Origin of the sequence: Methylocystis echinoides (assembly GCF_040687965.1) — a bacterium.
Taxonomy (GTDB): Bacteria; Pseudomonadota; Alphaproteobacteria; order Rhizobiales; family Beijerinckiaceae; genus Methylocystis; species Methylocystis echinoides_A.
Genome location: NZ_CP156084.1, coordinates 3436715 through 3546569, shown reverse-complemented (window position 1 = coordinate 3546569; position 109855 = coordinate 3436715). Strand labels below are relative to the sequence as shown.

Here is a 109855-nt window from a genome sequence, read left to right as displayed (position 1 = left end):
GCGCTCTCCCATCTGAGCTACAGCCCCGAGCCGTGGGCGGGTGAGTATACGCCGCGTCTTTCCCTGTCAATCGCCCATCGGCGTTTTGCGCGTTTTTTCCCCTTTGCGCCTGCGGCGCCGGGGGGAGGTTGCCGGGCGGGGGCAGGGAGGCTAGACAGGCCACGGCCCTTCATTTGCGGGACAATCTCATGTCTTATGCGGTCCTTAATCTCCTGCTCACGATCCTCGACCTTTACTGGTGGATCGTGATCGTTTCGGTGATCCTCTCCTGGCTCGTCGCCTTCGACGTGCTCAATACCCGCTCCCAGGCGGCGCAGACCATCTGGCGCGCGGTCGACGCCTTGACCGAACCGCTTTTGCGCCCGATCCGCTCGGTGCTGCCGGCGATCGGCGGGCTCGACCTGTCGCCGCTGATCCTGCTTCTCGGCATCCAATTCCTGCAAAATCTTCTGACCCACAGCGTGGGCTGATTTGGCGGAGCCCGAGCCGCCCTGGACAGCGGAGGCCTGCGGCGTCACGCTCTGGCTGCGTCTGACGCCCAAGGGCGGGCGGGACGCGATCGAGGGCGTCGAGACCCTCGCCGACGGCAGGTCCGTGCTCAAGGCGCGGGTGCGCGCCGCGCCGGAGGACGGCCGCGCCAATACGGCGCTGATCGAGCTGGTCGCCAAAGCGCTCTCGGCTCCAAAAAAGGCGGTGACGATTCGCTCCGGCGAGACGAGCCGTGTGAAGAAGCTTTTCGTCGCGGGCGACCCCGCGCCTTACCTCGACGCGCTGGCCCGGCTGGCGCCCACAAAAGGCTAAAGAGCGAAAGAGATGAGCAAGTCGAAGATCAACGTCGGCAATTTTTTCGAGGACTTCAGGCTCGGGCAGATTCTGCGCCACGCAGCTCCGCGCACCGTCACCGTCGGCGAAGTCGCGCTCTACACTGCGCTCTATCTGCCGCGCTTCGCCGTGCAATCCTCCAAGGCTTTCGCCGAGGCGATCGGCTATAGGGATGCGCCGATCGACGACATGCTCGTCTTTCATCTCGTGCTCGGCAAGACCGTGCCCGACGTCTCGCTGAATGCGCTCGCCAATCTCGGCTACGCCGACTTCAAATTCCTGGCGCCGGTCTATCCGGGCGATACGCTCGACGCCGTCTCCGAGGTCATCGGCCTGAAGGAGAACTCCAACAAGGAGACGGGCGTCGTCTACGTCCGCACGACGGGGAAGAATCAGCGCGGCGAGACCGTGCTCTCCTATGCGCGCTGGGTGATGGTGAAGAAGCGCGACAAGGACACTCCTGTCGGCCCGACGGTCGTGCCCGACCTGCCCAAGGCGGTCGATCCGTCCCAGTTGGGACAAGCCGTGCCGCCGATCAAGGTCGCGGCCTATGACAAGGCGCTCGCCGGCTCGCCTTTCTTCTGGGGCGACTACGAGAAAGGCGAGATGATTGACCATATCGACGGCATGACCGTCGAAGAGGCGGAGCACATGCTGGCGACGCGCCTCTATCAGAACAATTCGAAGGTGCACTTCAACCAGTACTATGAATCCCAAGGCCGTTTCGGAAAACGCATCATTTACGGCGGCCATGTGATTTCCATGGCGCGCGCGCTGTCCTTCAACGGGCTGGAGAATGTCTTCCATATTTCGGCGGTGAACGGCGGCAAGCACGTCAATCCGCTGTTTGCGGGCGGCACCATCTTCGCCTGGAGCGAAGTGCTGGATAAGGCGGAGATCCCTGGCCGCAGCGACATCGGCGCGCTGCGTCTCCGCCTGGTGGCGACAAAGGACAAGCCTTGCGCGGCGTTCCCGCTCAACGGGCCCGACGGCAAGCCGGATGCGGCCGTGCTGCTCGATCTCGACTACTGGGCGGTGTTGCCAAAGTAGGGGCCGCTCCCCGTCACGCTAGGAACAACGCCGGAGCCCGTCTGTTGTTAGGGCGCGTGAATATCACGTGCACGCTTAGTCTAAAGGCGCGGTTTCTTCGAACGGGCGCATGGCTTACATGCGCCCGTCAATCGCGCTGGCGACGACGGAGTAACAGACATGATCAAGGCGATTATGTTCGCGGCTACGCTGGCCACGGCAGGCGCAGGCGTTGTCTATGCGCAGCAGAGCGGAACGACCGGCGGATCGCCGGGCTCGACGATGGGAACCGGCGCCGAGCGCGGGACCGGGACGATGGGCACGGAGCGCGGAACCGGCGGCACGATGGGCAGGAGCGGCACGATGGGCGCCCGCGAAGGCGCGCAGACGGGCGCGACGGCGCAGATGATGACGACCTTGCCGCAGCACGCGACGGCCGTCTCCAACTGGTACGACCAGAACGTCTATGATCCGAACGATAACAAGATCGGCGAAGTGAAGGACATGCTGCTCGATCGCGAGGGCAAGGTCCAGGCGGTGATCGTGTCCGTCGGCGGCTTCCTCGGCATGGGGGAGAAGGACGTCGCGGTTCCCTTCGACGCTGTGTCAACGACGCAGCGTGAAAACAGGTGGTGGCTGAGCATGAACGCGAGCAAGGATCAGCTCCGCACGGCGCCCGGCTTCCGCTTCGACCGCTCGAAGCAGGCGTGGACGGTCGCCGTCCGCTGATCGGCGAAGACGCGCTCTACCTGGCCGAACATTGGCCCCGCCGCAGACAATGTGGCGGGGCTTCTCATGCCTCGAGACGCCGCCTTCGGCGGCTCCTCATGCTTCGAGACGCCGCCTTCGGCGGCTCCTCATGCTTCGAGACGCCACCTTCGGCGGCTCCTCATGCTTCGAGACGCCACCTTCGGCGGCTCCTCAGCATGAGGGGGTTCCAGTTATTGCTTAGGTTCGTGAGGAGCGCGCGCGTCTCGAAGGGCGATGTGCCTCGCAGCTTTGTCGACAAGCGCCGTCGGCGTTATAGCCGCGGGGGCAATTTCTCTTCGTCGGCGAGATTGGAGAAGCGCGTGACTTCAGCTTCGAAGGCGAGCGGCACGGTTCCCGTCGGGCCGTGGCGCTGCTTGCCGATAATGGCCTCGGCGCGGCCATGCGCGCGCTCCATCTCGGCCATCCAGTTGATGTGCTCTTCCGTGCCTTCGCGCGGCTCCTTGTTCTTCAGATAATATTCTTCGCGATAGACGAAGAGCACCACGTCGGCGTCCTGCTCGATCGAGCCAGATTCACGCAGATCGGAGAGCTGCGGGCGCTTGTCGTCGCGCGCTTCGACTTGGCGGGAAAGCTGCGAGAGCGCGATCACCGGCACATTCAGTTCTTTCGCCAGCGCCTTCAGGCCGGTCGTGATTTCGGTCAGCTCCTGCACGCGATTGTCGTTTCGCGACTTCGAGCCCGCCAGCAATTGCAGATAGTCGACGACGAGAAGATCGAGGCCTTTCTGCCGCTTCAGGCGACGCGCGCGCGCGACGAGCTGCGCGATGGAGATGCCGCCGCTCTGGTCGATATAGAAGGGGATGCTCTGCATCTCGCGCGAGGCCGCGACGATGCGCTCAAAATCGTCCTGGTTGAGATCGCCGCGGCGGATCTTGTAGCTCGGCACGCCGGACTGCTCGGCGATGACGCGCGTGGCCAATTGTTCGGCGGACATTTCGAGAGAGAAGAAGCCGACGATGCCGCCGTTGATTGTCTTATGCGAGCCGTCGGGCTCGACGTCGTACTGATAGGCCTTGGCGATGTTGAAGGCGATGTTCGTCGCGAGCGCCGTCTTGCCCATGCCGGGGCGGCCGGCGACGATGATCAGGTCGGATTTCTGCAGGCCGCCCATCTTCTCGTCGAGATCGATGAGCCCCGTCGAAATGCCGGAGAGATGGCCATCGCGCATATAGGCGCTCGAGGCCATGTCGATCGCGATCGCCAGCGCGTCAGAAAACCGCTGGAAGCCGCCCTCATAGCGGCCTGTCTCGGCGATCGAATAAAGCTTGCGCTCGGCCTCCTCGATTTGCGCGCGGGGGCTGGCGTCGACGGGCGAGTCAAAGGCCGTGTTGACGATTTCCTCGCCGATGTTGATGAGATCGCGTCGCACGGCGAGGTCGTGGACGATTCGCCCGTAGTCTTCGGCGTTGATGATGGTCGTCGCCTCGGCGGCGAGGCGCGCGAGATAGGCCTGGATCGTTACGCCGGCGGGCAGCTCGATGTCGGCCAGAAATGTTTTCAAGGTCACGACGGTCGCGAGCTTGCCGGCGCGAATGAGCTGCGCCGTCGTTTCGAAGATACGGCGATGCAGCTCTTCCGAAAAATGCTCTGGACGCAGGAAGTCGGAGACGCGGTCGAAGGCGTCATTGTTGACGAGAATCGCGCCGAGCAGCGCTTGTTCAGCCTCGAGATTATGCGGAGGCGCGCGATAGGCCGGCGGCTCGGGCTGCGCGACCGGATAGAGGCGCGCACCCGCCAATTGTTCGACTGGGGGCATTTGTTCTCGTCGACTTTGAATGAAACGCCGGGGCCTTCAGACGCGACGCGGAAGCCATCCGGATGCATGACGACATTCGCACGCGGTTGCTCCCCGCGCCAGCCTTGACTCTTACCCGCGCGTTTCGCGCGTCGATGTTGCGAGTCATATCCACAGCCACGCCATGGATTTTGCTCGGCGCAACGAAAAGCGCTTGCCTGTGCGGCGAATCATTCGCGTAGCGTACGCGGCCTATTGGCGCTCGGCCAGCGGCGTTTTTGGGCGCGCATCATGCCCCAGCAAAGAAAAAGCCTCCCACGGCAGGACCGTGGGAGGCTTTTTGAGATGACCCTTGCGGTCGACTGATTACATCTCGACGTCGCCAGCCTCGGCGAGCGCGGCGCCGACCTCGAGGCCGAGGTCGTCCATCGACGTCTCTTCGCGGGCGAAAACCGACTCGCCGCGGGCCTGACGCTCGGCCTCTTCTTCCGAACGGGCGACGTTGATCACGATCTTCACGTCCACCTCGGCGTGCAGATGCACCGGCACATTATGGAGGCCAAGCGTTTTGATCGGATGGGTGAGGACGATCTGGTTGCGATTGATCGAGAAGCCGCCGGCCGTCGCGGCCTCGGCAATGTCGCGCGTCGAGACCGAGCCATAGAGCTGGCCGCTCTCGCCCGCCTGACGGATAATGATGAAGATCTGCCCCTCGAGCTTCTCGGCGACGGCGGAAGCCTCGGTCTTCGCCTCGAGATTGCGCGCCTCGATCTGAGCGCGCTGGCTGTCGAAATGCTTCTTGTTCGATTCGGTCGCGCGCAGCGCCTTGCCGCGGGCGAGGAGGAAATTGCGGGCGTAGCCGTCGCGCACCTTGACCGTGTCGCCCATCTGGCCGAGCTTGGCCACGCGTTCGAGCAGAATAACTTCCATTTTCGTTTCTCCGAGAGTTGGCGCCTTTGTCAGGAAAATGCGGTCAAAGTCAATCCGACTCCGCCGTTTTTTGCGGCTGACCGGGCGCCGCGGCCGACTTGCGGTCGCGATAGTTGAAGACGGTGTCGGCGCCGCCGAGCACGGCGAGGGGCACGATCGGCCAACCGAGAAGGCCGAGCATGAAATAGATGATCGAGAGCACGAGCGCGCTCGACTTGGAGCCGCGCAGCAGCACATGCACGACCGCGAGCCCTTGCAGCATCAGCAGCATGCCCATGGTCGCGGCCAGCACCAGCCCGATGGCGGCCGAAGGCCCGCTGAACAGGGACAGGACGACGCCCGAGGCGAAGAGGCCGGTGACGGCGCGGGGCAGGCGGAAATCCATGGCGATGTCCGGCCAGGGACGGGTGAGCAGGCTGGAGGCCCGCGCAATGGTCCCGCCGAGCCAGAGATTGGCGACATGGATCAGCAGGCCGTAGCCCGCGAGAAAGGCCGGGACGGAGCGGGCGACGACGCCGGAGAGTTCCGTCGGATTGGCGCTCTCGGGCAGTTCCTTCTCGCGCAACATGGCGTCGAGCAGCAGGAAGGCGCGGGCGCGAATGGGGTTTAAGGCCTCGTCGAGCGAGCCGAAACTCAGCGTCGCGACAACCAGCCATAGAATAACGGCCGTCGCCAGCACGCTGGCGGCGGCGAGGCACGACCAACTCGCGACATTGCGGGTGACGAGATCGCGGCCGCCGCGCGGCGCGCCGGAGGCGGCATAGGCCCCAAGCCAGGCCGGCGCGGCGACGAGCAGGGCGTAGCCCATGCCGACGACAGGGTGCAGCGCGACCGAGAGAACGACGGTCGCGACCAGCGCCGAGGTCGCCCCGTGCACGATCCCAAAGCCGAGCGCCACGATGACGAGCGGCAGCGGCGCGAGATGGGCAAACAGCAGCCCGCCAAAGCCGCCCCGCGCGACAACGGCGCCAATCGCCGCCGCGGCGACGCCGCCGAGGACGGAAATGCCGATATTCTGCGGCGTAAACACGCTCTTGTCGGGCACGAGGTCACATTCCGGTCAGGGGCGGCCCGTCTGCGCAGACGCGCGGGCAAGCCAAAAAGCGCCGAAACGGCCTTTCGGCCGGCGGCGCGAGACGCGCTTCTACTCCGAAACCTTGCCAATGGGCAAGAGCAGGGCGCGGCCGCAGCCGGGTCGGCGTTCCTGAAAAATAACACCATGCGGCGAACAGCCCGCGACGCCGGGACGTTTCAACTGCGAAAAACGCGCCCCGCCTTCTCGCGCCGGGGATGCGAGGAGAAAGCAAGATGAAATCCGTTCTGACGGGCGCCCTTGCCGCGCTCGCCCTGACGGCGCTCGCCGTTCCCGTCTCGGCCCATGCCGTCCTCGTCGACTCTTATCCCGCCAACAAGCAACAGGTGCTCAAGCCGTTGCACACGATCCGGTTGGTCTTCTCCGGCAAGGCCGACGCGCTCTACTCCACCGTAAAGCTCAAGGACAACAAGGGCGCGGTCATCGCGGAGAAGACGCAGAAGGAGCCCTCCAGGGAGCTCACTTTGCCAACGCCCTCGCTGATGCCGGGCGACTATCACATCGTCTACCGGGTGCTTTCGGTCGACGGAGACGTCGTCGAAGGCAAGCTGGACTTCTCTATTTTTGGACTGGAGGCCTGAGCCTCACAGCTCGCGCAATTCGGGGCCCGGCCGGCGCGACAGCACGCGCCACGTTCCCGCAAGGCCAAGTCCGATGGTGACGGCGAGCGTCGCCGCCGTCGTCGCCAACGCCGCGGTGACGGAAAAGGCGAAGTCGATCTTCATCAGCAGCGTCACCATGGCGTAGGCGGCGCCCGTGCCGGCGGCGAGGGCGATGAGCGAGGCGACCAGGCCGACGACCCCGAACTCCAGTCCGTAAGCAGTGGCCAGCCACCTTCGCGTCGCGCCCAATGTCTTCAGCACGACGGCGTCATGTAGCCTGGCGCGCTGGCCGCTCGCGACGGCGCTGGCGAGCGCCAGGACGGCGGTGACGATGGCCAGGCCTGCCGCCGCGCGAGCGGCGAGCGCCAACTGTCCGGCGATCTTGTCGACAGCGGCCAGCGCCTCCTTCACGCGGACCGAGACGATCATGGGAAAACGCTTTGCGGCCTCACGCGCCAGTTTGGCGTCTGTCGCGTCCCGCGCGGCGACAGTCGGCGCGCCATAGGCGATGGTGAAAAGCTCCATGTAGGGGGCCTTGGCGAAAGTGTTGGGCGAGAACACCATCACGAAGTTGATGCCATAGCTGCGCCAGTCGACCTTGCGCAGGCTCGCGACCCGCGCGACGGTCTCGCGGCCCAGAACATTCACCTTGATCTCGTCGCCGAGCGACAGGCCGAGCCCTTCGGCGATGCGCTGCTCCAGAGAAACGAGCGGCGGCCCATCATAATCCGCCGCCCACCATTCGCCCGCAACGAGCTGGGAATTGGCTGGCACCGTGGCCGAGAAGGTGACGCCGCGGTCGCCTTCGAGCGCCCATTTGACGTCGTCGACCACGGTGATCCGTTCGACCGGGACGCCTTTAACCTCCACAATGCGGCCGCGCATCATCGGCACATGCTCGATCTTCGCGCCGGGGACCTGCTCGGCAAGAAAATCGTTGAAGGCTCGCGCCTGCGTCTTCGGCGCGTCGATAAAGAAGAAGTTCGGAATTTCGCCCGCGTCGGCGCGCTCCAGCTCGTTATGGATGGCGCCCTCGACCAGAGCGAGCGCGATCAGCAGCGTTTGCGTCAGGCCGATGGAGACGACGAGCGCGGGCGTGAGGCTCTTCGGCCGCCAGATATTGGCGAGCGCCAGCCGCAGTCTGGCGTCGCGCGGGCGGGGCAGGGCGCGGGCGACGCGCATGGTGATCCAGGCCGCGCCGCGCAGCAGGGCAAAGGCGGCGACCGACGTGGCGACATAATAGGCGCCGAGCTTCAAGTCGGAGGAGGAGAGCATCACCAGCGCGCCGAGCGCGATCGCGGCGAGAGCGGCCCCCGCCCGGTAGCGCCAGAGTCGCGCGGCGCGCGGATCGTCGCGCAGCAAGGCGGCGACGGGAATTTCATGCGCCCGGCCAAGCGGGGGGAGGGCGAAGATCAGTGTCACGAGCAGGCCGTAGAGGGCGCCGTAGAAGGCGCCGCGCGCGTCGAGCGCCGCCGAAACGGGGAGGTCCGCCGCCTGCCGCAGCGCTTCCGACGCCGCCCACGGGATGAGGGCGCCGACCGCGAGCCCGAGAAGGATCGCAAACGCCGCCGCCGCCATGACCTGAGCCAGCGCAATGGCGAAGACGCGCGAGCCCGTCGCCCCCAGCGCCTTCAATATCGCGAACTGCATGCGCTTGCGCTCGACGAAGCCTTGCACGGCGTTGGCGACGCCGGCGCCGCCGGCGACAAGCGCCGTCAGCGCCACGAGGGTCAGCAATTGCGTGAAGCGCTCCAGATTGCGCGAGAACTGCGGAGAGACGGCGTCGCGCCGGCGCGCCTCCCAGCCCGCTTGCGGGAAGGCTGCGTCGGCGGATTGGGCGAAGGCTTTTACGGCCTCGTCGCTGACATTGCCGTTGAGCGTCACGCGCGCCACATGGCGCACCACCGAGCCCGGCGTCACGAGGCCGGTGGCGGCAAGCGCCGCGCGGCTCATCATCACGCGCGGGCCGAAGCCGACCCCGCCGGCGAGCTTGTCGGGTTCGCTTTCGAGTTTGACCCGCGGCGTGACGCGCGCCGCGCCGATCATCAGCGGGTCGCCGAGCTTGATATCGAGCCGCGCCAGCAGGATCGGATCGACCGCGATTCCGAAGGCCCCATCCTTTTCCGCGAGCGCCTCGGGGAGGGGAAGGGCGGGATCGAGGGCGACGGCGCCGAAGGCGGGGTAGGTCGCAGGATCGACGGCCTTGATTTCGACCATCGCCGCCTCGCCGTCGTCACGCCGGGCCATGGCGCGCATCAGGGCGATTTCGGAGAGGCGCCCGCGCGCAGCGAAGAAGGCGCGCTGCTCCGGGCTCAATTCCCGGGCGACGAGGCTGAAGGAAGCGTCGCCGCCGAGGATCGTTCGGCCCTCGCGGGCGAGGCCCTGTTCGAGCGAGCGGGAGAGGCCCGAGACCCCGGAGATCGCCGCGACGCCGATGACGATACAGGCGATGAAGATGGCGAAGCCGCGCGGGTCTCCGAGGAGATCGCGCAGGGCGAAGCGCAGGCCGAAGGGAAGCGCGTTGAAACGAAACGCCCGCATCACGCCTCATCCGCCTCGATGCGCCCGGAGCGCAGCCGGACGCGCCGCCCGCAGCGCGCCGCGAGGCCGGGATCATGGGTCACGAGCACCAGCGTCGCGCCCCGGCGCTTCTGCTGGGCGAAGATGAGGTCGATGACCGCCGCGCCGGTCTCCGAGTCGAGATTGCCCGTCGGCTCGTCGGCTGCGAGGATCAGCGGATCGGGCGCGAGCGCGCGGGCCAGCGCCACGCGCTGCTGCTCGCCGCCCGAAAGCTGCGCGGGATAATGCGCAAGCCGGTCGGAGAGGCCTACGGCCGCAAGTTCGGCCTCAGCGATGGCGAAAGCGTCCGGCTTTCTGGCGAGCTCCAGCGGCACGGCGACGTTCTCCAGCGCCGTCATGGTTGGGATGAGCTGGAAAGACTGGAAGACCACGCCTATTTTCTCACCACGGAACCGCGCCAGCGCGTCTTCCGAGAGCGCGCCCATGTCACGGCCGTCTATCCTGACCGAGCCGGAATCGGGGCGCTCGAGGCCGGCGAGGGTCATGAGCAAGGTCGATTTCCCGGAACCCGACGGCCCCAGGAGACCAACCGTCTGGCCATGGTCTATGCTGAGGCTGACGCCCTTGAGAACATGGACCCGCGCGGCGCCGTCGCCCAGGGTAAGATCCACGTCGGCGAGTTCAATGACCGGTGGCACGGAGAAGCTTTCCTTGATTGGCGCGCCCATACAGACGCTTGTGACGACTTATCGCCTGTTCCGGGGCCGGCTCCAAATCGCCGCCTGCGCCCTCATTTTGGCGTCCCTGGGGGCCGGGGCCGAGGCGGCGGAAAAACGCATCATCGCGTTCGGAGACAGTTTGACGGCGGGGCCGGGGCTTTCCGCGGAGGATACGCTGCCCGTCCAACTGGGCAAACGGTTGGCGGCCAACGGCTTCAGCGTCAAGGTCGTCAATGCGGGCGTCTCCGGCGACACGACGGCGATGGGCCTCGCGAGGCTCGACTATGTGCTGTCCGACGGACCCGTCGATCTGGCGATTCTCGAGCTCGGGGCGAATGATATGCTGCAGGGCCTGCCCCCGGCGGAGGTCCGCGCCAATTTGGAGAAGATGCTCGAGATTTTCCGGTCGAAAGGCGTGAATGTCATACTGACGGCCATGGTCTCCAGCAACAATTGGGGGCAAGCTTATCGGCAGGAATTCGATTCGATCTATCCCGACCTCGCCACGAAATACGGAGTGACGATGGTTCCGTTCTTCATGGAAGGCGTGTGGGGCGACCCCGCTCTCCTGCTCGGAGACGGCCTGCATCCCAATCCCGCGGGCGTGCGCAAGATCGTCGAAAACATTGCCCCCTATGCGGAAAGAGCGCTCGCGCCCTCGGGCGCGGCGAGAGAATCGCGCGCCAAATAGGCGCGCTCCAACGGCGAGGAGGAACACATGCCAAGACTTTTTACGGCCCTTGAAGTTCCTCCCCATGTCGCGGAGAGCCTCGCGCGGCTGCGCGGCGGCGTCTCGGGCGCCCGCTGGATCGACGTCGAAAATTATCACATCACCGTGCGCTTCATCGGCGACGTCGACGACGCCTTCGCCCGCGACGCCGCCAATGCGCTTTCCTTCGTGCGTCGGCCGGAGCTGGAGGTGACGATCGACCAGCTCGATTCCTTTGGGGGCGGCAGGCCGCGCGCCATCGTCGCGCGCGTGAGGTCGACGCCGGCGCTTCTCGAGATGCAGGCGGAGCAGGAGCGCCTGATGCGCCGGCTCGGCGCCCCGCCGGAAGCGCGCAAATATGCGCCGCATGTGACGCTGGCGCGGCTGCGCGGATCGAATTCGGCTTCGGTCGCCGCCTATCTCGGCGCGCGCGGCTATTTCCCGCCGCTCAAATTCACCGCCGAGCGCTTCGTGCTCTATTCGTCCCGCGACTCGGTTGGCGGCGGGCCCTATATCGTCGAAGCCGAGTATCCGTTGCTCCCAGCGCCGGCGGCGTTGAATGGGGTGGTGGGGTTGTAGGATATTGCGCTTGAGCTCGAGGTCGCGCATTATTGACGCTCGAGTGAAAGTGAGTGCGCTGACGTGAGCGAACAACCCGACAACCTCGTCGTCCATATCCTGCGCGAGATCCGCGCCGAAATGGCCGGCATGCGCTCAGAGATGGTGACCATCCGCGAGACAATGGCGACGAAGGACGAAATCCAGTCTCTCCGCGCTGACGTGGCGTCGGACATCGCGACGCTCGACGCCAAGATCGACAGGACCCGGAAGGATTTGAGCGACCAGATCGTGGGTTTGCGCCGCGCCGTCGTCGAGTACCACACGACAGTCGTCGGCCATGGCGTCTTGATCAGCGAAATGGAAGGCCGGCTGCGTCGCGTCGAGCAGACGCTGGGGCTTGCGCCCGAGGCGCGCTAAGCCTTCTCGACCCGCTCCCGCGCCGCTTTGCGGCTGTCCCTGGCCAGCGCCTTGGCGCGGCCTTCCTCGACGACCGCCGCGAGGCTCGGGTCCCTCGCCACCGCCTCCGCGATCAGGCGGTCTGAGGCCGTCTCGATTTCTCTTTGCAGCTTCTCGAAGAATTCGCGCGCCGGCAGGCCCGGCGGAATCATCGGCAGAAATTCGATGACCGCCGTGCCGGGGCGGATCAGGAAGGAGCGGCGCGGCCAGAAGAGGCCGGCGTTCAGCGCCACCGGCAGCGCCGGAACGTCCGACGCCGCGTAGAGATGGGCGATGCCGAATTTATAGGCCGGCGCCGCCCCCGCCGGGCGGCGCGTGCCTTCCGGAAAGATGAACAGCTGGCGGCCTTGCGCGAAAATATGCTTCGCCTTTTCGATGAGCTGCGGCAGCAGCTTGCCGCCCTTGGCGCGATTGATGCCGATCTGCTCGGCCGACAACAGGTACCAGCCGAAGAAGGGAATCATCACCAGCTCGCGCTTCAGAATGTAGCTGAAGTCCGGAAAACGGATCGGCAGGACGAAGGTGTCCCAGATCGATTGATGCTTGCTGGCGACGATCATGGCGCCGCCCTTCGGGGGGATGTTCTCCAGGCCGCGCCACTCGATTTCGAGACCGCAGATCTTGTCCGCGAGCCACAGCGAGGTACGGCCCCATGTCCGGCCGAGCTCCATGGAGACGCGGCGGGGCATGAGCAGGCCCGGCAGCCAGATCACCATCAGCAGGATGGTGTTGGCCCAGAACAAAATCTGGAAAACAAGCGAGCGCAGGAAGAGCATTGAGGCACCGTTCGCGACAGACGCGCGCCTTTTACGTCAGCGTGGCCCGGCTCTACAAGGCGTTCATTCGGCCGACGCCTCGCTGCTGCGCAAGGGGCCCAGGTCGAGTTCGCCCGCGCTTTCCGGGCGCAGCGCCACGCGCGTCAGGGCGCCCAGGAATTTAACGTATTCGCTGCCGATGAGCCGCATGACGGCCGGGTCGCTCGCCCAGCCCGCGACATTCACGTGCTCGCTCACGACCGGGAAGGGATAGAGCTTGACCTCGGGAAGCGCGGCCGACAGTTCAACGAGCGCCCGCGGCATGTGGTAATTCGAGGTCACCACGATGAGGGAGCGGGAGATATTGTGCACCTGCGCCCATTGCCTGGTTTCCCGCGCATTGCCAAAGGTGTCGAGCGCCTCGTAGCCGAGATCGACGCAGCAGTTGAAGAGGTCGCGCGAGACCGGGAGGCGTTTTGCGAGCACCGAGCTGCGCGTCGCGCGGTTGACGCCGGTGATAAGCAGCCGGCGCGCCTGTCCGCGGGCCAGAAGTTCGGCCGCCTCCAGCACGCGGTCGGAGCCCCCGGTCAGCGCCACGACGCCCTCGGTCTTGACGGAAAGCTTCGGCTCGACTCGCGCCAGCGACAGCGCGAACCAGACGTAGCCGAGACCGAAAGCAAGCGCGCCGGCCCCGATCAGGCTTGCCGCCGTCAGGAGAATCACGCGCGCCAGGCTGGCCCGCGTCGCACGCCACCAGCGCGCCATCGCCCTCACCTTGCCGTTCCTCTCGCCCTTGAGCCGATCGCGCGCGGAGGCGCGATTCCTGGAGAGATATATGGTCATAAGCCGCCGCCCGGGGCGAGAGGGATCATCCGAGGCCCCGCAGGTGGCGGAAGACGATGCGGCGCGACAGCCAGCCGGTCAGAAATGCCACGCCGCCGGCGAGAAGCAGAATGACGACGAAGCCTGCGGCCCCGATCGCGAGGTCGCCGAAGATCGCCTGCATCTGCTCGCCGCCGGCGGTCGTGCGCCACTGGCGCAGAGCCGCCTGCGCGGCGAGAAGGAAGGCGATCGCCGCGCCGCCGCCGATCAGCGCCCCGCGCAGGCCGAGCGCGAGAAAGCGGCGCTGAAACTCTTGCGCGATGAACCCGTCTGCGGCCCCGACGACGTGCAGCACCTCGACAATCTCGCGGTTGGTGGACACGGCCGCGCGCGTCGCCGAGGCGACGGCGATGCCCAAGGCGCCGACGATCAGCACGAAGATCATCGCCGCGACGGCGACGACGGCCCGCGCCATGTCGCCGAGGCGGGCCGTGAAGATGCGATGGTCGTCGAAAGTGGCGTTGGGCGCGGCGCCGGCGAGCGCCTCGCGAAGTTCAGAGAGATCGGGGCGGCTCCTGGGGTCGAGCTTCGCGACGATCATGCGCGGCATGGGGAGCTGGGAAAGATCGAGACCCTGGCCGAGCCAGGGCGCCAAAAGGCTTTCCGACTCCGTCTTGGAGTAAATCTGCGCTTCGCGGACGCCCGGCGTATCGCGCAGGATGTCGGCCACGACGCGTAGATCCGACTCCATGTCGCGGCCCGGCGCGGGCCGAACCTGCACGGTCGCCTCGCTCGCCGCTTCGCTGCGCCATTCGCTGCTTGCGTCGGCGACCAGAATGGCGGCCGCGGCGGCGAGCGCGGCGAGGAAAGTCATGATCGCGATCACCATGACGAGCGAGCGCCCGGCGATGGAATCGGTCGGCACGAGCGGGGAGGGCTGGGCCGGATCGTCCTCGCCGACGTCCGCGCTCGCGCGGCGCGATTTGACGCGCGAGACCCAGCGGCTGGCGACTTCCCAGTCCATGAGCTTCACTCGAAAATATGCAGACGGCCTTCGGCGAGGACGAGGCGGCGCGCCTCCTCGTACTGGTCCATCAGGCTCAGATCATGGGTGGCGATGATGACGGCGGTCCCCGATTTGTGAAGCTCGACAAAGAGCCGCAGGATGCGTCGGGCGAGCGTTGGATCGACGTTCCCCGTGGGTTCGTCGGCGAGCAGAAGCCTGGGCTGGGAGATGAGGGCGCGCGCGATGGAGGCGCGCTGTTTCTCACCGCCCGAAAGGATGCTCGGCACGCAATGCTTGCGCTCGCCGAGGCCCACCCACTTGAGCAATTCGAGAACCTCCGCGCGATAACTCGATTCCTCCCGGCCAAGAACGCGCAGCGGCAGCGCGACATTCTCGTAAAGCGTCAAATGGTCGAGCAGGCGGAAGTCCTGAAAAACGACGCCGATCTGGCGGCGCATTTCGGTGACTTCGTCCTGGTCGAGCGTGGCCGTGTCGCGGTCGAAGATGCTGATGAGCCCCCGCGTCGGCTTGAGCGCCATGATGATCAGGCGCATCAGCGTCGTCTTGCCGGCGCCCGACGGGCCGGTAAGGAACTGAAACGATTGCGGCGCGATGTCGAAGCTGATGTCGCGGAGCGTTTCCGGCCCCACGCCATATCGCAATCCGACATTTTCGAAGCTCAACACGCTCGCTCCCCCATGGCCGCGCGGATGGACGCGCGAGGGCCGAGGAATCGCGCCGCGGAAGAATAGTCAGTTCACGCGCCCTTAACCATAACCGGCGTTAATGAAACGAGGCTTTTGTTCACTGCGCCGCAAAAATCTGGAGCGCGAAATGAGTGTTGCAGGCGATCGGGACGGACGACGGTTGTGGCGCGAAATCAGCGCGGAAGCCGAAAGCGCGGCGAACCGCGAGCCGAGCTTTGACGAAATGTGGCGCCGCGCGCCGCGGCCGCCGGTCCGCGAACTCCCGCCCGTCGAACGCGACCGCTGGCCCGTCATTGCGACGATTGTCGCGATCGTCCTCGGCGTCTCGGCGCTCATCGCCATGCGCGAGCGAATCGTCCGCATCCTACCGCCCATGGCGACCGCCTATCGGCTTCTGGGCGCGCCCGTGAATCTCGCGGGCCTGGAGCTGCGCGACATCCGCGCGAAAATCGTGATGGAGGGCGCACGCAGAGTGCTCGTGACGGAGGGGGAGATCGTCAACTTGAGGCGCGAGCCCAACCGGGCGCCGCCGCTCGCCCTGTCGGTTCGCGGAGCCAATGGCCTCGAGCGCTACGCCTGGACCGCCCCGACGCCGAAGTCCCGGCTCGAGGCCGCGGAAAAGATCGCCTTCCGCGCCCGCCTCGCCTCGCCGCCCGATGAAGGGACGGAGGTGCTGGTCCGCTTCGCCCGGGCGGACGAAGTCGGGCGTAGGACAAGGTAGGCTTTTCGCCCGTCTTGCGGCTGCGCCACCGAGCGCGTCGTGCGGCGTTTCCTGCCCGAAGACGCCTCGGATGAGGAGGTGGCCGTCCGCACGGTCTGGCTGGCGCGACAGCCGATCTTCTTCGTGCGGGAGGCGGATGCGCTGTCGCTCCCGCCGTTTTCGATCCGACTCGAACCTGACGCCGTGGAGCGGCTGGTTGAAACATTGGCCGCTTTGAGCCTGTCGGGCCTGACCGCAGACCGGCCGTGAAATTGAGTCGCAGCGGCCTCATCTTGACGGTAACGCGCGGTCAAGGTTATGACGTTGCTGATTAAATCTCCTCCAGCCGATACGGGGGCCAGAGGAGCCTCCCGGCGTGTCGCGCGACTTTCTGTCGCCCGCGCTGCCCCTTCAACTGGAGGCGCACATGTTTTCGGACGAGGAGTTCCGGCGAGTCCTGTTCGACGCCAGTCCGGACTGCATCCTGTTATTGGATGAAGACGGACGCGTGCTGAGCGTCAACGAGGCCTGCCTGCGTCTGATGCAGGCGATGAGTTCGACCGAAGTCGCTGGACTCGTCTGGCTCGACCGGTGGCCGCCCGCCGCGCGCGAGAACGTCTCCAAAGCGCTGAGCGCCGCCAGAGGCGGGGCGACGGTGCGCTTCGAGGAGAGCCGTCTAGCGACTGGCGAAGAGATACTGTGGAATGTCTGCGTCGCGCCGATCCGGGCGCGCCAGACTGGCGCCATTCGTCTTCTCTGCATCTGCCGCGACGTCACCGACGCCCGCCGCGCTGAGCGGCAATCGGAGGAGAGCGAGGCATGGCTGCAGGTCGGTTGCGCCGTCGCCGGGCTCACGCTCGCCAGGGTCGACTACAAAAAGGACGCCGTAAGTCTTTCGGCGGAGGCCGCGAGGCTTTTCGGCCTCGGCGAGGTCCCCGTAGCGGTCCCGCGCGATGTCCTTCACAGACTGTTTCATCCCGACGACGCCGGCGCGATCATGGATGCGATCAGCCATGCGCTCGACCCTTCTGGCCCCGGCTGGTTCGAGATGGACCACCGGATCATCCGCCCTTCAGGCGAGATGCGCTGGGTGCGGGTGCGTAAGCAGGTGGTTTTCGACGGAGAGGGCGGCGAGCGGCGCCCCTCTCATGCAACGCTCGCCGCCTTCGACGTGACGAAGGAGCAAGCGACGGAAGAGACGCTGCAGAAAAGCGAGGAGTTTCTGCGCGCCATCCTCGATTCCCTGCCGCATCACGTGGCCGTCATCGGCTCCGACGGAAAGATCGTCGCCGTCAACAAGCCCTGGGAGCGCTTCGCGCGAATGCAGGGCGGCGCTTATGCCCACGTCGCCCCGGGCGTCGATTATCTCGCAACGGCGCGGGCGGCCGCTTCGGATGGAGACCTATACGCCCGGGGCGCAATCGAAGGCATTTACGCCGTCATGAGCGGCAGATCGGAAGGGTTCGTGCTGGAATATCCCTGTCACGCGCCCGACCGCGAGCAATGGTTCGAGATGCACGTCGCGCGTCTGTCGGGGCCGCCCGCCGCGCTTGTCCTCAGCCACACCGACATCACCGACCGCAGACGCAACGAGCAGAAGCGGCGGGAGGCGGAGGAACGGCTGAGGAAAAGCGACCGCAACAAGGACGAGTTCATCGCCACGCTGGCGCACGAGTTGAGAAACCCGCTTTCGCCCTTGCGCTCGGGCCTTCAGTTCCTTCGCCGAGCCGAGCCCGGCGACCCGAGGGTCGCGCGCATGCAGGAGATCATGGAGCGGCAGGTCGTTCATCTGGTGCGGCTCGTCGACGACCTGATCGACGTTTCCCGCATCAGCCGCGGCAAGCTCGAGCTCAAGAAAGAGCTGGTCGATCTCGCCGACATTTTGAAGCAGGCGATTGGAGATGTGCGCGCGCTTACGGAGGCCAAGAATCTGACTGTTCAGGTCTCGGGCCTCGACGAAGCGCTGCCGGCGGAATGCGATCCCGTCCGAGTGTCGCAGATGTTCGTCAACCTGCTCGACAACGCCATCAAATATACCGATGCGGGCGGGACGGTTGGCGTCGCCGCCGAACGCGATGGGGGGCAAGTTTGCGTCGCCATCAGCGATTCAGGCGTGGGCATCTCTTCGCAAATGCTGCCGCAGATCTTCGATCTGTTCACGCAGGGCGAAGGGTCTCCGAAACATGGACGCGCGGGGCTCGGCATTGGTCTCTCCCTGGTGCGGAAGCTTGTCGAACTGCATGGCGGCTCCGTCGAGGCGCAGAGCGATGGCGAGGGGCGCGGCGCACGCTTCCTGGTTCGCTTGCCGTTGTCCCTGGGAGCGCCCGAGCGCGAGTCAAAGGGCGAAGCGGCGCCGCGCATGGGCGGAAAGGGTCGGCGCGCGCTCCTCATCGACGATAACCGGGATGCGGTCGACACGCTTGCGGTGGCGCTCAAGAGCCTGGGCTTCGAGGTTGACGTCGCCTACAGCGGCGCCGAGGGCCTGGCGCGGGCCGCGGCGCTCAGGCCCGGTCTGGTGCTCCTGGATTTGGGCATGCCGATCATGGACGGCTATCAGACCGCGCGCGCGCTGCGGGCGCAGCCGGGCGGCGCGGAGATCGAGATTGTCGCTCTCACCGGCTGGGGCGAGGAAGAGACGCGCCGCCGCGTGAAGGAGGCGGGTTTCGACGGCCATCTGATCAAGCCGGCGCGGATCGAGGACATTGCGGCGCTGTTCATGAAATGAGGAGCGTTAAGCGCGGAGGGCCGGCCCGGACGTTTCCAACCCCGGCAAAATGGCCTAATCAGGCGCCATGGCCACTGACCCCCTCGCGCCGACTCTTTTCGTCAACGCCCGTCTGATCGACCCCGCCACCGGCGTCGAGTCGCAGGGCGGGCTTCTGGTTTCGAACGGGCGCATCGCCGATCTGGGGCCGGGCCTTCGCCCCGACGCCGCGCCCGAGGGCGCGCGGGTCGTCGACTGCCGAGGCGACGTGCTCGCGCCCGGCCTCATCGACATGCAGGCCTTCGTTGGCGAGCCCGGCGCGGAGCACCGCGAGACCATCGCCAGCGCGACGCTCTCAGCCGCCGTCGGCGGCGTCACCACGCTGGTCTCCACGAGCGCCGCCTTTCCCGCGGTCGACGATCCGGCGGTCGTCGACTTTGTCCTGCGACGCGCGCGCGACACCGGAAAGGTGCGCGTGCTGCCCATGGCGGCGCTGACCAAGGGACGCGAGGGCAAGGAGATTGCCGAGATCGGCCTTCTCCAGCAGGCGGGCGCCGTCGCTTTTTTCGACGGCGCGCACTCGATCCGCAACGCGCTCGTCATGCGCCGGGCGATGAGCTACGCGCGCGACTTCGGCGCGCTGGTCGTGCATTTCACCCAGGACCCAGACCTTGCCGGCGGCGTGATGAACGAGGGCGAATTCGCGCTGCGCCTCGGCCTCTCGGGCATTCCGCGCGAGGCCGAGGCGGTCGTGCTCGACCGCGACCTGCGCCTCGTGGCCCTCACCGGCGCCCGCTACCACGCCGCGATCCTCACCTCGACGCTCTCGCTCGAGTCGCTCAGCGCGGCCAAGGCGGCGGGACTGCCCGTGACTGCCGGCGTGACGATCAACCATCTGACCCTCAATGAAAGCGACATCGGCGATTACCGCACCTTCCTGAAGCTGCGTCCGCCCCTGCGTCACGAGGAGGAGCGCAAGGCGCTGGTCGCCGCGCTGGCGGAGGGCCTCATCGACGTGATCGTCTCGGACCATGATCCGCAGGACGTGGAAACCAAGCGCCTGCCGTTCGCAGAGGCCGAATTCGGCGCGATCGGCGTCGAGACCATGCTCGCCGCGGGCATGCGTCTCGTCCATTCGGGCGACGTGAGCCTGCCGAGGCTGCTCGCAGCGATGTCGTCGCGTCCCGCAGAAATCCTCGGGCTGGAGCAGGGGCGCCTGCAAAAGGGCGCGCCCGCCGATCTGATCCGCTTCGACCCCGACGAGCCTTTCGTCGTCGACCCCGACCTGTTGCATTCGCGTTGCCGCAATACGCCCTTCGACGGCGCCTTGTTGCAGGGCGTCGTGAAGACCACCATGGTCGCCGGGCGCATCGTGCACGAGATCGCGCCATGACGCGGATCGCGCTTTATTCCGGCACCTTCGATCCGCTGACCAACGGCCATCTCGACGTGCTGCGCCAGGGCGTCGCGCTCTTCGACAAGGTCGTCGTGGCGATCGGCGTGCATCCCGGCAAATCTCCCTGGCTGACCTTCGAGGAGCGGGCCGAGACGATCGCCGACGTGAGCGCGGCCGAGGGCTTCGCGGGCGCCGTAGAGGCTGTGAGCTTCGACGGCCTCGTTGTCGAGGCGGCGCGCGCCGCCGGCGCCGGCGCGATCCTGCGCGGATTGCGCGACGGCTCCGACTTCGACTATGAAATGCAGATGGCGGGGATGAACGGGACGCTGGCGCCCGCTATTCGCACGGTTTTCCTGCCTGCTTCGCCGGGGCTGCGCCATATCAGCGGCACCCTCGTGCGCCAGATTGCGGCGCTTGGCGGCGACGTGTCGGCCTTCGCGCCGGCCGCTTCCGTCGAGGCCCTCAAACGCGCCATTGCAAGGCGCGGCAATTAAAGCCTTAAGGGAGGCTCAATGAAACTTACCCGTCGTGTTCTGCTCTCCGCCGTGGCCGTTTCGGCTGCGCTCGGGACCGCTTCTTTGGCCCGCGCCGAAGACAAGCTCCTTTATATCGACACCAAGGACGGCCGCATCGCCATCAAGCTGCGCCCCGATCTCGCGCCCAAGCATGTCGAGCGCATCGAGCGCCTCGCCAAGGAACATTTCTACGACAACATCGCCTTTCATCGCGTGATCGAGGGCTTCATGGCGCAGGGCGGCGATCCCGACGGCACCGGCATGGGCAGCTCGCGCTATCCCGACCTCAAGGCAGAATTCAGTAACGAACCCTTCAAGCGCGGCACGGTCGCCATGGCCCGCCAGCCGGGCGACAAGGACTCGGCCAATTCGCAGTTCTTCATCTGCTTCGCCGAGGCGCCGCAGCTCAACGGCAAATATACGATCTGGGGCGAGGTCGTCTCCGGCATGGACGTCGTCGACAAGATCAAGAAGGGCGACAAGGCCAATAACGGCGCGGTCGAGAACCCGGACCGCATGCTCAAGGTTCGGGTCGCCGGCGACGAGAGCTGACCCCTTTCAGCGTTGGCCGGGCTTGTCCCGGCCGCCCACGCCGAGACGCTTTCGTGGATAGCCGGGACAGGCCCGGCCATCTCGACGAGCGGGCGACAATACAAAGGACAGAAAATGACTGAAGCCGCCGACACTCTGACGCTCGAGACCACCAAGGGTCCCGTCGTTATCAAATTGCGACCCGATCTTGCGCCCAAGCATGTCGAGCGCATCAAGAAGCTCGTCTCCGAGGGCTTCTATGACGGCATTGTGTTTCACCGCGTCATCGAGGGCTTCATGGCGCAGACCGGCTGTCCGCGCGGCACCGGCACCGGCGGTTCGCAATATCCGAACCTCGAGCAGGAATTCAACGACGCGCCGCATGTGCGCGGGACCTGCTCCATGGCGCGCGCCTCGCATCCGGACACGGCCAATTCGCAGTTCTTCATCTGCTTCGACGACGCCCGCTTCCTCGACAAGCAATATACGGTCTGGGGCGAAGTGATTTCCGGCATGGAGAACGTCGACAAGATCAAGCGCGGCGAGCCGGTGAGAGATCCGGACAAGATCATCAAGGCGACGCTCAGCGCCTGATCCATTCCCTCTCCCCGCGCGCGGGGAGAGGGTTAGGGTGAGGGGCGAGCCCCCTCACCCCAGCCCTCTCCCCATTGCATCGGGAGAGGTGGCCGCGACCCCGACATGCGCGTCGATCTCTTCGACTTCGACCTTCCCCAGGACCGTATTGCGCTGCGCCCCGCCGAGCCGCGCGACAGCGCGCGCCTGCTCGTCGTGCCGCCGACGGGCGCTCTCGAAGATCGGATTGTGCGCGATCTGCCGTCCTTTCTGAAAGAAGGCGACGTCCTCGTCGTCAACGACACGCGCGTCATTCACGCGCGCCTTTCCGGCAAAAGACGCCGCGGCGCCTTGAGCGCGGGCGTCGAGGCGACGTTGATCGAACGACTCGACGGGTCGCGTTGGCGCGCGCTGATGCGGCCAGCGAAGAAACTCGCCATCGGCGACCTTGTCCGCTTCGGCCGCGAAAGCGAGGGGGCCTGCCTGTCCGGCGTGCTCGACGCGCATGTCGAGGCCAAGGGCGACGAGGGGGAGATTGCGCTTCGCTTCGAGCTCTCCGGCGCAGCACTCGACGAGGCGATCGAGGCTGCAGGCGAGATGCCGCTGCCGCCCTATATCGCCGGTAAGCGCGCCGCCGACGCCCGCGACGAAGCGGATTACCAGACGGTCTTCGCGCGCGAGGCCGGCGCCGTCGCCGCGCCGACGGCGGGTCTGCATTTCACGGCCCCGCTGCTTGCGGCGCTGACGGCGAAGGGCGTCTCGCTGCATCGCGTGACCCTGCATGTCGGCGCCGGCACCTTCTTGCCCGTAAAGGCGGAGGATACGGAGGCCCACAAAATGCACGAGGAGTTCGCGCGCATCGATGGCGAAACCGCTGAGGCCCTTAACGCGGCCCGCGCCAGGGGCGGCCGCATCGTCGCGGTCGGCACCACGGCGCTGCGCACGCTCGAAAGCGCCGCCGCGCCGGACGGACGCCTCGCCGCTTACGCCTCGCGTACGAGCATCTTCATCACGCCGGGCTATAAATTCCGTGCGACGGACATGCTGCTCACCAATTTCCATCTGCCGCGTTCGACGCTGTTCATGCTCGTCTCGGCCTTTTGCGGCCTCGACCGCATGAAGGCCGCCTATGCGCACGCCATCGCCGGCGGCTACCGCTTCTATTCCTATGGCGACGCCAGCCTGCTGTATCGCGCCGACGCATGACGCGCAGCGTTCGCCTGATCGCGCAGTGGCGCGATGATCCCACGGAGGCGCTGATGACGGTTGACCTGCGCGCGGACGGCCTTCGCTTCGCCGCGACCTGGGACGTCTTCGGCGCGGTCGATCTCGACGGCGCGCGGCCGCGTCCCTTCATCCTGCGCCGAGACGGACGCATCGACTTCGGCGAGAGCGACGATCGCTGGCGCACGGATTTACGCGACGCGGAACTGAAGGTCGGGACGCTCTTCACCGTCTGGTTCAACGAGACCGACCACGGGATCTACAAAATCGTCAAGATCGCCGAACCCGGCGCGAAGGAACGCAGATGAGCGCTGAATTCTCCTTTACCCTTCAGGCGACCGACGGAGCGGCGCGCAAGGGCGAAATCTTTACGCCGCGCGGAACCATCCGTACGCCGGCGTTCATGCCGGTCGGCACGGCCGCGACGGTGAAAGCCATGTTCCCCCAGGATGTGCGCGCGACCGGCGCCGACATTCTGCTGGGCAACGTTTACCATTTGATGCTGCGCCCCGGCGCCGAGCGCGTCGCGCGACTCGGCGGGCTGCATCGCTTCATGAATTGGCCCTTTCCGATCCTGACCGACTCGGGCGGCTTTCAAGTGATGTCGCTCGCCAAGCTCCGCAAGCTCGACGAAGAGGGCGTGACCTTCCAGTCTCACATCGACGGCTCGCGGCATCATCTCTCGCCCGAACGCTCCATGGAGATCCAGCACCTCCTCGGCTCTGACATTCAGATGCAATTCGACGAATGCGTGCGTCTGCCGTGTTCGGACGCGGAGGCCGAGCGGGCGATGCGGCTGTCGCTGCGCTGGGCCGAACGCTCTCGGAAGGCGTTTCGAGAACAGTCGGGCAGGGCGGTCTTCGGCATCGTGCAGGGCGGCGCCTCCAAACCCTTGCGAATCGAAAGCGCCCGGGCGTTGGCGCAAATGGATTTCCACGGCCTCGCAGTCGGCGGCCTCGCCGTCGGCGAACCGCAGGACGTGATGCTCGACATGCTGGAGACCACGCTGCCGCATCTGCCCGACGCGAAGCCCCGCTATCTGATGGGGGTGGGCACGCCGGACGACATCGTGCAGGCGGTGGCGCGCGGGATCGACATGTTCGACTGCGTCATGCCGACTCGCGCCGGTCGCCACGGCCTCGCCTATACGCGATTCGGCAAGATCAACATCAAGAATTCCCGCTACGCGGAGGATCTCTCGCCGCTCGATCCCGAATCGACGTCTCCCGCAGCCCGCGACTATTCGCGCGCCTATCTGCATCATCTCGTAAAAGCGGGGGAAATCCTCGGAATGATGCTGCTCACGCAGGCCAATGTCGCTTATTATCAGAGTTTGATGGCGGGGCTGCGGGCGGCGATCGCGGAAAGGCGGCTCGCCGATTTCATCGCCGAGACTCGCGCTCAATGGAACGCGGGGGAAGCGGCCCATCGTTCACAGTAGCGTGTTATGATGTGCGTCATGCAGAACCGCGCAGCGGTTGACCGGAGCCTGACATGGGCCGTCGCCATGGCCGTTATCATCATGCGTTGACGCAGCTCTTCCTCGCCGGGGGCTTCCCGGAACGCGTGGAGGGCGGCGGCGCCGCGGAGCGTCCGCCGGCCAAAGCCGCGGAGCGGGCGTCCCGGCCGGGGCCGCCCCAGCGGCCCCCGCCTGAGCCAGCGCCATCTCACGCCGCCCGCGCCCGGCGCGACCCCGTGCGCCGCGGCGGCCGGCCAAGCAAATTTTCTCCTGCATCAGTCGAGGGGCGCATCATGACGCCGCATCCGGGCCAGGTCCTGGCCCAGCATCTCGCCGACCTCGGATTAACCGCCTCGGACCTCGCCCGCGACATCGACGTGCCCGTCAACCGCGTGACGGCCATCCTCAACGGCCAACGCGGCGTGACGGCGGATACGGCGTTGCGGCTCGGCCATTGGTTCGGAGTCGATCCGGAGGACTGGCTTGGCCTGCAACTCGAATATGAACTGGCGCTGGCGCGGCACGAAGCCGGCGCCAGAGTGAAAAGACTGCCTCGCCTTGCCGACCGCGTCTTGTGACGCCGCGCGGGCGCCCGCCGAGGACGCCTTTCTTTCCGCCCTGCGCGCCTTCGACGCCTTCGGCGCGCCGACAGCGGTCGTGGAGGAGGGCGGTCTGACGTATTTCGTCAACGAGTATTGGACCTCGGCGCAGCGCGCCGCCCATTCGCTGCACGAGATCAGCTATCGCGCCTGTTTCAAGCCGCAGCTCCCGGCCTTTTTCATCGAGCGCCTGACGCAGCCCGGCGAGACCGTTTGCGATCCTTTCATGGGACGCGGCACGACGCCCCTTCAGGCTGCGCTGATGGGACGCCGCGCCGTCGGCTCCGACGCCAATCCGCTGGCGCTGATGTTGACGCGGCCCCGGCTGCGGCCGCCGGCGCTCGAGGACGTCGCGGCGCGACTCGCCGAGGCCCCGCTGTCGACGGGGGGCGTCGCGCCGGACGAACTGCTCGCCTTCTACCATCCCGAGACGCTGCGCCAGCTTTGCGCGTTGCGCGACTGGCTCGCCGCGCGCCTGTCCGAGGCGGCGCCCGATCCTGTCGACGACTGGATCAGAATGGTGGCGCTCAATCGGCTGACGGGCCATTCCGCGGGGTTTTTCTCTGTCTACACGCTGCCGCCCAATCAGGCGGTCAGCGTGAAGGCGCAATTGAAAATCAACGCCCGCCGCGAGCAGACGCCGCCGCTTCGCGACGTCGCCGCGCTCATATTCAAGAAATCCCGCGCGCTCCTCGCCGACGGCGCGCCGCCCCCGGCGCCGCCCGCCCATTTCGCCGTCGCCGACGCCGCCCGCCTTACGCATGTCGGCGACAACACTGTCGACCTCGTCGTCACCTCGCCGCCCTTTCTCGACATCGTCGACTATCGCGCCGACAATTGGCTGCGGAACTGGTTCGCGGGGATCGAGACGGAGGCCGTCACGATCTCGCAGTTGCGCAGCCTCGACGCCTGGTCGCGCATGACGCGCAGCGTCTTCCAGGAATTAGCCCGCGTGCTGCGGCCGGGGGGAGCTGTGGCCTATGAGGTTGGCGAAGTGCGCAACGGCGGCGTCCTGCTGGAGCGGCTGGTCTGGGAGGCGATGGCGGGGCTGCCCTTCGCGCGCCTCGGCGTCATGGTGAACCGACAGAGCTTCACCAAGACCAGCAATTGCTGGGGCGTCGCCAACAACGCCAAGGGCGTCAACAGCAACCGCATCGTCCTCGCGCGCCGGGTCTGAGACACCGCCTACTGGGGCCTCTCAAGCTTTCTCCCTGCTTGGCCTCAGCGAAGGCCGCAGGCTGGGTGATCGCAGCGGCTCTGGTGGGAGGAGGGGTCCATCGAGCCTCCCGCATGGGCGAGGCCGACGCCGACGGCAAAGAAGATGGACATGCCCAATAAGGCGCCGATGATTTTGGTGAAAGCGTTCGTCATTTCTCTCTCCATCAACTCGAGTGGTCGTTGGAGAGCAACCTAGAGGGAGTGGGGCCCGCGGTATGTGCGCCGTCGCACGCGAGCCGAGGCGCCGGCTTTGCCTGGCGACGTGTCACCCGGCCCGGAGCAGGCGGATCGCTTCGTCCCTTTCGAAGAGATACAGCAGGACGCGCAACGCCTCGCCGCGCGCGCTCGACAAAGACGGGTCGCGGCGCAGGACGAGCTCGGCGTCGTCGCGGGCGATGGCGAGGAGCCGGGCGTGGGCGGTCAGATCGGCGAGGCGGAAACCCGGCAGCCCGGCTTGGCGCGTGCCGAGCAGTTCGCCCTCGCCACGCAGCCGCAGGTCCTCTTCCGCGATACGAAATCCGTCTTCCGTCTGGCGTAAGGTGGTCAACCGCGCCTTGGCGGCCTCGCTCAACGGCCCCTTGTAAAGCAGCAGACAGCTCGATTTGCCCGTGCCGCGCCCGACGCGGCCGCGCAGCTGATGCAGCTGCGCGAGGCCGAAGCGCTCGGCGTGCTCGATCACCATGATCGTCGCCTCGGGCACGTCGACGCCCACTTCCACCACCGTGGTGGCGACAAGCACCTTCGTTTCGCCCCTCTGGAACGCCTCCATCGCCGCGTCCTTCTCAGGCCCCTTCATGCGCCCGTGCAGGAGACCGACCGCGTCGCCGAAATAATGGCGCAAATCGGCGGCGCGCGCCTCGGCGGCGGCGAGGTCGAGATCTTCATTCTCTTCGACGAGCGGGCAGACCCAATAGGCGCGCGCGCCCGACGCAACGGCGCGCATGAGGCCCGCGACGACCTCGCCGATACGGGAGGCCGGCAAAGCGCGGGTGGAAATGGGGGTGCGCCCCGGCGGCTTCTCGTCGAGGGCGGAGCAATCCATGTCGCCGAAGGCGGTGAGCGCCAGCGTGCGAGGAATGGGCGTCGCCGTCATCACGAGCACGTCGACCGCGTCCCCCTTGGCGCCGAGCGCCAGCCGCTGCTGCACCCCGAAGCGGTGCTGCTCGTCGACGACGGCGATCCCGAGATCGCGGAACGCGAGGTCGCCCTGGACGAGCGCATGGGTGCCGACGACGACCTCGATCTCGCCGGCTGCGACGGCCGCGTGAGTCGCTGCGCGTTCGCTCGCCTTGAGCCGGCCGGTCAGCAAGGCGACGCGCACGCCGGCCGGTTCGAGGAGCGGAGCGAGACGCTCGTAATGCTGGCGCGCAAGAATTTCAGTCGGCGCCATCAGAGCCGCCTGGCGGCCGCATTCGACGACGCTCGCCATGGCGAGCGCGGCGACGACCGTCTTGCCGGAGCCGACGTCGCCCTGCACCAGCCGCAGCATGCGCATGTCGGAGCCGAGGTCGGCGCGAATGTCGTCGAGCGCGCGCCGCTGCGCGCCGGTGAGGCGGAACGGCAAGGCGGCTTCGATGGTCGAAGCGATATGGCCGTCGCCCTTGTTCTCTCGGCCGGGCAGGCGGCGCATTTTGGCGCGGGTCAGTCTCAGCGCCAATTGGCTCGCCAGCAATTCGTCGAGCGCGAGGCGTTGTCGCGCCGGATGCTGCGGGGAGAGCGCCTTGACGCTGTCGGGCCGGTGCGCGGCGCGCAGCGCTTCTCCAAAACCCGGGAGTTTGTTCGCCGCCAGCACCGTCGGCTCCTGCCATTCCGGGAGGTCGGGCAGGCGCGCCAGCGCTTCTTCCGCCGCGCGTAAAACGAAGCGCGGCTGAAGCCCTTCGGTCAGCCCGTAAACGGGTTCGAAAGGCGCGAGCTTGGCGAGGCCGGCCTCGTCGAGCACGCGGTCGGGATGGACCATCTGCCGGCGGCCGTCATAAAGCTCGATGCGCCCGGAAATCCACCGCGTCGCGCCGAGCGGCAGGCTGCGTTCGATCCAGTCGGCGTTGGCGAGAAAGAAGACGAGCTCCACGTCGCCGGTCTCGTCCTCCACAAGCACGCGATAGGGCTGCTTGGCGTAGCGCCCCTGGGGACGGCGGTGATCGACGACTTGCGCCTTGATCACGACCTGCGTCTCGAGCGGCGCCTCGGCGATTGTGGGGCGCTGGCTGCGGTCGATGACATTGGTCGGCAGGTGAAACAGCAGATCGACGACGCGCGCCTGGCTTCCCGGCCTGGCGAGCAGGCGGTCGAAGAGCGGCGCGGTCTTGGGGCCGACGCCGGGCAGTGCGGCGGTCCGGCCAAATAGCGGGGCGAGAATGTCGGGGCGCATCGGAATCGCAGTTTAGCGCTTTTTCAGATCGATGGGGCGGGTCGCCGGCGCTTGTCATATTGCCGCCTCACGCCGCGGGTTATAACGTGTATACCAACGTTTAGCGTTGAAACGGATGTAAGAACCATGAGCGACCCGGATCCGATCGAAGCCTATGGCGCGCTCAAGGTCATTCGCATCGGCAATTCGCTGGGCGTGGTGTTGCCGCGCGAAATCATCGCCGATCTCGGGGTCGAGAAAGGCGACCGCCTCTATCTTACGCGCTCGCCCGAGGGCTATCGCGTCACCAAGACGGACCCGGAATTCGAGCGCCGGGTAGCCCTCGCGAAGCGCATCATCAGCAAGAGGCACAATGCGCTGCGCGCGCTGTCGAAGTGATCGAGGAAGGGGAACCGCAAATGGGAAAGCTGGCCTGCCTTTTCCTGGCCATGGCGTTGTCCGCCTGCGCCAGCGCCGCCAACCCGGAGCCGGGCGCAGGAACGCTTCAACTGCGCGGCGGGGCGTCGGGGTTCCTGCCAAAGCAGTGAAAGGATGCGCGCGCCGCCTGTGACAGTCGCGCGATAGCCAACCACGAGACGGGGGCGCGCCGCCCATCGGAGCCATGAAGAAAAGGGAAGAGACAGGCTGGCGCTTTCTCGACCGGGCGATCGCGCTTGCGGTCCACGAGGCCGTTCTGGCCGAGCATGGCGGCGCGGTCGGCGTGATCAGCGAGGCGGCCCTGACGGCGGCGCTCCAGCGGCCAGTGGACCTCGCCCGCGCTGCGCCCGGCTGCGACGCGGCCCGCCTCGCCGCCGCCTGCGCCGCCGGCTTCATCCGCAGCCATCCCTTTGTTCAGGGCAAGAAGCGCGTCGCCCTGGCGGCGCTCGAGCTATTTCTGGCGGACAATGGCTATGAGCTCGCGGCGAGTGACGAAGAGTGCTTCATCGCCGTGGCGCAATTCGCCAACCGGGAGATCGACGAGGAGGCTTTCGCCGCCTGGGTGCGCGCCCATGTCCCGCAGCGTTCGGGCGGGCGTTAGCCCGGGAACTTTCTACTGATTGCCGCAGGACATGTCGCCTTCCTGGCAAGTGAGCTGGCGCTCGAGACGCTTGGTTTGCTCTTTCGTCATCTCGGTCCGGCATTGCGCGACCATCATGCCGTGGATCGAGCCGCCCTCGACGCCAAGCGTGTCGAAGTCGCACTGCAGGTCGCGATAAGTGAGCCAGGCGCGCTCGGCCTCGACGAGCTTGCTCTTGCCTTTGGCGCTGATCTTGGCGGCGAGCCGGCGGTACACGTCATTCAGCCGCGCGTCGGCCTTCTCGAAAATCTCACCCTCGCAGATATTCATATCCGTCTGCGTCGCGAGCGCGCTGCAGTCCTTCGCCGACGCGCCGGAGGCGCCGAGAAGGAGGCCGAGAACGATCGCCGTTTTGATCCGCCGCATGGCGCCCTTGCCCTGAGGTTGCATTCGCCAAAGAAACCGCGTCGCCGCCGTCAGTCGATCGGCGCGTCATAGCTCTCGGCGTTCTCGACGCCCTTGAATGTGAAGTGCCACCACTCACGGGGGTAATTGTCGAAACCATGCCGGCGCATGAGCGCGACGAGCGCGTCGCGATGCTTGCGGGCGTCGCGCGTCGTCTGGGATTTCGTCCAGGAGCGCGGGTCGAAGAAATCGAAAGGCGTGCCGAAGTTCCAGCCCTTCACGCCCAGATCGACGGCGAGTCCGGTCGAATGGGTGGACTGCGCCGCAATGTAGCCCTGCGGGAAGAGCTGGCTCTTGTCGAGGCGCGGATAATGCTCGGGCTTGGTCGCTTGATCGGCGTTGCGCGACCAGTCGACAAAGGCCGAAACCGCGCGCCTGGGGCGGTAGCAATCGTAAACCACGAGCGAAATGCCCCTGGCCTTCGCCTCCGCTTGCGCCGCGGCGAGCGCGTTCGCCGCGTCGGTCTTCAGCCAGCATTGCGGCGCGTCATAGCCGGGGACCCGATGGCCCGTGAAATTGTCGGAGCCCGCGTAGCGCATGTCCTGCAAAATATCGGGCGCGACGTCGGCGAGGCGCGAGAAACCCGGCGGCGGATCGGCGCGCGCCGGGGCGACGGCGAGGAGAAGCAGGGCGGCGGAGAAAAAGAATCTGCTCATTTCAAATGCCCCCACTTGATCGACGAAGGCCATGGTCCGCTCCCTCTCCCGCGCAGCGGGGGAGGGGCGCTCGCGCATCAGGCCTTCGGCTTGTCGGCCCCGCCATGCGCCGCCGACCAGGCGACCGGGTCGGAGATGAAGGCCTCGACTTCGTTCAGCGCCGCCTCAGGAAAGTAGCGATGCGCGCGGCCGACCGCGAGCACATCGCGCCAGGTCGCAAGAGAATGCAGGCTGACGCCGAGCTTTTCGAGGTCTTCCCGCGCGCCGGCGAAGATGTCGTAGAAGAAGAACACGAAGACATGGTCGCAGCGCTGGCCTGCGTCGCGCAGCGCCTGCACGAAATCCTTCTTGGAGCCGCCGTCGGTCGCGAGGTCTTCGACGAGCAGGGCGCGGCCGTTCTCGTGCAGGTCCCCTTCGATGCGCGCATTGCGGCCGAAGCCCTTGGGCTTCTTGCGCACATATTGCATCGGCAGCATCAGGCTGTCGGAAATCCAGGCGGCGAAGGGAATGCCCGCCGTCTCGCCGCCGGCCACGACGTCGAGCGATTCATAGCCGATGTCCCGCTCGATGGCGCGCGTCGCAAAGTCGACGAGCCGCCGGCGCAGGCGCGGGTAGCTGATGATCTTGCGCATGTCGATATAGACCGGCGACGCCCAGCCCGCCGTGGTGATGAAGGGCTTCTCGGTATTGACGAGCACCGCCTGCACCTCGATCAGCGCCTTGGCGGTTTCCTGCGCGGCGAATTGACGGTCGTTGGACATGAAGGCGGCATGGCTCCCTGTTGGCTATGTCGCCCGAGCCATACCCTATTTTTCGTCCGGGCGCGCGGCCGTCTGGCCGAACAGGATCTCCCGCTCGAGCGCGGTGAAATCCGGTCGGCGGCGCTCGTAGGGAGCGCCGGCGGCGTAAGCGCGGGCGACGGCGGGCCGCGCCTTGATCGATTCGAACCAGCGCTTGAGGCGCGGAAAGTCGTCGAGATCCTGACCCTGGTCCTCGTGCGGGACGATCCAGGGGTAGCAGGCGATGTCGGCGATGGAGTAGTCGCCGGCGACGTACGGCGATTTGGCCAGCTCGCGATCGAGCACGCCATAGAGGCGATTGGTCTCGTTGCGGTAACGATCGATGGCGTAGGGAATGCGGGCAGGGGCATATTTGCCGAAGTGGTGATTCTGGCCGGCCATGGGGCCAAGGCCGCCCACCTGCCAAAACAGCCATTGCAGCGCGCGCAGGCGTCCGCGCAACTCCTGCGGCAACAGCCGGCCCGTCTTCTCGGCGAGATAGAGGAGGATGGCCCCGGATTCGAACAGCGCCACCTCGGCGCCGCCGTCGGCGGGGGCGTGATCGACGATCGCCGGCATGCGGTTATTTGGAGAGATCGCGAGAAATTCCGGCTTGAACTGATCGCCCTTGCCGATATCGACGGGCCTGATCCGATAGGCCAGGCCCGTCTCCTCGAGGTAAATCGTGATCTTGTGGCCATTGGGCGTGGGCCAGTAATAGAGATCGATCATTGCAGGCTCCTTCGCCGTCCATCTTTTCTTTCCCATTCCGACTCTAGCTTGTCCATGGTTGGAGAAGTTGTAACGCGGCCATGAGACAGTCCTCCACAGAATGGCGTCCGGGACAGGCGCAGGACTTCGGGCGCAAGCCATTGGCGTTGAGGCATCGGCTCGCCGACAGCCCGCTGTTTTCCGACGCCGCGCTCGAGACCCTGATCGAGGCGACGCCGCGCGTCCGGTTTCACGTCAACACCATCGAGCGGGAGGAGACTGATTCGCGCAAATGGCGCGAGGGCGACATGGTCGGACTTTCCGGCCGCGACGTGATGGCCGCCGTCGCGCGCGGAAACATCTGGGTGCATCTCCAGTGCGTACAGGAGACGTCGGGAGCTTATAGAGACGCTCTCGACAGCCTCTTCGCCGACATCGAGCGCCATGTTCCCGGCTTTCACAGCTACAGGCGCTCGATGAGCGTCCTGATTTCCTCTCCGCGGATGAATGTCGCGCTGCATGCCGACGTTCCGGGCCAGAGTCTCTGGCAGGTGAGGGGCCGCAAGAGGGTCTGGGTATACCCGCCGCGCCCGCCCTTCCTGCCGCAGGACAGGATCGAAAACATCGTGCTTCAGCGTAGCAGCGACACTGATCTGCCTTACGATCCCTCATATGAGGCGGCCGCTGAGAGTTTCGAACTCGGGCCGGGGGACTGGACCACCTGGCCCCGCAACGCGCCGCATCGGGTCCAAAACGGCGATTGCCTGAACGTTTCCTTCACGACGGAACACTGGAGCGACGAATTGCGCGCCGGCTACGCGGTCGACTACGCCAACGGTCTGCTGCGGCCCCTCTTCGGCGGCCGGGATCTTTCGCGCGAGACCAAAGGCCCCGCTTACAAGGCGAAATTCGCGCTCGCCGCCGCGCACAAGGGCTGGCGGTGGCTCACGGGCGCCCATGGCGTGCGGTTGAAGATCGACTTCCGTGTCGATCCGACGGCCAAGCAGGGATTCGTCGACGTCGCGCCTTATGAAATCCTGAAATGATCGCGCTCTGCGTCGAATGCATCGACACATTCGAGGGGGTCGAGGCGCTTTCAAGAGAATGGTCGGAGCTCGAAAGCGCGACGCCGGAGGCGACAGGCTTTCAGAGCTTCGCCTGGTGCCGAACCTGGCTGCAGTTGGCGGGGGACAGGGTCGTTCCGCGCATTCTCTGTCTTCGGGAGGGGGGACGGCTGGTTCTGATTGCGCCCTTCCAGATTGAACGGCGCCTCGGCGTTTCCATCGCCTGCTGGGTCGGCGCGCCGCTGACCCAATATGGCGACGCGCTCGCGCGTCCCGGCGTGGAGCGGGCAGGCTGGCGCGACCTCGCGCTCGCGGAGATTGCGCGCTGGCGCGACGTCGATCTCGTTGCGCTGACGCGTCTGCGCGCCGACGGCGTGTTCTGCGCGGGCGACTCGGCCGGGGAGCCGCTGGCGGCGCCCTTCGCCGATCTGCGCGGCTGGACCCCCCGCCGGCAAAAAAGCGTCGAGCGGCGCGCACGGCTTCTCGAGACGAAGGGAACTGTCGCGCTCGTCGAGGCGCGGACGCCCGAACAGCGCGAGAGTCTCGCGCGCCACGCCCTGGCGCTCAAGCGCGCTTGGCTGCGCCGGAGGGGCGCCTATAGCATTGGACTGTCGCATCCCGTCTCAGAGGATTTTCTGGCGACCCTTGCCCGCGAGGGCTTCGTGCGCGTCAACGCGCTCATGGTCGGCGACGATGTGGCGGCGCTCGACGTCGGCTTTTTCGGGCAAGGCGCGTATCGCTCGATGCTGGGTTGTTTCGATGAGCGTTTCGCCGACGGCGCGCCGGGCCATGCGCTCACAGGGCGGCTTATCGCCCGATTGGCCGGCGAGGGGCTCGCCGCCTATGACATGCTGCCGCCGGCCGACGCCTATAAGCGGGCGTGGGCGTCGGGGGAGACCCGCATCGAGGCGCGCTTCATCGCGACAAGCCTGAAAGGCCGCCTCGCAGCCTTTGCGCTTGTGCGGTTGCGGCCGCTGGCCAAGCGGTTGGCGCATGCGCTCGGCCGTTTCGAAGCCGCGCATTCTCTTTCCAATGCATTCGCGTTAGGCTTTCCTCGGTTGCAAAAGAGGAACGCGCATTGTGATGGTGCGAATTGCGAAGATTGCGGTCGCCGCGGCGATGGGGCTCGTGATGCTCGTCGTCGCTCTGGGCAATGTGCTCGACTACGGCACGAATTTCGACGTGGTGCAGCACATTCTCTCGATGGATGAGGTTCCCGTAACTCCATTCAAATGGCGGGCCATCACGAGCCCGGCGCTACATCATGTTTTCTATCTCCTCATCATCGCGGTGGAGTTCGCCTCTGCAGCGCTATCGCTTTACGGGGCCTGGATCCTGTGGGGCGCGCGGACGAGGAGCGCGGGCGCCTTCAACGCGGCGAAAAGCCTGGCGATCGCCGGATTGGCGCTCGGCTTTCTGCTCTACTCCTTCGGCTTCATGGGCGTCGGCGGCGAGTGGTTCCAGATGTGGCGCGCCGGCGTCTATAACTTGCAGGAGCCAGCGTTCCGGTTCATCGGCATGCTCGGGCTTTCGCTGATCTTCGTCTCGCTTGTCGATATCGACCTCATCTAGCCGCGCGCTACCTTCCGCCGAGCGGGGGGCAGGAACATGAGCGCAGGGAAGACCGCCTTTGTCCTCGCCGGCGGCGGCAGCCTCGGCTCCATCCAGGTCGGCATGCTGCGGGCGTTGCTGGCGGCGGGCGTCTTTCCCGATTTTGTCGTCGGCTCCTCGGTCGGCGCGCTGAACGCCAGCTATTTCGCCGCCTATCCCCACGCCGAGGGCGTCGAGGCCCTGGCGGCGATCTGGCTCGGGCTGCGCCGCAGGGACGTCTTTCCGTTCAGCGCGATGACGGCTCTGGCGGTGCTGAGGGGGCAGGGCTTTCTCGTCGATCCTGCGCCGCTCAGGCGTCTCGTCGAAAGCACGCTTCCCTTTCAACGGCTGGAGGAGGCGCCTCTCCCGGTGCATCTCGTTGCGACCGATATGCAGGGCGTAGCAGTGCGCCTGTCGGACGGCTCCGTCACCGAAGCGATCATGGCGAGCGCGGCGGTGCCGGGGGTCTTTCCGCCTGTCGAAATCGGCGGCGTGTCGCTGATGGACGGCGCGATCGCCGCCAATACGCCGCTCAGCCTCGCCGCGGCGCTCGGCGCGCGACGGGTGATTATTCTGCCCACGGGCTACGCCTGCGATTTGCAGGGACCGCCGACGGGCGCCGTGGCGCGGGCGCTGCACGCGGTCACTTTGCTCATCGCCTGGCAGCTCATGCGCGATATCGAGCGGCTGCCTCGCGAGATCGAGCTGCGCATGGCGCCGGCGCTCTGCCCCCTCGACGTCTCGCCATATGATTTCTCGCAGGCGGAGAGCCTCATCGCGCGCGCCACGCGCGTGACGGGCAAATGGATCGACGAGGGCGGCTTGACCCGGCCGGCCTCGCCCGGCGAGCTCGCGCCCCATCATCACCTGCATGCGGGACATACGGCGGCGCGCGTCATGTGACGGGGCGAGGGATCGACAGGCCTGCCGAATGCGCGTCTAATATGGCGAAGCTGGAGGCTGTCGTGTCCCCATGGGCCTTGCGGGCGATCTGTGTTTTCGCTCTGGCGGTTGTGGCGCTGTCGTCGGAGGCGGCGGCCGCGCCGCGGCGACATGGGTGGCGCCCGCCGGGCGCCCCGCGTCTCGGACCGTGGATCGAGGCGGGTTGGGGCCGCGGCTGGTCGCACCCTCCCGCCCGCCGCGGCTGGGGCATGTCAGCGCCATGGCGTTACGATCCCGCGACGGGGTCTCCCGCGAGCACTGCCGCCTATCCGTGGGGTTATACGACTTCTTTTGTGAGAGTGGGACGTGAATGCGTCGCAGGTGAATTAAACGCCAGCGCCGGCGGCGAGATCATCCGATACGAAAGAGTCAGATCATCTCATTATTGCCGGCGCTGATTTCCAAATGATGATGAGCGCTGCAGAATTTGCCGCTTTCCCTCGATCCGACGATAATGAACGGAAGTTATTTCGAAGGCGCTGCATATGCACGATCAATACGAGCGCATCGCTCATGCGTATCGGGAGGCGCGGAAAGCGCCCATGTCGCTTTTTCTCGAGGCGCCGTCCGTTCTCAAAGCGATCGGGAACTTGGAAGGAAAGCGCGCGATCGACTTCGCCTGCGGCGAAGGGTTTTACACGCGAATGCTGAAAGGGCGTGGCGCGTCCGTCGTCGTCGGGATCGACCTGTCGCCGCAGATGATCGAGCTCGCCGAAGAAGAGGAGCGCCGCGCGCCTTTGGGCGTCAGCTATTTTGTCGCCGACGTTGCCGAAAAGCCCAAATTTGGAGCGTTCGACTTGGCGACGGCCATCTTTCTGTTCAACTACGCCGAAGATGTCGACGCTCTCGACAACATGGTCTCCGGCGTCTTTGAGAATCTCGCGCCGAACGGGCGGCTCTTGGCCGTCGTACCCAATCCAGCCTTCGTCAACGGCCGCAAAGACACCTTGCCATACGGCTATTTCGTCGAGGAGCTGGAGCGGGGAAGCTGCGGCGCGCGTTTTAAGATGACCTTTTACGGCGCGTCCGAATTCTCGATCGAATGCATGCAGTGGGATCGGCCGACCTATGAAGCGGCGCTCGCGCGCAACGGCTTTTCATCGATCGAGTGGATGCCGTTCGAGGTGACGCCCGAGGGTCTTTGCGCATTCGGGGAGGCGTTTTGGGACGCCGCTCTGACGAATCCGAAGAGCATCATTCTTTCCGCGATAAAGGCCTCCTAGACCGGGTTTGAAGGGAGGAAGGCGGGCAGGGCCCTCCCGGATTTAGCTTAGTCTAGATGTATGGCCCTTCAGTTCCCCGGTCCTTTCATCGAGGATATCTTTTCTGTCAGCTCGTCGAACTTCTCGATCTGAGCCAAGATCTCATCGTGAAGCTGCTTCAATATCTCAGCCGAATCGATCAGCTCCTGCACAGCTTCTTCCGATGACGTTGTTTTTTCGACTTCTTCAGACAAAACGAGCCTCTAATGCTTGGGGCTTAGTTCATGGAAGGAGTCAATAATCCAAATCGCGTGGACAAATTAAGGCGGGGCTTCAGACGTGAGCTTGGCTTATTGCTAGGGCGTCAGCAGCACCTTGCCGATATTCTTGCGGTCCTGCAGGTAATGGTGGGCGAGGGCCGCGTCGTCGAAGCTGAACGTCTTGTCGACCCTTGGCCTGATCGCGCCTTTTTCCCACAGGCTGCGTAATTCCTCCGCCCAGAGACGCAGGCGATCCGTCTCGCCCCACATGCGCCCGAGATTGACGCCGAAGACGCCCTTATTGGCGTTGATGAGCGTCATCGGCATGAACTGGAACAAAGGCGTCGCCAGAAGCGACTTCACGACATTGAACAGATCGCGCTCCTTGGCGTTGACGAAGGAGGAAACGCCGAACATCCCCAGCCGGCCGGTTGCGCCGAGCATGCGGAAACTCCGCTTGAAGGACGAGCCGGCGATTGGATCGAGAATGAGTTCGACGCCGCGCCCCCTGGTAATATCGCGAACGCATTTTTCGAGGTCGTCGCGTCGCGGGTCGATAAGGTGATCCGCGCCGTAATGCGCCAATTCGGCATGTTTCCATTGCGAGGCGACGCCGATGACGCGCGCGCCGAGATGTTTGGCGATCTGCGTCGCGGCGATTCCGACGCCCCCGCCAGCGGAATGCACCAGCATGGTCTCGCCGGACTTCAGTCCGCCCATGACGACGACCAATTGCCAGGCGGTGAGATAATTCACCGGCAAGGCGGCCCCTTCCTGCGCCGACATGTCGGACGGACGCAGGAAAACCTGGTTTTCAGGGACGCAAAGGAGGTCAGAATAGCCGCCAAAGCGCGTGGCCGCGAAAACGTCGCGGCCGATCCACGTCGGATCGACGCCGGCGCCGACGGCGTCGACGCGGCCGCCCACCTCATAGCCGACGACGGCGGGAAGGCCCGGGAGGTCGGGATAAATGCCGAGACGCGCGAGAACGTCCGCAAAATTCACGCCGCTCGCCTCGACGCGGATGCGCAGCTCGCCGGGTTGCGGCGTCGGATCCGGCGCTTCCTTAACCTGGAGGACTTCCGGCCGCCCGGCCCTGGTGATCCAGACCTGTCGCATCTCGTAGCCTCCTGACGCGCTACTGCCCTTCGGCGAGCTTGCTTGCGAAATAGGCGAGAGTCCTCGCGTAGACCCGCGCCTGGTTCCATTCGAGAAACACCGGAAAATTCGGCTCTCCTTCGGCCCAGCCCGCGCCCGCCCGCCAGCCTTTTCCCTTCAAGAAATTCGCCGTCGACGCCAATGCGTCGGCGGAGGAGCGCACCAGATCGCGGCGGCCGTCGCCGTCGAAATCCACGGCATAGGCCAGATAGGACGACGGCATGAATTGCGTCTGGCCGATCTCGCCGGCCCAGTCGCCGCGCATTTGAGCGGGCGTCATGTCGCCGCGCTCGACGATGCGCAGCGCATCGGTCAATTCCTCGGTAAAGTGCGCGGCCCGCCGGCAGTCATAAGCGAGCGTCGCCAGAGCCTGCATGGTCTTGAAGCGGCCATTGTCCGCGCCAAAGCCCGTCTCGAGCCCCCAGATCGAGACCAGCACCGGACCGGGCACGCCATAGCGCGCCTCGATCTGGCGCAGCAGGCCGGCATGCCGGCGCAGGAGATCGCGCCCCTGGCTCAAGCGCCTCGGCGTAACCAGCCGGGCCGCGAACGTTTCGAAATTGAGGCGGAAGACCTTCTGGCTTCGGTCGCGGGAAATGACCCCGCGGTCATAGGCGACGTCGCTGAGCGCCGCATCGATCGTGCGCGGCGAGAGGCCGTCCGCCGTGGCTGCGCGCCGGAACGCCGCGAGCCAATCCGAAAAGCCCTCGCCAGTGGAGCCGCAATCCGCCGCCCGCGCCGGCGCGGCCCACGCCATGCCGAGCGCCAGCGCCAGCGAAATCCGATAAGTGTGGAACATCGCCTCCTCGCAAAGGTCGCGTCGCAAGCATTGCATGAACGCGCCCAGCATAGAGCGCTTTTCAGCGAAGTGGATATGCACCCGCGGGCGGGGTGAATCCCCGGTCGCACCGCACTCTCCGCGTGCAGTCTCAACCGTTCCTTAACCCTGAAGAGGTTAACCATGTAACGAGAATGCCCTGGATCGCGCAGTCGACCTGCGTCGGCGAGCGCGGGCAGGGCGACATTTCAGACCGAGTTTTTCGACATGCAGGCCCTGCGCAATCTGAACGCCGCTTACGATATGGCCCTGCGCGTCGGACGCGGCGCGGCGCGAGATTATGTGGCGCGGCGCCGCGACGTCGCGCCGGAGCGGCAGGAGGAATTCCTCGGCTGCTTCATCGTCGGCCTGGAGGACACGCTCGCCGGCATGATTCCAAGCGAAAATGGCGCTTTCGCCGACATCCTCGACGCCGCCATCGAAGCCTTCGTCGCCGAAGCCGACCGCTGGCCTGCGCCGGCCGCCGACCCCGAGCGACTGTTCGACTTCGAAAATCTCGTCGCTTGAGCGAAGGCCGGCCGCGACGACGCGCCACACCTTCGCGACACTGCCGACACACACGCGCCAATGCTAACGTCTAGCCTTCCTGACAATGGGGCGGGCGTTGCAAAAGAGGAGCGCGTGAAAAATGCTTCGTAAATTTGCTTTGATCGGCGCATTGGCCGCCGTCGCGGCCCTGCCGTCGGAGGCTCTTGCGTGGGGCCGCGGCGGCGGCTGGGGCGGCGGATTCGCACATGGAGGCGGCTTCGGCCACGGCGGGTGGGGCGGCGGCGGATGGGGCGGTCACGGCGGTTGGGGAGGCCACGGCGGTTGGGGCGGCGGCTGGGGAGGTCACGGCGGTTGGGGCGGTCGTGGCGGCTGGGGCGGTCACGGCGGATGGGCTGGGTGGGGCCGACGCGGCTGGGGCGGCGGCTGGGGCCGGCCGTATTGGGGAGGTCCCCGTTACGGCGGCTACGGCTGGGGATATCGGCGCGCCTTCTACACGCCCGTCGGCTACTACTGGGGCGGCTACAATGGTTGTTACCGCCTGCGTCCGGTTTGGACCGGGTGGGGCTGGACGCAAAGCTGGGTGAACGTCTGCGCCTATCCCGGATCGGGCTACGGCTACGGCTGGGGCTGGTAGCCTCGAGCCCCGAAAATGACGCGCCCCGGCCGTTGGTCGGGGCGTTGCAAGGCGGCCTCTGTAAGGACCGCGGGTCAGTTCGATCGCTTCAGTTCGGTTTCACGCGGCTGTGGTAGAGGACGCCGGCGCCAAAACCAATTCCAAAGTATAGGAGAACAACGAGTTCCAAGCGAGACTCCCGCCGAGGCTTGCAGCGGGGAAGAATCTCGCAGGGATTCGCTACTCTTCCCTTAACCCCACCAACTCGGCTTGCCTCTGCGACGGCGGGAGATGTTTTCCCGATACGCATAGCCGGCGCCAAACCCGATGGCCAGAGAAGTCGCCAGCAGGATGATTGTCTCCATTATCGATTCCCCTTCACAGGGCTCCGGTTGTTGTTCGACGCACGAGCCCAATGCCCATGGTCTCGCTGAATGTCTCGTTGGTAGCGCTACGCTCTGGGGCCGAATGTGCGGCCCGGCACACGGACACTTGTCACGCGCGAGAACCACTCGCTTCGAACGGCGGCGGTTATGCTCTCTGGCTAGTCCTATGCCATTTTGGATATAGAGGAAAGAGGTTAGAGCGCTGCGCTTGGCGCCAGCAGAAGGAAAGAGCGGTTCGAGGCGCGGTTCGAGGCGCGGCGCAGTGGGCGCGCGTCAGAACGCGTTTGGCCGGAAAATCACTAGTTGGCCAAATTTCTCAAGGGGATCCGCATCAAAACGACCAAGCCCTCAGATCGCCACTTATGCCTAAGCTCGCCCTTCAGCTGACGGACAATCGTGGTGTGGGATAATCTCGTGCCGAAGCCGCTGGTCTCCGGCGGTTGATCAAGGGACGGGCCCCCACGTTCAGACCAGTGAAGAACCAGCCGTTCCGATCTAACGCGCCAAGAAAGCCGAACGCTTCCGTCTTCCGACTTTAGCGCGCCGTATTTTTCCGCGTTCGTTGCAAGCTCGTGAAGCACCAGCGCGACGCCGCTGGTGGCGCGCTCTCCCAACACAATAGCAGGGCCTTTAGCGACAAAGCGGCTTCGCCGGTCGGGCAACGCATGTGGCCGCATGATCGTTTCCACGAGATCCGCAAGGACGCCTTCAATCGTGGCTTCGTCGACGGAGCTGCGCCGCGCCAAGGCATTTGCTTCGGCGAGCGCTCCCAGGCGGCCCGAGAGGATCTTCGACATCTCGGCCGGAGTGGTCGCCGCCTTCTCGCTGACGCGTACGATCGAGGTGGCGACGGTGAAGAGATTCTTCACGCGATGGCTCATCTCCTTGATGAGCGTATCCTGCTGCTCCAAGGTTTCTTTGAGTTCGCGCTCCGAGGCGAGCATTTGCAAAGCGATCCCGACAAATGCCGCAAGCTCGGTCATCACGCGAGCATGACCGCTATCGAGATAGCCTTCCTCGTCGGAAACGATCCAAAGCGTTCCGAGCGGCTCCTTGCCGCCGATATGAAGCGGCACCAGCAACACTTCGGGGATGACGATGTTTTCCCTGGAAATCCAGTCGTAGACGCGCTCGGGATGCGAGGCCAGGACCGGTCTATTCAGGTCAAGGGTAACGCCACAGGGGCTGAAATCTCTTGGCGTCGTGCTATTTTCAAACGGCGCCAGCACCCCGCACAGGTGGCGCCAACGGAAGACCCCCGGCGCCGGCTCTTGTTCGTAAAGGCTAAGGCCAGCGGATACGCCGCCCGTCAATTCAAGGGCCAGGTCCACAAACCGCGGAAGGACCTCTGCTGGGTGATCGGCCATGCGTCCGGCCAAATCCAGCAGCGCCAGCTTTTCCTTGGGCGAACCCATGTCCTTTGGAGGACGCCTGTCTAATTCGTCGGTGATGTATACGTCAGTTTGGACCAAAGGTGACTCCCCTCCGCCATCGTCGCGCGGGGCCAATGCTCCTGCTCTGTTTCTGTCAACTATGGGCGGCTCGGCTTGTGTCCAGCCTCAGATGCGCCTTTTTGAGGACGGCTACCGCCACCAGGCCACTGTGACGCCGGCAGGTTGCTTGACAGTTTGGCTAATGGCCATCTGCAGACGGGTCGCGTTCCACGGCTTCCCGAGTGCGACGACGCCGCCGGACTGGTCCATTTCATCGGCGTCCATCAAGCCTGTGACGAAGACAACGGCCGCGCCGGCAGCCCTCAAGATTTCGTTCACCGCCCGAACGCCGGATCCCGACGACCCGAGCCTGATATCTGAAATAATCAGGTCGGGAGGGGCGATTTTTCCCATTGCGATCGCCTCAGCCTCGTCCATTGCGAATGCAATGTCGCTAAATCCCATATCGCTGCTCGCGATTTCCAGATCCGTGCCGATGATTGCGTCGTCCTCAATGATCAGAACACGCATCCGACACCCTCGTGGAACCACCGAATTGGGTTAACATAAGCCTAATCGGTGATTGGGCAACGCAAGCTGGCAGTTCTACGTAGGAATTTCCGTCCCCTTGGCGGAATGTTTGTCCTCTCTTCAAAGAGCGCTGGGCTCGGGTTGCAGCCAGACGGCCGGTTCCCTCAGCAGCTTGCTGTGCGTAATTTTCCAAAACGAGCGAGACAAGACGCCACTTAGATTATCAGCCGCCCCCAAGTTTCCGATAGGCACGGGGCTTTTCAATACACGGGAGGCGTCAGGGGTTCGCGATGCCCTCCAGCGACTCGGAAAAAGTCAGACAATTCGAGCAATTCCCAGCGCCGATGGCCGCGTTAATCTGCAAGCGCCAGCATAGTTGACGTATTTTGCGCGTTCCTGTTTTAACCCCGCATCGGGCGTCTTTCAGGCCCTTCGATCAGCCGCACACAGACCTAGCTGGCGCCCTAGGTCCGTATTTCCAACAGCTATACGTTTCATTTTCAATATGTTACTTGCGCTCTTCGAAACGATTAAGTGAACTCGGCGGCCTCCTTTTGCGGGCAGGAGGCAGCCTTTTTTCGTCATGCGACGATCGCTCTTGGAGCATTTGTCGGGCGACTCACTTTTGAAGGACAACGTAATGCCCTTCGGTTAGATGCCCACCTTTCAAGCGCCAAGACATCTCGCGCAAGCTCGCCGAAATGAAGCCGTAAGCCCCTCTATAAGTCCTTAGCGTTTCGGCATGAATCAGGGGTTTCGGCTCGAACCTTCTCTCAAAAACGCCAGTGCATCTGAATCCGATTTTTTCCGCCGTGGCGATGACGGCAGCGACAGGCATGTCCTTCTCCGTGACGCCGAACTCTTGGACCGCTCTTAGGGCCTCCGGAGTTTGGGATTGACCCGTTCCAGGTTCGGCGGTGATGACAACCCCGTTGGGTTTCAATGCTCGATAAACCGACGTTAAAGCGGCATGCTCTTCTTCCGCATGGTGCAGGCTATCGTAAAACACGGCGCAGTCGAATTCTTCGTCGAAATCCAGGCTCTCGTAGTCTGAAACGATTGGCGTGAGCATAGTCGCGCCATACCGCTTTTTATTCAGTTCGATGAGTTCAACCATATCTGGGGAGATATCTTGCGCTGTTACTTGGTAGCCCGTCAGCGCGAACAAGCAACTCGTCCATCCGCTTCCCGCGCCCAAATCAAGAAGCGTGGCTGGCGGCGCGGGAAGCAATCTCATGATCGTGCCGATATCAGACAAAAGATAGCCACACATCGGCTCGGAAAACGGCTTGTTGAGAATGTGCTCCCGCTCTTTTGGACCAGCCCTTCTGATGTAATCTATCTCGCCTAGCTTAGCCATTCTGATTCCTTAGGCCCGCCGACGGGAATTGACAGAGAACTCGGAGCGGAAGGCTTGTTCACGCCCTAATGCCAAATAGGGTTCCTGCCAAGCGTCCGGCGCGAGGCCTTTGGAAAATCTGATTCCTTCAGGATCGCGCAGCACATATGCCGCATGCTCCCGCAGCATGCTCGTGCCGGCTTAGTTTGCGTCTATCAACGGCCGCTGGCGCACGCTTGAGAGCGCCTTTTGGCGCCGTTGTCGTTCGCGCCGGGAGAAGCCTACCAGTTCGACTGGAGCGGACCATGACGGTGAAGGTCGCGCATGAGCGGGCCTTCGCCTTCTTCAAGGGCTCCTGCGGCTGGCCACGGGTAGGTAGGGAGACGTGGGCGACGCCCGCCCGAAAAAATGCCGGAAAGCGGCGGAATAGAAGAGAGTTAGCGAGCGGATATGGAGGATGCGGGGGGATTTGGGAGGGCCAAAAATGGCAGTTGGTGCCCCTGGCCGGAGTCGAACCAGCACTCCTTGCGGAACTCGATTTTGAGTCGAGCGCGTCTACCAATTCCGCCACAGGGGCTCAGGCGCGACCGGAATCAGCCGACCGGAGCGCGAGCGGCCGGATATTAGCGGGGCGGAAGGGGCCGTCAAGCGGCGCGCTCGCCTTCTTTAAGTTAAACTTTTCATGCTATGGCCTCTGCAAACGCGCCAGATGGCCTCGAGGAAAAATGAAAAAGCTTTACGACTGGACCATGTCGCTTGCCGCCAGCAAGCACGCGCCGCTTGCGCTCGGGGCCATCGCTTTCGCCGAGAGCTCGTTCTTCCCCGTGCCGCCCGACGTGATCCTCGTGCCGATGACCCTCGCCGAGCCCAAGAAGGCTTGGCATTACGCCATTCTGTGCACCATCGCTTCTGTCGCGGGCGGGGCCTTGGGCTATGCCTTTGGCTCGCTCTTCTACGACACCATCGGCCAGTGGCTGATCAACCTCTATGGCTATGGCGAGAAGATGGAGGCGCTGCGCGCCTTCTACGCCCAATGGGGCGCGATCTTCATCCTCGTGAAGGGCTTCACCCCCATTCCTTATAAGCTCGTGACCATCGTCTCGGGGCTGCTGGCGTATAATTTCCCCCTCTTCATTGTGCTCTCCATCATCACGCGCGGGGCGCGGTTTTTCGTGTTGGCGGCGGCGATCAATCGCTTTGGCGATCCCATCCGCGACAAGCTCGAGAGCCATTTCGGCCTCTTCGTCGGTTCGCTTGCCGTGGTGGTGGTGGCGGGCTTCGCGCTCGCCTCGAAGATGTTCTGAAGCGTGACGAGGGTCTTTACGAGCCAGCGCCATCTCGCCGCGGCGATCTTTGCCGTTTCCGCCGTGACGATCGCCGGCGCCTGGACCTATGAGTGGCTCGGCTATCCGCCCTGCGAGCTTTGCGTCAAGGAACGCATTCCCTATTACGCCGCCTTCGCGCTCGCCCCGCTCGCCGCTTATGCGGCGCAGGCGGGCAGGGCGGGGCTCGCCCGCAGCGCCTTTGCGCTCATGGCGCTGCTGTTTCTCGCCGACGCCGCTCTCTCGATCTATCACTCGGGCGTGGAGTGGAAGCTTTTTCCCGGCCCCTCGGACTGTTCCGGCGCGCTCAGCACGGCGGGCTCGATGGACGATTTCATGAAGCAGCTCAAGAGCGTCAAGGTCGTGCGCTGCGACGAGCCGGCGGTTTATGCGCTGGGCCTCACGCTCGCCAACTGGAACGTCGTCATCACGGCGGCGCTCGCCTGGCTCGCCGCAGTGGGCGCGAGATCCCGCTAGCCGATAATCCGCGCGCTGCGCTCCCAGCCGCCGTCGCCGGTGGCGGCGCGGACGATCGCCTTGGCGATTTTCTCGCCGCCCGCCGACGAGGGTTCGATCGGGTTGGCGTAATCCGCCGCGGCGCTGCAGACGAGACGTAAGTCGATAATCGTGAGCCCATGCTCGACGCCGATGCGAATGATCGCATCGTTGAACGGCGACAGCGCCGTGCGGGCGACATGCTGAAATTCACGATCGGGGAAATTGCCGGAATAGATCGTGCAAATCGACGCGTGCCGGTCGACGTGGAGGCAGCTGTCGAGCATCACGCGGTAGGCGTCCTCGAAAGTGCGCGCGGCGTCGCCGATCATCGCGACCGCCTGGACGCTCCTTGTCACCGGCGAGTCGAGCAGCGGGATGAGATCGAGCACGTCGTTTCCGCCGACGCTCACGATCAGCCGGTCGACGTCGGCCGGGAGCCGGGAGAGCTGCCCGGCGATCCCGTCGATCCTTGCGCCGTCCACGGCGGCGAGCGTGGCCCGCCAGCCAATCGGAATACGCTTCCTCACCTGCTTGATGACCGCCGGTCCGCCGACCGTATAGGCTTCGTTGTCGAAGATGGAGTCGCCGACGAGAGCGAGATGCGCCATTCCTGTGATCGCCTTGCGCCGCCGCCCCAGCCCTGGTGACGATATAGGGCGCGCGGCGTCAGCCGCCTTCCGCAGCGAGCCGCGCTCGCGCCCGCAGCTTCTCGGTCTCGCTCTTCAACTGGCCGCAGGCGGCGAGAATGTCGCGGCCGCGCGGCGTGCGCACGGGGCTGGCGTAGCCGGCGTTGAAGACGATGTCGGAGAAGCGCTCGATCGTCTCCCAGTCGGAACATTCATAGGGCGCGCCGGGCCAGGGGTTGAAGGGAATGAGATTGATCTTCGCCGGCACGCCCTTGAGAAGCCGCACCAGCTCGCGCGCCTCGGCGGGGCTGTCGTTGACGCCCTTGAGCATCACATATTCGAAGGTGATGCGGCGGGCGTTGCTGGCGCCGGGATAGTCGCGGCAGGCCTGCAACAGCTCTGCTATCGGATATTTCTTGTTGAGCGGCACGAGTTCGTTTCGCAAGTCGTCGCGGACGGCGTGCAGCGAAATGGCGAGCGCCGGACCGCAGTCCATTCCGAGCCGCTCGATCTGCGGCACGACGCCCGAGGTCGAGACGGTGATGCGGCGCTTGGAGAGCGACAGCCCGTCGCCGTCCGCCATGATCTCGATCGCCGCCATGACGTTCTCGATGTTGTAGAGCGGCTCGCCCATGCCCATGAAGACGATGTTGGAGACGGCGCGAACGCCTTCGCCTGAAGGCACGAGCCCGTCGGTCGGCCGCTCGCGCTCCGGGAAGTCGCCGAGCCGCTGGCGCGCGACGAGAAGCTGGCCGACGATTTCGGCCGTGGTCAGATTGCGCACGAGCTTCTGCGTGCCCGTGTGGCAGAAGCTGCAGTTGAGCGTGCAGCCGACCTGCGAGGAGACGCAGAGCGTGCCGCGGTCGCTCTCCGGGATGTAGACGCACTCGACCTCGGCGCCTTTATCTTGCGCATCGAGCGGAGCGAGGCGGAGCAGCCATTTGCGCGTGCCGTCGACGGAAATCTGCTCCTCGACGATTTCGGGCAGCGCGAGATCGAAAGAGTCGTCGAGCGTCGCGCGCAGCGCCTTCGAGATGTTCAGCATCTCGTCGAAGCCGCGGGCGCCGCGGAAATAGACCCAGTGCCAGAGCTGGGAGACCCGCATCCGGATTTCCCGCTCGGGCAGGCCCAACGCGCGCAACGCGTCGGCCATGCCGGCGCGGGTCATTCCGGCAAGCGACGCCTTGCCGGAGAGCTTGGCGGCGACGGCGGTGTGTGACAAAGTCATATTCGATCCCTGGAGCGTAGCGCTCTAATTTGGCTCCGGCGCCGGCGGCCGGGCGAGCCCGCGACGAAAAGATGCGCATTTCCGCCCGTTTTATCCAGGGTAAGGAATAGACGAAACTGCCTGAGCGCAAAATCCTCATAGCGACCTTCGGGTCGCTTGGCGACATCCATCCTTTCGTCGCCCTGGGCCATGCATTGGCGCGGGAGGGTTTCACGCCGGTAATCGCGACCAGCGCCGTCTATGCGGCGTATATCGCGGGCGAGGGGCTCGCCTTCGTCCCGATCCGGCCCGACGCCGAGGATTTGATGGGTCGGCTCGGCATGGACTTGAGCGACATCGCCCGCAAGATGGCGGAAGATGACAAGTTTCTGTTCGATTCGCTGATTTTTCCTCATCTTCGCGAGAGCTACCAAGACCTCCTGGCCGCCGCCGACGGCGTCGAGGCCATTGTGTCGCACAGCCTCGCCTTTGCGGCGCGCCTCGTCGCCGAGGCGACGGGGGCGCCGCTCATCACCGTGCTGCTGTCGCCGATGATGCTCTATTCGGCCTACGACCCGCCGCTCGGGTCGCGGGCGCCGCTGCGCCGCGCCCCGGCCTGGCCGATCGAGATCGCCTTCAACCGCCTGCTGTTGTGGTCCCTGGCCCAGGCCGTGGCCTTCTGGGCCGAACCGCTTCGGCGGCTGCGCCGCGAACTGGGGCTGCGCCCCCGCTACGGGCTCGATCTGTTGCTCGGGTCGAAGTCGTCGAGCGCCGTCATCGGACTGTTCAGCCCCGTCCTGGCGCCCGCGCAGCCCGATCACGGCTCGCGCACGCTGATCGCCGGCCATACCTTCCACGACCGCTATCTGGGGGCGGGGGAGCTTGCGGCGGACCTTGCGGATTTCCTTGACGCCGGGGAGGCGCCCATCGTTTTCACGCTCGGCAGTTTCGTGACCCTCGCCCGAAAGGATTACTACCGCGAATGCATGCGCGTTGCGTCGCGGCTCGGGCGACGCGCCGTTTTGCTTGTCCATGAAGACGAGGTCGCGGATCTCGGCGCCGATCTCCCCGCCGGCGCGTTCGTCGCCGCCTATGCCCCGCATTCGCGCATCTTCCCGTGCGCCGCCGCCGTCGTTCATCACGGCGGCATCGGCACCGTCGGGCAGGCGATGCGCGCCGGACGCCCGCAGGTAGTCACGCCCTTCCTCGGCGATCAGTTCGACAACGCCGAGCGGCTGGCGCGGCTGGGGGTGGCGGAGATCGTGGACGGTAAGACGGCGACGGCCGACGGCCTCTGCCGCGCGCTCTCGCGCCTCGGCGACGGCCATGCGACGCGAGCCAAAGAATTGGCGGATGGCGTGCGGAAAGAGGACGGGGCCGCGGCCGCCGCCGCCCGTATTGCGGGCCTGGTGCGCAGCGAGCGTCTGACGCAGCCGCTGGCCTCATGTTGAGGGGCGCGACCCTGCTGGCGTCGATGGCGCTCGCTGGCGCGACGGCGGCGCAGGACTCGCTGCGTCTGGACTCGCTGCATCTCGCGCCAGGCGCCAGCGCGGTCATCCAGCTCAAGGAGAACCCGTCGACAGGCTATGTCTGGCGGATCGACGAAGCCGCGGGCGCCGGGCTCGACGCCGTGGCGATCGTTGACGGCGGGCGCCGCCCCGGCGCCCGTCTGCCCGGCGCGCCGGGAACGCATCGCTGGACGGTCCGTGCGCTGAAGCCGGGCGTGGTGATCATCCCATTCGCCTATCAGCGGCCGTGGGAGCCGGCCCCGGTCGAAACGCGGCGCATTCGGGTCGTTATCGCCCCGTAAAGTCTATTTGCGGCGACGCAAAGGAAAGGCGCTGTCGTCGTAGAGCGGGCGAATCTGCTTGCCGAAATAGTGCGTGTCGTTGATCTCGAGCGTGGACCCCTGGAGAATTTCCGGCGCGAGGTCTTCGATGGCGAAGCGGATCGCCTCGGCCGCCTGGTCGAAGCGCCGGAAAACGAGCGCCTTCTGCTTTCGATGGGCGCTCTTGGCGTAGTAAAGCGACGCCTGCTCGAAATAGTCGCTTGCTTCCATGCAGCCTCCGGGGGATCAGCTCGCCCGTTCCAGCGCGCCTTCCAAAACGACGCGCTCCTGCCCGTCTCGTTCCGACCGAATGCGATATTGCAGGCCCTGTCCGCCGTCGGGCAGATGGCGCGTCACGCGGAAGTGGCCCCGCTCGCCGGAGGGGCTCGGCCGATACGCCACAATAACGCCGACCTCGAATTTGTGGGTAGGGACGGCGGTGGGCCGGGCCCGACGATAGCGCTCGCGCGCATTGATGTAATCAGTCGTCATTGGCCGCCTCTTTCTGTCTGGGGAGTAGGCCCGGCGCCGTCACTTCTTGGTGCGGTCCTGGGCTTTCATCTTCTCGATCGTGACCCAGGGCGCGCCGACGCTCGATGCGGGGGCGCTCCCTGTCTTCTCCTTCTTCGGCTTTTTTGCTTCGCGATTGCCGCGGCGTTGCCCTTTGGACATGTCCGCCCTGCCTTTTCATCCGAGAGACAGACGTCGGTGGAAGCGGCAAGGCCGCCGCTTCCGATGTTTGAGGCTGTCGCTTGGCAGCCCGCTCGCGCCGGCCTTAGCTCTGCAGCTGGAGCATGTCGGCGGAGAATTTGCCGCTGCGCTTGTCGACGAACAGCTCGTAGCCGACCTTCTGACCCTCCGCGAGGGACGGAAGACCGGCGCGCTCAATCGCGCTGATGTGCACGAAAACGTCCGGACCGCCGGCTTCCGGCTGAATGAAGCCGAAGCCCTTATTGGAGTTGAACCACTTTACAGTGCCAGTTTGCATGGAACGTCCTTTCCAGGAACAGTTGTGCGGCAGCGTCCGCCGCCGCGGTAGATCGAAGTTCTGGAGAGGAAGACACAAGCCGACGCGCCAAATGGCGTGAAAGAAAGTAAGATCGTCCGGCCGAAACCCGATATATTGAATATAGACGAGGCTCCGCGGAATACAATTGCCGCTGTCGTTTTATTTTTCTCGCCTGCCTTTTGGGCCCTGATTCTTCTTGACGGCTCCCGCGATCTTGTCTGCCGCCACGGCGAAGACGCCGCGGCGACCTTAAGTGGCTGTCACCAATAGACCTGCGCCCGCGCCTCGAAGAGATTCGAATGCGCGCCGTTGATAAAGGCCCCCTGGCGCGCCGGGACGCCCGACGCAAAGAGGAAATAGTCGTTGAGCGGGGCCGAGGCGTGCAGAACGTGGGTCCAGTTGAGTTGAAAGTGGAATCCATTGTCGGGATACCAGTTCAGTCCCAGCGTGGCGTTCTCCTGGCGGCCGCCGACGACGCCGGCGTTTGCAATCGCGCTCGCGGCCGCTGGATTTGGCGCGATCAGGGTCGTGTAAGCGAGCATGTTGGAAAGACCCGTTCCCGAGTAGGGCCCGCTATTGAGATCTAGGGCGCTGAAGCGGGCGGCGAGACCCAGGGCGCCGACGCCGCCCTCGCTCAACGGGTGTTTGATCTTGATCTGCGTGAAATTGGCGCCGATCTTGTCGCTGACGTTATAGGCGGCGGCGCGCTCCTCGCCGGTCACATACCATTGGCCGTAGACATAGTAGCCGCTGAAATAATGCGATGCGCCGCCCGGCGCGAAAGCGCCCGCGAGACGGGAGAGCGCAATGTTGGTCTCGTTGCGATTGACCCGCTGGCCGAGATATTCGGCCTGCAAAGAGAATGGTCCATGCGCGGCGGACAATTCGACGCCAAAAGCCTCGACATTGTTCACGCAATGACCCGAAGCCGCCGTCGCCACGCCCGGGAAGGCGACGGTTCCGCAGGAGAGATCGGGCGTCCCGAGCAGGCCCTGGTTGAGGATGTAATTCTCGGAGCGGATGCGGTTGCCGAGCCGCAGCACACGATCGTCGGAGAGGCCCGTCGCGCTGTTGGGCTGATGGAAGCGGCCCGAGACGCCGACATGCAGCAAGTCGTGCTCGTCCTTGATCGGCGCGTAGGTCAGGCGGCCGGTCAGGTCGAAATATTGCCCGCCGCCGGTCGCGACCCATCCCGAGCGGGCGGGGAGGCCGAAGGGCGCTGACGTCGCCAGCGCCGGATTGGTGTTGAGGTCCTCGAAGCTGGTCGTGAAAATGCCGCCCTTCGCCGACCAATTGTCGCCATAGGCGCCGATCGCCGCGCCGAGATGGCGGCTCGGCGCGAACGCCTCCACCGCCATGGCGCGTTCGATGAAGTCGCGGAATCGCGACGAGGCCGTGAACTCGAGGCTGAAGGGCTCGAAATAGCTGCCGACGTGGATGAAGGCGGGGTCTTTGGTAAACGGCAGGCTGAGCGCGGGGTGCTGAAAGGCGATGTAGAAATCGCGGATCCCGCCCTGCACCGGCGCATTCAACGGCGCGCCATATTGCCCGCCGGCGAAGTCGTATTGCAATTTGTAGAACCAGTATTTCGCGGCCTTTCCCTCGACTTCGAGGCGCACCTGCCGCACGCCGGCCTGTCCGGACCAGCCGTTGAGCGGCTGCGTCGCGGCGCCGCCGTCGAACTGCATGCGGCCGCCGATCTTGAAGCTGTAGGCCTTGTCCGCCGTTTCGGCGTAAAGGCCATTCTTGAAGGAGACGAAGACCGGGGGCGGTGCGGGCGATCCGCTGGCGGCGCCGGCGTTGACGACATTCGCGGCGGCCGCCTGCGCCTCCCCAGCCTGCTCCTTCGCCTTGCGCGCCTCGCGCCGCAGCTTGGCGATCTCGGCTTCGAGCGGCCGCAATTTGGAGACTTGCGACTCCAGGGCGCGCAGCCGCGCCTCGATCGCCTCTGAATCCGTGGCGGCCTGGGCGAGCGTCGAAGCGACGACTGCGCCGCCGATCATCGAAACCGACAGTGTTCTGGGCGATAGACGTCGAGCCATGCAATTCTTCTCCGAAAGACAATCCAGAGAGGAGCTATGGCAAACGGCGGCTTCGCTAGTTTTTCCGCGAAAACCTCATTGTTTATGGGTCTTTTCTCGCCTGTGAACAGGCGAAACGCCAGCGGGGATTATGTTTCCGAAGAATGGCGGCCCGCCTTCATCGCCTCCTCGAGCCGCATCGTCGCCGAGCCGGGCTTCGCCGGCTTCTGCTGGCTTTCATGGGGCGCCCAGCCGGAAATCCAGACGATCTCGAAGCTCGCCCGCACGCGTCCGTCGGGATCGGAGAAGCGCTCGGCGTAGATTTGCGCCGCGCGCGCCAGCACGTCGCGGCGCAGCGGCTTCGACGCGCGTTTCGCCAGGACATTGGCTGCGCCCATGGCGCGCAGGTCGGCCATCAGGCCGAGCGCCGAGTCGTAGCGCAGGGTGAAGCTGTCGACGTCCGAGACCGGCAAGGCGAAGCCGGCGCGTTGCAACAGGCCGCCCATGTCCCGCACGTCGACGAAAGGCGAGACGCGCGGGCTGGCGCCGCCGGTGATCTCTTCCTCCGCCTGCGCCAGCGCGACGCGCAGCTCGACGAGGCTCGCGCCGCCCGGCAGACAGGCGAGAAACAGGCCGTCCGGCGCGAGGATGCGGCGCACCTGAGCGAGCACGCCCGGCAGGTCGTTGACCCACTGCAGCGCCATGCCGCAGACCACCAGATCGAAGGAGGCGGGCGCAAAGGGCAGGGCCTCTTCATCCGCGATCACGTCGCCGCCGTCGCGGCTCGCACGCAGCGGCGCGGCGCGTCCGCTCGCGACGATCGCCTGCGCGAAATGCTCAGCCGGCGCGCCGAGGTCGAGCGAGCGCGGGAATTCGCGTTTGACCGTCAGGAGCCGGTCGAGCAGATCGTCGGCCGCCCGCGCCACAAGAAAGTCCGGCGCCCCCCGGGCGATGGCGCGGCGCAGCCGCCGGCGCAGGAGAGCGCGGTCGAAAATATGCGGAGGCGAAGGCTGATTGGTCATGGCTTTGTCCATCGCGCTCGCCGAACAACCCGGCAAGCGCCTTGGCGCGAAGGGTTTGCGCGCTTCATCTAGGTACATATCGGTCGGGAATCGCGCCGTCGGCGCAGCTCCCGAAGGTTTTAAGGTTAAGCCCTAACCGCAAGTTGCGGAACGCTTGGACAGCATGGAGCCAAAGCCAACATGCTGCGTTAGTCATCCGCTTCTTGCGTTCAGTAAAAGGTGTGTTCCATGCGTACCGCGTTCTCTCGAGTTATCCCTCCGCTCTTCGCCGCCGTCGCCGCGCTTGGCGCCGCCGCCCTCCCGCAATCGGCTTCCGCCCGCGACACCGTCTCCTTCTCCCCCGAGGTCGAGCCCGGCACGATCGTCATCAGCGCGAGCCAGCGCAGGCTCTTCTACGTCGTGCGCCCCGGCGTCGCCATCCGCTATCCGGTCGCCGTGCCCAAGCGCGGCAAGGAATGGTCGGGCTATGCTTCCGTGGACGGCAAATATCTTCAGCCGGACTGGTCGCCGCCGTCCGTCGTGAGGGCCGATCATCCGGAACTGCCCAGCCTGATTCGCGGCGGCTCGCCGCGCAATCCGATGGGAGTCGCGGCCTTGACGCTCGACCGCGGCGAGGTCGCGATTCACGGCACCTCGGCCAAGATGCGCGCCTCGATCGGCACGGCAGCGTCGTACGGCTGCATCCGTATGCTGAACGAGGACGTCGCTGACCTTTACTCCCGCGTGAACGTTGGCTCGCCCGTGTTGATGCGGCCCTGATCGACCGCCTGGCTGGCGCGATGGAGGCTTCCTCACGCCAGCCTGAAGTAAAGGCCGACTTCTCCAAAGATTTTTGTCGCGCCGCTTGCGTGTATCTGTGGAATGAAGCGTGCAGCCCATGGACGGGGCTGGGCGAATCCCGCAGTCTGCCCCCGAGTTGACGCGTGCTTCGCGTCTGAACCGTCACGCGTTTCTGAGGCAGGTGGAGTATATTGGCTCGAGCGCTTGATTCGTCGGCCGCGAAAGCTCTTCTCGAAAGGAGGCGCTTGTTAGCCTTTGGTCTCGTGATGCGTCGCCCCCCTCAAGTTCGTTACGTCGCCGCGTCCTGCTGACACCCCGATGAAGGTTGGCTCATGCTGATCGCTAGAGAAAAAGAAACGGAACGCGCCGAGCATCCGGTGGATGTTGTGGAGCAACTCGCCGCCACAAACGACTGGATCTTCGACCGTGAGGACGAAGACGAAATTTCCATCGCCGTCACGGGCGCCTGGACCGAATATCAGGTGGCTTTCACCTGGCTTCCGCACATCGAGACGCTACATGTCAGCTGCGCCTTCGACCTCAAGGCGCCAGAGCGGCGTCGGAGCGACGTCATGGCGCTCATCAATGCGATCAATGAGCAGATGTGGATCGGCCATTTCGATTTCTGGCCGCAGGAAGGCGTCGCGATGCATCGTCACGGCCTGATCCTGTCCGGCGGGGCGCAGCCCTCCGCATCTCAATGCGCGGCGCTGCTCGACAACGCATTGACCGCCTGCGAACGCTATTATCAGGCGTTCCAATTCGTGCTCTGGGCCGGCAAATCGGCGCGCGAGGCGCTGGACGCCGCCAATTTCGAGACGAAGGGGGAGGCGTGAATCCGAGGCTGAAGGGCGCCTCCGTTGCATTGATCGGGGCAGGCAACATGGGCCTCGCCATGCTCGAGGGCTGGGTCAACGAGGGCCTTTCCGGCAAGGACGTCGCCGTCGTCGACCCGAAGCCGTCCCAGCGCCTGCGCGATTTTTGCGCCGCCAAGGGATTCCTGTTGGCTGCGGCGCCGGGCTCTGACGCATCGCCGCGCGACGCCGTCGTTCTCGCCGTAAAGCCGCAAGCGCTGGACGCGGGGGCAGGGGCGGCCGCATCCTTCGTCGGAGCGGGTTCCGTCGTCGTGTCCATTCTTGCGGGAAAGCGCATCGAGGACATTGCGGCGCGTCTGCCCGCCGCGAAAGCGATTGTGCGCGCCATGCCGAACACGCCGGCCGCCATCGGGCGCGGCATGACCGGCGCTTTCGCCAGCGCCGGGACGCGCGAGGACCAGCGCCTGCTCGCCGACGCGCTGCTGCGCGCGGCGGGGCAGGTCGAATGGGTGGACAGCGAAGGACTGATCGACGCGGTGACGGCGGTGTCCGGCTCCGGTCCGGCCTATGTGTTCCTGCTCGTCGAGTGCCTCGCCGCCGCAGGGGTCGAGGCCGGTCTGCCCAAAGCCCTAGCCGAACGGCTCGCGCGCGTCACGATCGAGGGCGCTGGCGAGCTGCTCCATCGCCAATCGGAAACCAGCGCCGAGACGCTGCGCCAGCGTGTGACCTCTCCCGGCGGCACGACTGCCGCCGCTCTGGGCGTGCTGATGGCCGACGATGGCCTGGCGCCGCTCATGGCCAGGGCCGTGGCGGCCGCCAGGAAACGCGCCTCGGAGCTTTCGGGCTGAAAAACGTGCGCTCGGCGTGATCCTGGATCGAAAAGGACGCCAAGACGGCGCTTTTTCGCCTTGCCCCACTGCGGCCCGGCAATAGATTAGCGAAAGAGACGAAAACCGACATCGGAGACCATGATGAGCACTCGAAACAGGGTGATCGACGCCGCGCTGAAGCTTGCGGCCCGCCGCGATTTCGGGGACGTCAGCCTGACCGACATCGCCCAGGAGGCGGAGATTTCACTCGCGGATCTGCGCGACCTCTTCCCCTCGAAGGGCGCGATCGTGGGCGGCTTCTCGCGCCGCATCGACCGGCAGGTGCTGGATGAATTCTCGGGCCTGAACTCTCACGACCCGGCGCGCGACCGGCTCTACGACGTGTTGCGCAAGCGGCTCGAGGCGCTGGAGCCTCACCGCGACGCTCTTTCCAGCATCGGCCGCTGGGCGGCGCGCGATCCGCTGACCGCGGCGGCGCTCAATCGCGAGACCGTCAACTCCATGCGCTTCATGCTGGAGGCCGCCGACATCGACTGCGACGGCCCGGTGGGCTCGCTCAAGCTCCAAGGGCTCGCCATGGCGTGGGGCCGGGTGCTGGACGCCTGGTTCGAGAACGGATTCTCCTTCGCGCTCGAGACGCTCGATCGGGAAATCGCGCGCGGCGAGCGCTACGTCGAGCATGTCGAGGATTTCGCCCGCATCACGCGGCCATTCACCGACATGGCGAACAGGCTGTTTGAGTTGGGCGGCATGCGACGCCGTCACGGGCACGCGGCGGACGACGACCACCCGCACTCGCACGCCTGAAGCAGCCGCCTCGAGGCTCCTGCTCCCGGACGCGGAGAGAGGGGCGCTCGTTCAGATCGGCAGCGTCACCGTCGCCCGCAGTCCGCCCAGCGGGCTGCGGTCCAGGTCGATCTCCCCGCCATGGGAGCGGGCGATGTCGCGGGCGATGGCGAGACCGAGGCCGGAATTGCCATTGTCCTGATTGCGCGACTCGTCGAGGCGATAGAAGGGCCGGAAGGCGTCCTCGCGCCGCTCGACCGGGATGCCGGGGCCGTCGTCGTCGATATGGATCGTCATCGTCTCGCCGTCGTTGTCGAGAGAGAACTCCAGCTTCTGCCCGTAACGCTGGGCGTTGCCGACTAAATTGGCGAGCAGGCGCTTGATCGCCGCTGGCCGGGCGTCGAGCGTCGGGTCGCCGTCGACCTTCATCGTCACGCCGATGCCGCGCCGTTCCGTGTCGGCTTTCAGCTCCTCGAGGATCATCCGCATGTCGGTCGGCGCCGAAGCCTCGCCGCCGTCGCCGCGGGCGAAGGCGAGATAGGCCTCGACCATCCGCTCCATTTCGTCGACGTCCTTGCGCATCTCGCGCGCTTCGTTGCTCTCGCCCATGAGCGCCAGCGAGAGTTTGAAGCGCGTGATGATCGTGCGCAGATCATGCGAGACGCCGTTGAGCATCGTCGTGCGCTGCTCGATGGCGCGCTCGACGCGCCGCTTCATCTCCAGAAAGGCGGCGCCGGCCTGGCGCACTTCTCGCGCGCCGCGCGGGCTGAACTGCACGTCGCGGCCCTTGCCGAACTCCTCCGCCGCCTGCGCCAGCCGCAGGATGGGGCGGATCTGATTGCGCAGAAAGGAGGTGGCGATGGCGAGGATGATGATGGAGGCAATCGCCATCCACATGAAGAAAATATAGGAGTTCGAGGCGTAGGCGTGGGTGCGCGTGACCAGCATCCGAAGCGTCGCGTCGTCGAGGGCGACGCGGATTTCGATCAGATTGCCCGGCACATTCGTGTTGATCCAATAGGGCTGCAGGAGCTTGCGTGAGAGCTCCCGGCTCAGCGCCTTGTCGAGCAAGGCGAAGAGCGACGACTTCGTCACAGGCGGCGGCAGCGGCTCCCTGGGGAGGATCGACAGCTCCATGTTGAGATCGAGCGCCGCAATGCGCCGCAACTGGCTGTGCTCGGCGTCATCCGGGAAGGTCCGGTAAATATCGACAACCGCCGCCGCCTGACGGGCGACGCCCGCTGAGAGGCGATAGGTCACGACCTCCCAGTGGCGCTCCATGAAGACATAAGCGACCGCAGACTGCAGCAGCACGACCGGCAGGATGACAATGAGCAAGGCGCGCGCATAAAGGCCCTTCGGCATGCGCGCGTGCAGCCAGTCGGCGAAATTGCGCCACAGTTGGCGCGGCGCGGACAGGACGTCGTTGATCACAAGCGACATGAAAGCCTCTAGCCTTGCATTTTGAGCGGCGGCTCGACGAGCAGCCGGTAGCCTTGGCCGCGCACCGTCTGCAAATGCCGAGGCGCGTTGGGGTCGGTCTCGATCTTGCGGCGCAGGCGCGCAATCTCGACGTCGACCGTCCGCTCGGCGGCGCTGTGCTCGCAGGCGCGACTCGACAGAGTCTGCCGCGAGACAATGGCGCCGGCATGTTGAACAAGCGTCTGCAACAGGTCCCGCTCGCGCGTCGTGAGTCGAACGGGGTCGCCGGCGCGCGTGAGTTCGCCCCGCGCCGGATTATAGGCGAAGGGGCCGAAACGAACCAAGGGATCCGCCGCCTCGGCGCGCCGCGCGCGGCGCAGGATGCTCGCGATTCGCAGGGACAATTCGCGCGGATCGAAGGGCTTGGCGAGGTAGTCGTCCACGCCGGCCTCCAGCCCCTCGACGCGATTTGCGGTCTCGGCGAGGGCGGTGAGCATCAGGATCGGGGCCGAGCGCAAGGGCTCCGGCCCGTCGCGCAGCCGCGCGGCGAAGGCCGTGCCGCTCTCGCCCGGCATCATCACATCGAGCACGATGAGGTCGAAGGCGAAGTCGCGCAGCCGCTCCGAGGCTTCTCGCGTATCGGCCGCCGACGACACGAGATAGCCCTCGCCGACGAGATAGCGCGCGAGCAGCGAGCGGATGCGCTTGTCGTCGTCGACGACGAGTATGTGGGCGCCTTTCGACGGAGCGGCGCGCGTCGCGGCGACGCTCATGATCGCGCGCTCCGGCCAATGTCGAGACGGCCGAGATGGGCGCGCACGCGCGCGCGCTCCTCGGGGTCGAGCATGGCGAAGAGAAACTCCGCCGCCGCGCCACGGGTCTCCGCCGGAAGCGATTCGAGCACGCGGCGGAAGCGCGCCGATTGCAGCGCGGCCAATTCGCGGGCGAGCTGGCCGCCGCGCGGGGTCGGGTAAAGCAGCCGCTGGCGCCGGTCCGCCGCGCCGGCGCGCGCCTCGACGAAGCCGGCGTCGAGGAGCTGCTTGAGCACGCGGTTCAAGCTCTGCTTGGTGATCTTGAGAATGTCGAGCAGCGAGGCGATCGTCAGGCCCGGCCGGCGGCTGACGAAATGCAGCACCCGGTGATGGGCGCGGCCGAAGCCGTAATTCTCGAGCAGCCGGTCGGCGTCGCCGACGAAGTCGCGATAGGCGAAGAAAAACAGCTCGACGAGATCGAGCGCCTCGGCGTCGTCCTCCAGAGGCGGCGCCGCGCGCGCGCCGCGGATCGGTTCGACGGCGCCTTCAGCGCCCCGCGCCGCGGTTTTTCGCTGCAAAAGCTCGCTCAAACGCCGGCTCCGGGCTGGTCTTTCCGTAACACGCCTTTACGTCAGCTATATTGACATATTTCCGACCGATGGCTAGTGCTGACGCGCAGCGTCCACGCGGCCCTTCGGCCCCTTCCGGACGTGGCATTCCCGGAGCCTGCCATGAGTGTCCCGCCCTTCGATCAGCGCGACGGATTCATTTGGTATAACGGCGCGCTGGTTCCCTGGCGCGACGCCAAGCTGCATGTTCTCTCGCATGGCCTCCATTACGGCTCCTGCGTCTTCGAGGGCGAGCGCGCCTATGGCGGCAAGATCTTCAAGTCCACCGAACATTCGGAGCGGTTCAAGCGCTCGGCGGAAATTCTCGATTTCGAGATTCCCTATTCGGTCGAGGAGCTCGACGCCGCCAAGGACGAGACGCTCAAGGCCAATAACCTCCTGAACTCCTATGTCCGGCCCGTGGCCTGGCGCGGCAGCGAGATGATGGCGGTCGCCGCCCAGCACTCGACCATCCATGTCGCCATTGCGGTGTGGGACTGGCCGAGCATGTTCGACATCGCGACGAAGATGAAGGGCATCAAGCTCGACATCGCCGAATATCGCCGGCCCGACCCGCAGACGGCGCCTTCCATGGCCAAGGCGGCGGGCCTTTATATGATCTGCACCATTTCGAAACATCGCGCCGAGCGGCGCGGCTACGCCGACGCGTTGATGCTCGACTGGCAGGGGCGGGTGGCGGAATGCACCGGCGCCAATGTGTTCTTTGTGAAGGACGGCGCGCTGCATACGCCGATCGCCGACTGCTTTCTCGATGGCATCACGCGCCGCACCGTCATCGACCTCGCCAAGCAGCGCGGCGTCGAGGTGATCGAGCGCCGCATCATGCCGGAAGAGATGGCGAGCTTCGAGGAATGCTTCATCTGCGGCACGGGTGCGGAAGTCACGCCGGTCGCAGAGGTCGGACCTTACACTTTCGTTCCCGGCGCGCTCTCCCGCGCGCTCGTCGAGGATTACGACAAGGCGGTCAACGCCTGATCCTTCGGCGTCGATCCTGATGATTCGAGCGGCGGCCTCGAGGGCCGCCGCATTTTTTTAGTAAAGCACGCATTGGCAGCGCTGCCGCAGCCCGCGATAGGGCGAGTAGCCGGCGTTGTAATAGCCGCCATACGCCGGGGTCGGCGCGTAATAGCCGCGCGCGTAGGGGCGATAGACGGGGTAGGGCGCGTAGCGGCGCCCATAGGGCGCGGGATAGCCGCCGCTGACATAGACGTCGGCGGCGCTATAGGCGGCGCGGCGATAGGGTCCGCCGCCATAGCCGCCGGCCGGATATTGATAGCCGCCATAGTAATAGCCCTGATCGTAGCCGACCGCGCCGGCCGCGACGCCGACTCCTACCCCGACGCTGGCCCCAAGTCCCCCATAGCTCTGCCCGTAGCCGCCATAGGCATAGCCGGGCGCGGGCGCATAGCCGCCGCCGAAGAAGGGCTGCTCAAAATCCTGCGCTTGCGCCGCCGCGCCCGCCGCGACGAGACCAATGACGACCGCAACCATCATCGGTTTCACACTTATTCTTGCACGCATACGATTCACTCCTGGTTGTCTCGCAATTCAGTGACGGCTGTCGCGGCGCGCGCCGGCGCGCATCCCGTGCCGATAATCGGGGAGATGGATGACGTGTGGGTTAGGCCGCTCGACTCCGGCCGCTTCGCCGGCGATCTTTCTGAACGAATATCCGTCGCCGTCTTCCGACGCGCGCGCCGGCGTCAGACGGCTGTAGCCGTCATCGCCGTAGAACACGCCGCCGCCGCCATAGAAGCCGCCGTCGCGACGGCGGTTGTCGAAATGGTTATAGGTGAAGACATTGGCGGAGCCGCCGCCGCCCACGTAGCCGCCGCCGTACTCGCCGCCGTAATAACCCCCGCCCACGAAAGGGGCGGCGTGGGTATAGCCGCGCCAGTTGCCGCCATTCCAGCCTGCGGCGCCAACCGGCCCCTGACCGGGCGCATAAGCGCCAGGGCCGACGCCGGGAAGCGCCGATGGCGGCGGCGGCCCGCCGCCGCCGTGACCGCCTTCGCCAACGCCGCCTGCCTGCGCCAGGCCGAGCCCCGGCGGCGTCAATGCGCAGGCCAGTGCGAGCGCGCAGAGTCCCAATTTAAAACACATGACCGACGCCCTTCCTGTCGGATCGAACCGAACTGGGACGCTTTGCGTCGAAACGGTCCGAAAGACGCGCGCGCGGCGCGCGCCGACAGGGAAGGGGGCAAGCTTCGTTCCCCGCGGGGAGGCGGTTAGCGGATGGCTAATCCGCTCGAGTTGCGAAAATGCATCGAGAGGCCTGCGAATCTGTTACGTTCAGGTTGGGTTGCACGCCGCACCGGCCGAGGCGCCTCGTTTGAAGGAAGCAGGATGAAAAAGGTTCTGATCATCACGGCGCTCGCCGCTTCGTCCGTTTTCGCCGCCATGCCCGACGCGGGCGCCGTGGTTTGCGCGCGCGGCGTCTATCGCGCCGGCTGCGCGGGGCCGAACGGCGCGGTCGGCGTGCGGCGGGGCTTCTACGGTCCCGCATATGGCGGAGCTGTCTATCGCGGCCCCTACGGCGGCGGAGCTGTCGTGCGCGGCCCCTATGGCGGCGCCGTTTATCGCCGTTGGTGACGCGAGGGCCGCTTCAGTTATCACACGCAATGCTGCGCGGTCGCTTGTATCGGGGGTAGGGGCTCCCCTGGAGGCGGATCCGGAGCCGCTTGCGCGTTGAACTTTTCCAGCGCCCGCCTCAAGAGCGTGTCTCCCGGTGTGCTCGTACAATGCCCCGGGAAACACTGGCGAACCCGTTGCGACAGGCTTTGCGGAACGGCGTAACCATCACCGCCAACTTACGTTGGCCCCGTTCAGACTTGCGGTTGCGCGTGAAGCCGCGCCGGCAATCACCGCGAAACGCGCGCCTTGATCGCATGTTCGGCGAGCGTCTTGCCGAGCGACCACACTGCCGAAGGAGCATTGTGCGCCTCGGCGATGACGGCGTCGAAGGAGGATTCGATCCAGTCGCAATCCGCGTCCGTAAGCGTCAACGGCGGCAGCAGCTTGATCGTGTGATTGCCGTGGCCGGCGACCTGGGTGAGCACTTTGTGGTCGCGGAACAGCGGAATGGAGATGAGCTGGCAGAACAGGCCCGAATTCACCGTCTCGAGCAGGTTCCACGCGGCCTTGAGCTTGAAGGATTTCGGCGGCCCGAACTCCACGCCGATCATCAGCCCCTTGCCGCGCGCATCGCAGACGAGCTCATAGCGTTCGGCCATCTTCCTGAAGGAGGCAAGCAGGCGCGCGCCTTTCTCGGCGGAATTCTCGACCACGCGTTCATTCGCGAGGACCTCGAGAGTCGCCACGCCCGCCGCCATGGCCAGATCGTTCTTGCTGAACGTCGATCCATGGACCACGGCGCGATCCATGCGGTCGAAGACCTTGTCGAAGACCCATTTGCGGGTGATCACCGCCCCGACCGGCACATGGCCGCCCGACAAGGCCTTGGCGATGACGATCATGTCCGGCTCGACGCCGGGATAATGGTCGATCGCGAAAAATTGGCCAGTGCGGCCGAGTCCGGTCTGGATTTCGTCGGCGACGAAGAGCGTGCCGTATTTGCGGCAGAGCGCCTGCACGCCGGCGAGGTAAGAGTCGGAGGGAATGTTCACGCCCTTGCCCTGAATGGGCTCGACGAAGAAGGCGGCGATATCGCGTCCGGCGAGCGCGCGCTCGAGCGCCGGCAGATCGTCGAACGGAATTTCCTGCGCGTTGGGCAAAAGCGGCCCGAAGCCCTTTTTGAAAATATCGTCGCCGTTCATCGACAGCGAGCCATAGGTGAGGCCGTGGAACGAATGCGCGCAATGCAGAATCCCGGGACGGCCTGTCGCCGCGCGGGCGAATTTGATCGCCGCTTCAACCGATTCTGCGCCGGAATTGGCGAAGAAAACCTTGTCCAGATAGGGCGCGCGCGCGACGAGCTTCTCAGCCAGAACGCCGGCGAGAGTCGAGACGTCGAGCTGCACCAGATTGGCGAATTCGCCGTCGAGAACGCTGATCAGCGCCTCCCGCACGGCAGGATGGTTGCGCCCGAGCGCGAAGACGCCCCAGCCGCTGAGCAGATCGAGGTAGCGGTCGCCCTTGCGATCCCATAAATAAGCGCCGAGGCCGCGCGTAAAGCCGACGTCATAGCCGATCGTCTTGAGAACGCGCACCCACATTTCGTTGAGATATTTGGAATGGAGCGCGAAACGCTCGTCCTCCCGGGCCGCGACGAGCGCCGCGAGATCATAAGGAGAGGCGCCGTGCGCGCCCTTCTCGGCGGAAGCGCTCGACGGCGCGGTCGACAGGTCGGTCATGCGACGGCTCCAGGTGAGACGGGAAAAAACGGGCGCCGGCGGTTCAATGGCCCTCGTACGCCTGTGTTTCGATTGCGCGCTCCGCGCAATTTGTCAAATTCGACGGGCGGGGCGGCTGTGGCCAATTCACGCACCGGATACGGATTTTTTCGGGCCGGCGCCTACGGTCGAGCCTGCCGCCGCAGCTTCGCGCCTGGATACGGGCGCAAAACCGTTTTGGTTTGAATCTGTTGCGGCCATCTCGCGGGAAAGCGAGCTATAACAAGGGTGTGCTCGCAGCACGTGTATCCACAGCGATTCGCGCTTTGTTAAAAAATCTCTGGTTGGATGGCGGGCTGTCGATGTTATCTTGCCCCCAGTGATTCATTTGGCACGCAGAGATTCGAGTTTGTGATTGCTCGCCGTCTGCGCCGGTCGAATGCTCTGGATCAGCACTGGGGGAGTTGGTCGGTTGGGAGCGAAGGTAACATTTGAGGACGAGTTGGGCGCTGCGCCCGCCGCCGAAGGCGAAGAGGGCCTCGAGTTAGTCGAGGTCGCAGGCCGAATAAAATGGTTCGATGTCGCCAAGGGCTACGGCTTCGTCGTTCCGGACGATGGTTCGCCGGACATCCTCTTGCATGTGACCATTCTCCGTCGCAGCGGGTTGCAGACCGCTTTCGAAGGCGCGCGCGTCGTGTGCGAGGCGCAGAAGCGCGCCAAGGGCATGCAGGTGTTCCGCGTCCTGGCGATGGACGAGTCGACGGCCGTGCATCCGGCGCAGTCCTGTGCGGGACGCACCCATGTGCAGGTCAAGCCGACGAGCGGCTATGAAATTGCTATTGTGAAGTGGTTCAACCGCGTGAAGGGCTTCGGCTTCCTTACCCGCGGGGAGGGGACGGAGGACATCTTCCTGCACATGGAGACGGTGCGCCGCTTCGGCATGACCGAGCTGAAGCCTGGCGACAGCCTCCTCGTCCGCTACGGCGACGGCCCCAAGGGGCTCATGGCCGCCGAGGTTCGTCCGCTCGAGGCGAAAAGCCCCTCTCATTGACCTTGTGGCCCTTCGGCGGCTTTATACGCACGTTGACAGCAGCCGGAGAACCGTAATGAGACTTTGGCGTTTCGCCGCCACGGGACGCGCCGCATCGATTTTCGCAGGCCTATGGGTGGCGTTCTCCCTCTTCTTCGCAGCGGCGGGCGCGAGCGCCGAGACGGCCCTGCAGCGGTTGGAGTTCGTGACGGAGAGCGGACCGCATATCTTCAAAGTGGAACTGGCGGATTCGCCCGACGAGCGGGCCAAGGGCCTGATGTTCCGCCGCGCCATGCCGGACGACCAGGGCATGCTCTTCGATTTCCACACCGAGACGCCCATCATGATGTGGATGAAGAACACTTATATTCCGCTCGACATGGTGTTCGTTTCGAAAAAGGGGGTCGTCATGAAAATAGCGGCCGACGCGACGCCCATGTCCGAGGAAGTCATTTATGGCGGCGAGGCTTACGCCGTGATCGAACTCAACGCCGGCGCCGCCAAGAAGATCGGCCTGAAGCCCGGCGACGCCGTTCGGCACCCGGCGTTCAGGAATTGAAGCCGCCTTGTGAGGAAAACCGCCGCATGATAGGCGACGGGTCTGGGACGATTGGCACCAAGTCCGGCGGGGTATAGCGCAGCCTGGTAGCGCGGAAGTTTTGGGTACTTCAGGTCGCAGGTTCGAATCCTGCTGCCCCGACCATCCTTCATCACTGACGCCGGCGTCACTCGGACGGCCGGATCTGTGCGGCTCCCCGCGGCGTGCGGGGGCGATGGCGCCGCCGCGCCCGCCGCCCGTCCTCGCCTCCCGAAAAGCTGAAACTATACTTTAAGTCCGGCCCGTATTTTTGACACATCCTGGGCCGTAATTTATTTCAACGCAGATTTGTTCAAGGATAGCTGCAGCTTAGCCATTCAGCCAAGCGCCCGCTGCCCTCGTCTAGCAAAATAATATCGAGCAGGCGTCCGCAGTTCTGCTTCGAAACAGGCGGAATTTACTTGGGAACGATTACCCGATCCTCGGCGGCATACCGCATTCGTCCGATCGCCCGCCCGGCCTCCCTCGCCTCAGGCCAGCGCATCGGCGCCGCCGAGAAGCCAGGTTCACATCCACTGGCCTACCGACCGGAAATCGACGGCCTCCGCGCGCTGGCTGTCGTGCCCGTCATTCTGTTTCACGCTGGCTTCGACGTCGTCAAAGGAGGCTTCGTCGGCGTCGACGTCTTCTTTGTGATCAGCGGCTATCTGATCACCTCGATCATCATGACGGAATGGCTTGCGGGCCGCTTTTCGATCGTGAATTTTTACGAACGGCGCGTTCGCCGCATCATCCCGGCCTTGCTGTTCATGCTGGCGGCTACCCTGCCGGCGGCCTGGATTCTGCTGACCCCGCAGGAAATGACGGCCTTTTCGAAAAGCCTCATCTCCGTCTGCCTGTTCAGCTCGAACATCTTCTTCAGCGAGACGAGCGGCTATTTCGACTCCGCCTCGGAGCTGAAACCGCTGCTTCATACCTGGAGTCTGGCGGTCGAAGAGCAGTTCTATCTGTTCTTTCCGTTTCTTCTGACCCTGGCCTTGCCCAAGGGCGCGAGGCGAGCGGCTTACATGCTCATCGCCCTCGCCGTCGCCAGTCTGCTCTTGGCCGATTGGGCGTTGGCGAGATATCCCTCGGCCGCCTTTTACCTGCTGCCGACCCGAGCATGGGAATTGTTCATTGGGTCGCTTGCCGCTTTTTATCTGAGCGAACCGCGACCCCGCCCGAAAATCCTCGAGGAGCTTTTCGGCCTGTCCGGCCTGATGATGATCCTTTACGGCGTCTTTGCTTATGGCAGGCAAACGCCGTTTCCGGGCTTCTATGCGCTCACGCCGACGATCGGGGCGGCGCTCATCATCGTCTTCGCGAGGAGCCACACGCTCGTCGGCAAACTTCTCGGCGCGCGCGGCTTCGTTGCGGTCGGCCTCGTGAGCTATAGCGCTTACCTCTGGCATCAGCCTCTGCTCGCCTTCGCCCGCAATATCCATTTCGGGGGCCTGACGACGGTCTCGGCCGCCGCCGTCGTCCTCGCGACTTTTCCTATCGCCTACTTCTCTTGGCGCTTCGTCGAACGGCCGTTCCGGACGCGCGGCTTTCTCAATCGTCCGCAAGTCTTCTCCGCGAGTTTTTCCGCGGGCCTGCTTCTCCTGGCTTTCGGCGTCTCGGGCGTGCTCCACAAGGGCTTTGACGCGAGATATGACGAAGCCCGCAGAGAATTGCTGAGGCATTTCGACAATAGCCCGCCCGACTGGAGCTATTTCTCGGCCGAGAAAATTCCGGCGGAGTTCCGCCTGCAGTGCGATTTCTATGATTTCGAGTCCCACCGAGCCGGGCTCATCACCACGGCCCCGAAAAACGCCATTTCCGACGAATGCTTTGAACGGGATCATAAGTTTGCAAAGGCCGTTTTCATTTGGGGCGACAGCCACGCGCAGCAGCTCCATCCGGGCCTGAAGCGGGCGCTGCCGGACGACTGGCAGATCCTCCAGGTCGCGAGTTCGGGATGTACGCCGGGGCTCGCCTCAGCGGGGAGCGCCAGCCAATACTGTCAGCAGTCGAACTGGTTCGCTTTGGGTCAGATTGCGCGATCGAAGCCCGACGTCGTCGTCGTCGCCCATAATGGCGTGCACCCGCCGGAAACCATGTTCGACCTGGCGGATCATCTAAAAAAGATTGGCGCCAAAAAGGTTGTGTTCGTGGGTTCGGTCCCGCATTGGAAGCATCCGCTGCCTGTCGTCGTGGCGACAAGACTGTGGCCGCAAACGCCGAGATTCAGCTCGCTCGAATCCGACGATAAATTCATCCTCTATGACCGATATCTCAAAGAGAAGCTGTCCGGGGCGCCCTTCCAATATGTGAGCGCGATCGACGTGTTTTGTCGCGACGGCGGCTGCCTGACATATGTGGGAAACGACCGGACGGCAGGGCTCACCGCGGCGGATGACGCGCATCTGACCGTCGCCGCGTCAGAATATCTCGCAAGACAGTCTCTCGCCGCGGCGGTTGTCGCCGATCAGCCCACCCGACACGCGGGAAAATGACGCGCTCACGCGAGCCTAAACGGCCGGTCGGCCATGGACGGCTGCAAATCGATCCTTCAATTTCAGAAACGGCCGTTCGAAGCCCATATAGCTTGCCGCCGCCATCGCGAATGTCGCGGCGAACGCCACCGCCGTGAGCGCAACGCAAGCCGCCGCGCTTGCCGTTGACGGATCGACGCCAAAGCGCTCCAAAAGGTTGCCCGCCAGATAAATCCCAAAAACGTGGAAGACATACAGGCCGAAGCTGATCGTGCCTGCAAAGGTCGCCCAGCGCAGGCTCAAGACGCGGCCGAGAGGACGCCACGAATGCGCCAGCGCCACCAACGCCCCGCACATGATCGCCGCCGCCGGGAATACGAGAATCTGGCTCGTGGCAGATTGCTCCATGAGCGGGAGCGCAAAAAACCCCGACGCCGCTCCGAGGCCCGCGGCAAGGGCGTAAAGGGGCGGGATATGCTTGACGAAAATCGAGAGCAGCATCCCGAGAAGCACCGAGTCCGGGCGCAGGAAGGGCAACACCCACGCCGGCAGATAGCCAACGCCGGAGAGAACCGCGGCTATCCGCAGCAACGTGCACAAGCCCCACACGATCGCCGCGCCAATCAAGAAGCGACGGGTCCCGTATTTTTGATAGGCCAGGAAAGCGAAGGGAATAACCAGATAGATCTGGAACTCGAAACTCAGCGTCCACAATTGGGGGCTGAAGGGAATGGGGGAGTAGCCGTCGAAGGCCGTGACAAGGTTGTCCGCCCCCGCCATTAATCCGACCAGACGAAAGATTGCGTCTTTCGTATAGGCGCCTGTCCAGATGATCATGGCGGCGGGGAAGGCGACCATGAGCGGGTAAATCCGCAGGAAGCGACGAAGATAAAAACGCTTCACATCGATAAAGCCGGCCTTGCGGACCTCGGCCTCGAACAAGTGAAAAAACAGAAAGGCCGAGATGACGAAAAACAGCTCGACGCCCACCCATCCCCGTCTCTGGAAAGCCTCCATGCCCAGAAAAGCCATTGAGACGGGAAGATGGTGGATAAAGACGGCGAGGAAAGCCAAGAGCCTCAGGCCATCCAAAGACGAAATATACAGCAGCCCCGTTTCGTTGGTTTGGGGAGCCGCGCGCAGTCTCTCGAGCATTATACGCAAGCGCCTGTAGAGAACCTTGAACCATTCGCAGAGAAGGCGCTTTCCGCCGATTTGCAAGCTTGATGTTAGCGCATCGCCGCCGCGGGAGCCACCGGGCGTTCCGGCGTCATCCTGAGCTTATCCATGCCGGGGAGCGTGAACGTAACATTATTGGAGAGCTTGACTTTGACGAGGATGCTATCGTTACGCTTCGACAAATCCTCCCGCCGCCGTAAAGACAGCGGGACGAAATCACGACTGTGAGGAACGATGGGTTCTGAGGGAACCGCAGTTCACGCCACTTCGCGCGTCGGCTCAGGCGTTCGCCTGGGGCGGAACGTGCAGATCGGCCCCTTTTCCTTTCTCGACGGCGACATGTCGGTCGGCGAGGGCGCGCGTCTTTGCGGCGGCGTCGTCTTTGACGGCGGGCTGAGGATCGGCGCCCATTGCCATATCGAGCCGGGCGTCACGTTGACTCGCGGCGCGAAGACCTCCAGCGGCGCGGCGCCGGTGGTGATCGAGGACAGGGTCTATATTGGCGCCGGCAGCGTCCTGTCGGAAGGCGTGCGGATCGGGATGGGCGCCCGGATCGCGGCGGGGACCGTCGTCACGCGCGACGTTCCGCCTTACGCCCTCGTCAGCGGCAATCCGGCCGTGATCGAGGGCTACGTCCAATCCGAAGCGCAGGGGCCGATTCCGGAATTGGGCGCAAGTCCCCAAAGGACGGTCGGCGCGCATCGCTGCTCCGTTGCGGGCGTCGCGATCTACAATCTGCGCCGTCACGAAGATCTGCGCGGGGCCTTGTGCGCGGGGGAGTTCCCGCGCGACATCCCTTTCCAGCCCAAGCGTTATTTCCTTGTCTTCGACGTGCCGTCGTCCGAGACGCGCGGCGAGCACGCCCATCGCGTCTGCGAGCAATATCTGACCTGCGTCAACGGATCGATCGCCGTCGTCGTCGACGACGGCCGGCAGAGAGAGGAAATCACGCTGGACCATCCGACGCAGGGCCTTTACATCCCCCCCGGCGTGTGGGGCATTCAATATAAGTTTTCCTCCGACGCGGTGCTGCTCGTCTTTGCCTCGCACGAATACGACCCCGCCGATTACATTCGTAATTATTCAGAGTTTCTTGCAGAGCGGGGCGTGAGCCGGTGATACCATTCCTCGACGTCAAGGCGGCCTATACGGAACTCAAGGGCGAGATCGACCAAGCGATCGCCCGCGTCCTCGACTCGGGCCATTACATTCTGGGCGAGGAAGTCGCAGCGTTCGAAGCTGAATTCGCAGCCTATGCCGGCGCGGCGCATTGCGTTGGCGTGGGCAACGGGCTCGACGCGTTGACGCTCGCCTTCAAGGCTCTGGACATTGGCCCGGGCGACGAGGTCATCGTTCCGTCCAACACCTATATCGCCACCTGGCTCGCGGTCTCCTCATCCGGCGCAACGCCTGTGCCCGTCGAGCCGGACCCCGTCACCCATTGCCTCGATCCGGATCGTGTGGCGGCCTCGGTCACGGCGCGCACCCGCGCGCTTTGCCCGGTGCATCTTTACGGACATCCCGCGAACCTTCCCCAGCTAAAGGAAATTTGCGCCCGCTACGGCCTCAAGATGGTCGAGGACGCCGCGCAGGCCCATGGCGCGCGGATTGGCGAACGACGGATTGGCGGCGACGGCGATGTCGTCGCCTGGAGTTTCTATCCCGGCAAAAACCTGGGCGCGCTCGGCGACGGCGGCGCGGTGACGACCAATGACGCCGACGTCGCGAAACGGATCGCGATGCTGCGCAATTATGGGTCCTCGGTCAAATATGTGAACCTCGAGAAGGGTATGAACAGCCGCCTCGACCCGCTTCAGGCGGCCATCCTGCGGGTCAAGCTTCCCTATCTCGACGCGTGGAACGGCCGCCGCCAGGAGATCGCCCAGCGTTACGAGGCGGGCCTCGCGGGTCTGCCGATCGGCCTGCCCTCGAGCGCGCCGGGCATGACTCACGCCTGGCATCTTTATGTCGTCACCTCGCCGAAGCGCGACCTCTTGCAGGAACGGCTCGCGACAAGCGGCGTAGGGACGCTCGTGCATTACCCCATTCCGCCGTTTCGGCAGCAAGCCTATGGCGAGATGGCTCCCCTTGCGCAGAAATGGCCGGTCGCCGACCGCCTTGCAAAGGAAGCGCTAAGTCTGCCCATGGGACCGCATCTGAGCTTCGACGATGTCGACCGGGTCATCGTCGCACTGCGCGCGGCCGTCGCGGAAAGCTGAAGAAGGGCGCCAGAGCACAGATGAAATCCGTCTCCATTCTCATCCCGGCCTACAAGCCGTCGCATTTCCGCATGTGCCTGACGAGCGCCATCGCCCAGAGCTGGGAGAACAGGGAGATCATCGTTTCGGACGATTGCCCGACCGACGCCATTCAAAACATCGTCTCGGAGTTCAGCGCGCATGTGACCTATCTGCGCAATCCGAAACCGGGCTGCTGGGGGATCAACAATCTGCAGCATCTCATGTCGGTCGCGCAGGGCGATTACATCAAGTTCCTCTTCGACGACGATATTCTGCACCCGTTTTGCACCCAGTATCTCGTGGAGGCGCTGGAGGCGGCGTCCGACAGGAACGCGACGCTCGCCTTTTCGCCCCGCCGAACCATCGATAATGAAAATCACCCCATCGAGCTCATCAACCCCTTCGGGATCGCGTCGACGACGGTCATCGACGGTCGCGACATCCTCCGGCAAATGGCGCGGACTCTGCTGAACCAGATCGGAGAGTTCACCACCGTGCTGTTCAGGAAGCAGGATCTCGTCGAGCCGGACGGAAGCGTCGCCTTCATGACAATCGACGGGACGCTGTGTCCCGGCCTCGCCGACGTCGCCGTCTTCGCCCATCTCTGCGCGAAGGGGAATGCCGTCGTTACGCCCGATACGCTGTCTTATTTCCGCGTCCATCCCGCCTCGAACAGCAATCCGGACAAGAACGGCAACTGGCCCAATCTGATCACCGATTGGCGCCTGGTCATCGACCTCGCCGCCAGGAAGGGCGTCATCGACGCCGCCGAACTCTACGCCGCCTACGCGCATCTCGTTGGCCACATAAAAGCCTGGCGTCACGCCTATCCGGAATTCGGCGCGGCCTTCGATCGGGCTCTGACGGATATTGCCGTCGCGGCCCCGACGCTTGCGATCAGCCCGAAGGCGCAAAGCGCATTGGCGGCCGCGGCCCGCGGCTCGGAGGCGCAACGCAAGGGCTTCCTGTCGAGATTGCGCGACATCGTCCCCTGACGTTTTAGAGCGTGCCCGCATGTTCATCCATCCCTTGTCCGATTGTCAGTCCGTCTCGATCGGCCCCGGCAGCCGAATCTGGCAGTTCTGCGTCATCCTTCCGGGCGCGCGCATTGGGGCCGGCTGCAACGTCAACGCCCACTGCTTCGTCGAGAACGACGTGGTGATCGGCGACAATGTGACGGTAAAAAGCGGCGTCTATCTCTGGGACGGCGTGCGGCTCGAGGACAATGTCTTCGTCGGCCCGAACGTCACCTTCACCAATGACATGTTCCCGCGCTCCAAGGCCTATCCCGAGAAATTCGCCCGGACGATCGTCCGGCGCGGCGCCTCGATCGGCGCTGGCGCGACCATATTGCCGGGCGTGGAGATTGGCGAAGAGGCGATGGTCGGCGCCGGAACCGTCGTTTCCAGCAATGTGCCGCCGCGGGCGGTCGTCGTCGGCAATCCGATGCGCATTTTGCGTTACCTGGATTGACGCTTTAGCTCGGACGGCGCGGGGCGGGGCGCCTTTTGACTTCATCGGCGGTCGCCCCCTAGAGTCCGTGAGAGGCCGCCGATGTCCGGCTCCCTGCGGCAGGTCACGTTGGCGCCGTAAGGCGGGCGCATGATGCGCGAACGAAAATCCGGTTGAAAAATCTCCTCGGCTGATTACGAAGGAGGCGAGAGTTTTCGCCTTTGACGGGGCAATGACCGAAGCGGCGTCGGCCGCTCCTTCGGGGAAACAAGAGGTTGAAATGACGGCTCGCATCTATCGTCAGTCGCCGAGCGTGACCCAGTCCGGTCCGGGACCGGAGAAGCCCTGGCGTCTCGTGTTCGACCCCGAACTGCCGCGCTCCATCGAACCGCTGATGGGCTGGACCAGCTCGGGGGACATGAAACAGCAGATCCGCTTGCGTTTCGCCACCAAGGAGGAGGCGGTGGCCTACGCCGAGCGCGCGGGCCTTCCCTATCGGGTCGAGGAGCCCAAGCCCGACAACGCGTCCCGCCGCACCGCGTCTTACGCGGACAATTTCAAGACGACCCGCATCGGTTTGTGGACGCATTGAGAGACGCCCTCCTGGCCCCGTAGCTCAGCCGGATAGAGCAACCGCCTTCTAAGCGGTAGGTCGCAGGTTCGAATCCTGCCGGGGTCGCCAGCGTGATTCGCGCCGTCGCCGCCGCCGTGGGCGAGGGCGGAGAACAGGGACGGCGCGCCTATCCGCGAAGGATCGACGCCTGCGGTCCAGATTGGAAGGGAAGGGCGAGGATGCAGCTTCGTGTCGCGGTCTCCATCGTCGCCTTGGGGCTTGCGCTTGTCCTGGCTCCCGCGCCGGGCGAAGCGCAGGGACTGCTCGAATTCCTTTTCGGACCCGCTCCGACGCCGCAGCAGGCTGCGCCGGCGCCGGCGCCTCGCCGCGCCAGGGTGCAGGGGACGGTCGGCTTCGCCAAGCGGGAGGGGGCGCCGGCCGGCTCGGGCTTTGCATCCGATCCGAGGGCCGGCGGCTTTTGCGTGCGAACCTGCGACGGCTACTTTTTTCCGCTGATCAAATCGACCCGCGCGACGCGCCAGCAGTCGTGCGAACTCGCCTGTCCCTCGGCCGAGATGGACGTTTACGACGGCTCGACGATCGAGAGCGCGCGCAACCGCAAGGGACAGCGCTATTCGGCGATGCCGCGCGCCTTCGCCTTCCGCGACCGCGCGTCGGGCGCCTGCGCCTGCAACGACCCCAGAACCTCCGAGGCCTATTTCGAACGAACGGCGAAGGACGATCCGACTCTGCAGAACGGCGACATTCTCGTGGAGACGGACGGCGCCCTCGTCTACAGCGGCTCGAAACTCGTGCCGCTCAGCGCCGCCGCCATGTCGTCCAATGCGCGCGATCGGCTGCGCGCCATGCTCCGCCGCAACCCGGCGGCGACGCCCGCCCTCACTGGGACCATCGCGCCGGCGCCGCCCGCGCTCGAGGTCAGCAAGGACGATCCGACGGGGAGCACGGCCCCGCAGCAGGCGACGCCCTAAAATTCCGGCTTTACAGAGAGCCGGGGCGCGGCTATCCCGCCAGGGCCTTTCATGACAGTTTTGTGACGGGCGAATTCACGAGCCCCAGTCGGGCGGAGGGCGCAAATGCTGTCTTGGTTTCAGGCGCTGATGCCGCGCGAAGAAGGTTTCTTCGACCTCTTCGAACGACATGCGGAGACCCTCGTCGCGGGGGCCGGGGCGCTGCGCCAGTTGCTCGACGGCGGGAACGGCTATCTGGGCTGCTGCCAGGAAATCCGCCGGCAGGAACACGCCGCCGACGACATCACCCGCGAGGTGCTGCTCGCCGTCCGCCGCACCTTCATCACGCCTTTCGACCGCAGCGACATTCGCGACCTCATCGTGGCGATGGACGACACCATCGACCAGATGCACCAGACGGCGAAAGCCACGCAGCTCTACGAATTCCACGAATTCGACGCCTCGATGCGGCGCATCGGCGACATCATTGTCCAATCGGCCGAAATGACGCGGGACGCGCTGCCGCTGCTGCGCGCGATGCGTCAGAACGCCGCCAAGCTCAACGCCTTCAGCGAGGAGATCACCCGCATCGAGGACGAAGCCGACGCCCTGCACGACCAGGGGCTCAAGGAGCTGTTTCGCCTGCATCGCACGAGCGATCCCATGGCGTTTGTCGTCGGCTCGGAGATTTATGGCCACCTCGAAAAGGTGGTCGACGGGTTTGAGGATGTCGCCAATCGGGTGACCGGCATCGTCATCGAGCACAGCTGAGGAGACGAGGCGTGGCCGAGCTCCCGCTCTCCCTCTTCGCGCTCATCGGCGTCGCGCTGGCTTTCGACTTTCTCAACGGCTTGCACGACGCCGCCAATTCCATCGCCACCATCGTCTCGACGCGCGTGCTGCGGCCGCACTACGCCGTGTTCTGGGCGGCGTTTTTCAACTTCGTGGCGTTTCTGTTCTTCGGCCTCCATGTTGCGCAGACGGTCGGGGCCGGCATCATCTCGCCGCAGATCGTCGACGATAAGGTGATCTTCGGCGCGCTGATGGGAGCCATCTCCTGGAACCTCATCACCTGGGCCCTCGGCATCCCCTCGTCGAGCTCGCATGCGCTGGTCGGCGGCCTCGTCGGCGCGGGCGTCGCCAAGACCGGAACGAGCGCCATCGTCTGGAGCGGCCTCATCAAGACCGGCTCGGCCATTGTGCTTTCGCCGGCGCTCGGCTTCGTGCTGGCGCTGCTGCTGATCCTCGCCGTCTCGTGGATTTTCGTGCGCAGCTCGCCGCTTGCGGTGGATACGCTGTTTCGCTCCCTGCAATTTCTTTCTGCTTCGCTTTACTCGCTCGGGCACGGCGGCAATGATGCCCAGAAGACGATGGGCGTCATCGCCGTGCTGCTTTATTCGCACGGCGTCTATGGCGGCGAGTTCCATGTCCCGTTCTGGGTGGTCCTGACGTGCCAGGCGGCGATGGGGCTGGGCACGCTCTTCGGCGGCTGGCGGATCGTGCACACCATGGGCTCCAAGATCACCCGGCTGACTCCAATGCAAGGCTTCTGCGCCGAGACTGGCGGCGCGATCACCCTATTTCTCGCCACGGGTCTCGGCATTCCGGTGTCGACGACGCACACCATCACCGGCGCGATCGTCGGCGTCGGCGCGGCGCGGCGGGTCTCGGCGGTCAGGTGGAGCGTCGCCAAGGATATCGTCGTGGCCTGGATCGTAACCATGCCGATGTCGGCTTTCATCGCCGCGGCTTTCTACACCGGCGCGAGATTCTTTGGATGAAGCAGGCGAAGAAGGCGCCGAAAGCAAAGAAAAAGAGCGACCGGCCTTTAACGCCCCGTCTCCAATACGCAGCCCTGCCGTGGCGCGTGACGGAGGAGCATGGCGTCGAAATCCTCCTCGCCACCTCGCGCGACACGAAACGCTGGGTCATTCCCAAAGGCTGGCCGATGAAGGGCCGCAAGCCCCATATCGTCGCCGCCATCGAGGCGCAGCAGGAGGCGGGCCTTCACGGCAAGGTCGAGAAATCCAAGCTCGGCGAGTTCGAATATGAAAAGCGGATGAAAGGCGGCGGCTTCGTCGACTGCCGCGTCGAAGTCTACGCGCTGCGGGTGGAGGCCCAGCGCAAGAAATGGCCCGAAAAAGGCCAGCGGGTGACCTATTGGTTTCCCTATGCGGTCGCGGCCGAGCAGGTGGACGAACCAGACTTGCGCGACCTCATGCTGGCCTTCGGGAAGTCGGCGAAACGATAGCGGGGCGATTGACTCCCGCGCTTCACTCCGCAGGCCCCGACAGGCAGTCTCGCAGGCGCGCGAACCCTGCCTCCAGGTCTTCCTTGAGATCCGCGACATCCTCGAGGCCGATCGAGAAGCGCAGCGCCGGGCCTTCGGGCGCCCAGCGCGTCGCGGTCCGATACGGGGCGCAGTCGAAGGGGAGGACGAGGCTCTCGTAGCCGCCCCAGGAGAAGCCGATCCCGAACAGCTCGAGCGCGTCGACGAAGGCCTCGGCCGCCTGCTTTGGCGTCGGCTTCAAAATGATCGAAAAGACCCCCGAGGAGCCGGAAAAGTCCCGCTTCCACAGCGCGTGGCCGGGATGGCTCGGCAAGGCCGGATGCAGCACCCGCGCGACTTCCGGGCGCGCTTCGAGCCATTGCGCGACGTCGAAGGCGGCGCGCCCCTGTTCCTTGAGCCGCAGCGCCATGGTCCGCATGCCGCGCAAGGCGAGGGAGGCGTCGTCAGGGCTCGCGCCCATGGCGAAGAGATTGAACGTGTGACGCAGCCGCTTCGCCCATTTGGCGTTGGCGGAGACGAGGCCGAGAAGAATGTCTGAATGGCCGGAGAGATATTTGGTGCCGGCTTCAATCGCGAGGTCGCAGCCGCGCTCATGGGGCGGGAAGAGGAGAGGCGTCGCCCAGGTGTTGTCGATGATGACGCAGACGCCGCGCGCGCGCGCCGCCGCGGCGATGGCGGGGACGTCCTGAATCTCCATGCTTTGGGACCCCGGCGACTCCATGAGCACCGCCGTGGTCTCCTCCCGGATCAAGCCGGCGACGTCGGAGCCGATCGTCGGATCGTAATATTCCGTCGTCACGCCAAAGCGCGCGAGGAAGCCGTCGCAGAACGCGCGAGTCGGCGAATAGGCCGAATCGGTCACGAGCAGATGCGCGCCGGCCTTGGTCGCGGTGAGCAAAGCGAGCGCGATAGCGGCGAGCCCCGAAGGGACGAGCGCCGTATCGGCCGCTCCAGCGATCTCGCTCCACGCCTCTTCGAGCGCGCGGGTGGTGGGCGTGCCCTTGGTTCCGTACGTGTAAGGCTGGCGTAATCCTTCCAGATCCGCGACGGTCGGGAACAGCACCGTCGAGCCGCGGTAGACGGGCGGATTGACGAAACCGAAATGCTCGAAAGGGGCGCGGCCCGCTTGCGTCAGCAGCGTCGCCATTCGCCTTTTTCTCGATTTGCCGCTTTCGTCGCTCGCCATTGTCTTCCGTCCACGCGCCGCCTGCGCAAAAACTAATCCAGAGGCGCTTCGAATACGAGCGCGGCGACACGCGTTATCCCCGACCGGCGGCTTGGTCCGGCTGCGTCGGCGGCGCCTGCGCCAGGAGCCGGGAGCTGCGCAAGTGGTTGATTTTCGTCGAAAGCGTCCCAATTTCACAAGCAGGGTTCGGATAATGAAGGACGAAGGCCATGCCGACCGGAACGCAGAAAACCATCCCCCCTGACGCCCTGATCGCCGCGCTATTTTTGCCGCTTCTCTTTCTTGTGCTTTTTTACCTTCACCTGAATGATTACACCCCAGCCGGGGTCCTCGGCAGCTTCGCCCAATTCGCCGGTCTCTAGACGCTAAACCGCGAGGCTAACCACGCGGGTCGTCGCGAGAATGCGCCGCCCGCGGCGGTCCGGGCGGTCGGCCGCTGTTTTGCGAGGCCGGAAAGCCCTTGCCATCCAATGGCCGGAGTTGTGAGATTTGACGCGCACGCCCCTTTGGTTTTCGAGCGCCAGCAAGCCGAGCCCGTCGATGATCGCCCGACGCTTCCTTCTCGCGGTCGCCCTGCCGATCATGCTTGCGCTCGCGGGGCAGGGCGCCACCGCGCAGACGGACCTGGGGCCGACTCTCACGCAAGTGCTGCGGCGGGGCTATCTCTCCTGCGGCGTCACGGAGACGGCGGGCTTCGCCCAGCCCGACGCAGGGGGCGTCTGGCGCGGCTTCGACGTCGATCTCTGCCGCGCCGTTGCGGCGGCGATTTTCGACGACCCGGCCAAGGTGCGCTTTCTCGGCCTCGGCGCGAAAGACCGCGTCTCCTCCTTGCAGTCTGGCTGGGTGGACCTGCTCGCCAGCGCCGCGCCCTGGACGCAGTCGCGCGACGCTCAGCGCATCGTCTATGCGGGCGTCTCTTTCTACGACGGGCAAGGCTTCCTGGTCCGCCGTCAACGCAGCTTCGCCTCGGCGCAGGATCTGGCCGACGTCGCGGTCTGCGTTCAGCAGGGCACGTCGCACGAACTGGAGCTCACCGATTTCTTCCGCGCCCGCAAGACGCCCTACGCCCCAAAGCTTTTCCCGACATTCGAGGAGGCCGCCGCGGGCTACGCGAAGAGCCAATGCGATGCGCTCACGGCCGACGTTTCGACTCTCTACGCGGTTCGGGCGAAGCTAGCCGATCCTGAGGAGCACGACGTTCTTCCCGACCTTCTGACCAAGGCGCCGCACAGCCCCATCGTGCGGCAAGGGGACGACCAGTGGCTGGCGGTCGTGCGCTGGGCGCTGTTCGCGATGATCGACGCCGAAGAGCTGCGGGTCTCCATGGCCAATGTCGACGCCGCGTTGAAATCGGAAGACCCGCGCATCCGCTATCTGCTGGGCGTCGAGGGCGATCGCGGCGCGGGCCTCGGCCTTTCCGGCGACTGGCCCTATCGCATCATCAAGCACGTCGGCAATTACGCGGACGTTTTCGAGCGCAATCTCGGCCAAGCCTCGCCGCTCGGCATGGAGCGGCGCGTGAACGCGCTTTGGACCAAGGGCGGGCTGATGTATGCGCCGGCGGTGAGATAGGCCGGCGAGAGACCTCTAGCTTCAGATCCTCACCCGCGCCCACCACTCTGTGAGGGCCTCGCGGGAGGGCGCCACGTCTTCGGCGAGCGGGCCGGCGAAGCGCCGCCATTCCTCGCGGAAATGCGGCGAGACCGCCGCAATGACGGGAATCCGCGCCGTCATCGCCGCCCGGAAGGCGTCGCAAAGGCCGCCGCGCTCGGCTTCCTGCTTGGAGAATTTGCTGACGACGATCAGATCGGCGCCGGCGCGCGCCGCGCGCTCGACGGCGGCGCAGGCCAGCGCCAGCTCGCCGGCGTCGAGATTGCAAGCGACCGACCCTGGCCCAAGGTCCTGCGAGATCACAAACTCGGCTTCGGACGCGACGTCGCGCAGGAAGATGCGCGACCGGCCCGAGGCGTCCGCGCCGCGCATCTGGGTCACGCCGCCGACGCGCAGGCCGGTCTCGGCCATCTCGAGGGCGAAACGCCGCATCAGTGACTGCACCATTTCGCTCTCTTGGGCGGGGAGGGCGGCGATTGGGGTGGGAGGCAGGCGGTCGCGTTCCATCAGGACCCCTTTTCTTTGGCGTTTCAGCGCCGCAGGCCCCGGGGGAGGCCTTTGGGGGGCGCCGCGCCGGCACTTGTTTTGTATCGGACGAAACCGATTTTATAGTATCGTTACGAATAAGCGACGTGAACATCCGTGGCCGATGACCACAAACAGGCGCCAGCGACGCGTCCGGCAGGCAAGGACAGCGCCATAGACGCCTTCCTCGACAAAGCGCGCGGAGTCTCCGAGCCGAGCGCCCGGGGACGGCTGATCTTCGCGCTCGACGCCACGATGAGCCGCCAGCCGACCTGGGATGTGGCGCAATCCATTCAGGGCGAAATGTTTCGGACGACCGCCCGGCAGGGCGGCCTCGACGTGCAGCTCGTCTATTTCCGCGGCTTCAGCGAGTGCCGCGCCTCCCGCTTCGTCTCGCAGGGCGACGGGCTCGGCGCGCTCATGGCGCGCATTTCCTGCCAGGCGGGCAAGACGCAGATCGGCCGCGTCCTGAGCCACGCCCTGGACGAGACGCGCGCACGGCGGGTGGGCGCGCTCGTCTATGTCGGCGACGCCATGGAGGAGAACCTCGACCATCTCGCCGCTCTTGCGGGGGAGCTCGGGCTCCTGGGGCTCAAGACCTTCCTGTTTCAGGAGGGCGACGATCCGACGGTCAAGGCCGCCTTTCGCGAGATAGCGCGCCTGACCGGCGGCGCTTACGCCGCCTTTGATCTTTCCGCGCCGCGGCGGCTCGCGGAACTGCTCGGGGCCGCCGCCGCTTATGCCGTAGGGGGCCTGCCGGAACTCGAAAAACGCGCGGGGCGGGGCGAAGCCGCCGCGCAGCTGCTGCTGTCGCAGATGGGGTCACGATAAGCCATGCCTGTCCTCTTGGGAATTTTCGCGCTTGCACTGGGGCTTTATGCGCTCAATGCCTACACGCGGGTCTCCCCCGCGTTTCTCGCGCGGCTGATCAGGCGGGGCGGCGGGTTTTTCCTGATGGCGGTCGGCGGGCTGCTTCTGGCGCGCGGGCGCCTCGACTTCGGCCTTGGCCTCGCCGCCGCCGGACTGTGGCTGATGGGGCTCGGATCGCGCGCCGGCATGCGCAATGTCGGCGCGGGCGGGGGTGGCGTCTCGCGCGTCCGCTCGGCCATGATCGAGATGGAGCTCGATCACGCCACCGGCGCGATCCGCGGCATGATTCTCGCCGGCAAGGACGAGGGCAAGCGGCTCGACGCCTTGACCCGGCCGGCGCTGCTCGAGCTCTACAACATCTGCCTGCGCGACGACCCGGACGGCGCGCGCCTGCTAGAGGCGTATATGGACCGCCGCTTTACCGGATGGCGTGCGGCAGGCGATCCGCACCGTGACGCGGGGAGCGGCGGCGAAACGCGCGCGCGTCGCTCGGGCACGATTACCGAGGATGAAGCCTACGAAATCCTCGGGCTGAAAAAGGGCGCGGCGGCCGCCGACATCGCGCGGGCCCACCGCGATCTGATGAAGAAGCTTCATCCAGACCTTGGCGGGACGACGGATCTGGCTGCGCGGGTAAATGAAGCTAAGGACGTCCTGATGCGGCGCCACCATTAGGCGGCGGCGCGCGGGTTCGTCATGATCCCAGGTCGCGGACATGGCGGAGGCCCTTAGTTCTTCGTCGTGAAGCAGGCGAAGCCGGATTTTTTCAGAGCCTTGCAGGCCGACTGCGCGCTTTGTTCCTCGAGGCCGGCGAAGCGGGCGCGCCAGAGCGTCTCATTGCCCTTCTGCACCTTCTCCGTGAAGGCCCGCGCCGTGGGCGGAAATCCTTGAAGCTGGCTGCGGGCGCGCGAGAGCAGCTGGTTGGCCTTGTCCGGGTCCTCGGCGGCGCCGATCTGGATCATCCAACCGGGCCGGGTCGGCCGCGCCGCGTCGGCCTTGGCGACGCTGGTGGTCGAGCGGATCGCGGACGGCGTGGTCGTCGCGACGGTGATTTCCTTGCCTTTGGCGGCGCGGCTCGACGTCGAGCCGTCAGTGGCGGCGAGTTGCTGCTTGGCGGCGTCCTTGCCGTGTCCCTTTTTCGCGACGGGCTCTTCGACGACCCGCTTCTGAACGCCGGAGACGAACGCCGGGCGAATTTGCGCGGGCTTTTCGGCGGCCGGCTTTTCGACGACTTTCTCCCGCAGCGGAACGGCGACAGCCGGCACGGGAGCGGAATCGGCGTGACGCAATGCGCGGGGAGCGACGGTTCCGACCTCATCCGGATCGGTCGCCGGCTCCTCGGCGTAAGCGAGCCGCTCGGGCTGGCGCGCGACCGCCGGCTCGGCGACAGGTTCCGCGACGGCGACGCGACGCTCGGCCGGACGCTCAATTGCCGCCGGCGCCTCGGCGACCTCATCCGCGGCGGCGTTGTCCTCGGTGATCGCCGCCGCCGTGCGCACGGACGAGCCGCCGCCGATGTGCTGCTCGATCAGATTCGCCATGATGTGGTCGCGGCCGGCGGCCGTGGCGCCGCCCATGACGACCGCGACGATATGATGATTGCCGCGCCGGACCGAGGTCAGCAGATTGAAGCCAGACGCGCGGGTGTAGCCGGTCTTGATCCCGTCCATGCCCTCGACGCGGCCGAGCAGATGGTTGTGGTTGCCGTGCAGCGCGCCATTGTAGGCGAAGCTGTGGATGGAGAAATAGCGATAGTAGCGGGGGAAGCGGTCCTGAATCGCCCGGCCCAGAACGGAGAGGTCATAGGCCGTGGTGATCTGGGCCGGGTCGGGCAGGCCCGACGCGTTGGCGTAATGCGTGTTGCGCATGCCGAGCGCATGCGCCTTGCGGGTCATCATCTGCGCGAAGCTGCGCTCGTCGCCGCCAATATTCTCGGCGATGGCGCAGGCGATGTCGTTTGCGGACTTGGTGACGACCGCCTTGATGGCGTTCTCGACGCTGATCGTCTCGCCCGGCTGCAGGCCGAGCTTGGAGGGGGCCTGGGCGGCCGCATGGGCGGAAATCATCAGCGGCGTATCGAGCCGCAGACGGCCTTTCTCCAGCTGCTCGAACAGCAGGTAAAGCGTCATCACTTTGGTCACTGACGCCGGGTGACGCAACTCGTGTTCATTGCGGGCGTAGAGGGTCTCGCCACTGTTGCCGTCGACGACAATGGCCGCAAAACCGCGATGCTCGCCGATGATCTCGCCGCCGCCGCCCGAGGTTGACGCGGAGAAGCGGTGGCTGCGCTCGTGGCGGGCATAGACGCGATGGTGGGAGAAGTGATGGTGGAAAGCGTGATAGGACCGATGGCCGTGACGGCGCGCTTCGGCGGGGATCGCCGTGACGGCGATGAAAGCCATGATGGCCGCGAAGATCGCGGCGAGAGAGCGGGGCTGAGCCAGGCGGTCCAGCAAACTCGATTTCGACATTGGTACGCGCCCCTTACGGAACTGGCACTGGCGTGGGCGACAAGCTGAAGGCCACAGTCGCAAAAACGCTACAGTTCTTCAGGGTAAGAGAATGCGGTTACTCAGGGGTTAAGCTTTTCTGTAAATCTGACGCGGGTTTTTGCGCCGCAACAATTCTGTTGACGAAGTTTTGTGCAGCGCATATATTTTCAATGTTAGCCGGCGCGTACGCCGCGCCGCCAGGGGGCGGCGTAACGAGGATTCCGCGCCATTATTAAGAGGACGAATCCCATGGTCGCCAATTTCGATAGCGTGCAGCAGATCGGAAAAGAGCAGTTCGAGGCTGTTTCCGCAGCCGCTGCGGCGGTCACGAAGGGCTGGCAGAGCATTGCGGCCGAGACGACCGACTATTCCAAGAAATCGTTCGAGAAGAGCCGTCTGCTTGCTGAAAAGCTTATTGCGGTGAAGAAGATGGATGAGGCCTTCGCGCTTCAGACCGACTTCGCCAAGACCGCCTACGAGGATTTCGTCGCCGAGGCGAGCAAGATCGGCGAGCTTTACGCCTCCATCGCCAAGGATGTCTTCAAGCCGTTCGAGTCGGTGACGAAGACCTTCACGCCGGCCGAGTAACACAATCGGCGCCCTTTCGTCCGGGGCGGCGCCAGCGGATTTCAGCCCGGCGAGGGAAGCCTCGCCGGGCTTCGCTTTTTGGCAGGCCCGAGATGCGAGTCAGACGCTTGGCGGAGGCTCGTGAGGCCAAGTGTCTGTGAAGGCCCAAGTGTCTGAGAAGGCCCAAGTGTCTGAGGCGCTTGCCGAAGCCCCTCATGCTGAGGAGCCGCCGAAGGCGGCGTCTCGAAGCAGCAGGGGCGTCCGCCGCTATTTCTCCGTTTTCCGCGCCTGTGGACGCGCGAACTCTATTGTTTCGGCTGGTCCCACAAATCATTAGACTCCCGCCATGAGCGCGGGAACCGCTGGCTTCGTCCATCTCCATCTTCACACCGCTTTTTCGCTCCGCGAGGGGGCGCTGACGATCGGCAAGCTGATCGATCTCGCCGCGCGGGACGAACAGGCGGCGCTCGCCGTCACCGACACCAATAATCTCTTCGCGGCCTTGGAATTTTCCGAAAAGGCGGCCAAGGCCGGCATTCAGCCCATCGCCGGCGTGCAGCTGCGCGTGGATTTCGGCGACGCGAAGACGTCCGGCCCGGCGGGGCGCGACGAGGGCAAGGGCAATATCGTCCTGCTCGCCAAGTCCGAGACCGGCTATCTCAATCTCATGCGCGTCGCCTCGCGCGCCTATCTCGACACTGCGGCGGGCGACGAACCCCATGTGACGCTCGCGGCGCTGGCCGAAGACGCGGCCGAGCTGATTGCGCTCACCGGCGGGCCCGACGGGCCGCTCGACCGCATGTTTGCGGCAGGGCAGGCGGAGATCGCCAAGGCGCGGCTGGAGACGCTGCTCGGCTTGTATGGCGATCGACTCTATGTCGAACTCCAGCGCCACAAGCTTCCGATCGAGCAGGAGGTCGAGCCGCAACTTCTCGACCTGGCCTATCGCCGGGGCGCGCCGCTGGTCGCGACCAACGAGCCTTATTTTGCCGCGCGCGGCGATTTCGAGGCCCATGACGCGCTGCTCTGCATCGCAGAGGGCACGGTGACGAGCGTCGCCGACCGGCGCCGGGTGACGCCCGAGCATTATTTCAAGACGCGCGGCGAGATGCGCGCGTTGTTCGCGGATCTTGAGGAAGCCACGGCCAACACGATCGAAATCGCGCGCCGCGCCAGCTTCCGCCCGAAGACCCGCAAGCCGATCATGCCGCGCTTCTTGAGCGACGCGCCGGACGATCGCTCCTTGACCGAGGTGGAGGCCGCGGAGCTTCGCCGCCAGGCGACCGAGGGGCTCATGGCGCGGCTCGCGGCCCACGGCCCGGCCGAGGGTTTCACCCGCGACGACTATTCGGCCCGCCTCGACTTCGAGCTCTCGACGATCGAGAAGATGGGGTTTCCGGGCTATTTTCTGATCGTCTCCGATTTCATCAAATACGCCAAGGCGCAGGGGATTCCGGTGGGGCCGGGGCGCGGCTCGGGCGCGGGCTCGCTCGTCGCCTATGCGCTGACCATCACCGATCTCGACCCGCTGCGCTTCGGGCTTTTCTTCGAGCGCTTCCTCAATCCCGAGCGCGTGTCGATGCCGGACTTCGACATCGACTTCTGCCAGACGCGGCGCGGGGAGGTGATCGACTATGTCCGCGACCGCTACGGGGCCGACCGGGTGGCGCAGATCATCACCTTTGGCTCCTTCCTCGCCCGCGGCGTCCTGCGCAGCGTCGGCCGCGTGCTCGAAATGCCGCTCGGCCAGGTCGACAAGCTCGCCAAGCTCGTGCCCCAGAACCCGGCGAAGCCCGTAACGCTCGCGGAAGCCCTCGCCGGCGAGCAGAAGCTGAGAGAGGCCGCCGAACAGGACGAGCGGGTGGCGCGGCTCTTCAAAATCGCCGGGGCGCTCGAAGGACTCTATTCCAACGCGTCGACCCACGCCGCCGGCGTGGTGATTGGCGATCGGCCGCTGCACGAGGTGACGCCGCTCTACCGCGACCCGAAATCCGACATGCCGGCCACCCAGTTCAACATGAAATGGGTCGAGCCTGCGGGCCTCATCAAATTCGACTTCCTGGGCCTGAAGACCCTGACGGTGCTGGCCATGGCGGGCCAGCTCGCCCGCCGCCGCGATCCGGACTTCGACCTCGCCAAGGTTCCGCTCGACGACAAGGAAACCTACGCCATGCTCGGGCGCGGCGAGACCGTGGGCGTGTTCCAGCTGGAAAGCGCCGGCATGCGCAAGGCGCTGGTCGAGATGCACGCCGATCGCTTCGAGGACATCATTGCCCTCGTCGCCCTCTACCGGCCGGGCCCGATGGCGAACATCCCGACCTATTGCGCGGTCAAGCTCGGCGACGAGGAGGCGGATTACTACCACCCGAAGATCGAGCCCATTCTGAAGGAGACCTTCGGCGTCATCATCTATCAGGAACAGGTGATGCAGATCGCCCAGGTGCTCTCCGGCTACACGCTGGGCGAAGCCGACATGCTCCGCCGCGCCATGGGCAAGAAGATCAAGGCCGAGATGGACGCCCAGCGCGAACGCTTCGTCAAAGGCGCGGTCGAGCGGGAGGTGAAGGCCGATCGCGCCAATTTCATCTTCGACCTGCTCGCCAAATTCGCGGACTACGGGTTCAACAAGTCGCACGCCGCAGCCTATGCGCTGATCGCCTATCAGACCGCCTGGTTCAAGGCCCATTATCCGGCGGAGTTCCTCGCCGCCTCCATGACCTTCGACAAGAGCCAGACCGACAAGCTGGCCGAGTTCCGGGACGAGGCGCGCCGGCTCGGCATCGCCGTCGAGCCACCGTCGATCAAGCGCTCGGGCGTCGATTTCGACGTCGCTCCCGGCGCCGAGGGCCAGCTCACGATCCGCTATGCGCTCTCCGCCATCAAGGGCGTCGGCGAGGGGCAGGCGGAATCGATCGTCCGCGCGCGCGGCGACCGCCCCTTCACGAGCCTCTCGGACTTCGCGCGCCGGATCAATCCACGCGAAGTGAACAAAAAGGTGCTCGAAAATCTCGCCGCCTGCGGGGCCTTCGACGAGCTGGAGCCCAATCGCGCCCGCGCCTTCGCCGCCATCGAGGCCGTCCTCGCGACCGCCAACCGCCATGCCGAGGACCGCAAGGCCGGGCAGAACGCCCTCTTTGGCGAGGCCGAGGCGGACGACCTCGTGCTGCCCAAGGTCCCGCATTGGTCGGCAGGGGAGAGGCTGCGGCGCGAGTATGAAGCGGCGGGGTTCTTCCTCTCCGGCCACCCGCTCGATTCCTATGCGAGCCTCCTACCCAAATTGAGAGTGTCGCGATGGGCGGAATTCGTCGTTGACGTGAAGAAAGGCGCCACCGCCGGGCGGCTCGCGGCGGTGGTTCTGGACCGCGCCGAGCGGCGTACCAAGTCCGGCTCCAAGATGGGCATCGTCCAGCTCTCGGACACGTCTGGCCAGTACGAGGCCATTCTCTTCCAGGAGGGGCTCAACCAGTATCGCGATGCGCTGGAGAAGGGCGCAGCGGTTCTGATCACGCTTTCCGCCGCGGTCGAGGGCGACGACGTGCGCGCCCGCATTGTCACAGTCGAGCCGCTGGCTGCCGCCGCGTCCCGCGCGCATCGCGGTTTGCGGGTCATCGTCGGGGATCAGGAGCCGATCAGCGGGATCAAGAGCAAGATTGTTGGAAAGGGGGAGGGCGAAGTCTCCGTCCTGATCAGGCGGGAGATTGCGCCCGAAGAGATCGAAATTCGTCTGCCTGGCGGCTATCCGGTCACTGCCGAGATCGCCGCCGCCCTCCGGGAAATCCCGGGCGTGCTGGAGGTCGAATATCTTTGATCATGCTTTGCATGAACTTCATGCTCTAGAAGAAGTTTAAGTCTCAAACTATTGTTTTTAAAGTGTATAAATATCTTAATCCTCTTTCTCAAGTCGCCGCAGTTAAATATTGCGTTGCGTGCGGCGTTCCATGGTCGGCGGGGATCCTAAGATCGCCCGCGCCGGCGCCGGGGGCAACGCGGTCGGTACGGCCTTTCATGGATTGGTCCCGAAGCGGTGACGACGCTTCCGCAGATGCTTCTGTTCAAGCGGAACGCGGCGGCGCGTCGGACGTTAATGGTCGCGCCGCCGCGTCTGGACGAGGCGCTCCCCGGGGGACAATCATGGACGATTTGCTGGACGCAGCGCTTGGCGCTTCAGCGTCCTCTCCGCACGTACAGTTCGCCGCCTTTGTGCTGATCGGTCTCGCCGTCGGCTGGGTTCTCGTCTGCGCGCGGCCGCTGCGACTGAGAGCCTTATCGCCGGCGGTCGCCATCATGGGCGTCTGCGGCGCCTGGCTCGGCAGTGAAGCCGCCTGCCTGTTAGGGCAGGTCCCGCGGGGCGGTGGAGTCGCGCTGGCCGGCGGTCTGATCGGCGCCGCCGCCTTGTGCTACGCTTGGCGTCGGCGGCATCCCGAGCGGCCTGACGGACCGGATCACATTGCTCTTGGCCGGTTCAGCGCCTAGATAAAGGCGCAGGGGGAGGCTCCCTGTGCCCGTCATCGATCTTTTGAATAACGATCCGCGTCCCAGAACCGGCGCGCTGCGTCACCCCGAAAAAGCGGCGCGGCCGGACCAGCCCGTGTTGCGCAAGCCGCCATGGATCAGGGTAAAGGCGCCGGGCTCGAAAGCCTGGGCCGAAACCAGCGCGCTGCTGAAGGGCGCCGGCCTCGCGACGGTCTGCCAGGAAGCCGCCTGTCCCAACATTGGCGAATGCTGGGAGAAGAAACACGCCACCTTCATGATCATGGGGGAGGTATGCACCCGCGCCTGCGCCTTCTGCAACGTCGCGACCGGACTGCCGGCGCCGCTCGACGCGGACGAACCGGGCAGGGTGGCGGAGGCGACAAAAGCCCTCGGGCTCTCCCATGTCGTCGTCACGTCGGTCGACCGCGATGACCTGGCGGACGGCGGCGCCGACCACTTTGCCAGAACCATCCTGGCGATCCGGGCGTCGTGTCCCGGCACGACGATCGAGGTGCTCGCGCCCGATTTCCTGCGCAAGGACGGCGCGCTGGAGCGCGTGGTCGCGGCGGGGCCCGATGTCTTCAACCACAATCTCGAAACCGTGCCGTCTCTTTATGTAACTGTTCGCCCTGGCGCGCGCTACTTCCACTCCCTGCGTCTGCTGCAGCGCGCCAAGGAGTTGAACCCGCAGCTTTTCACCAAATCCGGGCTGATGCTCGGCCTCGGCGAGACCCGCAACGAGGTCATGCAGGTCATGGACGACATGCGCTCGGCCGAGATCGACTTCATCACGCTGGGCCAATATCTCCAGCCGACCCGCAAGCACCACCCGGTCGCCCGTTTCGTCACGCCGGAGGAGTTCGAAGCCTATAAGGCGCTCGCCTTCGCCAAGGGCTTCGCCTATGTCGCCGCCTCGCCGCTGACGCGCTCGTCGCATCACGCGGGCGAGGATTTCGAGCGGCTGCGGTTGGCGCGCGCCGCGTCGCGGGCGGCGGACGGCGCGGGCCGCTGAGCCGCCGCGCCCCGCCTTAAGCGTTACTTGATGGTCCCTTTGCGGAATGGCCCAAAGCCCGCGTCTAACTCGGTTTGAGGCCATTTCATTAACTTGACCGTGACCTTTGCCGCCTAGGGTGCATCGAAGCCGCATACTGACGGCTGAAGCTGATACGGAGCTTGCGAAAATGAACTGGTTCAAAAAGTTTATGGCCGACGATTCTGGCGCGACGGCGATTGAATACGGCCTGTTGTCGGCGCTGCTCGGCGTCGCCATCATCTCCGCGTCCAGGACCTTGGGCACCAAACTCTCGGCGACCTTCGCCAATATCACGGGCAATCTGTAGCTCTCGCTCGATTGTCAAGCTGCGGGCTCGGGAGTCCCCTTGGCCGGCAGACCATGAGACGGTGGCCGCGAAGCTGCGGGGGACGGTTACGGAAACGCGCCGAAGCGACGGTCGCACCGCGGAGCGCGCAGTTCCGCGAGAGCCGTCGCCTGCGACACTCACTGTCTCGCCCCGCGCTGAAGGCCAGTCCGGGCCTTCAGCGGGGGTCGGCGAACGCGAAGCCGCTCGGCCGGGATAGGAGCAGGGGGCGGCCCGAGCCTATGCGCGGGCTGGATCCGCTTGCGCCCCCGCGCCCGCCTTCGGGGCGGTCGTCGCGACGAATTCGCCATCGTCGGACTCAGCGCGCCGGCGACGTTTCCTCCGGCGCTGAAATCGCTTAAAACCCCGATCTTATGAAAAGCTTCCGCACGCGCCGCCACGCCGCCCACAGCGCCGCCGACATGTTCGCGCTTGTTTGCGACATCGAGACCTATCCACAGTTCGTGCCGCTCTGCGAAGCGATGAAGGTCCGACGGCGCACCGAGGTCGCGCCGGGGGTCGTCGAGCTCGTGGCTGAGATGCAAGTCGGATTCAAGGCGATTTGCGAGCGCTACACCAGCCGCGTGACCTGCGACTCGAACAAGCTCGAGGTAAAGGTCGGCTATATCGACGGGCCGTTCCGTAAGCTTGACAATCGCTGGTGCTTCCGCGAGGAGGCGCCGGGCCCCGACGGCAAGCCGCGCTCGATCATCGACTTTTTCATCGCCTATGAGTTCAAGAGCATGGCGCTCGGGCTCGTCATGGGCGCCATGTTCGACAAGGCTTTTCAAAAATACGCCGACGCTTTCGTAAAGCGCGCCGACCAGATTTACGGACGGCGCTAGCCAAGCCGCGTGTTGCGCTCGTAGCATTGGCCCAAGCTGGAGCTGCGTCCCCAGCTCCTGGCTTTTATGTTTTACGTAATTGCACGCCAATTTATGGAAAACATAAAGCGCCGCCTACGCTGCCCTCTTCCGCGTCCGGGGGGAGGCCGGGTAAGGCGGGGCGCGTGTGCGCCTCTCAATCCTGCGCAGGTTTCGTGCGCAACGCCTTGACGCCGCCGCGCAGCTTCTTGCCTTCGAGCCGGCGGATCTTCGAGCCGAGCGTTGGTTTTGTCTTGCGGCGCGGCGGCGGCGGCGGGGCGGCGGCTTCACGGATCAAATCGAGAAGACGCTCCAGCGCATCGGCCCGGTTGCGCTCCTGCGTCCGATGGCGCTGCGCCTCGATGACGATGACGCCGTCCTTGGTGAGCCGTGCGCCCGCCAGACGCTCGAGCCGCGCCTTGACGCCTTCGGAAAGACTGGGCGATCGCCTCACGTCGAAGCGCAGGCGCACGGCGGTCTCGACCTTCTGCACATTCTGTCCGCCCGGCCCCGAGGCGCGCAGAAACTCGAGTGAGATTTCCCAGTCTTCGAGCCAGAGGGATGGGGTGACGCGGATCATCATGTCGATGCCTTTCGGGCGGTCGTGCGTGACGTATCGGCGATCGGCGGCAATGGATTGTCAAGATCGACGACTGTTCTAACGTCCGTTCCAACAAGGGTGAGTATTACAAACGTTATAACGCGCGGTTTGGCGGACAATCGGCAGCCGTCTGGCCGGCCCGTTGCGAAATGGATCGCCATGGTGGGCTTAGCTTTCCGGTCGATGGGTCGGTGATCGCCCAGGGGAGTGCACGGCGCGAGACGCCCGCGCCAAGGGCGGGCGAGAGGGAGGCGCAGGCAGGACCGAGCTTAGCCCTCCGGCAGCCGTACGGTCGCGATGGCCAGAGCCGCGATCCCCTCGCCGCGGCCGGTAAACCCGAGCTTCTCCGTCGTCGTCGCCTTGATCGCCACGCGGCCGACGTCGATCCCCATGATCCGCGCCAGGCTCGCCCGGATCGCCTCGCGGTGCGGACCGATCTTCGGCGCCTCGCAGACGACCGTCGCGTCGATGTGGGCGATCATCCCGCCGCGTTCGCGCACGAGCCTGCAGGCGTGGACAAGAAAGATTTCGGAAGCGGCGCCTTTCCATTGCGGATCCGAGGGCGGGAAATGCGCCCCAATGTCGCCCTCGGCAATCGCGCCGAGCACGGCGTCGGTGACGGCGTGCATCAGAACGTCGGCGTCCGAATGTCCCGCGAGCGCATGGCTGTGGGGTATGGCGACGCCGCCGAGCCAGACCTTGTCGCCCGCGGCGAAGGCGTGGACGTCATAGCCCTGGCCCATGCGCACGTCGGGCAGGTCGGCGAGGGAAGGGGCTTTGAGCTGTTCCATGGCGCGGGCGAAATCCTGTGGCGTCGTGAGTTTGAAATTCTGCGGGTCGCCGTCGAAGACGTGAACGGCGCAACCGGCCGCCTCGGCGATCATGGCGTCGTCGGTATATTCGCGCCCGCCGGCCGCGGCGGCGCGATGGGCGGCGAGGATCAGCGAAAAGCGGAACGCCTGGGGGGTTTGCACGGCGCGCAGCCGCGCCCGGTCCGGCGTCGCGACCACGAAACCATTGGCGTCGACCTCCTTCACCGTATCGTTGAGCGGCGCGCCCGGAACGGCGGCGCCATGCGCGCGCGCGGCTTCAATGGCGCGGGCGACGAGCCCGGGGTCGGCGAAGGGGCGCGCGGCGTCGTGAACGAGCACGATCTCGGGCTCGCCTTCTCGGCCGATGGCCTCAAGTCCGTTGCGGACGCTCTCCTGCCGCAACGCGCCGCCAAGCGCGGGCGCCGAGAGCGCGGCGCGCGCCGATGCGGCGAGTTCAGAGACGGTCTCGGCGTAGAGCGCCTGGTCGTCCGGATGAATGACGACTGTCAATCTTGCGGCCGGCGCGGCGGCGTGCATCGCCTCCAGCGTGCGCGCGAGCACGCTCTTGCCGGCGAGCTTGCGATATTGCTTGGGTAGGCCTTGGCCGGCGCGTGAACCGCGCCCGCCGGCGACGACGAGAATAGAGAGTTCGGCGGCCATCGCCGCTCTGTGTCGCTTTTCTCACGTCGCGTCAAATGCCCGTCTCATAAGCGCGGCAGGGGTGACAAAAAGTCATGTTGCAAGTGCGAAGAGCGCTGCTTATGCTGTGTGCAAGATGAATAATGCCGAAATAATGGGCTCCGATGCGGCCCAGCCTGAGTTGCGGGTTGGCGCCATAAGGCTTTCCGGGCGCGCTTTCCTCGCGCCCATGGCGGGTGTGACTGACCCGGCCATGCGGCGGATCGCCGAACGCTACGGCGCCAACGTCACCGTCAGCGAAATGATCACCGCGGCCGGAGTCGCGCGCGGCGACCGCGAGACCGCGCTGCGGCTTGGCCAGTCTGGCGATACAAATTCGGCGCCGCGCGTGATTCAGATCGCCGCGCGCACTCCGTCGGAGATCGCCGTCGCGGCGAAGCATGCGGAGGACGCCGGCGCCGATTGGGTGGACATCAATATGGGCTGCCCGTGCAAGCGTGTGACCGGCGGGCTCGCCGGCGCCGCGCTTATGCGCGACCTCGACCAGGCGGCGGCGCTCATTGCCGCGGCGCGGGCCGCGATCCGCGCGCCGATCAGCGTGAAGATGCGGCTCGGCTGGGATGACGCCGCGCGAAACGCCCCGGAACTTGCGCGCCGCGCCGAAGCCGAAGGGGCCGCGCTCGTCACCGTACATGGCCGCACCCGCCAGCAGTTCTATACCGGCGCCGCCAACTGGTCGGCGATCGCCGAGGTCAAGCGGGCCGTGTCGATTCCGGTCGTCGCCAACGGCGATTGCCGGAGCCCCGAGGACGCCGCCGCAATGCTGAAGGCCTCGCGCGCCGACGCTGTCATGATCGGCCGCGCGGCGCAGGGACGCCCCTGGCTCGTCGGCGATGTCGCGCATTACCTTGCGACTGGCCGGCTCCGGGCGACGCCGGCCTTCGAGGCGCGGGGCGAGGCGGCGCGCGCGCATCTCGACGGGCTGTTGAGTCAGATGGGCGCCGTGCCGGGGCTGCGTCACGCCCGCAAACACCTCGCCGCCTATGTCGACGACGCCTTCGGCGCCGCCGGCGCGCAGATCGCCGATCTGCGCCGCGCGCTGGTGACGGCCAATTGCCCACAGGAGGCGTTCCGCCTGATCGACGCCATCTTTACTTCAGGTATGCAAGAGGCCGCCGCATGAGCCTGTCGGATCGCTCGGGACGCGACGACGCCCGCCACAAGGAGTTCGCCCCGCTCAAGATTATCGACGAGCGCGGCCGCAGCTGCGTGCTCGAGGCGCTCCCCAACGCCATTTTCACCGTCTCTCGCGAGGGGGTCATCGAAGACGCCAACGCGGCCGCCGAGTCTTTTTTCGAATTGGGCAAGCCGCTGCTCATCGGCCAGAAGATCGAGCGACTGCTGCCCTTCGGCTCGCCGCTCATCACGCTGATCCAGCATGTTCGCGACCGCGGCGCGGCGATCAACGAATATAAAGTCGACCTCGGCCGGCCCGGGCAGGAAGGCGACCGCCGCGTCGACGTGCATTGCGCGCCGCTGGCGGACGTCGAGGGTTTGGTGCTGGTCGTGCTGCAGGAACGTACAATTGCCGACAAAATAGACAGGCAGCTCAGCCACCGCGGGGCAGTTCGCTCAGTTTCCGGGCTGGCTTCCATGCTCGCGCATGAAATCAAGAATCCGCTGTCGGGCATCCGCGGCGCGGCTCAACTCCTAGAAAGCGGCCTCTCCGACGCGGACCGGGCGCTGACGCGGCTGATCTGCGAGGAAACCGACCGCATTGTCCGGCTCGTCGACCGAATGGAGGTCTTTTCCGACGCCCGGCCACTCAAGCGCGAGCGCGTCAATATTCATTCGGTGCTGGATCATGTGAAGCAGGTGGCGCAGAGCGGCTTCGCGCGGCGGATCAGATTTGTGGAGAATTACGACCCGTCGCTGCCGCCGGTGCACGCCAATCGCGACCAGCTCATTCAGGCCTTCCTCAATCTGGTCAAGAACGCCGCGGAGGCGATCGGCCACGACGCGGTGGATGGCGAAATTGAGCTGTCGACCGCGTTTCGCCCCGGGGTGAGCCTGCGCGCGCTCGGCGCAAGGAGCCCCGTCGGGCTGCCGCTCGAGTTCTGCGTGCGCGACAACGGCCCGGGCGTGCCGGACGATATCGCCGCGCATCTCTTTGATCCTTTTGTGACCACAAAAGCGTCCGGGACTGGCCTCGGTCTTGCACTGGTCGCCAAGATCGTCAACGACCACGGCGGCGTTATTGAATGCGACTCCCTTCCCAGACGCACGACCTTTCGAATCCTGATGCCGATGTATCGCGCCAAACAGGCGGAGCAGCAGGGGGACAGGCGTTCATGAGGATTTGCGTTCGCAGGAGAATGCTTTGATGACGAGAGGCGAAATACTGGTCGCCGACGACGACGCCGCCATTCGCACCGTCGTTGCGCAAGCGCTGTCGCGGGCGGGTTACGAGGTCCGCACCACCGGCACGGCCGCAACCTTGTGGCGCTGGGTGCAATCCGGCGAGGGCGATCTCGTCGTCACGGACGTGGTGATGCCGGACGAAAACGCCTTCGAGCTTCTGCCCCGCATCAAGAAGCTCAGGCCCGAGCTGCCCATCATCGTCATGAGCGCGCAAAACACCTTCATGACCGCGATCCGCGCGTCGGAGCGGGGCGCCTACGACTATCTGCCCAAGCCCTTCGACCTGAAGGAGCTTGTCGGCATCGTCGGGCGCGCCATGGCCGAGCCGCGCAAGAGCGGCGAGGAGGAGCGCCCCGAGGAGATGGAGGGCATGCCCCTCGTCGGGCGCTCGCCGGCGATGCAGGAGATCTACCGCTCGCTCGCGCGGCTGATGCAGACCGATCTGACCGTGATGATCAACGGCGAGTCGGGCACCGGCAAGGAGCTCGTGGCCCGCGCGCTGCACGATTACGGCAAGCGCAAGAAGGGTCCCTTCGTCGCCGTCAACATGGCGGCGATCCCGCGCGATCTCATCGAAAGCGAGCTCTTCGGCCATGAGAAGGGCGCCTTCACCGGCGCCAATCAGCGCTCTGCCGGCCGCTTCGAACAGGCGGAGGGCGGCACGCTCTTCCTCGACGAGATCGGCGACATGCCGATGGAGGCGCAAACGCGCCTTCTGCGCGTGCTTCAGCAGGGCGAATATACGACGGTCGGCGGCCGCACGCCGATCAAGACCAACGTCCGCATCATCGCCGCGACCAACAAGGACCTGCGCATTCTGATCCAGCAGGGCCTGTTCCGCGAAGACCTTTACTTCCGGCTCAACGTCGTGCCGCTGCGACTGCCGCCGCTGCGCGAGCGCACCGAAGACATCCCCGACCTCGTGCATCACTTCTTCAAGGTGGCGGCGAGCGAGGGGCTGCCGCAGAAATATATCGAGCAGGCGGCGCTCGACCGGATGAAGAAATATCGCTGGCCCGGCAATATTCGGGAATTGGAGAACCTGATCCGCCGCCTCGCCGCGCTGCATCCGCAGGAAGTGATTTCCGACGCGCTGGTCGAGGCCGAGCTCGACCATGAGCTGCGCCAGACGGTGACGGAAAAGCCCACAGGCAATGGCGCCGCGGCGCAGCGCGAGCTGGAGAGCGGACAGACGCTCTCGACCTCGGTCGAGCAGCATCTCGCCAAGCTGTTCCGTGATTGCGGCGACGGCTTGCCGCCGCCGGGGCTTTATCACCGAGTCATCCGGGAGATCGAAATCCCCCTGATCTCCGCCGCCTTGGCGGCGACGCGCGGCAATCAGATCAAGGCTGCCGAGCTTCTCGGCCTGAACCGCAACACCTTGCGCAAGAAAGTCAACGACCTCGACATCCGGCTGATGCGCTCCCCGCGCTGACGGCGCTCGGCTTGCAAGCCCCGACCTTCTTTGGCAGAGGGCCGAGGCTAGACTTTCATCGAGGCGGAGAGCGACCCGCCTCGTTAAAGGCCACGATCCGCCCCCACTCCCGCGAAGCGGGGCTGGCCGAGGCGGGGGCGCTGTCAATCTCCGGAGCCGAAAATCACCTGTGCAAAGCGTAGTTATGTCCGTTGCACATTTGCAACAGTGACGCCTCCGGCATATAGTTTTCGCCATGGAGCAGGCCGGCGAACAGGCGCTTACCGATAACGGCAAGGTTGCGGGTCCTCGCGCCTGGTTCGGGCCCGTCGTGGTTGTCGGCGCGGTCGGCTGCGCGCTCGCCACATTTCTGGTGACGGCCAAAGTGGGCGTGGTGTCGCCCACCGACGACCGGCTGATCGCCCTGCTTGTCGCCAATGGCGTTTTCCTCACCGTCCTGCTGGTGATGGTGATCGCCAAGGCGACGCGGCTCTACCGGGTCTGGCGACGGGGCGAAGCGGCGGCGCGGCTGCATGTGCGCATCGTCGGCGTTTTTTCGGTCATCGCCCTCATCCCGGCGATCCTCCTCGCCATCGCCGGCTCGATAACCCTGGAGCGCGCGCTCAATCCCGCCTTCATGTCGAGCGTAAAGGTCTTCGTCCACAATACGGCGCAGGCGGCGCAGGCCTTCCAGTCGAGCCAGTGTCAGGCGCTGCTGCAGGAGGCGCAGTTGACCGCCTCCGATCTCGACCGGGCGCGGGTGCTGTTCATCACCGACCGCAATTACTTCCGCCAGATTTTCGCGTCGCGCGCCAATTTCCTGGGCTTCTCGGTCGCCGCGCTGGTCAAGTCCAACGGCGAGATCATCGACCGCGTCGACGTCTCCAAGAACGCCTCGGCGATCATCATCGCCCCGCCTCAGTCGGAATTCGACAATGCGCGCAAGGGCGAGCCGCTCTGTCTGATGATCGACGACGGGAAGAGCTTCGTCGCGCTGCGAGCGCTGAGCGCCTTCGAGAACACCTTTCTTTACGTGACTCGGCCGATCGACCCCTTTGCGGTCGAATTCCCCAAGCAGGCCGACATGCTCATCAGCCGCTACGACGAATTCGACAGCTACCGCGCCGAGGTGCAGCGCGCCTTTGTGCAGATGTATGCGCTGCTGACGACCGTCATGCTGCTGTCGTCGATCTGGTTCGGGCTCGATTTCGCCGACCGACTCGTGTCGCCGATCCGCACGCTCATCGCCGCGACCGATCAGGTCTCGTCGGGCAATCTCGGCGTTCGGGTCAAGGTCGCCCGCACCCACGGCGAACTGGCCAGGCTCGGCGACGTCTTCAATAATATGACGACAGAGCTCAACCTTCAGCAGCGCCGGCTGCTCGAGGCCAACCGGCTCAACGACGAGCGCCGCGAATTCACCGAGGCGGTTCTCGCCGGCGTGCCGGCGGCGGTGATGGGCGTCGACGCCGACGGCGTCGTCACCATCTTGAACCGCACGGCCGAGGAGCTGTCGCTCAACGACGCCAAGGGGCAGGCGACGGTCGGCGCGAGCATCGCCGAGGTCATGCCCGAGATCGCGCCGCTCCTGACCGACGCCATGGAGCTGTTTCCGCGCGCGGTTCAGAGCCAGATCACCATCAAGCGCGGCGCGGCGGAGCGAACCTTCAATATCCGCGTCACCTCCGCCCGGCGGGCCGGGGAGGGCCATCCGAGCTTCGTCGTGACGCTGGACGACATAACCGATCTCGTCACGGCGCAGCGCACCTCGGCCTGGGCCGACGTCGCGCGCCGGATCGCCCATGAAATCAAGAATCCACTGACGCCGATCCAGCTCTCCGCCGAACGCCTCAAGCGCAAATATGGCAAGCTCATCCAGCAGGATCGGGAGATATTCGACCAGTGCACCGACACGATCGTGCGCCAGGTCGACGACATCAAGCGCATGGTCGACGAGTTCTCCTCTTTCGCGCGCATGCCCAAGGCGCGGCCGGAGCGGGACGACCTCAATGAATGCGTGCGTCAGGTGGCCTTTCTGATGCGCGTCGGCAACGCCGACATCGACATCGTCGAGACCCACGCGGACACGCCGCTCTACGCGCAGTTCGACCGGCGGCTGCTGTCCCAGGCGCTCACCAACATCATCAAGAACGCGACGGAAGGCATCGCCGCCCGCGAAGAGCCGGACGCGGCCGACAAGGGACGGGTGGAGATCAAGGTTTCGCGCCGCGACGGCATGGCCGAGATCGACGTCATCGACAATGGAAAGGGCTTCCCGGCGATGAACCGTCAGCGGCTGCTCGAGCCGTATATGACGACGCGCGCCGACGGCACGGGCCTCGGCCTGCCTATTGTCGCCAAGATCATAGAGGATCACGGCGGACGGCTGGAGCTCCTCGATGCGCCGTCGGGTCGCGGGGCATGCGTGCGGCTCATCCTGCCGCTGGCCGACAGCGTCGAAAACCAGCCTGAGACCGAAATATCTACTGAAACGAGCGGGGCCTGATGGCGAGCGACATTCTTATCGTCGACGACGAAGCAGACATTCGTGAATTGGTCGCAGGCATTTTAGGCGACGAAGGTCATGGGACGCGGACCGCCAAGGACGCCGACGAGGCGCTGGCGGCGGTCGCTGCGCGGCGGCCGCATCTGATTTTCCTCGATATCTGGCTGCAAGGCTCGCGGCTCGACGGGTTGCAGGTGCTGGAGCAGATTCAAAAGCAGCACAAGGGCCTTCCCGTGGTCATGATTTCCGGCCACGGCAACATCGAGACCGCGGTCAGCGCCATCAAGATCGGCGCTTACGACTTCATCGAGAAGCCGTTCAAGGCGGACCGTCTCGTGCTCGTCGCCGAGCGCGCGCTCGAGGCCTATCAGCTGCGCCGCGAACTCTCGGCGTTGCGCCAGCGGGCCGGGGCCTTCGACCGCATCGTCGGCTCGTCGCCGGCGGCGAATCAGCTTCAGCAGCTCATCGCCCGCGTCGCGCCGGTGAACTCCCGCGTGCTCATCACCGGCGCTCCCGGCACGGGCAAGGAGCTGGCGGCGCGGTGCATCCACGACGCCTCGCAGCGCGCCGGCGGGCCCTTCGTGGTCATCAATTCCGCGACGATTACGCCGGAAAACATGGAGATCGAGCTCTTTGGGCGCGAAGGGGCGGACGGCGAGCGCAAGATCGGCGCGCTGGAAGAGGCGCACGGCGGCACGCTGTTCCTCGACGAGATCGCCGACATGCCCAAAGACACGCAGGCCAAGATCCTGCGCGTGCTGGTCGACCAGACCTTCCAGCGCGTCGGCGGCTCCACCAAGGTTCAGGTGGACGTGCGCGTGATTTCGTCCTCCGCGCGGGACCTCGCGTCGGCCATAGAGGAGGGGACGCTCCGCGAGGACCTGTTCCATCGACTTGCGGTTGTGCCGATCCGGGTGCCGTCCCTCGCCGAGCGGCGGGAGGACATTCCCGCCCTCATCGACTACTTCATGGAGAACATGTCGCTCGCCTCCGGCATGCCGCGGCGCAAAATCGCCGAGGACGCGCTTGCGGTCCTTCAGTTGCATGACTGGCCAGGAAACATCCGGCAGTTGAAGAACAACGTCGAGCGTCTGATGATTCTCACCGCCGGAGAGCCGGGCGCCGCGATCACGGCCGAGATGCTGCCGGCCGACGTCGGCGAACTTGTCCCGGCCACGCCGGCGGGCGTAAGGGGCGAAAAGCTGATGAGCCTGCCGCTGCGAGAAGCCCGCGAAGTCTTCGAGCGCGAATATCTCGTCGCTCAGCTCAACCGCTTCTCCGGCAATATTTCACGAACTGCCGAATTTATCGGCATGGAGCGCTCGGCCCTCCACAGGAAGCTGAAGTCGCTCGCGATAGACTAATAAAATCAAGTTTTTTTGCAAAGCTCCTCATCCTCTTCATGAGGATGAGGAGAGGTGAGCGAATGGCCCCGTCGCAGGTTGGCGCCGGCCTCGAGCCCGAGGCGACCTGCGGTACGGGCGATCGCCAAGCCCCAGAGGGGCGACCGCCTGGAACGCGGGGCCGGCGCGGCAAGGAACAGCTTTCAACGCGCTGAGGTTGTCGCTCTCGAGCTTGGCTGATATTCCAACTGGTGGCTGCGGCTATGTTTGGCGGCTATGTTTATAGGCCTCAACTGCAGGCGCGGGGTCCCGCTCCCACGGCGCGGCAACCCGCGCCTTGTGCCCGATTCCGCCTTGCGCTCTGTCAATCGAAGGGTTCTAATGCGCGCCTGCGGAGGCCAAAAATCAAACGATAACCGGGGGGCGGCCTCAAACCGCTCGGCTCAATCAAAAAACAACAGGAAAGCCGATGTCGTCGGAGCGTTCGCAAAATCTTCAGGATACATTTCTGAATTTCGTTCGGAAAAACAAAGTTCCGCTCACCATCTTCCTCGTCAATGGGGTGAAATTGCAGGGCATTGTCACCTGGTTCGACAATTTCTGCCTGTTGCTGCGGCGCGATGGTCACTCGCAACTCGTCTATAAGCACGCCATATCGACCATCATGCCGGGTCATCCGATCCAGATGTTCGAGCCGGGCGACGACGAGGCGCCCGCGGAGAAGCAGCGGTAGAAATTTTGAACGAGGAACAAACAGGAAATGAACGCGCGTCGGGCCACGGCCAGACGCGCGCGATCGTGGTTGGCCCCTATCCGACGCGGGGGCCGGCGGCGCTCTCGCGGGACGCGCAGGCGCGTCTGTCGGAAGCCGTGGGGCTGGCCCAGGCCATCGACCTCGACATTGTCGGCGAGATTCCAATTGCGCTGAGCGAGGTGCGTCCGGCCACTTATCTCGGCAAAGGCAAGGTCGAAGAGATCGCCGAAGCCGTCAAGGAAAAGGAGGCGGGGCTCGTCAGCATGGACTGCCAGCTTTCGCCCGTGCAGCAGCGTAATCTCGAAAAGGCCTGGGACGCAAAAGTCATCGACCGCACCGGGCTCATCCTCGAGATCTTCGGGCAACGCGCCCGCACCAAGGAGGGTTCGCTCCAGGTCGAACTCGCCCATCTCGCCTATCAAAAGTCCCGGCTCGTGCGCTCCTGGACCCATCTCGAACGCCAGCGCGGCGGCTTCGGCTTCCTCGGCGGTCCCGGCGAGACCCAGATCGAGACCGACCGCCGCCTGATCGAGGAGCGGATGCGACGCATCGAGCACGACCTCGACAAGGTGAAGCGCACCCGCGGCCTGCACCGCAAGACGCGGCGCGACGTGCCTTATCCGGTCGTCGCCCTCGTCGGCTACACCAACGCGGGCAAGTCAACGCTGTTCAATCGCCTCACAAAGGCGGAGGTGCTGGCGCAGGACATGCTCTTCGCCACGCTCGACCCGACGTTGCGGCAAATCCGCCTGCCGCATGGGGCCCGGGTGCTGCTCTCCGACACTGTGGGCTTCATCTCCGACCTGCCGACCATGCTCGTCACCGCCTTCCGCGCGACGCTGGAGGAGGTGACGCTCGCGGACGTCATTTTGCATGTGCGGGACGTGTCCCATGAGGATTCCGAGGCCCAGGCCCGCGACGTCGAGGCCATTCTCGAAGAATTGGGGCTGAAAGGCGAGGCGGAGGGGCGGATTATCGAAGTATGGAACAAGATCGACGCGCTCGATCAGGAACGTTGCGAGGCGCTGAAGCTTGCCGCGCGCGGCTATGAACCGGGACGGCGCCCCGCAATGGTGTCGGCGCTCACGGGCGAAGGCCTCGATATGCTGCTGGCGCGCATCGAGAACCTGCTCGCGGAAAGCCGCATGACGCTTGCGCTGGAGCTTGCGCCGGAAGACGGGCAGGGGCTCGCCTGGCTGCACGCCCACGCCGAAGTTCTGTCGCGCGAAACGCGTGAAGACGGCGGCTCTCGGCTCGTGGTGCGCGTCGCGCCCGAGCGGGCGGAGGAGGTCAGGCGTCGCTATGGCGCGGCGGCGCCAGCGGAAAGAGGCGGGTAGCGCCCATGCACTGGCTCTATCTCGGGGTCGCCATCGTCTCGGAAGTCATTGCGTCGTCGGCGCTCCCAGCGTCGGGTGGCTTTCGACAACCGTTGCCGACGCTCGTCGTCGTCGCGGGTTACGTGGCGGCCTTTTATTTTCTGTCGCTCACGCTGGAGGCCATACCGCTCGGCGTCGCCTATGCGGTCTGGTCGGGCGTCGGGCTTGCTCTGATCTCGCTCGCGGGCTGGGTGTTCTATCGGCAAAGCCTCGGGGCGGCCGAATTACTCGGCATCCTGCTCATCGGCGCGGGGGTCGTGGTCCTGAAATTCGGCGGCAAGGCCGGCGCATGAATTAGTCCCGCGCCGGGAGCATGCGCCGCAGCGTGCCGTCGTTCAGCAGATAGTGATGCGCGAGCGCCGCTGCGGCGTGCGCCATCACGAGCACGATCAGAAGATGCGCCAGAAACTCGTGAATTTCTTTTGAATTGTGCTTGAGCTCGCGGTTCTTGGGCCAGGGCGAGGGGATGTCGGAGAGGCCGAACAAGGTCAGCGCCTCGCCGCCATGGAACAGCGTGACGACGCCAACGACGGGCACTGCGAGGAGCAAAGCGTAAAGAGCGAGGTGGAGGGCCTTGGCGGCGATCTGCGCCGTGGGGCCGAAGCGCGTCGGCTCGGCGGCCGGGACGGGAGCAATGAATCGCCAAGTCACCCGCAGCGCCAGCAGGAGAACAATCGACTCGCCGAGAATGACATGCACGAATTCGCCCGTGTGACGGATGGGTCCGCGCGGCAACTCGTCGCCCACCAGGCCAAGCGTCCAGGCCGCGAAGACGCAGAAGACCGTGAGCCAGTGGAAGGCCTGTGCAGGCGGGCTGTATCGTGACTCATTGCTCATTTGGGGCGGCCGTCTTTCAAGCGATTGGCTGGCCTTAGCGCGGCCACGGGCGGAAATTATGGCGCCGCCGTCAGGCGCCCTTCTTTTCCAGTCGCTTGGCCTCGGTCCACAGCGCCTCCATGTCATCGAGCGAAGCGGCCTCGGGCGTCACGCCCTGTTCCGCGAGACGCCGTTCGATATGGTGGAAGCGCCGCTCGAATTTGGCGTTGGCGCCGCGAAGGGCCTGTTCCGGATCGACGTCGGCGTGTCGCGCGAGATTGGCGACGACGAAAAGCAGATCTCCGATTTCCTCTTCGAGCGCCTGTGGATCGATGGCGGGATCGGAAAGTTCGGCCGCGACTTCTTCCGTCTCCTCGCGGATTTTGCCGAGGACATGCGCTGCGTTGTTCCAGTCGAAGCCGACCTTGGACGCCTTGCGCTGGAGTTTCACCGCGCGGGTGAGAGCGGGCAGGGCGAGCGGAACGCCGTCGAGCAGGCTCTCGGGCGCCGAGGCGGCCTTGGCGGCTTTCTCGGCCGCCTTGATCTCATCCCATTGCGCCGTAACGCCCTCGGCGGTCAACGCGTCGGTTTGCGCAAAAACATGCGGATGGCGGCGGATGAGCTTTTCACAAATGGCGGCCACGACATCGGGAAAGGCGAAGGCGCCCTGCTCCTGAGCCATGCGCGCATGAAAAACGACCTGCAACAGCAGGTCGCCGAGCTCGTCCTTGAGTTCGTCGAGATCGCCGCGCTCGATTGCGTCGGCCACCTCATAAGCTTCTTCGACCGTATAGGGCGCGATGGAGCGGAAATCCTGCTCGAGATCCCAGGGGCAGCCGGTTCCTGGGGTGCGCAAGGCGGCCATGATCTCGATGAGGCGCGAAATGTCGCCGGACATGTCTTTCCCACAAAAAGAAAACGCCGCGTCGCCCTTCGCGGGAACGCGGCGTCGGATCGGATCAGTCGGGGCGCTCAGTCCAGCGTAATGGACAGCGCCTCGCGGCCCTTGGCGGTGTCGACGACCTGCATGGTCACCGGCTGGCCCTCCAGCAGGCGGTTCACGCCCGAGGGGCCGAGGATCGAGATATGGACGAAGACGTCCTTACCGCCGTCGTTCGACTGAACGAAGCCGAAGCCCTTGGTCTCGTCGAACCACTTGACCTTGCCGGAGACCGGCACGGCGGTCGACGGATCGGGCGCCTGGCGGCGGGGGCGGGGGCTGTCAAATCCGCCGCCGCGCGGGGGCGGGGGCGCGCGCTCGGCGGCGCCGGCGAGATCGACGTCGAGAATGCGGGAGACCTGCTGGCCCTTGACGGAGCTCGTCACCTGCACCTGCAGCTTCGCGCCCGGGGGCAGCGAATCATAGCCCGCAGCCTGGACGGCGCCGATGTGGAGAAAGGCGTCGCCGGTGCCATTGGCGAGCTCGACAAAGCCGAAGCCTTTGTCCGCCTTGAACCACTTCACAATGGCGTCCACCGCTGGCTCGTTGCTCATCACCGGGGGCGCCATATCCGGGAATCCGCCGCCGCCAAACTGCGACCGCGGCGAACGGCTGGGGCGCGGGGCGTCATAGCCATACGGCCCATCGTCATCGAACCCGCGCTTGCGGGGTCCCCGGAAGTCTCTACCTTTGCTCATGTCTACCTGCTCGTCTCCGCCAAAAACGGCAAGACTTTTATGTCAAACGCGTGCGCCCAAGCGTCACCGTCCGGGCGCGCAATCTGCGTCCGTTTCGAAACGATGGGATGTTGCCAGTTGAATGCCATATAGTCCCGCGCGGGAAGCCTTTTACCAGATAACAGCCCATGCTGGCCAGAATTTTTAATGGGCTCATCGAAAAAACCCTAGGAAATGCTTCATGTGCGGCCAGGCTCGCGCCCATTTCGCGAGGCTTTCGGCCCTCTGCGCGCAACCCAAACGCCGCGTCGGGCGGCGGCCGCACATGTCCTTCGGCGCGCCTGAACGCTTAGCGCGCGCAGGGGCGACGGGCAAAAGCCGAAATCCTCGAATCGCATAATCGATATTATGGAACTAAAACGCCCGGTATGAATGCGGGGACAAGTCACGCCTCGACCCGCAGCCCGTCATAGGCCGGCTCGACATTGGCCGGCAGCGTCGCGGCAAGCGCGTCGTAATCGAGATCGACGTGCAGGTCGGTCAGGATGGCGCGTCGCGGCCGATACTGGTCGATGAGCGCCAGCGCCTGTTCGACCGAAAGATGGGTGCCATGCCGCTGCCAGCGCAAGGCGTCGATGATCCACAGGTCGAGCCCTTCCAGAAAGCGCGCGCTTTCCGGCGGGATGGCGTGAAGGTCCGGCGTATAGGCGATGTTGTCGAACCGGAAACCCAGGGCGTCCATGTCGCCATGGTCGAGACGGAACGGCGTGGCCTCGATCGCCCCGCCAGGGCCCTCGATCGTCACCGGCCGGCCGGGATGCAGGCGATGCTCCGTCATCAGCGGCGGGTAAAAGCTGTTGGCGGGGGTGACGAAGATGTAGCCGAACTTATGGGTGACGTCGCGCGACGTCGGCTCGTCCATATAGGCCGGAATGCGTCGGCCGTTGCGGATGACGAGCCCGCGCAGGTCGTCGATGCCGTGCGTATGGTCGGCGTGCGGATGGGTGTAGAGGACCGCGTCGAGGCGGCTCACGTCGGCGGCGACGAGCTGCTCGCGCAGGTCGGGTCCGGTATCGACCAGCACCTGCGTGCCGTCCTGCGCATGACCGCGCGTGACCAGGATCGAACAGCGGCGACGGCGGTTTTTTGGGTTTTCCGGATTGCACTTGCCCCAGCCCTGCCCGACGCGCGGCACGCCGCCGGATGAACTGCAGCCGAGAATCGTGACCGCCAGCGTCACGCGGCGGCCTCCAGCGGCGGCATTTTCGAGAAGAGCCGCAGCGCGTTTTCGGTCGTCGCTTGCGCAAATTCGGCCTCTGAGACGCCTTTGAGTTCGGCCAGCAGCCTGGCTGTGTCAGCGACGAAAGCCGGCTCGTTGCGCTTGCCCCGATGCGGGACCGGCGCAAGGAACGGCGCGTCGGTCTCGACGAGCATTCGCTCTAAGGGCGTCGCCTTCGCCGTTTCGCGCAGCTCGGCCGAATTCTTGAAAGTCACGACGCCGGAATATGAAATGTAGAGCCCGAGTCGGATCGCCGTCTCGGCGAGCGCGCGGCTCGAGGTGAAGCAATGGAGCAGGGCCGGGAAGGCCCCCTTCCCCATTTCCTCCTCGAGGATCGCCGCGCAGTCCGCGTCGGCGTCGCGCGTATGGATGACGAGCGGCAGGCCCGTCTCGCGCGCGGCGGCGATATGGGTGCGGAAAACGCGCTGCGCGACTTCGCGGGGCGCGTGATCGTAATGGTAGTCGAGCCCGGCCTCGCCGAGCCCGACGCATTTCGGATGGCGCGACAGCTCGACGAGCTGTTCGAGCGTCGGCTCGGCTTCCTCGTGGGAGTGGTGCGGATGGGTCCCGACGGTGCAGTAGACCTCCGGATAGGCTTCGGCGACGGCCTTGACCCGGTCGAAGCGCGAGAGATGCGTTGATATGGTGATCATCCGGCCGACCCCCCGCGCTCTTGCGCGCGCGACGATATCCGCCTGTTCAGGAGCAAAATCCGGAAAGTCGAGATGGCAATGGGTGTCGATGAGCATGGTGTCGCGTCGTTAGTTTCCTGATTGCGCCGCGCGCCAGCCGCCCTTGGCGCAGATCGCGCTGTTCGAAGACCAGTCGCCCGCACCGACCCCGCCCGTCAAGCGCCCGCGCACAGTGGCGGTCACGCCGAAGACCTTCAAGTTCACCGAGACGGCTCCGTTGTCGGCCACACGGCCGGTCGCCGTGCCGGGGAGGCCCGCGAGCTTGACGACCTGCCCGCCCTGCATCACCGCGACCAGCCTCGTGCTTTTCACCGGGCAGAAAAAGTTTGCGGCCGTCGCGTGGATGACCCACTGGCCGTCGAAGCCGGCCCTGGGCGCGACGGCGGCCTTTGCGGGACCGGCCTGCGCCGGATGCGCGAGGGCTGCGAGAAGACTTGCGCCAATGGCGCTGCGGTTCACGTGCTTGAGCATGGGGACGCCTCTCCCGCGACGTGGCTGGCCTCTCAGGACAAATAGCGTCTTTCCGGGTCTGGCGTCATCTGCAGGCGCCCGTCGCATAACCCTTTCCGCCGCGCAGCGAGCCGGCGACGCGGGCGACAATGGGGTCGAAGGCGGCCTTGGCGGCGGCGGGATAGTCGAGCGAGACGCTGTTCCAAACCGTTCCGCTGCAGCCTAGAAGCGACTTCCGGTAAAAGATGCGGTCGCCTTTGCGTCCGGAGACGACGAGCCGGTCCCTGCCCTGGCTTTTGTAGTCGATCGTCTCGCCAGTCTCTGGCTTCAGTTTCAAGGCGATTTCTTCGCTGATCGGGAGCACGGCGAAGCCGCCGGAGACGATGATCTCAGCAAAGCCGTCCGGCGAAGAAAAGACTCGGCCGTCGTCATTTTCCGGCGCTGCGCCCATGCGCCAGCCGGTAGGCACGTCGGCCGTCACGCCAAATCGGTCGTTGTGATAGCGCTGGAAGCTCTCGGCCTGGGCGGCCGCGCTCATGAAAGCCATGAGCGCGACGAGAAGGAGCCTCACGCCCGCACCGCGTCGAAGAGGATAGCCTGCAGCGGCATATGCGCCGGAGAACCGAATTCCGCGGCGTAGCGCTCCGCAAGCGTCGCGACGACGGCTTCCGGGTCTGCGTCGCCGCGCGCGCGGATCTGCTCGATCAGGGGACTGCCGAAGACGAGGCCCCGCGCAAAGGCGGCGACGTCCAAAATCTCCTGAAGATGCGGCAGGACGTAGACGGCAAGATGCGAAAAGCCCGCCCCGATCAGCGCCTCTTTGGTCGGGTCGATCTCCGGGCAGGAAAACGGCGTTTGCAGGAATTTCGGCGGATCGTCCGGAAAGAATTGCGCGACAACCTCCAGCCCGATGCGCGCGAAGGGATTGTAGCGGGGCGCGTCCCAGACGCTGAAGAGATAGCGCCCATGGGGCTCCAGCACGCGCCACGCCTCGCGATGGGCTGCGTCCTTGTCGGGAAAAAACATCAGGCCGAACTGGCAAACCAGGCAGTCGAAGGCGCCGTCGGGAAAAGGCAGCGCCAGCGCGTCGCCGACGCCGAAATCCACTTGTTCGCCGGGCGCGAACTTCTCCTGCGCAATCTCGAGCATGGGCGCGTTGAGGTCGGTCGCGGTCAAAGCCGCCTGCGGGTGCAGAACGTCCCGAAGCTTGCGCGTCACGACGCCCGTGCCGGCGGCGACTTCGAGCACGGACCGAGGCGCGTGCAGCGCAGCCCGATGGGCGATGTCTTGCGCATAATGCGCGAAGAGGACCGGGCCGAGGCCGCGGTCGTATTGCAACGGGATGTCGCCGACGAAGCGGGCCGGGTCGGTCATGCCGCGCCCTCCTCAGTCTCCACAAACCTCGGGAACACCGGCGCGGGCGGCGGCAGCGGGGCGCCCTCCTGGAGCGCATTGGCCGCGTCGGCGTGGGCGAAGTCGCGCGAATCGGGGCCGACGCCGAGAAGGTCAAGGAGCTTGCCGGCGGCTTCCGGGATGAAGGGCTGCAGCGGGATCGCCAGCCGGCGCAGCGTCTCGGCCGTCACATAGAGGATCGTCTCCATGCGGGCGGGATCAGTCTTCTTCTTCGCCCAGGGCTCCTCGCCCGCGAAATAGCGGTTGGCCTCCGCCACCACCCGGAAAATCTCGGCGAGCGCATGGTGCGGCGCATAGTCGTTCATCGCCGCGCGCGCCTTGTCGAGCGCAAAGGCCGCCTGGGCGAGAATGTCGTTGTCCGCCTCGGTCAGCGCGCCCTTCTTCGGGACGGCCCCAGCGCAGTTCTTATTGATCATCGACAGCGAACGCTGCGCGAGATTGCCGAGGTCGTTGGCGAGATCGGCGTTGATGCGCATGACGATTCCTTCATGCGAATAATTGCCGTCCTGGCCGAAGGGGATCTCGCGCAGGAAGAAATAGCGTAGCTGATCGACGCCGTAGCGATCGGCGAGCTCGATCGGATCGACCACATTGCCGACCGACTTCGACATCTTCTCGCCGCGCGAGAACAGAAACCCGTGCACGACGATCTGCTTGGGCAGCGGCGCCGCGGCCGACATGAGAAAGGCCGGCCAGTAGATGGCGTGGAAGCGGGTGATGTCCTTGCCGATGACATGCGCGTCCGCTGGCCAGAAGCCGCTCTTGTCGCCCTCTTTCGTCAGCCAGCCCGTCGCCGTGATGTAGTTGGTGAGCGCGTCCACCCAGACATACATCACATGGCTCGCATTGGTTTGTGGGCTCGGCGGAATGGGGATGCCCCAGTCGAAGGTGGTTCTCGAGACCGACAGATCGGTCAGGCCGCGCTTCACGAAGGCGATGATCTCGTTCCGGTAATGATCGGGCGTAATGAACTCGGGATGCGCTTGGTAATAGGCGAGGAGCTTGTCGGCATAGGCGGAGAGCCGAAAGAACCAGCTTTCCTCCTCCACCCATTCGACGGGCGTGCCGGTCGGAGCGAATCTCTTGCCGTCGCGCTCGGTCAATTCGCTCTCGTCGTAATAGGCTTCATCGCGCACGGAGTACCAGCCGGAATATTTCGACAGATAAATGTCGCCATTGGCCTCCATGCGCC

General features: G+C 65.4%; 121 protein-coding genes and 4 tRNA genes (2 of these 125 cut by a window edge). 72 read left to right on the top strand and 53 right to left on the bottom strand.

Going from position 1 to position 109855, the window contains the following annotated elements; genetic code table 11:
• Positions 1–27: transfer RNA gene (locus tag RVU70_RS17460), tRNA-Ala, on the bottom strand; it reaches 49 nt to the left of the window's first position.
• Between the two features lie 161 nt (positions 28–188).
• On the opposite strand from RVU70_RS17460, the gene RVU70_RS17455 reads away from it, so the two are divergent.
• From RVU70_RS17455 to RVU70_RS17440, 4 genes are all read left to right on the top strand, one after another.
• A complete protein-coding gene (locus RVU70_RS17455) occupies positions 189–470 on the top strand; it encodes a YggT family protein (protein ID WP_363348594.1) in 282 nt (93 codons plus the stop codon).
• Position 471: 1 nt separating this feature from the next.
• Positions 472–801: a DUF167 family protein gene (locus tag RVU70_RS17450; RefSeq protein ID WP_363348592.1), complete on the top strand. Its 330-nt coding sequence runs from the start codon at positions 472–474 to the stop codon at positions 799–801.
• A gap of 12 nt (positions 802–813) precedes the next feature.
• A complete protein-coding gene (locus tag RVU70_RS17445; RefSeq protein WP_363348590.1) occupies positions 814–1872 on the top strand; it encodes a MaoC family dehydratase in 1059 nt (352 codons plus the stop codon).
• A gap of 159 nt (positions 1873–2031) precedes the next feature.
• Positions 2032–2580, top strand: coding sequence for a PRC-barrel domain-containing protein (locus RVU70_RS17440; RefSeq protein ID WP_363348588.1), 549 nt, complete (start codon positions 2032–2034; stop codon positions 2578–2580).
• A gap of 292 nt (positions 2581–2872) precedes the next feature.
• Here RVU70_RS17440 and RVU70_RS17435 read toward each other — a convergent pair whose 3' ends face one another.
• From RVU70_RS17435 to RVU70_RS17425, 3 genes are all read right to left on the bottom strand, one after another.
• Positions 2873–4378 (bottom strand): replicative DNA helicase, encoded by a 1506-nt coding sequence (locus RVU70_RS17435; protein ID WP_363348586.1) that lies wholly within the window; start codon positions 4376–4378, stop codon positions 2873–2875.
• Between the two features lie 345 nt (positions 4379–4723).
• The gene (gene rplI / locus RVU70_RS17430) at positions 4724–5287 is read right to left on the bottom strand and encodes a 50S ribosomal protein L9 (RefSeq protein WP_363348584.1); all 564 of its coding nucleotides are present in this window, start codon (positions 5285–5287) and stop codon (positions 4724–4726) included.
• Positions 5288–5336: 49 nt separating this feature from the next.
• The gene (locus tag RVU70_RS17425; RefSeq protein WP_363348582.1) at positions 5337–6332 is read right to left on the bottom strand and encodes a DUF2232 domain-containing protein; all 996 of its coding nucleotides are present in this window, start codon (positions 6330–6332) and stop codon (positions 5337–5339) included.
• A gap of 263 nt (positions 6333–6595) precedes the next feature.
• On the opposite strand from RVU70_RS17425, the gene RVU70_RS17420 reads away from it, so the two are divergent.
• On the top strand, positions 6596–6961 hold the full coding sequence (locus tag RVU70_RS17420; protein ID WP_363348580.1) for a copper resistance CopC family protein: 366 nt from the start codon (positions 6596–6598) through the stop codon (positions 6959–6961).
• Positions 6962–6964: 3 nt separating this feature from the next.
• On the opposite strand, the gene RVU70_RS17415 is transcribed toward RVU70_RS17420, so the two are convergent.
• On the bottom strand, positions 6965–9523 hold the full coding sequence (locus tag RVU70_RS17415; RefSeq protein WP_363348578.1) for an FtsX-like permease family protein: 2559 nt from the start codon (positions 9521–9523) through the stop codon (positions 6965–6967).
• Positions 9523–10200, bottom strand: a complete 678-nt coding sequence (locus RVU70_RS17410) for an ABC transporter ATP-binding protein (RefSeq protein ID WP_363348577.1) — start codon at positions 10198–10200, stop codon at positions 9523–9525. The genes RVU70_RS17415 and RVU70_RS17410 overlap by 1 nt, the downstream gene beginning before the upstream one ends.
• On the opposite strand from RVU70_RS17410, the gene RVU70_RS17405 reads away from it, so the two are divergent.
• From RVU70_RS17405 to RVU70_RS17395, 3 genes are all read left to right on the top strand, one after another.
• Entirely contained in the window at positions 10187–10912 is a 726-nt protein-coding gene (locus RVU70_RS17405) for an arylesterase (protein ID WP_363348575.1), read from the top strand. The two genes, RVU70_RS17410 and RVU70_RS17405, sit on opposite strands and share 14 nt — an antisense overlap.
• 27 nt (positions 10913–10939) lie before the next feature.
• The gene (thpR, locus tag RVU70_RS17400) at positions 10940–11509 is read left to right on the top strand and encodes an RNA 2',3'-cyclic phosphodiesterase (RefSeq protein ID WP_363348573.1); all 570 of its coding nucleotides are present in this window, start codon (positions 10940–10942) and stop codon (positions 11507–11509) included.
• A gap of 63 nt (positions 11510–11572) precedes the next feature.
• On the top strand, positions 11573–11908 hold the full coding sequence (locus RVU70_RS17395; RefSeq protein ID WP_363348571.1) for a hypothetical protein: 336 nt from the start codon (positions 11573–11575) through the stop codon (positions 11906–11908).
• On the opposite strand, the gene RVU70_RS17390 is transcribed toward RVU70_RS17395, so the two are convergent.
• The 4 genes from RVU70_RS17390 to ftsE all read right to left on the bottom strand — a co-directional run bounded on the left by RVU70_RS17390 (position 11905) and on the right by ftsE (position 15216).
• Complete coding sequence (locus RVU70_RS17390) at positions 11905–12723, bottom strand: lysophospholipid acyltransferase family protein (RefSeq protein ID WP_363348569.1); 819 nt, start codon at positions 12721–12723, stop codon at positions 11905–11907. The genes RVU70_RS17395 and RVU70_RS17390 overlap by 4 nt on opposite strands.
• Positions 12724–12786: 63 nt before the next feature.
• Positions 12787–13545 (bottom strand): YdcF family protein, encoded by a 759-nt coding sequence (locus tag RVU70_RS17385; RefSeq protein ID WP_363348567.1) that lies wholly within the window; start codon positions 13543–13545, stop codon positions 12787–12789.
• 25 nt (positions 13546–13570) lie between these two features.
• The gene (locus tag RVU70_RS17380) at positions 13571–14548 is read right to left on the bottom strand and encodes an ABC transporter permease (protein WP_363348565.1); all 978 of its coding nucleotides are present in this window, start codon (positions 14546–14548) and stop codon (positions 13571–13573) included.
• 5 nt (positions 14549–14553) lie between these two features.
• A complete protein-coding gene (gene ftsE, locus RVU70_RS17375; RefSeq protein WP_363348563.1) occupies positions 14554–15216 on the bottom strand; it encodes a cell division ATP-binding protein FtsE in 663 nt (220 codons plus the stop codon).
• 148 nt (positions 15217–15364) lie between these two features.
• On the opposite strand from ftsE, the gene RVU70_RS17370 reads away from it, so the two are divergent.
• The 12 genes from RVU70_RS17370 to RVU70_RS17315 all read left to right on the top strand — a co-directional run bounded on the left by RVU70_RS17370 (position 15365) and on the right by RVU70_RS17315 (position 26115).
• Positions 15365–15958, top strand: a complete 594-nt coding sequence (locus RVU70_RS17370) for a hypothetical protein (RefSeq protein WP_363348561.1) — start codon at positions 15365–15367, stop codon at positions 15956–15958.
• Between the two features lie 39 nt (positions 15959–15997).
• On the top strand, positions 15998–16207 hold the full coding sequence (locus RVU70_RS17365) for a hypothetical protein (protein WP_363348559.1): 210 nt from the start codon (positions 15998–16000) through the stop codon (positions 16205–16207).
• Positions 16208–16313: 106 nt separating this feature from the next.
• On the top strand, positions 16314–18662 hold the full coding sequence (locus RVU70_RS17360) for a PAS domain S-box protein (protein WP_363348557.1): 2349 nt from the start codon (positions 16314–16316) through the stop codon (positions 18660–18662).
• A 67-nt stretch (positions 18663–18729) separates the two neighbouring features.
• Positions 18730–20034 (top strand): dihydroorotase, encoded by a 1305-nt coding sequence (gene pyrC / locus RVU70_RS17355; protein ID WP_363348555.1) that lies wholly within the window; start codon positions 18730–18732, stop codon positions 20032–20034.
• On the top strand, positions 20031–20531 hold the full coding sequence (gene coaD, locus RVU70_RS17350; protein ID WP_363348553.1) for a pantetheine-phosphate adenylyltransferase: 501 nt from the start codon (positions 20031–20033) through the stop codon (positions 20529–20531). The genes pyrC and coaD overlap by 4 nt, the downstream gene beginning before the upstream one ends.
• A gap of 18 nt (positions 20532–20549) precedes the next feature.
• Positions 20550–21104, top strand: a complete 555-nt coding sequence (locus RVU70_RS17345; RefSeq protein WP_363348551.1) for a peptidylprolyl isomerase — start codon at positions 20550–20552, stop codon at positions 21102–21104.
• Between the two features lie 114 nt (positions 21105–21218).
• The gene (locus tag RVU70_RS17340) at positions 21219–21677 is read left to right on the top strand and encodes a peptidylprolyl isomerase (protein WP_363348549.1); all 459 of its coding nucleotides are present in this window, start codon (positions 21219–21221) and stop codon (positions 21675–21677) included.
• A 105-nt stretch (positions 21678–21782) separates the two neighbouring features.
• A complete protein-coding gene (gene queA, locus RVU70_RS17335) occupies positions 21783–22862 on the top strand; it encodes a tRNA preQ1(34) S-adenosylmethionine ribosyltransferase-isomerase QueA (RefSeq protein ID WP_363348546.1) in 1080 nt (359 codons plus the stop codon).
• Positions 22859–23188: a hypothetical protein gene (locus RVU70_RS17330; protein ID WP_363348544.1), complete on the top strand. Its 330-nt coding sequence runs from the start codon at positions 22859–22861 to the stop codon at positions 23186–23188. The genes queA and RVU70_RS17330 overlap by 4 nt, the downstream gene beginning before the upstream one ends.
• Positions 23185–24321: a tRNA guanosine(34) transglycosylase Tgt gene (gene tgt, locus RVU70_RS17325; protein ID WP_363348542.1), complete on the top strand. Its 1137-nt coding sequence runs from the start codon at positions 23185–23187 to the stop codon at positions 24319–24321. Before RVU70_RS17330 ends, tgt begins: the two co-directional genes overlap by 4 nt.
• A 53-nt stretch (positions 24322–24374) precedes the next feature.
• Positions 24375–24917 (top strand): HigA family addiction module antitoxin, encoded by a 543-nt coding sequence (locus RVU70_RS17320; protein WP_363348540.1) that lies wholly within the window; start codon positions 24375–24377, stop codon positions 24915–24917.
• Positions 24898–26115 carry a DNA methyltransferase gene (locus RVU70_RS17315; RefSeq protein ID WP_363348538.1) on the top strand — a complete coding sequence of 406 codons (1218 nt, stop codon included), beginning with the start codon at positions 24898–24900 and terminating at the stop codon, positions 26113–26115. The genes RVU70_RS17320 and RVU70_RS17315 overlap by 20 nt, the downstream gene beginning before the upstream one ends.
• Before the next feature lie 44 nt (positions 26116–26159).
• Here RVU70_RS17315 and RVU70_RS17310 read toward each other — a convergent pair whose 3' ends face one another.
• The gene (locus RVU70_RS17310; protein ID WP_363348536.1) at positions 26160–26309 is read right to left on the bottom strand and encodes a hypothetical protein; all 150 of its coding nucleotides are present in this window, start codon (positions 26307–26309) and stop codon (positions 26160–26162) included.
• A gap of 112 nt (positions 26310–26421) precedes the next feature.
• Entirely contained in the window at positions 26422–28524 is a 2103-nt protein-coding gene (recG, locus tag RVU70_RS17305; RefSeq protein WP_363348534.1) for an ATP-dependent DNA helicase RecG, read from the bottom strand.
• Positions 28525–28650: 126 nt separating this feature from the next.
• Between recG and RVU70_RS17300 the strand changes: the two genes are divergently transcribed.
• The 3 genes from RVU70_RS17300 to RVU70_RS17290 all read left to right on the top strand — a co-directional run bounded on the left by RVU70_RS17300 (position 28651) and on the right by RVU70_RS17290 (position 29542).
• Positions 28651–28902, top strand: a complete 252-nt coding sequence (locus RVU70_RS17300; RefSeq protein ID WP_363348531.1) for an AbrB/MazE/SpoVT family DNA-binding domain-containing protein — start codon at positions 28651–28653, stop codon at positions 28900–28902.
• 20 nt (positions 28903–28922) lie between these two features.
• On the top strand, positions 28923–29051 hold the full coding sequence (locus RVU70_RS17295) for a hypothetical protein (RefSeq protein ID WP_363348529.1): 129 nt from the start codon (positions 28923–28925) through the stop codon (positions 29049–29051).
• Positions 29052–29125: 74 nt separating this feature from the next.
• Positions 29126–29542, top strand: a complete 417-nt coding sequence (locus RVU70_RS17290) for a type II toxin-antitoxin system death-on-curing family toxin (protein WP_363348527.1) — start codon at positions 29126–29128, stop codon at positions 29540–29542.
• Positions 29543–29554: 12 nt separating this feature from the next.
• Here RVU70_RS17290 and RVU70_RS17285 read toward each other — a convergent pair whose 3' ends face one another.
• The 4 genes from RVU70_RS17285 to RVU70_RS17270 all read right to left on the bottom strand — a co-directional run bounded on the left by RVU70_RS17285 (position 29555) and on the right by RVU70_RS17270 (position 32153).
• The gene (locus tag RVU70_RS17285; RefSeq protein WP_363348524.1) at positions 29555–29947 is read right to left on the bottom strand and encodes a lysozyme inhibitor LprI family protein; all 393 of its coding nucleotides are present in this window, start codon (positions 29945–29947) and stop codon (positions 29555–29557) included.
• A gap of 50 nt (positions 29948–29997) precedes the next feature.
• Complete coding sequence (locus RVU70_RS17280; protein WP_363348521.1) at positions 29998–30642, bottom strand: M15 family metallopeptidase; 645 nt, start codon at positions 30640–30642, stop codon at positions 29998–30000.
• A gap of 77 nt (positions 30643–30719) precedes the next feature.
• Complete coding sequence (locus RVU70_RS17275; RefSeq protein WP_363348519.1) at positions 30720–31403, bottom strand: orotate phosphoribosyltransferase; 684 nt, start codon at positions 31401–31403, stop codon at positions 30720–30722.
• A gap of 45 nt (positions 31404–31448) precedes the next feature.
• The gene (locus RVU70_RS17270) at positions 31449–32153 is read right to left on the bottom strand and encodes a glutathione S-transferase N-terminal domain-containing protein (protein ID WP_363348517.1); all 705 of its coding nucleotides are present in this window, start codon (positions 32151–32153) and stop codon (positions 31449–31451) included.
• Positions 32154–32233: 80 nt separating this feature from the next.
• Here RVU70_RS17270 and RVU70_RS17265 point away from each other — a divergent pair, with 80 nt between their 5' ends.
• From RVU70_RS17265 to RVU70_RS17245, 5 genes are all read left to right on the top strand, one after another.
• The gene (locus tag RVU70_RS17265) at positions 32234–33178 is read left to right on the top strand and encodes a hypothetical protein (protein WP_363348515.1); all 945 of its coding nucleotides are present in this window, start codon (positions 32234–32236) and stop codon (positions 33176–33178) included.
• On the top strand, positions 33175–34407 hold the full coding sequence (locus RVU70_RS17260) for a GNAT family N-acetyltransferase (protein WP_363348513.1): 1233 nt from the start codon (positions 33175–33177) through the stop codon (positions 34405–34407). The genes RVU70_RS17265 and RVU70_RS17260 overlap by 4 nt, the downstream gene beginning before the upstream one ends.
• Complete coding sequence (locus RVU70_RS17255; RefSeq protein WP_363348511.1) at positions 34328–34768, top strand: DUF2165 domain-containing protein; 441 nt, start codon at positions 34328–34330, stop codon at positions 34766–34768. The genes RVU70_RS17260 and RVU70_RS17255 overlap by 80 nt, the downstream gene beginning before the upstream one ends.
• Positions 34769–34804: 36 nt before the next feature.
• Entirely contained in the window at positions 34805–35689 is an 885-nt protein-coding gene (locus tag RVU70_RS17250; protein WP_363348509.1) for a patatin-like phospholipase family protein, read from the top strand.
• Positions 35690–36213: 524 nt separating this feature from the next.
• Positions 36214–36951: a class I SAM-dependent methyltransferase gene (locus RVU70_RS17245; protein WP_363348507.1), complete on the top strand. Its 738-nt coding sequence runs from the start codon at positions 36214–36216 to the stop codon at positions 36949–36951.
• Positions 36952–37019: 68 nt separating this feature from the next.
• Here the strand turns inward: RVU70_RS17245 and RVU70_RS17240 are convergent, their stop codons facing one another.
• From RVU70_RS17240 to RVU70_RS17230, 3 genes are all read right to left on the bottom strand, one after another.
• Positions 37020–37184 carry a hypothetical protein gene (locus tag RVU70_RS17240; protein WP_363348505.1) on the bottom strand — a complete coding sequence of 55 codons (165 nt, stop codon included), beginning with the start codon at positions 37182–37184 and terminating at the stop codon, positions 37020–37022.
• Between the two features lie 102 nt (positions 37185–37286).
• Complete coding sequence (locus tag RVU70_RS17235) at positions 37287–38309, bottom strand: medium chain dehydrogenase/reductase family protein (RefSeq protein ID WP_363348504.1); 1023 nt, start codon at positions 38307–38309, stop codon at positions 37287–37289.
• 19 nt (positions 38310–38328) lie between these two features.
• Positions 38329–39147, bottom strand: coding sequence for a lytic murein transglycosylase (locus RVU70_RS17230; RefSeq protein ID WP_363348502.1), 819 nt, complete (start codon positions 39145–39147; stop codon positions 38329–38331).
• A gap of 246 nt (positions 39148–39393) precedes the next feature.
• Here RVU70_RS17230 and RVU70_RS17225 point away from each other — a divergent pair, with 246 nt between their 5' ends.
• Together RVU70_RS17225 and RVU70_RS17220 are read left to right on the top strand one after the other, a co-directional pair.
• The gene (locus RVU70_RS17225; RefSeq protein ID WP_363348500.1) at positions 39394–39693 is read left to right on the top strand and encodes a hypothetical protein; all 300 of its coding nucleotides are present in this window, start codon (positions 39394–39396) and stop codon (positions 39691–39693) included.
• Between the two features lie 121 nt (positions 39694–39814).
• Positions 39815–40309 (top strand): hypothetical protein, encoded by a 495-nt coding sequence (locus RVU70_RS17220; protein ID WP_363348498.1) that lies wholly within the window; start codon positions 39815–39817, stop codon positions 40307–40309.
• Positions 40310–40973: 664 nt separating this feature from the next.
• On the opposite strand, the gene RVU70_RS17215 is transcribed toward RVU70_RS17220, so the two are convergent.
• The 4 genes from RVU70_RS17215 to RVU70_RS17200 all read right to left on the bottom strand — a co-directional run bounded on the left by RVU70_RS17215 (position 40974) and on the right by RVU70_RS17200 (position 44554).
• Entirely contained in the window at positions 40974–42146 is a 1173-nt protein-coding gene (locus RVU70_RS17215) for an HWE histidine kinase domain-containing protein (RefSeq protein ID WP_363348496.1), read from the bottom strand.
• Positions 42147–42257: 111 nt separating this feature from the next.
• Complete coding sequence (locus RVU70_RS17210; protein WP_363348494.1) at positions 42258–42638, bottom strand: response regulator; 381 nt, start codon at positions 42636–42638, stop codon at positions 42258–42260.
• A gap of 619 nt (positions 42639–43257) precedes the next feature.
• Entirely contained in the window at positions 43258–43998 is a 741-nt protein-coding gene (locus tag RVU70_RS17205; RefSeq protein ID WP_363348492.1) for a class I SAM-dependent methyltransferase, read from the bottom strand.
• 471 nt (positions 43999–44469) lie between these two features.
• Positions 44470–44554: transfer RNA gene (locus RVU70_RS17200), tRNA-Leu, on the bottom strand.
• A 148-nt stretch (positions 44555–44702) separates the two neighbouring features.
• Here RVU70_RS17200 and RVU70_RS17195 point away from each other — a divergent pair.
• Positions 44703–45281, top strand: a complete 579-nt coding sequence (locus tag RVU70_RS17195; protein ID WP_363348490.1) for a YqaA family protein — start codon at positions 44703–44705, stop codon at positions 45279–45281.
• A 3-nt stretch (positions 45282–45284) separates the two neighbouring features.
• Positions 45285–45776 carry a disulfide bond formation protein B gene (locus RVU70_RS17190; protein WP_363348488.1) on the top strand — a complete coding sequence of 164 codons (492 nt, stop codon included), beginning with the start codon at positions 45285–45287 and terminating at the stop codon, positions 45774–45776.
• On the opposite strand, the gene RVU70_RS17185 is transcribed toward RVU70_RS17190, so the two are convergent.
• Together RVU70_RS17185 and rlmN are read right to left on the bottom strand one after the other, a co-directional pair.
• Positions 45773–46405, bottom strand: a complete 633-nt coding sequence (locus RVU70_RS17185; protein WP_363348485.1) for an SGNH/GDSL hydrolase family protein — start codon at positions 46403–46405, stop codon at positions 45773–45775. The two genes, RVU70_RS17190 and RVU70_RS17185, sit on opposite strands and share 4 nt — an antisense overlap.
• Before the next feature lie 58 nt (positions 46406–46463).
• Complete coding sequence (gene rlmN / locus RVU70_RS17180; RefSeq protein ID WP_363348483.1) at positions 46464–47651, bottom strand: 23S rRNA (adenine(2503)-C(2))-methyltransferase RlmN; 1188 nt, start codon at positions 47649–47651, stop codon at positions 46464–46466.
• Between the two features lie 194 nt (positions 47652–47845).
• Here rlmN and RVU70_RS17175 point away from each other — a divergent pair, with 194 nt between their 5' ends.
• Complete coding sequence (locus RVU70_RS17175) at positions 47846–49081, top strand: glycosyltransferase (RefSeq protein ID WP_363348481.1); 1236 nt, start codon at positions 47846–47848, stop codon at positions 49079–49081.
• Entirely contained in the window at positions 49075–49440 is a 366-nt protein-coding gene (locus RVU70_RS17170; protein WP_363348479.1) for a protease inhibitor I42 family protein, read from the top strand. The genes RVU70_RS17175 and RVU70_RS17170 overlap by 7 nt, the downstream gene beginning before the upstream one ends.
• Positions 49441–49443: 3 nt before the next feature.
• On the opposite strand, the gene RVU70_RS17165 is transcribed toward RVU70_RS17170, so the two are convergent.
• From RVU70_RS17165 to RVU70_RS17140, 6 genes are all read right to left on the bottom strand, one after another.
• Entirely contained in the window at positions 49444–49689 is a 246-nt protein-coding gene (locus tag RVU70_RS17165) for a hypothetical protein (RefSeq protein WP_363348477.1), read from the bottom strand.
• A gap of 15 nt (positions 49690–49704) precedes the next feature.
• The gene (locus RVU70_RS17160; RefSeq protein WP_363348475.1) at positions 49705–49950 is read right to left on the bottom strand and encodes a hypothetical protein; all 246 of its coding nucleotides are present in this window, start codon (positions 49948–49950) and stop codon (positions 49705–49707) included.
• Positions 49951–49989: 39 nt separating this feature from the next.
• On the bottom strand, positions 49990–50130 hold the full coding sequence (locus tag RVU70_RS17155) for a hypothetical protein (RefSeq protein ID WP_363348473.1): 141 nt from the start codon (positions 50128–50130) through the stop codon (positions 49990–49992).
• 103 nt (positions 50131–50233) lie between these two features.
• Positions 50234–50446 (bottom strand): cold-shock protein, encoded by a 213-nt coding sequence (locus RVU70_RS17150; RefSeq protein ID WP_363348471.1) that lies wholly within the window; start codon positions 50444–50446, stop codon positions 50234–50236.
• Positions 50447–50727: 281 nt separating this feature from the next.
• Positions 50728–52509 carry a porin gene (locus RVU70_RS17145; RefSeq protein ID WP_363348469.1) on the bottom strand — a complete coding sequence of 594 codons (1782 nt, stop codon included), beginning with the start codon at positions 52507–52509 and terminating at the stop codon, positions 50728–50730.
• Positions 52510–52637: 128 nt separating this feature from the next.
• Positions 52638–53510, bottom strand: coding sequence for a methyltransferase domain-containing protein (locus tag RVU70_RS17140; RefSeq protein ID WP_363348467.1), 873 nt, complete (start codon positions 53508–53510; stop codon positions 52638–52640).
• Positions 53511–53738: 228 nt separating this feature from the next.
• Here RVU70_RS17140 and RVU70_RS17135 point away from each other — a divergent pair, with 228 nt between their 5' ends.
• The 4 genes from RVU70_RS17135 to RVU70_RS17120 all read left to right on the top strand — a co-directional run bounded on the left by RVU70_RS17135 (position 53739) and on the right by RVU70_RS17120 (position 56742).
• The gene (locus tag RVU70_RS17135; RefSeq protein WP_363348465.1) at positions 53739–54269 is read left to right on the top strand and encodes a L,D-transpeptidase; all 531 of its coding nucleotides are present in this window, start codon (positions 53739–53741) and stop codon (positions 54267–54269) included.
• Positions 54270–54622: 353 nt separating this feature from the next.
• Positions 54623–55126 carry a YbjN domain-containing protein gene (locus RVU70_RS17130; protein ID WP_363348462.1) on the top strand — a complete coding sequence of 168 codons (504 nt, stop codon included), beginning with the start codon at positions 54623–54625 and terminating at the stop codon, positions 55124–55126.
• Complete coding sequence (proC, locus tag RVU70_RS17125) at positions 55123–55953, top strand: pyrroline-5-carboxylate reductase (RefSeq protein WP_363348460.1); 831 nt, start codon at positions 55123–55125, stop codon at positions 55951–55953. Before RVU70_RS17130 ends, proC begins: the two co-directional genes overlap by 4 nt.
• Before the next feature lie 123 nt (positions 55954–56076).
• Positions 56077–56742, top strand: coding sequence for a TetR family transcriptional regulator (locus RVU70_RS17120; protein ID WP_363348458.1), 666 nt, complete (start codon positions 56077–56079; stop codon positions 56740–56742).
• A 51-nt stretch (positions 56743–56793) separates the two neighbouring features.
• Here the strand turns inward: RVU70_RS17120 and RVU70_RS17115 are convergent, their stop codons facing one another.
• Genes RVU70_RS17115 through RVU70_RS17105 form a run of 3 tightly spaced genes read right to left on the bottom strand, consistent with a single transcriptional unit; the run spans position 56794 to position 59425 of the window.
• Entirely contained in the window at positions 56794–58164 is a 1371-nt protein-coding gene (locus RVU70_RS17115; protein ID WP_363348456.1) for an ATP-binding protein, read from the bottom strand.
• A gap of 8 nt (positions 58165–58172) precedes the next feature.
• Complete coding sequence (locus RVU70_RS17110) at positions 58173–58916, bottom strand: response regulator transcription factor (RefSeq protein WP_363348454.1); 744 nt, start codon at positions 58914–58916, stop codon at positions 58173–58175.
• Positions 58913–59425, bottom strand: coding sequence for a MarR family transcriptional regulator (locus tag RVU70_RS17105; protein WP_363351389.1), 513 nt, complete (start codon positions 59423–59425; stop codon positions 58913–58915). The genes RVU70_RS17110 and RVU70_RS17105 overlap by 4 nt, the downstream gene beginning before the upstream one ends.
• Before the next feature lie 201 nt (positions 59426–59626).
• Here RVU70_RS17105 and RVU70_RS17100 point away from each other — a divergent pair, with 201 nt between their 5' ends.
• Positions 59627–60499: a branched-chain amino acid aminotransferase gene (locus RVU70_RS17100; RefSeq protein WP_363348452.1), complete on the top strand. Its 873-nt coding sequence runs from the start codon at positions 59627–59629 to the stop codon at positions 60497–60499.
• Between the two features lie 57 nt (positions 60500–60556).
• Here the strand turns inward: RVU70_RS17100 and RVU70_RS17095 are convergent, their stop codons facing one another.
• Together RVU70_RS17095 and RVU70_RS17090 are read right to left on the bottom strand one after the other, a co-directional pair.
• Entirely contained in the window at positions 60557–61027 is a 471-nt protein-coding gene (locus tag RVU70_RS17095) for a hypothetical protein (protein ID WP_363348450.1), read from the bottom strand.
• Between the two features lie 45 nt (positions 61028–61072).
• Positions 61073–61627, bottom strand: coding sequence for a hypothetical protein (locus RVU70_RS17090; protein WP_363348448.1), 555 nt, complete (start codon positions 61625–61627; stop codon positions 61073–61075).
• A gap of 243 nt (positions 61628–61870) precedes the next feature.
• Here RVU70_RS17090 and RVU70_RS17085 point away from each other — a divergent pair, with 243 nt between their 5' ends.
• Positions 61871–62116 (top strand): hypothetical protein, encoded by a 246-nt coding sequence (locus RVU70_RS17085; RefSeq protein ID WP_363348446.1) that lies wholly within the window; start codon positions 61871–61873, stop codon positions 62114–62116.
• Positions 62117–62385: 269 nt separating this feature from the next.
• Here RVU70_RS17085 and RVU70_RS17080 read toward each other — a convergent pair whose 3' ends face one another.
• The gene (locus tag RVU70_RS17080; RefSeq protein WP_363348444.1) at positions 62386–63837 is read right to left on the bottom strand and encodes an aspartate aminotransferase family protein; all 1452 of its coding nucleotides are present in this window, start codon (positions 63835–63837) and stop codon (positions 62386–62388) included.
• Positions 63838–64255: 418 nt separating this feature from the next.
• Between RVU70_RS17080 and RVU70_RS17075 the strand changes: the two genes are divergently transcribed.
• From RVU70_RS17075 to RVU70_RS17060, 4 genes are all read left to right on the top strand, one after another.
• Complete coding sequence (locus RVU70_RS17075) at positions 64256–64867, top strand: cold-shock protein (protein ID WP_363348442.1); 612 nt, start codon at positions 64256–64258, stop codon at positions 64865–64867.
• Between the two features lie 55 nt (positions 64868–64922).
• Complete coding sequence (locus RVU70_RS17070) at positions 64923–65405, top strand: DUF192 domain-containing protein (RefSeq protein ID WP_363348440.1); 483 nt, start codon at positions 64923–64925, stop codon at positions 65403–65405.
• A 67-nt stretch (positions 65406–65472) separates the two neighbouring features.
• Positions 65473–65549: transfer RNA gene (locus RVU70_RS17065), tRNA-Pro, on the top strand.
• A 296-nt stretch (positions 65550–65845) separates the two neighbouring features.
• On the top strand, positions 65846–67921 hold the full coding sequence (locus tag RVU70_RS17060; protein WP_363348438.1) for an acyltransferase family protein: 2076 nt from the start codon (positions 65846–65848) through the stop codon (positions 67919–67921).
• Between the two features lie 15 nt (positions 67922–67936).
• Here the strand turns inward: RVU70_RS17060 and RVU70_RS17055 are convergent, their stop codons facing one another.
• Positions 67937–69055, bottom strand: a complete 1119-nt coding sequence (locus RVU70_RS17055; RefSeq protein ID WP_363348436.1) for an acyltransferase — start codon at positions 69053–69055, stop codon at positions 67937–67939.
• Between the two features lie 74 nt (positions 69056–69129).
• Complete coding sequence (locus RVU70_RS17050; RefSeq protein WP_363348434.1) at positions 69130–69261, bottom strand: hypothetical protein; 132 nt, start codon at positions 69259–69261, stop codon at positions 69130–69132.
• 121 nt (positions 69262–69382) lie between these two features.
• Between RVU70_RS17050 and RVU70_RS17045 the strand changes: the two genes are divergently transcribed.
• The 10 genes from RVU70_RS17045 to RVU70_RS17000 all read left to right on the top strand — a co-directional run bounded on the left by RVU70_RS17045 (position 69383) and on the right by RVU70_RS17000 (position 76546).
• Positions 69383–70198, top strand: a complete 816-nt coding sequence (locus RVU70_RS17045) for a WxcM-like domain-containing protein (protein WP_363348432.1) — start codon at positions 69383–69385, stop codon at positions 70196–70198.
• Positions 70195–71298, top strand: coding sequence for a DegT/DnrJ/EryC1/StrS family aminotransferase (locus tag RVU70_RS17040; protein WP_363348430.1), 1104 nt, complete (start codon positions 70195–70197; stop codon positions 71296–71298). The genes RVU70_RS17045 and RVU70_RS17040 overlap by 4 nt, the downstream gene beginning before the upstream one ends.
• 20 nt (positions 71299–71318) lie before the next feature.
• Entirely contained in the window at positions 71319–72314 is a 996-nt protein-coding gene (locus tag RVU70_RS17035; protein ID WP_363348428.1) for a glycosyltransferase family A protein, read from the top strand.
• A gap of 19 nt (positions 72315–72333) precedes the next feature.
• Positions 72334–72792, top strand: coding sequence for an acyltransferase (locus tag RVU70_RS17030; RefSeq protein WP_363348426.1), 459 nt, complete (start codon positions 72334–72336; stop codon positions 72790–72792).
• Between the two features lie 259 nt (positions 72793–73051).
• Complete coding sequence (locus RVU70_RS17025; RefSeq protein ID WP_363348424.1) at positions 73052–73363, top strand: ETC complex I subunit; 312 nt, start codon at positions 73052–73054, stop codon at positions 73361–73363.
• A gap of 13 nt (positions 73364–73376) precedes the next feature.
• A tRNA-Arg gene (locus RVU70_RS17020) sits at positions 73377–73453 on the top strand.
• Positions 73454–73563: 110 nt separating this feature from the next.
• Positions 73564–74316 carry a DUF2865 domain-containing protein gene (locus RVU70_RS17015; RefSeq protein WP_363348421.1) on the top strand — a complete coding sequence of 251 codons (753 nt, stop codon included), beginning with the start codon at positions 73564–73566 and terminating at the stop codon, positions 74314–74316.
• Between the two features lie 105 nt (positions 74317–74421).
• Complete coding sequence (locus RVU70_RS17010; RefSeq protein ID WP_363348419.1) at positions 74422–75066, top strand: DUF47 domain-containing protein; 645 nt, start codon at positions 74422–74424, stop codon at positions 75064–75066.
• Positions 75067–75077: 11 nt separating this feature from the next.
• The gene (locus tag RVU70_RS17005) at positions 75078–76076 is read left to right on the top strand and encodes an inorganic phosphate transporter (protein WP_363348416.1); all 999 of its coding nucleotides are present in this window, start codon (positions 75078–75080) and stop codon (positions 76074–76076) included.
• On the top strand, positions 76073–76546 hold the full coding sequence (locus tag RVU70_RS17000; RefSeq protein ID WP_363348414.1) for an NUDIX hydrolase: 474 nt from the start codon (positions 76073–76075) through the stop codon (positions 76544–76546). The genes RVU70_RS17005 and RVU70_RS17000 overlap by 4 nt, the downstream gene beginning before the upstream one ends.
• Before the next feature lie 22 nt (positions 76547–76568).
• Here RVU70_RS17000 and metC read toward each other — a convergent pair whose 3' ends face one another.
• Positions 76569–77771 (bottom strand): cystathionine beta-lyase, encoded by a 1203-nt coding sequence (metC, locus tag RVU70_RS16995; RefSeq protein WP_363348412.1) that lies wholly within the window; start codon positions 77769–77771, stop codon positions 76569–76571.
• Between the two features lie 209 nt (positions 77772–77980).
• On the opposite strand from metC, the gene RVU70_RS16990 reads away from it, so the two are divergent.
• Both RVU70_RS16990 and RVU70_RS16985 read left to right on the top strand, forming a co-directional pair.
• Positions 77981–78133, top strand: a complete 153-nt coding sequence (locus tag RVU70_RS16990; protein ID WP_363348410.1) for a hypothetical protein — start codon at positions 77981–77983, stop codon at positions 78131–78133.
• A 178-nt stretch (positions 78134–78311) separates the two neighbouring features.
• Entirely contained in the window at positions 78312–79343 is a 1032-nt protein-coding gene (locus tag RVU70_RS16985; RefSeq protein ID WP_363348408.1) for an amino acid ABC transporter substrate-binding protein, read from the top strand.
• Between the two features lie 21 nt (positions 79344–79364).
• Here RVU70_RS16985 and RVU70_RS16980 read toward each other — a convergent pair whose 3' ends face one another.
• Positions 79365–79889, bottom strand: a complete 525-nt coding sequence (locus RVU70_RS16980; RefSeq protein WP_363348406.1) for a DUF2478 domain-containing protein — start codon at positions 79887–79889, stop codon at positions 79365–79367.
• 135 nt (positions 79890–80024) lie between these two features.
• On the opposite strand from RVU70_RS16980, the gene RVU70_RS16975 reads away from it, so the two are divergent.
• Together RVU70_RS16975 and RVU70_RS16970 are read left to right on the top strand one after the other, a co-directional pair.
• Positions 80025–80738, top strand: a complete 714-nt coding sequence (locus tag RVU70_RS16975) for a VWA domain-containing protein (RefSeq protein ID WP_363348404.1) — start codon at positions 80025–80027, stop codon at positions 80736–80738.
• A gap of 3 nt (positions 80739–80741) precedes the next feature.
• The gene (locus RVU70_RS16970; RefSeq protein WP_363348402.1) at positions 80742–81452 is read left to right on the top strand and encodes a DnaJ domain-containing protein; all 711 of its coding nucleotides are present in this window, start codon (positions 80742–80744) and stop codon (positions 81450–81452) included.
• A 53-nt stretch (positions 81453–81505) separates the two neighbouring features.
• On the opposite strand, the gene RVU70_RS16965 is transcribed toward RVU70_RS16970, so the two are convergent.
• Positions 81506–83248: a serine hydrolase gene (locus tag RVU70_RS16965; protein WP_363348400.1), complete on the bottom strand. Its 1743-nt coding sequence runs from the start codon at positions 83246–83248 to the stop codon at positions 81506–81508.
• 270 nt (positions 83249–83518) lie between these two features.
• Here RVU70_RS16965 and RVU70_RS16960 point away from each other — a divergent pair, with 270 nt between their 5' ends.
• From RVU70_RS16960 to RVU70_RS16935, 6 genes are all read left to right on the top strand, one after another.
• Entirely contained in the window at positions 83519–83857 is a 339-nt protein-coding gene (locus RVU70_RS16960) for a phasin family protein (RefSeq protein WP_363348398.1), read from the top strand.
• 325 nt (positions 83858–84182) lie between these two features.
• Positions 84183–87644 carry a DNA polymerase III subunit alpha gene (dnaE, locus tag RVU70_RS16955; RefSeq protein WP_363348396.1) on the top strand — a complete coding sequence of 1154 codons (3462 nt, stop codon included), beginning with the start codon at positions 84183–84185 and terminating at the stop codon, positions 87642–87644.
• Positions 87645–87967: 323 nt separating this feature from the next.
• The gene (locus tag RVU70_RS16950; RefSeq protein ID WP_363348394.1) at positions 87968–88309 is read left to right on the top strand and encodes a hypothetical protein; all 342 of its coding nucleotides are present in this window, start codon (positions 87968–87970) and stop codon (positions 88307–88309) included.
• A 25-nt stretch (positions 88310–88334) separates the two neighbouring features.
• Positions 88335–89321 (top strand): lipoyl synthase, encoded by a 987-nt coding sequence (gene lipA / locus RVU70_RS16945; protein WP_363348392.1) that lies wholly within the window; start codon positions 88335–88337, stop codon positions 89319–89321.
• A 169-nt stretch (positions 89322–89490) separates the two neighbouring features.
• Positions 89491–89649, top strand: coding sequence for a Flp family type IVb pilin (locus RVU70_RS16940; RefSeq protein WP_363348390.1), 159 nt, complete (start codon positions 89491–89493; stop codon positions 89647–89649).
• 392 nt (positions 89650–90041) lie between these two features.
• Positions 90042–90512, top strand: coding sequence for an SRPBCC family protein (locus RVU70_RS16935; RefSeq protein ID WP_363348388.1), 471 nt, complete (start codon positions 90042–90044; stop codon positions 90510–90512).
• Between the two features lie 175 nt (positions 90513–90687).
• On the opposite strand, the gene arfB is transcribed toward RVU70_RS16935, so the two are convergent.
• Positions 90688–91110 (bottom strand): alternative ribosome rescue aminoacyl-tRNA hydrolase ArfB, encoded by a 423-nt coding sequence (gene arfB / locus RVU70_RS16930; protein ID WP_363351387.1) that lies wholly within the window; start codon positions 91108–91110, stop codon positions 90688–90690.
• A 290-nt stretch (positions 91111–91400) separates the two neighbouring features.
• On the bottom strand, positions 91401–92603 hold the full coding sequence (locus tag RVU70_RS16925) for a bifunctional 2-C-methyl-D-erythritol 4-phosphate cytidylyltransferase/2-C-methyl-D-erythritol 2,4-cyclodiphosphate synthase (protein ID WP_363348386.1): 1203 nt from the start codon (positions 92601–92603) through the stop codon (positions 91401–91403).
• 115 nt (positions 92604–92718) lie between these two features.
• On the opposite strand from RVU70_RS16925, the gene dusB reads away from it, so the two are divergent.
• The 8 genes from dusB to RVU70_RS16885 all read left to right on the top strand — a co-directional run bounded on the left by dusB (position 92719) and on the right by RVU70_RS16885 (position 102689).
• Positions 92719–93765 carry a tRNA dihydrouridine synthase DusB gene (dusB, locus tag RVU70_RS16920; RefSeq protein ID WP_363348384.1) on the top strand — a complete coding sequence of 349 codons (1047 nt, stop codon included), beginning with the start codon at positions 92719–92721 and terminating at the stop codon, positions 93763–93765.
• Entirely contained in the window at positions 93762–94937 is a 1176-nt protein-coding gene (locus RVU70_RS16915) for an ATP-binding protein (RefSeq protein WP_363348382.1), read from the top strand. Before dusB ends, RVU70_RS16915 begins: the two co-directional genes overlap by 4 nt.
• Positions 94938–94965: 28 nt before the next feature.
• Positions 94966–96438, top strand: a complete 1473-nt coding sequence (ntrC, locus tag RVU70_RS16910; RefSeq protein WP_363348380.1) for a nitrogen regulation protein NR(I) — start codon at positions 94966–94968, stop codon at positions 96436–96438.
• A gap of 235 nt (positions 96439–96673) precedes the next feature.
• Entirely contained in the window at positions 96674–98923 is a 2250-nt protein-coding gene (locus RVU70_RS16905) for a PAS domain-containing sensor histidine kinase (protein ID WP_363348378.1), read from the top strand.
• The gene (locus RVU70_RS16900; RefSeq protein ID WP_363348376.1) at positions 98923–100287 is read left to right on the top strand and encodes a sigma-54 dependent transcriptional regulator; all 1365 of its coding nucleotides are present in this window, start codon (positions 98923–98925) and stop codon (positions 100285–100287) included. The genes RVU70_RS16905 and RVU70_RS16900 overlap by 1 nt, the downstream gene beginning before the upstream one ends.
• A 448-nt stretch (positions 100288–100735) precedes the next feature.
• Positions 100736–100999, top strand: coding sequence for an RNA chaperone Hfq (gene hfq / locus RVU70_RS16895; RefSeq protein ID WP_363348374.1), 264 nt, complete (start codon positions 100736–100738; stop codon positions 100997–100999).
• A 5-nt stretch (positions 101000–101004) separates the two neighbouring features.
• Positions 101005–102357: a GTPase HflX gene (hflX, locus tag RVU70_RS16890; RefSeq protein WP_363348372.1), complete on the top strand. Its 1353-nt coding sequence runs from the start codon at positions 101005–101007 to the stop codon at positions 102355–102357.
• Between the two features lie 5 nt (positions 102358–102362).
• The gene (locus tag RVU70_RS16885) at positions 102363–102689 is read left to right on the top strand and encodes a multidrug efflux SMR transporter (RefSeq protein WP_363348370.1); all 327 of its coding nucleotides are present in this window, start codon (positions 102363–102365) and stop codon (positions 102687–102689) included.
• A gap of 1 nt (position 102690) precedes the next feature.
• Here RVU70_RS16885 and RVU70_RS16880 read toward each other — a convergent pair whose 3' ends face one another.
• The 9 genes from RVU70_RS16880 to metG form a co-directional block, all read right to left on the bottom strand.
• The gene (locus RVU70_RS16880; RefSeq protein WP_363348368.1) at positions 102691–103233 is read right to left on the bottom strand and encodes a cytochrome b/b6 domain-containing protein; all 543 of its coding nucleotides are present in this window, start codon (positions 103231–103233) and stop codon (positions 102691–102693) included.
• 70 nt (positions 103234–103303) lie between these two features.
• The gene (gene mazG / locus RVU70_RS16875) at positions 103304–104110 is read right to left on the bottom strand and encodes a nucleoside triphosphate pyrophosphohydrolase (protein ID WP_363348366.1); all 807 of its coding nucleotides are present in this window, start codon (positions 104108–104110) and stop codon (positions 103304–103306) included.
• 74 nt (positions 104111–104184) lie between these two features.
• Positions 104185–104850 carry a cold shock domain-containing protein gene (locus tag RVU70_RS16870; RefSeq protein WP_363348364.1) on the bottom strand — a complete coding sequence of 222 codons (666 nt, stop codon included), beginning with the start codon at positions 104848–104850 and terminating at the stop codon, positions 104185–104187.
• Between the two features lie 424 nt (positions 104851–105274).
• On the bottom strand, positions 105275–106069 hold the full coding sequence (locus RVU70_RS16865; protein ID WP_363348362.1) for an MBL fold metallo-hydrolase: 795 nt from the start codon (positions 106067–106069) through the stop codon (positions 105275–105277).
• The gene (locus RVU70_RS16860; protein ID WP_363348360.1) at positions 106066–106857 is read right to left on the bottom strand and encodes a TatD family hydrolase; all 792 of its coding nucleotides are present in this window, start codon (positions 106855–106857) and stop codon (positions 106066–106068) included. The genes RVU70_RS16865 and RVU70_RS16860 overlap by 4 nt, the downstream gene beginning before the upstream one ends.
• A gap of 12 nt (positions 106858–106869) precedes the next feature.
• Entirely contained in the window at positions 106870–107271 is a 402-nt protein-coding gene (locus RVU70_RS16855) for a hypothetical protein (RefSeq protein ID WP_363348358.1), read from the bottom strand.
• Positions 107272–107335: 64 nt separating this feature from the next.
• The gene (locus RVU70_RS16850; RefSeq protein WP_363348356.1) at positions 107336–107821 is read right to left on the bottom strand and encodes a hypothetical protein; all 486 of its coding nucleotides are present in this window, start codon (positions 107819–107821) and stop codon (positions 107336–107338) included.
• Positions 107818–108624 (bottom strand): methyltransferase domain-containing protein, encoded by an 807-nt coding sequence (locus tag RVU70_RS16845; RefSeq protein ID WP_363348354.1) that lies wholly within the window; start codon positions 108622–108624, stop codon positions 107818–107820. Before RVU70_RS16845 ends, RVU70_RS16850 begins: the two co-directional genes overlap by 4 nt.
• On the bottom strand, positions 108621–109855 hold the 3' portion of the coding sequence (gene metG / locus RVU70_RS16840) for a methionine--tRNA ligase (protein WP_363348352.1). 331 nt of this gene lie beyond the right edge of the window; only the last 1235 of its 1566 coding nucleotides appear in the window; the start codon falls outside the window, past its right edge — the gene reads right to left on this strand; it ends in the stop codon at positions 108621–108623. The genes RVU70_RS16845 and metG overlap by 4 nt, the downstream gene beginning before the upstream one ends.

Coding starts and splice junctions, on each gene's coding strand:
- RVU70_RS17455 (WP_363348594.1), top strand. CDS start 189: ATGTCTTATGCGGTCCTTAATCTCCTGCTCACGATCCTCGACCTTTAC.
- RVU70_RS17445 (WP_363348590.1), top strand. CDS start 814: ATGAGCAAGTCGAAGATCAACGTCGGCAATTTTTTCGAGGACTTCAGG.
- RVU70_RS17440 (WP_363348588.1), top strand. CDS start 2,032: ATGATCAAGGCGATTATGTTCGCGGCTACGCTGGCCACGGCAGGCGCA.
- RVU70_RS17435 (WP_363348586.1), bottom strand. CDS start 4,378: ATGCCCCCAGTCGAACAATTGGCGGGTGCGCGCCTCTATCCGGTCGCG.
- rplI (WP_363348584.1), bottom strand. CDS start 5,287: ATGGAAGTTATTCTGCTCGAACGCGTGGCCAAGCTCGGCCAGATGGGC.
- RVU70_RS17420 (WP_363348580.1), top strand. CDS start 6,596: ATGAAATCCGTTCTGACGGGCGCCCTTGCCGCGCTCGCCCTGACGGCG.
- RVU70_RS17415 (WP_363348578.1), bottom strand. CDS start 9,523: ATGCGGGCGTTTCGTTTCAACGCGCTTCCCTTCGGCCTGCGCTTCGCC.
- RVU70_RS17405 (WP_363348575.1), top strand. CDS start 10,187: ATGACCGGTGGCACGGAGAAGCTTTCCTTGATTGGCGCGCCCATACAG.
- thpR (WP_363348573.1), top strand. CDS start 10,940: ATGCCAAGACTTTTTACGGCCCTTGAAGTTCCTCCCCATGTCGCGGAG.
- RVU70_RS17390 (WP_363348569.1), bottom strand. CDS start 12,723: ATGCTCTTCCTGCGCTCGCTTGTTTTCCAGATTTTGTTCTGGGCCAAC.
- RVU70_RS17385 (WP_363348567.1), bottom strand. CDS start 13,545: ATGACCATATATCTCTCCAGGAATCGCGCCTCCGCGCGCGATCGGCTC.
- RVU70_RS17380 (WP_363348565.1), bottom strand. CDS start 14,548: ATGGACTGGGAAGTCGCCAGCCGCTGGGTCTCGCGCGTCAAATCGCGC.
- RVU70_RS17370 (WP_363348561.1), top strand. CDS start 15,365: ATGAGTGTTGCAGGCGATCGGGACGGACGACGGTTGTGGCGCGAAATC.
- pyrC (WP_363348555.1), top strand. CDS start 18,730: ATGGCCACTGACCCCCTCGCGCCGACTCTTTTCGTCAACGCCCGTCTG.
- coaD (WP_363348553.1), top strand. CDS start 20,031: ATGACGCGGATCGCGCTTTATTCCGGCACCTTCGATCCGCTGACCAAC.
- RVU70_RS17345 (WP_363348551.1), top strand. CDS start 20,550: ATGAAACTTACCCGTCGTGTTCTGCTCTCCGCCGTGGCCGTTTCGGCT.
- RVU70_RS17340 (WP_363348549.1), top strand. CDS start 21,219: ATGACTGAAGCCGCCGACACTCTGACGCTCGAGACCACCAAGGGTCCC.
- queA (WP_363348546.1), top strand. CDS start 21,783: ATGCGCGTCGATCTCTTCGACTTCGACCTTCCCCAGGACCGTATTGCG.
- RVU70_RS17330 (WP_363348544.1), top strand. CDS start 22,859: ATGACGCGCAGCGTTCGCCTGATCGCGCAGTGGCGCGATGATCCCACG.
- tgt (WP_363348542.1), top strand. CDS start 23,185: ATGAGCGCTGAATTCTCCTTTACCCTTCAGGCGACCGACGGAGCGGCG.
- RVU70_RS17320 (WP_363348540.1), top strand. CDS start 24,375: ATGGGCCGTCGCCATGGCCGTTATCATCATGCGTTGACGCAGCTCTTC.
- RVU70_RS17310 (WP_363348536.1), bottom strand. CDS start 26,309: ATGACGAACGCTTTCACCAAAATCATCGGCGCCTTATTGGGCATGTCC.
- recG (WP_363348534.1), bottom strand. CDS start 28,524: ATGCGCCCCGACATTCTCGCCCCGCTATTTGGCCGGACCGCCGCACTG.
- RVU70_RS17300 (WP_363348531.1), top strand. CDS start 28,651: ATGAGCGACCCGGATCCGATCGAAGCCTATGGCGCGCTCAAGGTCATT.
- RVU70_RS17295 (WP_363348529.1), top strand. CDS start 28,923: ATGGGAAAGCTGGCCTGCCTTTTCCTGGCCATGGCGTTGTCCGCCTGC.
- RVU70_RS17290 (WP_363348527.1), top strand. CDS start 29,126: ATGAAGAAAAGGGAAGAGACAGGCTGGCGCTTTCTCGACCGGGCGATC.
- RVU70_RS17285 (WP_363348524.1), bottom strand. CDS start 29,947: ATGCGGCGGATCAAAACGGCGATCGTTCTCGGCCTCCTTCTCGGCGCC.
- RVU70_RS17280 (WP_363348521.1), bottom strand. CDS start 30,642: ATGAGCAGATTCTTTTTCTCCGCCGCCCTGCTTCTCCTCGCCGTCGCC.
- RVU70_RS17275 (WP_363348519.1), bottom strand. CDS start 31,403: ATGTCCAACGACCGTCAATTCGCCGCGCAGGAAACCGCCAAGGCGCTG.
- RVU70_RS17270 (WP_363348517.1), bottom strand. CDS start 32,153: ATGATCGATCTCTATTACTGGCCCACGCCCAATGGCCACAAGATCACG.
- RVU70_RS17265 (WP_363348515.1), top strand. CDS start 32,234: ATGAGACAGTCCTCCACAGAATGGCGTCCGGGACAGGCGCAGGACTTC.
- RVU70_RS17260 (WP_363348513.1), top strand. CDS start 33,175: ATGATCGCGCTCTGCGTCGAATGCATCGACACATTCGAGGGGGTCGAG.
- RVU70_RS17255 (WP_363348511.1), top strand. CDS start 34,328: ATGCTCGTCGTCGCTCTGGGCAATGTGCTCGACTACGGCACGAATTTC.
- RVU70_RS17250 (WP_363348509.1), top strand. CDS start 34,805: ATGAGCGCAGGGAAGACCGCCTTTGTCCTCGCCGGCGGCGGCAGCCTC.
- RVU70_RS17245 (WP_363348507.1), top strand. CDS start 36,214: ATGCACGATCAATACGAGCGCATCGCTCATGCGTATCGGGAGGCGCGG.
- RVU70_RS17235 (WP_363348504.1), bottom strand. CDS start 38,309: ATGCGACAGGTCTGGATCACCAGGGCCGGGCGGCCGGAAGTCCTCCAG.
- RVU70_RS17230 (WP_363348502.1), bottom strand. CDS start 39,147: ATGTTCCACACTTATCGGATTTCGCTGGCGCTGGCGCTCGGCATGGCG.
- RVU70_RS17225 (WP_363348500.1), top strand. CDS start 39,394: ATGCAGGCCCTGCGCAATCTGAACGCCGCTTACGATATGGCCCTGCGC.
- RVU70_RS17220 (WP_363348498.1), top strand. CDS start 39,815: ATGCTTCGTAAATTTGCTTTGATCGGCGCATTGGCCGCCGTCGCGGCC.
- RVU70_RS17210 (WP_363348494.1), bottom strand. CDS start 42,638: ATGCGTGTTCTGATCATTGAGGACGACGCAATCATCGGCACGGATCTG.
- RVU70_RS17205 (WP_363348492.1), bottom strand. CDS start 43,998: ATGGCTAAGCTAGGCGAGATAGATTACATCAGAAGGGCTGGTCCAAAA.
- RVU70_RS17195 (WP_363348490.1), top strand. CDS start 44,703: ATGAAAAAGCTTTACGACTGGACCATGTCGCTTGCCGCCAGCAAGCAC.
- RVU70_RS17185 (WP_363348485.1), bottom strand. CDS start 46,405: ATGGCGCATCTCGCTCTCGTCGGCGACTCCATCTTCGACAACGAAGCC.
- rlmN (WP_363348483.1), bottom strand. CDS start 47,651: ATGACTTTGTCACACACCGCCGTCGCCGCCAAGCTCTCCGGCAAGGCG.
- RVU70_RS17170 (WP_363348479.1), top strand. CDS start 49,075: ATGTTGAGGGGCGCGACCCTGCTGGCGTCGATGGCGCTCGCTGGCGCG.
- RVU70_RS17165 (WP_363348477.1), bottom strand. CDS start 49,689: ATGGAAGCAAGCGACTATTTCGAGCAGGCGTCGCTTTACTACGCCAAG.
- RVU70_RS17160 (WP_363348475.1), bottom strand. CDS start 49,950: ATGACGACTGATTACATCAATGCGCGCGAGCGCTATCGTCGGGCCCGG.
- RVU70_RS17155 (WP_363348473.1), bottom strand. CDS start 50,130: ATGTCCAAAGGGCAACGCCGCGGCAATCGCGAAGCAAAAAAGCCGAAG.
- RVU70_RS17150 (WP_363348471.1), bottom strand. CDS start 50,446: ATGCAAACTGGCACTGTAAAGTGGTTCAACTCCAATAAGGGCTTCGGC.
- RVU70_RS17145 (WP_363348469.1), bottom strand. CDS start 52,509: ATGGCTCGACGTCTATCGCCCAGAACACTGTCGGTTTCGATGATCGGC.
- RVU70_RS17140 (WP_363348467.1), bottom strand. CDS start 53,510: ATGACCAATCAGCCTTCGCCTCCGCATATTTTCGACCGCGCTCTCCTG.
- RVU70_RS17135 (WP_363348465.1), top strand. CDS start 53,739: ATGCGTACCGCGTTCTCTCGAGTTATCCCTCCGCTCTTCGCCGCCGTC.
- RVU70_RS17130 (WP_363348462.1), top strand. CDS start 54,623: ATGCTGATCGCTAGAGAAAAAGAAACGGAACGCGCCGAGCATCCGGTG.
- RVU70_RS17120 (WP_363348458.1), top strand. CDS start 56,077: ATGAGCACTCGAAACAGGGTGATCGACGCCGCGCTGAAGCTTGCGGCC.
- RVU70_RS17115 (WP_363348456.1), bottom strand. CDS start 58,164: ATGTCGCTTGTGATCAACGACGTCCTGTCCGCGCCGCGCCAACTGTGG.
- RVU70_RS17110 (WP_363348454.1), bottom strand. CDS start 58,916: ATGAGCGTCGCCGCGACGCGCGCCGCTCCGTCGAAAGGCGCCCACATA.
- RVU70_RS17100 (WP_363348452.1), top strand. CDS start 59,627: ATGAGTGTCCCGCCCTTCGATCAGCGCGACGGATTCATTTGGTATAAC.
- RVU70_RS17090 (WP_363348448.1), bottom strand. CDS start 61,627: ATGTGTTTTAAATTGGGACTCTGCGCGCTCGCACTGGCCTGCGCATTG.
- RVU70_RS17085 (WP_363348446.1), top strand. CDS start 61,871: ATGAAAAAGGTTCTGATCATCACGGCGCTCGCCGCTTCGTCCGTTTTC.
- RVU70_RS17080 (WP_363348444.1), bottom strand. CDS start 63,837: ATGACCGACCTGTCGACCGCGCCGTCGAGCGCTTCCGCCGAGAAGGGC.
- RVU70_RS17075 (WP_363348442.1), top strand. CDS start 64,256: ATGCTCTGGATCAGCACTGGGGGAGTTGGTCGGTTGGGAGCGAAGGTA.
- RVU70_RS17070 (WP_363348440.1), top strand. CDS start 64,923: ATGAGACTTTGGCGTTTCGCCGCCACGGGACGCGCCGCATCGATTTTC.
- RVU70_RS17055 (WP_363348436.1), bottom strand. CDS start 69,055: ATGCTCGAGAGACTGCGCGCGGCTCCCCAAACCAACGAAACGGGGCTG.
- RVU70_RS17035 (WP_363348428.1), top strand. CDS start 71,319: ATGAAATCCGTCTCCATTCTCATCCCGGCCTACAAGCCGTCGCATTTC.
- RVU70_RS17030 (WP_363348426.1), top strand. CDS start 72,334: ATGTTCATCCATCCCTTGTCCGATTGTCAGTCCGTCTCGATCGGCCCC.
- RVU70_RS17025 (WP_363348424.1), top strand. CDS start 73,052: ATGACGGCTCGCATCTATCGTCAGTCGCCGAGCGTGACCCAGTCCGGT.
- RVU70_RS17015 (WP_363348421.1), top strand. CDS start 73,564: ATGCAGCTTCGTGTCGCGGTCTCCATCGTCGCCTTGGGGCTTGCGCTT.
- RVU70_RS17010 (WP_363348419.1), top strand. CDS start 74,422: ATGCTGTCTTGGTTTCAGGCGCTGATGCCGCGCGAAGAAGGTTTCTTC.
- RVU70_RS17000 (WP_363348414.1), top strand. CDS start 76,073: ATGAAGCAGGCGAAGAAGGCGCCGAAAGCAAAGAAAAAGAGCGACCGG.
- metC (WP_363348412.1), bottom strand. CDS start 77,771: ATGGCGAGCGACGAAAGCGGCAAATCGAGAAAAAGGCGAATGGCGACG.
- RVU70_RS16990 (WP_363348410.1), top strand. CDS start 77,981: ATGCCGACCGGAACGCAGAAAACCATCCCCCCTGACGCCCTGATCGCC.
- RVU70_RS16985 (WP_363348408.1), top strand. CDS start 78,312: ATGATCGCCCGACGCTTCCTTCTCGCGGTCGCCCTGCCGATCATGCTT.
- RVU70_RS16980 (WP_363348406.1), bottom strand. CDS start 79,889: ATGGAACGCGACCGCCTGCCTCCCACCCCAATCGCCGCCCTCCCCGCC.
- RVU70_RS16970 (WP_363348402.1), top strand. CDS start 80,742: ATGCCTGTCCTCTTGGGAATTTTCGCGCTTGCACTGGGGCTTTATGCG.
- RVU70_RS16965 (WP_363348400.1), bottom strand. CDS start 83,248: ATGTCGAAATCGAGTTTGCTGGACCGCCTGGCTCAGCCCCGCTCTCTC.
- RVU70_RS16960 (WP_363348398.1), top strand. CDS start 83,519: ATGGTCGCCAATTTCGATAGCGTGCAGCAGATCGGAAAAGAGCAGTTC.
- dnaE (WP_363348396.1), top strand. CDS start 84,183: ATGAGCGCGGGAACCGCTGGCTTCGTCCATCTCCATCTTCACACCGCT.
- RVU70_RS16950 (WP_363348394.1), top strand. CDS start 87,968: ATGGACGATTTGCTGGACGCAGCGCTTGGCGCTTCAGCGTCCTCTCCG.
- RVU70_RS16940 (WP_363348390.1), top strand. CDS start 89,491: ATGAACTGGTTCAAAAAGTTTATGGCCGACGATTCTGGCGCGACGGCG.
- RVU70_RS16935 (WP_363348388.1), top strand. CDS start 90,042: ATGAAAAGCTTCCGCACGCGCCGCCACGCCGCCCACAGCGCCGCCGAC.
- arfB (WP_363351387.1), bottom strand. CDS start 91,110: ATGATCCGCGTCACCCCATCCCTCTGGCTCGAAGACTGGGAAATCTCA.
- RVU70_RS16925 (WP_363348386.1), bottom strand. CDS start 92,603: ATGGCCGCCGAACTCTCTATTCTCGTCGTCGCCGGCGGGCGCGGTTCA.
- dusB (WP_363348384.1), top strand. CDS start 92,719: ATGAATAATGCCGAAATAATGGGCTCCGATGCGGCCCAGCCTGAGTTG.
- RVU70_RS16915 (WP_363348382.1), top strand. CDS start 93,762: ATGAGCCTGTCGGATCGCTCGGGACGCGACGACGCCCGCCACAAGGAG.
- ntrC (WP_363348380.1), top strand. CDS start 94,966: ATGACGAGAGGCGAAATACTGGTCGCCGACGACGACGCCGCCATTCGC.
- RVU70_RS16905 (WP_363348378.1), top strand. CDS start 96,674: ATGGAGCAGGCCGGCGAACAGGCGCTTACCGATAACGGCAAGGTTGCG.
- RVU70_RS16900 (WP_363348376.1), top strand. CDS start 98,923: ATGGCGAGCGACATTCTTATCGTCGACGACGAAGCAGACATTCGTGAA.
- hfq (WP_363348374.1), top strand. CDS start 100,736: ATGTCGTCGGAGCGTTCGCAAAATCTTCAGGATACATTTCTGAATTTC.
- RVU70_RS16885 (WP_363348370.1), top strand. CDS start 102,363: ATGCACTGGCTCTATCTCGGGGTCGCCATCGTCTCGGAAGTCATTGCG.
- RVU70_RS16880 (WP_363348368.1), bottom strand. CDS start 103,233: ATGAGCAATGAGTCACGATACAGCCCGCCTGCACAGGCCTTCCACTGG.
- mazG (WP_363348366.1), bottom strand. CDS start 104,110: ATGTCCGGCGACATTTCGCGCCTCATCGAGATCATGGCCGCCTTGCGC.
- RVU70_RS16870 (WP_363348364.1), bottom strand. CDS start 104,850: ATGAGCAAAGGTAGAGACTTCCGGGGACCCCGCAAGCGCGGGTTCGAT.
- RVU70_RS16860 (WP_363348360.1), bottom strand. CDS start 106,857: ATGCTCATCGACACCCATTGCCATCTCGACTTTCCGGATTTTGCTCCT.
- RVU70_RS16855 (WP_363348358.1), bottom strand. CDS start 107,271: ATGCTCAAGCACGTGAACCGCAGCGCCATTGGCGCAAGTCTTCTCGCA.
- RVU70_RS16845 (WP_363348354.1), bottom strand. CDS start 108,624: ATGACCGACCCGGCCCGCTTCGTCGGCGACATCCCGTTGCAATACGAC.